The sequence below is a fragment of the Achromobacter aegrifaciens genome, from assembly GCF_902859965.1.
Lineage (GTDB): Bacteria > Pseudomonadota > Gammaproteobacteria > Burkholderiales > Burkholderiaceae_B > Achromobacter > Achromobacter aegrifaciens.
This window is the reverse complement of sequence record NZ_CADIKO010000007.1, coordinates 1-115,343: the sequence shown is the minus strand read 5'-3', so window position 1 is coordinate 115,343 and position 115,343 is coordinate 1. Positions and strand designations below refer to the sequence as shown.

General features: G+C 64.8%; 98 protein-coding genes, 1 tRNA gene and 2 pseudogenes (1 of these 101 running past the window's edge). 77 read left to right on the top strand and 24 right to left on the bottom strand.

Annotated elements, in window-relative coordinates; all coding sequences use genetic code 11:
- Both rho and trxA read right to left on the bottom strand, forming a co-directional pair.
- A protein-coding gene (gene rho / locus HV793_RS29875) for a transcription termination factor Rho (protein ID WP_054458721.1) crosses the window boundary here: on the bottom strand, positions 1–1,080 show its 5' portion. Its footprint begins 180 nt before the window's first position; 1,080 of the gene's 1,260 nt are visible here — the first part of the coding sequence; its start codon is at positions 1,078–1,080; its stop codon lies off the left edge, out of view.
- A 117-nt stretch (positions 1,081–1,197) separates the two neighbouring features.
- Positions 1,198–1,524 (bottom strand): thioredoxin TrxA, encoded by a 327-nt coding sequence (trxA, locus tag HV793_RS29870; RefSeq protein ID WP_006218534.1) that lies wholly within the window; start codon positions 1,522–1,524, stop codon positions 1,198–1,200.
- Positions 1,525–1,850: 326 nt separating this feature from the next.
- On the opposite strand from trxA, the gene HV793_RS29865 reads away from it, so the two are divergent.
- From HV793_RS29865 to HV793_RS29845, 5 genes are all read left to right on the top strand, one after another.
- Entirely contained in the window at positions 1,851–3,812 is a 1,962-nt protein-coding gene (locus HV793_RS29865; protein ID WP_054458719.1) for a DNA topoisomerase IV subunit B, read from the top strand.
- Positions 3,812–4,417, top strand: coding sequence for a YcxB family protein (locus HV793_RS29860; RefSeq protein WP_054458717.1), 606 nt, complete (start codon positions 3,812–3,814; stop codon positions 4,415–4,417). The genes HV793_RS29865 and HV793_RS29860 overlap by 1 nt, the downstream gene beginning before the upstream one ends.
- A 35-nt stretch (positions 4,418–4,452) precedes the next feature.
- On the top strand, positions 4,453–6,798 hold the full coding sequence (parC, locus tag HV793_RS29855; protein ID WP_175214396.1) for a DNA topoisomerase IV subunit A: 2,346 nt from the start codon (positions 4,453–4,455) through the stop codon (positions 6,796–6,798).
- Between the two features lie 113 nt (positions 6,799–6,911).
- Positions 6,912–7,535 carry a TetR/AcrR family transcriptional regulator gene (locus tag HV793_RS29850; RefSeq protein ID WP_175214395.1) on the top strand — a complete coding sequence of 208 codons (624 nt, stop codon included), beginning with the start codon at positions 6,912–6,914 and terminating at the stop codon, positions 7,533–7,535.
- A complete protein-coding gene (locus tag HV793_RS29845) occupies positions 7,532–8,731 on the top strand; it encodes a DUF418 domain-containing protein (protein WP_175214394.1) in 1,200 nt (399 codons plus the stop codon). The genes HV793_RS29850 and HV793_RS29845 overlap by 4 nt, the downstream gene beginning before the upstream one ends.
- Here HV793_RS29845 and HV793_RS29840 read toward each other — a convergent pair whose 3' ends face one another.
- The 4 genes from HV793_RS29840 to HV793_RS29825 form a co-directional block, all read right to left on the bottom strand.
- Complete coding sequence (locus HV793_RS29840) at positions 8,732–11,350, bottom strand: TRAP transporter permease (RefSeq protein WP_175214393.1); 2,619 nt, start codon at positions 11,348–11,350, stop codon at positions 8,732–8,734.
- A 148-nt stretch (positions 11,351–11,498) separates the two neighbouring features.
- Positions 11,499–12,503, bottom strand: coding sequence for a TAXI family TRAP transporter solute-binding subunit (locus HV793_RS29835; RefSeq protein WP_054458708.1), 1,005 nt, complete (start codon positions 12,501–12,503; stop codon positions 11,499–11,501).
- Positions 12,504–12,659: 156 nt separating this feature from the next.
- Positions 12,660–14,000, bottom strand: a complete 1,341-nt coding sequence (locus HV793_RS29830; RefSeq protein ID WP_175214392.1) for an aspartate aminotransferase family protein — start codon at positions 13,998–14,000, stop codon at positions 12,660–12,662.
- A gap of 48 nt (positions 14,001–14,048) precedes the next feature.
- Complete coding sequence (locus tag HV793_RS29825; protein WP_054458705.1) at positions 14,049–14,978, bottom strand: MurR/RpiR family transcriptional regulator; 930 nt, start codon at positions 14,976–14,978, stop codon at positions 14,049–14,051.
- 259 nt (positions 14,979–15,237) lie between these two features.
- Here HV793_RS29825 and HV793_RS29820 point away from each other — a divergent pair, with 259 nt between their 5' ends.
- From HV793_RS29820 to HV793_RS29795, 6 genes are all read left to right on the top strand, one after another.
- Positions 15,238–15,786 (top strand): MarR family winged helix-turn-helix transcriptional regulator, encoded by a 549-nt coding sequence (locus HV793_RS29820; protein ID WP_054458703.1) that lies wholly within the window; start codon positions 15,238–15,240, stop codon positions 15,784–15,786.
- Positions 15,783–16,343 carry a diaminobutyrate acetyltransferase gene (gene ectA / locus HV793_RS29815; protein ID WP_054458701.1) on the top strand — a complete coding sequence of 187 codons (561 nt, stop codon included), beginning with the start codon at positions 15,783–15,785 and terminating at the stop codon, positions 16,341–16,343. Before HV793_RS29820 ends, ectA begins: the two co-directional genes overlap by 4 nt.
- 123 nt (positions 16,344–16,466) lie before the next feature.
- Complete coding sequence (gene ectB / locus HV793_RS29810; protein WP_175214391.1) at positions 16,467–17,774, top strand: diaminobutyrate--2-oxoglutarate transaminase; 1,308 nt, start codon at positions 16,467–16,469, stop codon at positions 17,772–17,774.
- The gene (locus HV793_RS29805; protein WP_006387829.1) at positions 17,771–18,175 is read left to right on the top strand and encodes an ectoine synthase; all 405 of its coding nucleotides are present in this window, start codon (positions 17,771–17,773) and stop codon (positions 18,173–18,175) included. Before ectB ends, HV793_RS29805 begins: the two co-directional genes overlap by 4 nt.
- Before the next feature lie 17 nt (positions 18,176–18,192).
- Positions 18,193–19,119, top strand: coding sequence for an ectoine hydroxylase (gene thpD / locus HV793_RS29800; RefSeq protein ID WP_054458697.1), 927 nt, complete (start codon positions 18,193–18,195; stop codon positions 19,117–19,119).
- A 96-nt stretch (positions 19,120–19,215) separates the two neighbouring features.
- Positions 19,216–20,088 (top strand): MOSC domain-containing protein, encoded by an 873-nt coding sequence (locus HV793_RS29795; protein WP_054458695.1) that lies wholly within the window; start codon positions 19,216–19,218, stop codon positions 20,086–20,088.
- Positions 20,089–20,112: 24 nt separating this feature from the next.
- Here the strand turns inward: HV793_RS29795 and sugE are convergent, their stop codons facing one another.
- Positions 20,113–20,430, bottom strand: a complete 318-nt coding sequence (sugE, locus tag HV793_RS29790) for a quaternary ammonium compound efflux SMR transporter SugE (RefSeq protein WP_013392803.1) — start codon at positions 20,428–20,430, stop codon at positions 20,113–20,115.
- A gap of 208 nt (positions 20,431–20,638) precedes the next feature.
- Between sugE and panD the strand changes: the two genes are divergently transcribed.
- From panD to HV793_RS29720, 14 genes are all read left to right on the top strand, one after another.
- The gene (gene panD, locus HV793_RS29785) at positions 20,639–21,007 is read left to right on the top strand and encodes an aspartate 1-decarboxylase (protein WP_013392804.1); all 369 of its coding nucleotides are present in this window, start codon (positions 20,639–20,641) and stop codon (positions 21,005–21,007) included.
- Between the two features lie 63 nt (positions 21,008–21,070).
- Positions 21,071–22,123: a CDP-6-deoxy-delta-3,4-glucoseen reductase gene (locus HV793_RS29780; RefSeq protein WP_175214390.1), complete on the top strand. Its 1,053-nt coding sequence runs from the start codon at positions 21,071–21,073 to the stop codon at positions 22,121–22,123.
- A gap of 180 nt (positions 22,124–22,303) precedes the next feature.
- The gene (locus tag HV793_RS29775) at positions 22,304–23,560 is read left to right on the top strand and encodes a D-amino acid dehydrogenase (protein WP_054458692.1); all 1,257 of its coding nucleotides are present in this window, start codon (positions 22,304–22,306) and stop codon (positions 23,558–23,560) included.
- Between the two features lie 4 nt (positions 23,561–23,564).
- On the top strand, positions 23,565–24,905 hold the full coding sequence (locus HV793_RS29770; protein WP_054458690.1) for an extracellular solute-binding protein: 1,341 nt from the start codon (positions 23,565–23,567) through the stop codon (positions 24,903–24,905).
- 190 nt (positions 24,906–25,095) lie between these two features.
- Positions 25,096–25,977 (top strand): TrbG/VirB9 family P-type conjugative transfer protein, encoded by an 882-nt coding sequence (locus HV793_RS29765; protein ID WP_175214389.1) that lies wholly within the window; start codon positions 25,096–25,098, stop codon positions 25,975–25,977.
- Entirely contained in the window at positions 25,974–27,560 is a 1,587-nt protein-coding gene (locus HV793_RS29760; protein ID WP_175162555.1) for a type II secretion system protein GspD, read from the top strand. Before HV793_RS29765 ends, HV793_RS29760 begins: the two co-directional genes overlap by 4 nt.
- Before the next feature lie 2 nt (positions 27,561–27,562).
- The gene (locus tag HV793_RS29755; RefSeq protein ID WP_225596986.1) at positions 27,563–28,885 is read left to right on the top strand and encodes a hypothetical protein; all 1,323 of its coding nucleotides are present in this window, start codon (positions 27,563–27,565) and stop codon (positions 28,883–28,885) included.
- Positions 28,872–29,369 carry a hypothetical protein gene (locus tag HV793_RS29750; protein WP_119450753.1) on the top strand — a complete coding sequence of 166 codons (498 nt, stop codon included), beginning with the start codon at positions 28,872–28,874 and terminating at the stop codon, positions 29,367–29,369. Before HV793_RS29755 ends, HV793_RS29750 begins: the two co-directional genes overlap by 14 nt.
- Positions 29,366–31,117, top strand: coding sequence for an ATPase, T2SS/T4P/T4SS family (locus HV793_RS29745; RefSeq protein ID WP_175214388.1), 1,752 nt, complete (start codon positions 29,366–29,368; stop codon positions 31,115–31,117). The genes HV793_RS29750 and HV793_RS29745 overlap by 4 nt, the downstream gene beginning before the upstream one ends.
- Positions 31,110–32,246 carry a general secretion pathway protein gene (locus HV793_RS29740; protein ID WP_225590554.1) on the top strand — a complete coding sequence of 379 codons (1,137 nt, stop codon included), beginning with the start codon at positions 31,110–31,112 and terminating at the stop codon, positions 32,244–32,246. The genes HV793_RS29745 and HV793_RS29740 overlap by 8 nt, the downstream gene beginning before the upstream one ends.
- Positions 32,247–32,307: 61 nt before the next feature.
- Positions 32,308–32,928, top strand: a complete 621-nt coding sequence (locus HV793_RS29735) for a type 4 pilus major pilin (RefSeq protein ID WP_175214387.1) — start codon at positions 32,308–32,310, stop codon at positions 32,926–32,928.
- 44 nt (positions 32,929–32,972) lie between these two features.
- Positions 32,973–33,983, top strand: a complete 1,011-nt coding sequence (locus HV793_RS29730; RefSeq protein ID WP_233564563.1) for a type II secretion system protein — start codon at positions 32,973–32,975, stop codon at positions 33,981–33,983.
- Positions 33,984–34,064: 81 nt separating this feature from the next.
- Positions 34,065–36,689, top strand: a complete 2,625-nt coding sequence (alaS, locus tag HV793_RS29725) for an alanine--tRNA ligase (protein ID WP_054458677.1) — start codon at positions 34,065–34,067, stop codon at positions 36,687–36,689.
- Positions 36,689–36,958 (top strand): sulfurtransferase TusA family protein, encoded by a 270-nt coding sequence (locus tag HV793_RS29720; RefSeq protein WP_119450750.1) that lies wholly within the window; start codon positions 36,689–36,691, stop codon positions 36,956–36,958. Before alaS ends, HV793_RS29720 begins: the two co-directional genes overlap by 1 nt.
- Before the next feature lie 71 nt (positions 36,959–37,029).
- Here the strand turns inward: HV793_RS29720 and HV793_RS29715 are convergent, their stop codons facing one another.
- Positions 37,030–37,611 carry a hypothetical protein gene (locus HV793_RS29715; protein WP_054458674.1) on the bottom strand — a complete coding sequence of 194 codons (582 nt, stop codon included), beginning with the start codon at positions 37,609–37,611 and terminating at the stop codon, positions 37,030–37,032.
- A 423-nt stretch (positions 37,612–38,034) separates the two neighbouring features.
- Here HV793_RS29715 and rpsP point away from each other — a divergent pair, with 423 nt between their 5' ends.
- From rpsP to trmD, 3 genes are all read left to right on the top strand, one after another.
- Positions 38,035–38,295, top strand: a complete 261-nt coding sequence (gene rpsP / locus HV793_RS29710) for a 30S ribosomal protein S16 (RefSeq protein ID WP_054458672.1) — start codon at positions 38,035–38,037, stop codon at positions 38,293–38,295.
- A gap of 89 nt (positions 38,296–38,384) precedes the next feature.
- On the top strand, positions 38,385–39,002 hold the full coding sequence (rimM, locus tag HV793_RS29705) for a ribosome maturation factor RimM (protein ID WP_054458671.1): 618 nt from the start codon (positions 38,385–38,387) through the stop codon (positions 39,000–39,002).
- A complete protein-coding gene (trmD, locus tag HV793_RS29700; RefSeq protein WP_175214386.1) occupies positions 39,002–39,826 on the top strand; it encodes a tRNA (guanosine(37)-N1)-methyltransferase TrmD in 825 nt (274 codons plus the stop codon). The genes rimM and trmD overlap by 1 nt, the downstream gene beginning before the upstream one ends.
- Before the next feature lie 76 nt (positions 39,827–39,902).
- Here the strand turns inward: trmD and HV793_RS29695 are convergent, their stop codons facing one another.
- Complete coding sequence (locus tag HV793_RS29695) at positions 39,903–42,797, bottom strand: valine--tRNA ligase (protein WP_175182241.1); 2,895 nt, start codon at positions 42,795–42,797, stop codon at positions 39,903–39,905.
- A gap of 341 nt (positions 42,798–43,138) precedes the next feature.
- Here HV793_RS29695 and ndk point away from each other — a divergent pair, with 341 nt between their 5' ends.
- From ndk to HV793_RS29595, 20 genes are all read left to right on the top strand, one after another.
- A complete protein-coding gene (gene ndk / locus HV793_RS29690) occupies positions 43,139–43,564 on the top strand; it encodes a nucleoside-diphosphate kinase (RefSeq protein WP_006393972.1) in 426 nt (141 codons plus the stop codon).
- Positions 43,565–43,608: 44 nt separating this feature from the next.
- Positions 43,609–44,763 carry a dual-specificity RNA methyltransferase RlmN gene (gene rlmN, locus HV793_RS29685; RefSeq protein WP_054458665.1) on the top strand — a complete coding sequence of 385 codons (1,155 nt, stop codon included), beginning with the start codon at positions 43,609–43,611 and terminating at the stop codon, positions 44,761–44,763.
- Positions 44,760–45,254, top strand: coding sequence for a helix-turn-helix domain-containing protein (locus HV793_RS29680; RefSeq protein WP_054458663.1), 495 nt, complete (start codon positions 44,760–44,762; stop codon positions 45,252–45,254). Before rlmN ends, HV793_RS29680 begins: the two co-directional genes overlap by 4 nt.
- 16 nt (positions 45,255–45,270) lie before the next feature.
- A complete protein-coding gene (ispG, locus tag HV793_RS29675; protein WP_054458661.1) occupies positions 45,271–46,557 on the top strand; it encodes a flavodoxin-dependent (E)-4-hydroxy-3-methylbut-2-enyl-diphosphate synthase in 1,287 nt (428 codons plus the stop codon).
- A 54-nt stretch (positions 46,558–46,611) separates the two neighbouring features.
- Positions 46,612–47,898 carry a histidine--tRNA ligase gene (hisS, locus tag HV793_RS29670; RefSeq protein ID WP_119450758.1) on the top strand — a complete coding sequence of 429 codons (1,287 nt, stop codon included), beginning with the start codon at positions 46,612–46,614 and terminating at the stop codon, positions 47,896–47,898.
- A 3-nt stretch (positions 47,899–47,901) separates the two neighbouring features.
- Positions 47,902–48,540: a YfgM family protein gene (locus tag HV793_RS29665; RefSeq protein ID WP_054458657.1), complete on the top strand. Its 639-nt coding sequence runs from the start codon at positions 47,902–47,904 to the stop codon at positions 48,538–48,540.
- 5 nt (positions 48,541–48,545) lie between these two features.
- Positions 48,546–49,703, top strand: a complete 1,158-nt coding sequence (gene bamB, locus HV793_RS29660) for an outer membrane protein assembly factor BamB (protein ID WP_054458655.1) — start codon at positions 48,546–48,548, stop codon at positions 49,701–49,703.
- A gap of 25 nt (positions 49,704–49,728) precedes the next feature.
- Positions 49,729–51,081, top strand: a complete 1,353-nt coding sequence (gene der / locus HV793_RS29655; protein ID WP_054458654.1) for a ribosome biogenesis GTPase Der — start codon at positions 49,729–49,731, stop codon at positions 51,079–51,081.
- Between the two features lie 3 nt (positions 51,082–51,084).
- Complete coding sequence (gene hisC / locus HV793_RS29650) at positions 51,085–52,158, top strand: histidinol-phosphate transaminase (RefSeq protein WP_175182240.1); 1,074 nt, start codon at positions 51,085–51,087, stop codon at positions 52,156–52,158.
- A 156-nt stretch (positions 52,159–52,314) separates the two neighbouring features.
- Entirely contained in the window at positions 52,315–52,551 is a 237-nt protein-coding gene (hfq, locus tag HV793_RS29645; RefSeq protein WP_006218585.1) for an RNA chaperone Hfq, read from the top strand.
- An 84-nt stretch (positions 52,552–52,635) separates the two neighbouring features.
- Positions 52,636–53,742: a GTPase HflX gene (hflX, locus tag HV793_RS29640; RefSeq protein ID WP_054458649.1), complete on the top strand. Its 1,107-nt coding sequence runs from the start codon at positions 52,636–52,638 to the stop codon at positions 53,740–53,742.
- Positions 53,708–55,006 (top strand): FtsH protease activity modulator HflK, encoded by a 1,299-nt coding sequence (gene hflK, locus HV793_RS29635; RefSeq protein WP_054458647.1) that lies wholly within the window; start codon positions 53,708–53,710, stop codon positions 55,004–55,006. Before hflX ends, hflK begins: the two co-directional genes overlap by 35 nt.
- Positions 55,007–55,024: 18 nt before the next feature.
- Positions 55,025–55,927 (top strand): protease modulator HflC, encoded by a 903-nt coding sequence (hflC, locus tag HV793_RS29630; protein WP_054458645.1) that lies wholly within the window; start codon positions 55,025–55,027, stop codon positions 55,925–55,927.
- A gap of 264 nt (positions 55,928–56,191) precedes the next feature.
- The gene (locus HV793_RS29625; RefSeq protein WP_054458643.1) at positions 56,192–57,349 is read left to right on the top strand and encodes an ATP phosphoribosyltransferase regulatory subunit; all 1,158 of its coding nucleotides are present in this window, start codon (positions 56,192–56,194) and stop codon (positions 57,347–57,349) included.
- Between the two features lie 76 nt (positions 57,350–57,425).
- Positions 57,426–58,721 (top strand): adenylosuccinate synthase, encoded by a 1,296-nt coding sequence (locus HV793_RS29620; RefSeq protein ID WP_042792859.1) that lies wholly within the window; start codon positions 57,426–57,428, stop codon positions 58,719–58,721.
- Between the two features lie 84 nt (positions 58,722–58,805).
- Entirely contained in the window at positions 58,806–59,348 is a 543-nt protein-coding gene (locus HV793_RS29615) for a phosphoribosyltransferase (RefSeq protein WP_042792860.1), read from the top strand.
- A 390-nt stretch (positions 59,349–59,738) separates the two neighbouring features.
- Positions 59,739–59,951 (top strand): 30S ribosomal protein S21, encoded by a 213-nt coding sequence (gene rpsU / locus HV793_RS29610; protein WP_006218592.1) that lies wholly within the window; start codon positions 59,739–59,741, stop codon positions 59,949–59,951.
- 19 nt (positions 59,952–59,970) lie between these two features.
- A complete protein-coding gene (dnaG, locus tag HV793_RS29605; RefSeq protein ID WP_054458641.1) occupies positions 59,971–62,025 on the top strand; it encodes a DNA primase in 2,055 nt (684 codons plus the stop codon).
- 746 nt (positions 62,026–62,771) lie between these two features.
- Positions 62,772–65,036, top strand: a complete 2,265-nt coding sequence (gene rpoD / locus HV793_RS29600; protein ID WP_054458639.1) for an RNA polymerase sigma factor RpoD — start codon at positions 62,772–62,774, stop codon at positions 65,034–65,036.
- 9 nt (positions 65,037–65,045) lie between these two features.
- Positions 65,046–65,124: transfer RNA gene (locus HV793_RS29595), tRNA-Ile, on the top strand.
- 16 nt (positions 65,125–65,140) lie between these two features.
- Here HV793_RS29595 and HV793_RS29590 read toward each other — a convergent pair.
- Together HV793_RS29590 and HV793_RS29585 are read right to left on the bottom strand one after the other, a co-directional pair.
- Positions 65,141–65,386 (bottom strand): annotated as a pseudogene (locus tag HV793_RS29590) (tyrosine-type recombinase/integrase); the annotation flags it as partial.
- Between the two features lie 1,577 nt (positions 65,387–66,963).
- Positions 66,964–68,040, bottom strand: a complete 1,077-nt coding sequence (locus HV793_RS29585; RefSeq protein ID WP_175214385.1) for a hypothetical protein — start codon at positions 68,038–68,040, stop codon at positions 66,964–66,966.
- 374 nt (positions 68,041–68,414) lie between these two features.
- Between HV793_RS29585 and HV793_RS29580 the strand changes: the two genes are divergently transcribed.
- Positions 68,415–68,657, top strand: coding sequence for a hypothetical protein (locus HV793_RS29580; RefSeq protein ID WP_054458632.1), 243 nt, complete (start codon positions 68,415–68,417; stop codon positions 68,655–68,657).
- A 54-nt stretch (positions 68,658–68,711) separates the two neighbouring features.
- Here the strand turns inward: HV793_RS29580 and HV793_RS29575 are convergent, their stop codons facing one another.
- Positions 68,712–68,870, bottom strand: a complete 159-nt coding sequence (locus tag HV793_RS29575; protein ID WP_054458630.1) for a DUF6726 family protein — start codon at positions 68,868–68,870, stop codon at positions 68,712–68,714.
- A gap of 328 nt (positions 68,871–69,198) precedes the next feature.
- Here HV793_RS29575 and HV793_RS29570 point away from each other — a divergent pair, with 328 nt between their 5' ends.
- Entirely contained in the window at positions 69,199–69,792 is a 594-nt protein-coding gene (locus HV793_RS29570; protein WP_175214384.1) for a BPSL1445 family SYLF domain-containing lipoprotein, read from the top strand.
- Between the two features lie 13 nt (positions 69,793–69,805).
- Here HV793_RS29570 and HV793_RS29565 read toward each other — a convergent pair whose 3' ends face one another.
- Complete coding sequence (locus HV793_RS29565; RefSeq protein ID WP_175182239.1) at positions 69,806–70,738, bottom strand: LysR family transcriptional regulator; 933 nt, start codon at positions 70,736–70,738, stop codon at positions 69,806–69,808.
- Between the two features lie 150 nt (positions 70,739–70,888).
- Between HV793_RS29565 and HV793_RS29560 the strand changes: the two genes are divergently transcribed.
- The 19 genes from HV793_RS29560 to HV793_RS29470 all read left to right on the top strand — a co-directional run bounded on the left by HV793_RS29560 (position 70,889) and on the right by HV793_RS29470 (position 89,065).
- Positions 70,889–71,290, top strand: a complete 402-nt coding sequence (locus HV793_RS29560) for a Zn-ribbon domain-containing OB-fold protein (RefSeq protein WP_119450742.1) — start codon at positions 70,889–70,891, stop codon at positions 71,288–71,290.
- Positions 71,287–72,459 (top strand): thiolase family protein, encoded by a 1,173-nt coding sequence (locus HV793_RS29555; RefSeq protein WP_175214383.1) that lies wholly within the window; start codon positions 71,287–71,289, stop codon positions 72,457–72,459. The genes HV793_RS29560 and HV793_RS29555 overlap by 4 nt, the downstream gene beginning before the upstream one ends.
- A 59-nt stretch (positions 72,460–72,518) precedes the next feature.
- Positions 72,519–73,208, top strand: coding sequence for a 3-oxoacid CoA-transferase subunit A (locus HV793_RS29550; protein ID WP_054458619.1), 690 nt, complete (start codon positions 72,519–72,521; stop codon positions 73,206–73,208).
- On the top strand, positions 73,195–73,863 hold the full coding sequence (locus HV793_RS29545) for a 3-oxoacid CoA-transferase subunit B (RefSeq protein ID WP_119450740.1): 669 nt from the start codon (positions 73,195–73,197) through the stop codon (positions 73,861–73,863). Before HV793_RS29550 ends, HV793_RS29545 begins: the two co-directional genes overlap by 14 nt.
- A gap of 32 nt (positions 73,864–73,895) precedes the next feature.
- Positions 73,896–75,440 (top strand): acyl-CoA carboxylase subunit beta, encoded by a 1,545-nt coding sequence (locus HV793_RS29540; protein WP_175214382.1) that lies wholly within the window; start codon positions 73,896–73,898, stop codon positions 75,438–75,440.
- A 10-nt stretch (positions 75,441–75,450) separates the two neighbouring features.
- Positions 75,451–76,818, top strand: coding sequence for an acetyl-CoA carboxylase biotin carboxylase subunit (locus tag HV793_RS29535; protein WP_175214381.1), 1,368 nt, complete (start codon positions 75,451–75,453; stop codon positions 76,816–76,818).
- On the top strand, positions 76,815–77,027 hold the full coding sequence (locus tag HV793_RS29530; RefSeq protein WP_054458613.1) for an acyl-CoA carboxylase biotin carboxyl carrier protein subunit: 213 nt from the start codon (positions 76,815–76,817) through the stop codon (positions 77,025–77,027). Before HV793_RS29535 ends, HV793_RS29530 begins: the two co-directional genes overlap by 4 nt.
- Positions 77,028–77,069: 42 nt before the next feature.
- Positions 77,070–78,095, top strand: coding sequence for a Bug family tripartite tricarboxylate transporter substrate binding protein (locus HV793_RS29525; protein ID WP_175214380.1), 1,026 nt, complete (start codon positions 77,070–77,072; stop codon positions 78,093–78,095).
- A gap of 62 nt (positions 78,096–78,157) precedes the next feature.
- Entirely contained in the window at positions 78,158–79,078 is a 921-nt protein-coding gene (locus tag HV793_RS29520; protein WP_175214379.1) for an SDR family NAD(P)-dependent oxidoreductase, read from the top strand.
- Between the two features lie 51 nt (positions 79,079–79,129).
- On the top strand, positions 79,130–79,978 hold the full coding sequence (locus HV793_RS29515; RefSeq protein ID WP_175214378.1) for a MaoC/PaaZ C-terminal domain-containing protein: 849 nt from the start codon (positions 79,130–79,132) through the stop codon (positions 79,976–79,978).
- Between the two features lie 371 nt (positions 79,979–80,349).
- Complete coding sequence (locus HV793_RS29510) at positions 80,350–80,616, top strand: hypothetical protein (RefSeq protein ID WP_054458606.1); 267 nt, start codon at positions 80,350–80,352, stop codon at positions 80,614–80,616.
- Positions 80,613–82,031, top strand: a complete 1,419-nt coding sequence (locus HV793_RS29505) for a pilus assembly protein TadG-related protein (protein ID WP_175214377.1) — start codon at positions 80,613–80,615, stop codon at positions 82,029–82,031. Before HV793_RS29510 ends, HV793_RS29505 begins: the two co-directional genes overlap by 4 nt.
- Positions 82,028–82,645 carry a pilus assembly protein gene (locus HV793_RS29500; RefSeq protein ID WP_175214376.1) on the top strand — a complete coding sequence of 206 codons (618 nt, stop codon included), beginning with the start codon at positions 82,028–82,030 and terminating at the stop codon, positions 82,643–82,645. The genes HV793_RS29505 and HV793_RS29500 overlap by 4 nt, the downstream gene beginning before the upstream one ends.
- The gene (locus tag HV793_RS29495; protein ID WP_175214375.1) at positions 82,642–83,427 is read left to right on the top strand and encodes a hypothetical protein; all 786 of its coding nucleotides are present in this window, start codon (positions 82,642–82,644) and stop codon (positions 83,425–83,427) included. The genes HV793_RS29500 and HV793_RS29495 overlap by 4 nt, the downstream gene beginning before the upstream one ends.
- Positions 83,424–84,278, top strand: coding sequence for a Flp pilus assembly protein CpaB (cpaB, locus tag HV793_RS29490; protein ID WP_175214374.1), 855 nt, complete (start codon positions 83,424–83,426; stop codon positions 84,276–84,278). Before HV793_RS29495 ends, cpaB begins: the two co-directional genes overlap by 4 nt.
- Positions 84,275–85,645 carry a type II and III secretion system protein family protein gene (locus tag HV793_RS29485; RefSeq protein WP_175214373.1) on the top strand — a complete coding sequence of 457 codons (1,371 nt, stop codon included), beginning with the start codon at positions 84,275–84,277 and terminating at the stop codon, positions 85,643–85,645. Before cpaB ends, HV793_RS29485 begins: the two co-directional genes overlap by 4 nt.
- Positions 85,642–87,336: a TadA family conjugal transfer-associated ATPase gene (locus tag HV793_RS29480; protein WP_175214372.1), complete on the top strand. Its 1,695-nt coding sequence runs from the start codon at positions 85,642–85,644 to the stop codon at positions 87,334–87,336. Before HV793_RS29485 ends, HV793_RS29480 begins: the two co-directional genes overlap by 4 nt.
- The gene (locus tag HV793_RS29475; protein ID WP_175214371.1) at positions 87,333–88,178 is read left to right on the top strand and encodes a type II secretion system F family protein; all 846 of its coding nucleotides are present in this window, start codon (positions 87,333–87,335) and stop codon (positions 88,176–88,178) included. Before HV793_RS29480 ends, HV793_RS29475 begins: the two co-directional genes overlap by 4 nt.
- A 14-nt stretch (positions 88,179–88,192) precedes the next feature.
- Positions 88,193–89,065, top strand: a complete 873-nt coding sequence (locus HV793_RS29470; protein ID WP_175214370.1) for a type II secretion system F family protein — start codon at positions 88,193–88,195, stop codon at positions 89,063–89,065.
- 7 nt (positions 89,066–89,072) lie between these two features.
- Here HV793_RS29470 and HV793_RS31215 read toward each other — a convergent pair whose 3' ends face one another.
- On the bottom strand, positions 89,073–89,219 hold the full coding sequence (locus tag HV793_RS31215) for a hypothetical protein (protein ID WP_225589319.1): 147 nt from the start codon (positions 89,217–89,219) through the stop codon (positions 89,073–89,075).
- Between HV793_RS31215 and HV793_RS31210 the strand changes: the two are divergent.
- A pseudogene (locus HV793_RS31210) lies at positions 89,188–89,295 on the top strand (DUF192 domain-containing protein); the annotation flags it as partial. The gene HV793_RS31215 and the pseudogene HV793_RS31210 sit on opposite strands and share 32 nt — an antisense overlap.
- 9 nt (positions 89,296–89,304) lie before the next feature.
- On the opposite strand, the gene HV793_RS31205 reads toward HV793_RS31210, so the two are convergent.
- Together HV793_RS31205 and HV793_RS29460 are read right to left on the bottom strand one after the other, a co-directional pair.
- Positions 89,305–90,108 (bottom strand): BPSS1780 family membrane protein, encoded by an 804-nt coding sequence (locus HV793_RS31205; RefSeq protein WP_054458588.1) that lies wholly within the window; start codon positions 90,106–90,108, stop codon positions 89,305–89,307.
- 66 nt (positions 90,109–90,174) lie between these two features.
- Positions 90,175–91,143, bottom strand: coding sequence for a homoserine kinase (locus tag HV793_RS29460; RefSeq protein ID WP_119450729.1), 969 nt, complete (start codon positions 91,141–91,143; stop codon positions 90,175–90,177).
- A 185-nt stretch (positions 91,144–91,328) separates the two neighbouring features.
- On the opposite strand from HV793_RS29460, the gene dusA reads away from it, so the two are divergent.
- The gene (gene dusA / locus HV793_RS29455; RefSeq protein ID WP_082401337.1) at positions 91,329–92,345 is read left to right on the top strand and encodes a tRNA dihydrouridine(20/20a) synthase DusA; all 1,017 of its coding nucleotides are present in this window, start codon (positions 91,329–91,331) and stop codon (positions 92,343–92,345) included.
- Positions 92,346–92,373: 28 nt separating this feature from the next.
- Here dusA and HV793_RS29450 read toward each other — a convergent pair whose 3' ends face one another.
- Positions 92,374–92,832, bottom strand: a complete 459-nt coding sequence (locus HV793_RS29450; RefSeq protein WP_054458582.1) for a CBS domain-containing protein — start codon at positions 92,830–92,832, stop codon at positions 92,374–92,376.
- 38 nt (positions 92,833–92,870) lie between these two features.
- A complete protein-coding gene (locus HV793_RS29445) occupies positions 92,871–94,184 on the bottom strand; it encodes a YihY family inner membrane protein (protein WP_054458580.1) in 1,314 nt (437 codons plus the stop codon).
- A 17-nt stretch (positions 94,185–94,201) separates the two neighbouring features.
- Here HV793_RS29445 and HV793_RS29440 point away from each other — a divergent pair, with 17 nt between their 5' ends.
- The 3 genes from HV793_RS29440 to HV793_RS29430 all read left to right on the top strand — a co-directional run bounded on the left by HV793_RS29440 (position 94,202) and on the right by HV793_RS29430 (position 96,992).
- Positions 94,202–94,573 (top strand): DUF2069 domain-containing protein, encoded by a 372-nt coding sequence (locus tag HV793_RS29440; RefSeq protein ID WP_054458579.1) that lies wholly within the window; start codon positions 94,202–94,204, stop codon positions 94,571–94,573.
- The gene (locus tag HV793_RS29435) at positions 94,570–96,057 is read left to right on the top strand and encodes a protein adenylyltransferase SelO (protein WP_175214368.1); all 1,488 of its coding nucleotides are present in this window, start codon (positions 94,570–94,572) and stop codon (positions 96,055–96,057) included. Before HV793_RS29440 ends, HV793_RS29435 begins: the two co-directional genes overlap by 4 nt.
- A 215-nt stretch (positions 96,058–96,272) precedes the next feature.
- The gene (locus tag HV793_RS29430) at positions 96,273–96,992 is read left to right on the top strand and encodes a response regulator transcription factor (RefSeq protein WP_054458575.1); all 720 of its coding nucleotides are present in this window, start codon (positions 96,273–96,275) and stop codon (positions 96,990–96,992) included.
- Positions 96,993–97,007: 15 nt separating this feature from the next.
- On the opposite strand, the gene HV793_RS29425 is transcribed toward HV793_RS29430, so the two are convergent.
- A complete protein-coding gene (locus HV793_RS29425; RefSeq protein ID WP_225589318.1) occupies positions 97,008–98,453 on the bottom strand; it encodes a sensor histidine kinase in 1,446 nt (481 codons plus the stop codon).
- A 95-nt stretch (positions 98,454–98,548) separates the two neighbouring features.
- On the bottom strand, positions 98,549–100,522 hold the full coding sequence (locus HV793_RS29420) for an EAL domain-containing protein (RefSeq protein WP_175214366.1): 1,974 nt from the start codon (positions 100,520–100,522) through the stop codon (positions 98,549–98,551).
- 509 nt (positions 100,523–101,031) lie between these two features.
- Between HV793_RS29420 and HV793_RS29415 the strand changes: the two genes are divergently transcribed.
- Genes HV793_RS29415 through HV793_RS29405 form a run of 3 tightly spaced genes read left to right on the top strand, consistent with a single transcriptional unit; the run spans position 101,032 to position 104,398 of the window.
- On the top strand, positions 101,032–102,414 hold the full coding sequence (locus tag HV793_RS29415) for a putative bifunctional diguanylate cyclase/phosphodiesterase (protein ID WP_054458572.1): 1,383 nt from the start codon (positions 101,032–101,034) through the stop codon (positions 102,412–102,414).
- A 36-nt stretch (positions 102,415–102,450) separates the two neighbouring features.
- A complete protein-coding gene (gene aroC / locus HV793_RS29410) occupies positions 102,451–103,521 on the top strand; it encodes a chorismate synthase (protein WP_054458570.1) in 1,071 nt (356 codons plus the stop codon).
- A gap of 37 nt (positions 103,522–103,558) precedes the next feature.
- Positions 103,559–104,398, top strand: coding sequence for a M48 family metallopeptidase (locus HV793_RS29405; RefSeq protein ID WP_054458568.1), 840 nt, complete (start codon positions 103,559–103,561; stop codon positions 104,396–104,398).
- A 47-nt stretch (positions 104,399–104,445) separates the two neighbouring features.
- Here HV793_RS29405 and HV793_RS29400 read toward each other — a convergent pair whose 3' ends face one another.
- The 4 genes from HV793_RS29400 to HV793_RS29385 all read right to left on the bottom strand — a co-directional run bounded on the left by HV793_RS29400 (position 104,446) and on the right by HV793_RS29385 (position 115,249).
- Entirely contained in the window at positions 104,446–106,404 is a 1,959-nt protein-coding gene (locus HV793_RS29400) for a bifunctional diguanylate cyclase/phosphodiesterase (protein WP_119450725.1), read from the bottom strand.
- A gap of 17 nt (positions 106,405–106,421) precedes the next feature.
- Positions 106,422–107,105, bottom strand: a complete 684-nt coding sequence (locus HV793_RS29395; RefSeq protein ID WP_175162500.1) for a transglutaminase-like cysteine peptidase — start codon at positions 107,103–107,105, stop codon at positions 106,422–106,424.
- 105 nt (positions 107,106–107,210) lie between these two features.
- A complete protein-coding gene (locus HV793_RS29390) occupies positions 107,211–110,450 on the bottom strand; it encodes a retention module-containing protein (RefSeq protein WP_175214365.1) in 3,240 nt (1,079 codons plus the stop codon).
- A gap of 161 nt (positions 110,451–110,611) precedes the next feature.
- Positions 110,612–115,249 (bottom strand): VCBS domain-containing protein, encoded by a 4,638-nt coding sequence (locus tag HV793_RS29385; RefSeq protein WP_217481791.1) that lies wholly within the window; start codon positions 115,247–115,249, stop codon positions 110,612–110,614.
- Between the last annotated feature and the right edge of the window lie 94 nt (positions 115,250–115,343).

Genomic DNA, 115,343 nt, shown 5'->3' with positions numbered 1-115,343 from the left:
CAGGTTGATCGACGGGTAGACGCGCTTTTCGGCCAGGCGGCGCTCGAGGTGGACTTCGGAGTTGCCGGTGCCCTTGAATTCTTCATAGATGACTTCATCCATGCGGCTGCCGGTTTCGATCAGCGCCGTGCCCAGGATGGTCAGCGAACCACCTTCTTCCAGGTTGCGGGCCGCGCCGAAGAAGCGCTTGGGGCGTTGCAGCGCGTTGGCGTCCACGCCGCCGGTCAGCACCTTGCCGGAGGCCGGCACCACGGTGTTGTAGGCGCGGGCCAGACGGGTGATCGAGTCCAGCAGGATCACCACGTCCTTCTTCATTTCGACCAGGCGCTTGGCCTTCTCGATGACCATTTCCGCGACCTGCACGTGGCGGGTGGCGGGTTCGTCAAAGGTCGAGGCGACCACTTCGCCGCGCACGGTGCGCTGCATTTCGGTCACTTCCTCGGGGCGTTCGTCCACCAGCAGGACGATCATGACCGCGTCGGGGTAGTTGGTGGTGATGGCGTGCGCGATGTGCTGCATCATCACCGTCTTGCCGGACTTGGGGCTGGCGACGATCAGGCCGCGCTGGCCCATGCCGATGGGGGCGAAGACGTCAAGAATGCGGCCCGTGAGGTTTTCCTCGCTCTTGATGTCGCGTTCCAGGCGGATGTTGCGGTTCGGGTGCAGCGGCGTCAGGTTTTCGAACATGATGCGATGCTTGATCGCTTCAGGCGCCACGCCGTTGACCTTGTCCACCTTCACCAGGGCGAAATAGCGCTCGCCGTCCTTGGGCGTGCGCACTTCACCTTCGATCGAGTCGCCGGTGTGCAGGTTGAAGCGGCGGATCTGCGAGGGCGAGATGTAGATGTCGTCCGTGCTGGCCAGATACGAGGTCTCGGGCGAGCGCAGGAAGCCGAAGCCGTCGGGCAGGACTTCCAGGACGCCGTCGCCGAAGATCTGCTCGCCTTGCTTGGCGCGCCGTTTCATGATGGCGAACATCAGCTCCTGCTTGCGCAGGCGGTTGGCGTTCTCGATTTCCAGGCCGGCGGCCATTTCCAGCAGCTGCGAGACGTGCAGCGCCTTCAGTTCGTTGAGGTGCATCGCGGTGGATTTTTGGGGGAAAGTGAAGGAGAGTTCTGGCGGCGCGCCACGGACGGGCACACGCGGTATTGAATGAGCGCCGCCCCGAGGGCGGCGCCTTCGTTCACGGCACGCGGCTTACAGCGCGCCGTCCAGGAATGCGGTCAGTTGCGACTTCGACAGCGCGCCAACTTTGGTGGCGGCGGCTTGGCCGTCTTTAAAGAGCATAAGGGTGGGAATGCCGCGGATGCCGTACTTGGTGGCGGTGCCCTGGTTTTCATCGACGTTCAGCTTGGCGATCGTCAGGCGGCCAGCGTACTCCGTGGCGACTTCTTCCAGGATCGGGGCAATCATCTTGCAGGGGCCGCACCAGGCAGCCCAGTAGTCCACCAGCACCGGCTGGCCGGATTTCAACACATCGGCATCGAAGCTGGCGTCACTGACGTTCTTGATTTGGTCGCTCATGATGGTGATTCTCGGTTCGGCAGCAAAAGGCGCGTAAAAAGGGACGCGCCCCGCCGTTGTTCTTGTTTGTGGATGGACTCAAGCATACCACTGTCAATATCAACAGGCATACCACTGTTAATAACAACAGGAGTTGCTGGATTTGTGTAGGATGTTGCGGCGCAGTTGTCGCGATCCGGGCGGTACCGACCCGATGCGCTGGCTGTGACTGTCACCATCCTACCGAATTCGGAGCTGGTCAGGTCGTGCTCATCCCACTGGGAGCCGCGCAGAATCTGGACTTATCCGTAAAATGTCGGTTTTTTTCCACAGATGTTGGGGATAACTTGGCCACTCCACGTTACACCGAGGCGTCCATTCGCGTCCTGAAGGGACTGGAGCCCGTGCGCCAGCGCCCGGGCATGTACACCCGAACCGAAAACCCCCTGCACGTCGTGCAGGAGGTCATTGATAACGCCGCAGACGAGGCATTGGCCGGATACGGCAAGCAGATCCAGGTCACGCTGCACGTCGACGGCAGCGTTTCCGTCGAGGACGACGGGCGCGGCATTCCCGTTGGCTTGCACCCTGAAGAGAACGCTCCCGTGGTGGAGCTGGTGTTCACGCGCCTGCACGCAGGCGGCAAGTTCGACAAGGCGGGCGGCGGCGCCTACGCCTTTTCCGGCGGCTTGCACGGCGTGGGCGTGTCCGTCACCAACGCCCTGGCCACGCGCCTGGAAGTGGTGGTGTGGCGCGATGGCGCCGTCAACCGCCTGGTCTTCAAGGGCGGCGACGTGGCCGAGCCCCTGGCGCCCTACGACCAGGGTGGCCGCAAGAAGTCCGGCACCCGCGTGCGCGTCTGGCCGGACGCCAAGTATTTCGACAGCCCCAACATTCCGCTGGGCGAGCTGACACACCTCCTGCGCAGCAAGGCCGTGCTGCTGCCGGGCGTCAAGGTTTCCCTGGTCAACGAGAAAACCGGCGACACCAAGACCTGGCAGTACCAGGACGGCCTGCGCGGCTATCTGTCCGAGGCGCTGGCCGGGGCGGAGCTGATGGTGCCGTTCTTCGAAGGCGAACAGTACGCCGGGGCCGACCACGAGAACTTCGCCGAAGGCGAGGGCGCCCAGTGGGTGGTGGCCTGGACCGAGGACGGCAACGCCGTGCGCGAGTCGTACGTGAACCTGATTCCGACGCCTGCCGGCGGCACCCATGAATCGGGCCTGCGCGAAGGCCTGTTCGGCGCGGTCAAGGGTTTCGCCGAGCTGCACAGCCTGCTGCCCAAGGGCGTCAAGCTGCTGCCGGAAGACGTGTTCGCCCGCGCCAGCTTCGTCTTGTCGGCCAAGGTGCTGGATCCGCAGTTCCAGGGCCAGATCAAGGAACGCCTGAACAGCCGCGACGCGGTGCGCCTGGTCGGCGGCTTCTCCAAGAGCGCGCTGGACCTGTGGCTGCACAGTAACGTCGAATACGGCAAGAAGCTGGCCGAACTGGCCATCCGCCAGGCCCAGGCGCGCCAGCGCTCGGCCCAGAAGGTCGAAAAGCGCAAGAGCTCGGGCGTGGCCGTGCTGCCGGGCAAGCTGACCGATTGCGAATCCAGCGACGCGACCCGCACCGAAGTCTTCCTGGTCGAGGGCGACTCCGCGGGCGGTTCGGCCAAGATGGGCCGCGACAAGGAATTCCAGGCCATCCTGCCGCTGCGCGGCAAAGTGCTCAATTCCTGGGAAGTGGATCGCGACCGGCTCTTCGCCAACAACGAAATCCATGACATTTCCGTCGCCATCGGCGTGGACCCGCACGGTCCCGGCGATACCCCGGACCTGTCGGGCCTGCGCTACGGCCGCATCTGCATCCTGTCCGACGCCGACGTCGACGGTTCGCACATCCAGGTGCTGTTGCTGACGCTGTTCTATAAGCACTTCCCCAAGCTGGTCGAAGCCGGCAACGTGTTCGTGGCCAAGCCGCCGCTGTTCCGGCTGGACGTGCCGGCGCAGGGCAAGCGTCCGGCGCGCAAGATCTACTGCCTGGATGAAGGCGAACTCGAGGCCGCGCAGGACAAGCTGCGCAAGGAAGGCGTGCGTGAAGGCGCCTGGGCCGTCAGCCGCTTCAAGGGCCTGGGCGAAATGAATCCCGAGCAACTCTGGGAAACCACCATGAATCCGGACACGCGCCGCCTCCTGCCCGTGGGCTATGGCGACCAGACGCCCGAAGACACCACCCGCATGTTCGACATGCTGATGGGCAAGGGCGAGTCCTCGCAGCGCCGCGCCTGGATCGAAGAGAAGGGCAATCTGGCGGAGCTGGACATCTGATGGCCGGGTCCGCGCCCGGCTCGGCCCGCATGGACGTCCAGATGACTGCCGACGACTACGCCGACTTCGCCGCTTACGTGTACAAGCGGCCGGAGCTGCGCCGCCGCCGCTACCGCTCCCATCTGCGTTTCGCGGTCCTGATGATCGTGGCCCTGCTGGCCTACCTGATCTGGCAGACCTGGGACGGCAATACGCCGAACTGGGGGCGGATCCTGCCCGTGTATTTCCAGGGCTTGGCGGTGGGCCTGGGCATTCTTGCGCTCCTGGCGCTGGCTTACGAGTACGTCCTGCCCTCGCTGGTCAGGATGAACACGCGCCGCATGCTGAAGCGTCAGCCCGACGAGCTTTTCCTGGGACGGCATCAGCTGGACTTCGGCCCCGACGGCATCACGGATACCACTGCCACCGCCTCCGGACGCATGGACTGGTCCGATGTGCGGCGGGTCGAGGAAACCCCACAGCATCTCTATGTCATTCTCGGCACCTTGCAAGGCGTGATCATCCCCAAGCGCGGGCAGGACGCCGCCACGTTGGATGCGGTGCGGACCCAGTTGCGCGCGCATGTCGCCGATACGCAGCTGATGTCGTCCGCGCAGGCGCTTTGACGCCGTTTCGATGAAATTGTCTACCTGAATACATCATGACCGACAGCAATCAACCCGGCTTGTTCGATTCCAATCCGCCCGGCGGCGATGGCGATGGCGGTGGCGATGGCGACGCCGCCATCACCCTGGCGCGCTACGCCGAGCAAGCCTATCTGGACTACGCGGTGTCCGTGGTGCGCGGCCGCGCCCTGCCGGACGTGGGCGACGGGCAGAAGCCCGTGCAGCGGCGCATTCTCTTCGCCATGCAGGCGATGGGGCTGGCCGCTGGCGCCAAGCCCGTCAAGTCCGCGCGCGTCGTGGGCGACGTGCTGGGCAAGTATCACCCGCACGGCGACCAGGCCGCCTATGACGCCATGGTGCGCATGGCGCAGGATTTCTCGCTGCGCTATCCGCTGATCGACGGCCAGGGCAACTTCGGTTCGCGCGACGGCGACAACGCCGCCGCCATGCGCTACACGGAAGCCCGCCTTACCCCCATCGCCAAGCTGCTGCTGGACGAGCTGGACGAAGGCACCGTGGACTTCGTGCCCAACTACGACGGCAGCCAGCAAGAGCCGCAGATGTTGCCGGCGCGCCTGCCCGTGATGCTGCTCAACGGCGCCTCGGGCATCGCGGTCGGCATGGCGACCGAGATCCCGCCGCACAACCTGCGCGAAGTGGCGCAGGCCTGCGTGGCGCTGCTGAAGCATCCGCAGATGCCGGACGCCGAGCTGCACGCCCTGATCCCGGGTCCGGATTTCGCGGGCGGCGGGCAGATCATCACGCCGGCCGAGGACATCGCCCAGATCTACGCGGGCGGCCGCGGTTCGCTCAAGGTGCGAGCGCGCTGGCAGTTCGAGGAAATGGCGCGCGGCCAATGGCAACTGGTGGTCACCGAGCTGCCGCCGGGCACCTCGGGCCAGAAGGTGCTGGAAGAGATCGAGGAAATCACCAACCCCAAGGTCAAGACCGGCAAGAAGAGCCTGACGCCCGAGCAGACGCAGGCCAAGGCGGTGATGCTGAACCTGCTGGACGCCGTGCGCGACGAGTCGGGCAAGGACGCCGCCGTGCGCCTGGTCTTCGAACCCAAGACCTCGCGCGTGGACCGCGACGAATTCGTCAACACGCTGCTGGCGCAGACCAGCATGGAAAGCAGCTCGTCCATCAACCTGGTGTGCATCGGCACCGATGGCAGGCCGCGCCAGAAGGGGCTGCGCGACATCCTGGTCGAGTGGCTGGCGTTCCGCACCAACACCGTGGTGCGCCGCACGCGCTTCCGCCTGGACAAGGTCATCGACCGCATCCACGTGCTGGAAGGCCGCATGGTCGTCTACCTGAACGTGGACGAAGTCATCCAGACGATCCGCGAATCCGACGAGCCGCGCGCCGCGCTGATGGAACGCTTCAAGCTGTCCGAACGCCAGGCCGAGGACATCCTGGAAATGCGCCTGCGCCAGTTGGCCCGCCTGGAAGGCTTCAAGATCGAGCAGGAACTGGCCGACAAGCGTGACGAACAGGTGCGCCTGCAGGAACTGCTGGACAATCCCGCTTCGCTCAAGCGCCTGCTGGTCAAGGAAATCGAGGCCGACGCCAAGCAATACGGCGACGACCGCCGCACGTTGATCGAGACCGCCGAACGCGCCGTGCTCGAAACCAAGGTGCTGGACGAGCCCGTCACCGTGATCGTGTCGCAGAAGGGTTGGCTGCGCGCCCGCCAGGGCCACGGCCACGATGCGTCGCAATTCGGCTTCAAGCAGGGCGACGATCTGTACGGCGCCTTCGAGTGCCGCACCACCGACACGCTGATCGCCATGGGCGACAACGGCCGCGTCTATTCGGTGCCGGTCGCCGGGCTGCCTTCGGCCCGCGGCGACGGCCAGCCGGTCACCACCATGATCGACCTGGGCAGCGGCACGCGTATCGTCCACACGATCGCGGCCGCGCCCGACAGCCGCTGGCTGCTGGCTACGCGCGGCGGCTACGGCTTTGCCGCCAAGCTGTCCGACATGGTCAGCCGCCAGCGCGCCGGCAAGCAGTTCATCACCCTGGAAGAGGGCGACGAACTGCTGCGTCCGGTGCCGCTGTTCGACGGCGCCAAGCAATTGGCGTTGCTGTCGCACAAGGGCAAGTTCCTGGTGTTCGGCCTGGACGAGGTCAAGACGCTGTCCGGCGGCGGCCGCGGCACCATCCTGATGGGGCTGGACGGGACCGACAAGCTGGACCAGACCGTGCCCATCGGCGCGGGCGGCCTGCGCGCGGCCGGCATCTACCGCAACAAGCACACCGAGGACATCCTGGCGGGCGACGCGCTGGCGCCGTACATCGGCAAGCGCGCCCGCAAGGGGCGGGCGCTGGATGTGCGGCCCAAGCAGCCGGTGGTGCTGTCGCCGGTGCTGGGCTAGGTTCCGGGCGGGCAGACAAGAGAATGGCGGGCTGCGGCCCGCCATTTTTTCGTCTGTTGACCGGCTGCGCGATCCCGGTATTTAATAGATAGATCATTCAGTCTATTAATAGCATGCGCAAGATCGACCCCATCAAGCAGCAGGAACGGCGCACCCAGATATTGGCCGCCGCAGCGGATTGCTTTGCAGAGCAGGGCTTCCATTCGACCTCGACGGCGCAGATCTGCGCCCGCGCCGGCATGAGCCCCGGCAACCTGTTCCACTACTACGGCAGCAAGGCGGAAATCATCGAAGCGATGATTGCGTCGGATACCGAGTCCGCGCGCGAACGCATGCGGCAAGCGTGCGCCGCGCCCGACGCGAGGCGGGCGTTGACGGATTGGGTCGCCGCGCAGTTGGCGCAGCATCAAGACCCGGCCTACGTCAGGCTGGGCATGGAGATCCTGGCCGAAGCCGTGCGCAACCCGCGCGTGCACGCGCTGGTGCTGGAGAACGAGGCGGCGCGCAAGGCCGGGTTGATGGCCTTGCTGGAAACGGTGTGGGCACAACGCACGCCGCCGCAGGCGGCAGCCGAGATGGCCGATACGCTGTTGTTGCTGCTGGACGGCGTCTACAGCCGGTCGGTGGTCGACCCCGCCTTTGGCGCGGCGGCCGGCAGCCGTCTCCTGGAACAGGCCTTGTCGCGGTGCCTGCCTGGCGACGCGCAACAAGGCGCAGCCGCAGGGGGGCAGGCATGAGCGCGGCGGCAACCCATGCGCGGCTTGAGCAGGTCGATGCGCTGCGCGGCTTCGCGCTCTTCGGCATCCTGGTGGTCAACATCGGCGTGTTCTCGTCGCCGTTCTATGGCGCCGGCGTGGCCGACCCGGCGTACTCGCAGCCCTTGGACCTGGCCGTGCGCTGGCTGATCGCGTGGCTGTTCGAGACCAAGTTCTACCTGCTGTTCTCTTTCCTGTTCGGGTACAGCTTCACCTTGCAGATGACCGCTGCCGAACGCAGCCAGGCGGCTTTTGCGCCGCGCTTCCTGCGCCGCTTGGCGGGCCTGGCTTTGCTGGGCCTGGCGCACGCGATGCTGTTCTACCAGGGCGACATACTGCTGACCTACGCATTGCTGGGCCTGGCGCTGCTGCTGTGCCGGCGGATGGAGCCGCGGCGGGCGCTGCGCATTTCGCTGTGGCTCATCGTGCTGACGGCCTCGTTGTGGGCCATTCTGGGCGCATTGAGCTATCTGGACCCGGTGTCGCCCGGGTACGAGGCGCAGTACCACGCGGACGCCCTGGCGGCGATCGACGCCTACCGGGGCAGCATAGGCACGACCATCGCGCAGCACTGGAAAGAGCTGACCGGGGGCGTGTGGTTCACGGTGCTGTTCGTGCAAGGGCCGTTCGCGTTCGCAATGTTCCTGGCGGGCTACGCGCTGGGCCGCCGTAACGCGCTGGCCGATCCCTGGCGTCAGCCGCGTGTGCTGTGGTTGCTGTGCGCGCTGGGCCTGGCGCCAGGCCTGGCCGGTTCTGCGGCCTACGCCTTCAGCACGCTGCCGTCAGCGGGGGCAGCCTGGGAACTGCCGGGCCTGGCGGTGGACCTGCTGACCGCGCCGTTGCTCAGCATGTCGTACGCGGCGGCCTTGCTGCTGGCCATGCGCACGCAGCCGGGGGCGCGGCTGGCGGGCTGGCTCGCGCCCGCCGGGCGGATGGCATTGAGCAACTACCTGATGCAATCCGTGGTCTGCGCCTTTCTTTTCACCGCTTGGGGCCTGCGCCTGTTCGGCTCGGTCTCGCCGCTGGCGACGTTCTGCATTGCCGTCGCGATATTCGCGGCGCAGTTGCCGCTGTCCGCCTGGTGGCTGCGGCGCCACGCCTACGGCCCGGTCGAGTGGTTCCTGCGCGCGCTCACCATCGGCGCCTGGCCGGCCTGGCGGCGCGCGCGGGCTGACTGATCAGACCGGCTTGGCGCGCAGCCGGCCGACGGGGGCGCCGCCGTCGCGCCGGCCCTGGCGCGCCCACATGCCTGCCAGCAGCAGCAACGCCGGCACATATACCCAGAAGTCGGACCAGCGCTGCGGGTTGGGCGCCTTCACTTCCAGCACGTCCCAGCCTTGTTCCCAGCCGGCGCGCTGGGCGCGGCTGCCGAAACGCACGCCGCCGATCTGCGTCTGGTCGCCCAGGCTCATCAGTGTCAGTCCGGCCTCGGCCAGGCGCTTGCGGCCTGCGTCCTGCCCGCCCGGGTTGTCGGTCAATTCGGGCAGGGCAACGGCCACCGTCTTGGTCAGTTCGTCGCCTTCCAGGTTGATGCCGCGCAGCACCACCGTCAGCCTTCCATTGTCGGGCAGCGCGCCCGCGATGGCCTGCATCTCGGAGGCCGGACGGCTTTCATGGCGCGGCGCGAAATGGTCCATGAACCAGTCCGGACGGAACAGCATGAACGTGACCAGCAGCAGCACGCCGACTTCGGCCAGCGTGCAGCGCACGCGGAACCAGCGCATGGTGGCGGCGGCGAAGGTCAGCGAGGCGATCGTGGCGCCCGTCACGACCAGCGCCAGTTCCCAACCGTAGGTGACGTCGATCAGCAGCAGCATGGGGTTGAACACGAACATGAACGGCAGGATGGCCGTGCGCGCCGCGTAGGTCACGCCCTGGATGCCGGTCTTGATCGGGTCCTCGCCCGAGATGGCGGCGGCCGCGAAGGTCGCCAGGCCGACGGGTGGGGTGATGTCGGCCATGATGCCGTAGTAGAAGACGAACATGTGCACCGCGATCAGCGGAATCACCAGGCCGCTCTGCGCGCCCAGCTCCACCACCACGGGCGCCATCAGCGTCGCCATCAGGATGTAGTTGGCCGTGGTCGGCATGCCCAGGCCCAGGATCAGGCACACCACCGCCGTGAAGATCAGCATCAGCAGCACGTTGCCCATGGACACCAGTTCGACGAAGGCCGTCATGCGCAGGCCCAGGCCGGTCAGGGTGATGGCGCCCACGATCAGTCCGGCGGTGCCGCAGGCGATGGCGATGCCTATCATGTTGCGGGCGCCGTCCTCCAGGCCGCCGATGGCGTCGCGCCAGCCGTGGCGCCAGGCCGCGGACACCGGCTGCTTGCGGAACCAGGCGATCAGCGGACGCTGCGTCACCATCTGGAACAGCATCGCCATCGCCGCCCAGAACGCCGACAGTCCGGCCGACAGCTCTTCCACGCTCAGGCACCAGACCAGGATGCCGATGGGAATCAGAAAGTAGAGCCCGGCGCGCACCGTGGGCCAGGGTTGCGGGCGCACGGGGTGGTTGATGTCGATGTCCTGCGGCAAGTCGGGGTGGCGCGCCGCCACGCGCAGCAGCCACAGATAGAGCACGGCCAGGATGGCCAGCAACACCCAGATGGCCGCGGCGCCTGCCACGGCCTGCACGCCCGTGCCTATCCAGTAGACCGCGCCCATCACCAGCAAGGTGCCGCTGATGCCCATGCCCCATCCGGCCAGCTTCTGCAGCGGCGTGCGCGCGGGACCCGAGGCCATCATGGGCTGGATGCCCAGTTTCAGGGCTTCCAGGTGGACGATGTAGAACAGCGCGATGTAGGAGATCGCGGCCGGCAGGATCGCGTGGCGGATGATGTCGGTGTAAGGAATGCCGACATACTCGATCATCAAAAAGGCGGCTGCGCCCATCACCGGCGGCATGATCTGGCCGTTGACGGACGAGGCGGTCTCGATGGCCCCGGCGCGCACGCCGCCGTATCCGGCCTTCTTCATCAGCGGAATCGTGAAGATGCCGCCCGTCACCACATTGGCCACCGACGACGCCGACACCAGGCCGTTGACGGCGGAGGACACCACCGCCACCTTGGCCGGCCCGCCGCGCAGGTGCCCCAGCAGCGCGAACGACACCTGCATCATGTAGTTGCCCGCGCCGCACTTGTCCAGCATCGAGCCCAGCAGCACGAAGATGAAGATGTACGACACCGATACGCCCAGCGCCACGCCATAGACGCCTTCCGTTGTCAGCCACATGTGCGACATCAGGCGTTCCAGCGACGCGCCGCGGTGCGCCAGCACGTCGGGCAACCAGGGACCGGCCAGCGCGTAGGCCACGAACACCAGGCCCAGCACGGTCATGGGCAGGCCGAGCGCGCGGCGCGTCACCTCCAGCAGCAGCGCCAGGCCAATCGCGGCAGTGGCCACGTCCATGGTGGTCGGCTGGCCGGGACGGCCCGCCAGCTCGTTGTAGAAGACGTACAGATAGCTGCCGCAGAAGCCCGCCATCAGCGCCAGCGCCCAGTCGTACCAGGGCATGCGGTCGCGCGCCGAGCGCTTGCTGGCGGGGTAGGCCAGATAGCCCAGGAACATGGCGATGCCCAGGTGCAGGGCGCGCGCCTCGGTGTCGTTGAAGATGCCCCAATTCAGGGAGAACGGCAGCGGCGACGCGTACCAGAGCTGGAAGAGGGACCAGATCAGCGCGCCCGCCGCCAAGGTGGCGCCCGCCAGGCCGCGCACATTGCGGCCTCCGCGGTCGGCGTCGGCGACCAGCTGTTCCAGGTCCGGGGCCGGCGTATGCGGCTCTTTATTCATGAAATTCCCCTACGTGTCATGGCGCGCGCCGGCGGCGCGGCGCGCGTTGAGCCCCCGCGCTTGCTGTGCGCAGGGGACGGCAGCCTGCGTGGCGGGATTAGACCCGGCCACACATGCGTGCCGTTTCAGCGGCCCTTGGGCCTGGGCCTCAGAGCAGGCCCTTTTCCTTGAAGTACTTCTCGGCGCCCGGATGCAGCGGCGCCGACAGTCCGTTCTTCACCATGTCCGCCGCCTTCAGGTTGGCAAACGCGGGGTGCAGCTTCTTGAAGTCGTCGAAGTTGTCGAACACCGCCTTGACCACGGTGTAGACCGTCGCCTCGGGCACGTCGGCAGAAGTGACGAAGGTAGCGGTCACGCCGTAAGTCTTGGTTTCCGTCGGGTTGTTCGGATACAGCCCGGCCGGAATCGAGGCGTGGGCGTAGTACGGGTACTTCTCGACCAGCTTGTCCACGGCGGGACCGGTCAGCGACACGAGCTTGGCGCCGCAGCTGGTGGTGGGGTCCTGGATGTTGGCCGAGGGGTGGCCCACGCCATAGAAGAAGCCGTCGATCTTGCCGTCGCACAGCGCGGAACCGTGCTCGTCGGGACGCAGTTCGGACGCCAGCGAGAAGTCCTTCAGCGTCCAGCCCATGGTGCTCAGCAACTCCTCCATCGAGGCGCGCGTGCCCGAGCCGGGGTTGCCGACGTTGAAGCGCTTGCCCTTGAGGTCTTCGAAGCTCTTGATGTTCGCTTCCTTGCGCGTCACGACGGTGAAGGGCTCGGGGTGGATGGAGAACACCGAGCGCAGCTTGGTGTACGGTCCGGCCTGCTTGAACTGGCCTTCGCCCTTGTAGGCGTTGAAGCCGACGTCGGATTGCACCACGCCCAGGTCCAGCTCACCGGCCTTGATGGTGTTGGCGTTGAAGACCGAGCCGCCGGTCGATTCGACCGAGCAACGGATGCCGTGACTGGAACGATCCTTGTTGACCAGACGGCAGATGGCGCCGCCGGCGGCATAGTAGACGCCGGTGACGCCGCCCGTGCCGATACTGACGAACTTCTGTTGGGCGGCGGCGGGCGCCGGCGCCGTGGACAGCAATGCCGTGGCAAGGCCCGCGGCTGCGAGCGTCCAGGCGTTGCGATGGCCCAAGGGGTGTTTGACGGACGTGGTCATGCAAACTCCTTTTGGGGTTTTTCCCCGTGATATTGCCGGTCTTGGCCGGCGGTTGGTGCGCCCCGCGAGCCGCGGAGCACCCTGTGCGTATCATCACGAGCCCGCGCCAGGCGGGCGGCACGGCGCAATCGCTTGCGCCGCGCTTGCAGCAGGCGGCTAGGCGCGCGCCTGCGCGATGGCGGCGTCGATGGCGCCGCTCAGACGTTCGGTCAACTGGTCCAGTTCATCGTCGGAGATGATGAAGGGCGGGGCGAGCAGCACGTGGTCGCCGTGGCGGCCGTCGATGGTGCCGCCCATCGGGTAGACCATCAAACCGAGCGCCATGGCTTCGCGCTTGATGCGCGCGTGCAGCGACAGCGCGGGGTCGAAGGTCTGCTTGCTGGCGCGGTCCTGCACCAGCTCGATGCCCATGAAGAGGCCGCGGCCGCGGATGTCGCCGACGTGCGGATGCGCGCCCAGCGCGCTCTCCAGCCGCTGGCGCAAGCCTGCGCCCTGCGCTTGCACGCGCGCCAGCAGGCCGTCGCGCCGGATCACCTCCTGCACGGCGAGCGACGCGGCGCAGGCAATCGCATGGCCCAGATAGGTGTGGCCATGCTGGAAGAAGCCGCTGCCTTGCTGCATGGCATCCACGATGCGCTGCTGCACCATCACCGCGCCGATCGGCTGATAGCCGCCGCCCAGGCCCTTGGCGATGGTGATCAGGTCAGGCGTGACGCCTTCCTGTTCCACTGCGTACAGCGTGCCGGTGCGGCCCATGCCGCACATGACCTCGTCGGCGATCAGCAGCACGCCGTGACGGTCGCAGACTTCGCGGACGCGGCGGAAATAACCCGGCACAGCCGTGACGGCGCCGGCGGTGGCGCCGACCACGGGTTCGGCCACGAAAGCCATCACCGTATCCGGACCCAGGCGCTCGAAGGTCTGTTCCAGTTCCTGCGCCAGACGTTCGCCGTATTGCTCGGGGCTTTCGTCCTCGCGCTGGTCGCGGTAGGCGTAGCAGGGCGACACGTGCTCGACCTCGATCAACAGCGGCGCGAACTGCGCGCGGCGCCAGGCATTGCCGCCCACCGCCAGCGCGCCCAGCGTGTTGCCGTGATAGCTCTGGCGCCGCGCGACGATGTGGCGGCGTTCCGGCTGGCCGATTTCCACGAAGTACTGCCGCGCCATTTTCAGCGCGGCTTCGACCGCTTCCGAGCCGCCCGAGACGAAGTAGGCATGGGAAATGCCCGGCGGCGCATCGGCCACCAGGCGCTCGGCCAATTGCTCCGCGACCTTGGTCGTGAAAAAGCTGGTGTGGGCATAGGCCAGCGCGTCGATCTGCGCATGCATGGCGGCCTGGATATCGGGGTGGTTGTGTCCCAGGCAGGAGACCGCCGCGCCGCCCGAACCATCGAGGTAGGAGCGGCCGGCGCTGTCGTAGACCCACACGCCCTGGCCGCGGACCGCGACGGGAGGCGTCTGGCGCAATGAACGATGCATGACATGGGTGTGGCTCATGGGGCAATTCCGCAATGCAGGAGGTTGAAGGCGAATCCGGACGGGATGTCAGGCGGGGCGGCGCGGCGGCGCGCTCCAGTAAACGTTGTCGTTGAGCAGGCGCTGTTCCACTTCGGTCAGCCGGTTCAGCACCTCCTCGCCGCCGCGCGCGGTCAGGCGGGCGATCAGGTGCTCCGCCAGGCCCAGCAGGCCGGCGGTGGTGTGAAAGAACGACCCGGGCCCCTGGCGCGCCGGGCGGGCCCGCACGCCTTCGCGGTCAGGAGGCGCGAAGCGCAGGGTGTGGCGGGCGTCGACCGCCAGCGGCGACAAGGGGTCATCGGTCAGCGCGATCAGCGCCACGCCGCGCTGCGCGGCCTGGCGGGCCAGTTGCACGGTGGCGGTGGGATAGGGCGCCTGCGAGATCACGATCAGCGCGTCGCCGGGTCCCAGGTTGTCGGCTTGCTCGGCGGGCGCGCCGCCCAGGCCGTCTATGAGCACGCTGTTGCGCCGCACCAGCTGGTAGGCGTAGCGCATCTGGAAGGCAATGCCGAAGGCTGAGCGCGTGCCCAGGAAGCCGACCTGCCTGGCTTCCAGCAGGGTCTGCACCGCGGCGTCGAAGGCGGAGGGCGGGTTCAGCGCGCAGACGGAGCTCATGGCCCGAACCTGATAGTCGGTGAGCACGTCGTGCCCGGGCGCCGCGGGTTCGCCCGCCGCGGCCTGCAGCGCGGCAGCGCGCTCGCGCAGTCCCGGCGCGGCCTGCCCTGCCAGGGCCTGCTGGAAGGGCTGACGGAAATCCTCGTAGCTGGAAAAGCCGACGGCCCGCGCCAGCCGCAGCATGGTTGCCGGCGCCACGCCCAGGGTCTGGGCCTGGCGCCGCATGGACCACAGGCCGACCTCGGCGGGGTGCGCCACGACCCAATGCGCCGCCCGCTGCAGTTCCGGCGGCAGTTGTTCCAGTTTTTCCTGGAGGGTCAGGAGGAGGTCGGACGGCAAGGACATGTACGGCGGGAAGAGGCTGTAAAAAAACAGATGATAAATCTTGAATCAATAAAAAAACATATGTTTTTATAAGGGGTTCCACCTAGAGCGCCTGACGGTTCAGGCAAGCTCGCTCGCAGGTAAGTCCTTGAAATTCGCTGCCAATTCCCGCAAATCGGCGCTCATTTACTTACATCACGCAACGGGATTTTTGTTTGACGGGAATGAATCGTGCGCATATCATTTGTGTAGAAATGAATTTGACCGAACACGTTTTCCCATGACTGACACCGCGAAATCCGACCCTGCACAGCAATACGATTTGCGCATCTTGCGGGCCCTGCGCCGCATCACGCGTTCCATCGCCTTGCATTCGCGCCAGTTGTCCGCCGTCAGCCACATTACGGCGCCGCAACTGATGTGCCTGCGCACCGTGATCGCCAACGGTCCGATGACGGCCACCGCGATCAGCCGCGAAATGCACGTCAGTCCCAGCACCGTGGTCGGGATCCTGGATCGCCTGGAAGACAAGGGCTTGATCCGCCGCGAACGCGGCCGCGAAGACCGTCGCATCGTATTCGTCACGGCCACGGACGCGGGCCGCGAACTGGCGCAAGGCGCGCCGTCGCCGCTGCAAAAGCATCTGGCCGACGCGCTCAATGCCTTGCCCGAACTGGAACAGGCCACCATCACGCTGTCCCTGGAGCGCATCGTGGCGCTCATGGAGCAGGACGGCCAGGCCGCCGTCGACACGCATGGCGACGTGTCTTCGCCCATCCTTGAAGTGCCCACGGGCGGGGCACCCCCTGAATCGGGAATCGTTGCATGAAGAAAACCGAACTGGATACCCCAACCCTCTCAAGTGCCGTGGCGCCGGCGGTCAGCGCGCAGACCCATACCATGCGTCTGCCCGACCGCAAAGACGGCGCCGCCATCCACCGCCTCATTTCCGAGTGCCCGCCGCTCGACCTGAATTCCCTCTACGCGTACCTGCTCCTCGCTGAGCATTTCCGCGACACCTGCGTCCTGGCCGAAAGCGCCGGCGGACGCATCGACGGTTTTATCTCCGCATACGTGATCCCGGACCGGCCCGACACCTTGTTTGTCTGGCAGGTCGCGGTGCACACCCGCGCACGCGGCCATCGACTGGGCCGCGCCATGCTCCGCGAGCTCTTGCGCCGCAAGGGTCTCGAGCATGTCCGCTATCTCGAAACCACGGTGGGGCCTGACAACCAGGCATCGCGCCGCAGCTTTGCCGGCTTGGCCAGCGAACTCGGCGCCCACGTCTCCGAGCAGCCGTTCTTCGACCGGCAGCTTTTCGGCGGCGCGGACCATGACGACGAGATGTTGTTGAGGATAGGTCCGTTCGCCTTGCCAGCCCCCTAGGGGCGGCGCAAGCCCAGCGGTCTTATCGAATTACCGGGATGGTTGGCCGATCCGGATGCGCAAGCGCACCCGGAAGGGTTCTGGCCGTCCGTCCACTCATGAGATGAAAAGGGAGGATTAATCATGGACTTGAAGATCTTTGACCGGATGGAGTCGGAGGTACGGGGCTACATCCGGTCGTTCCCCGTGATATTCAGCCAGGCCAGGGGCTCGACCCTGATCGATGAGGACGGCACCGAATACATCGATTTCTTCAGCGGCGCCGGCACGCTGAACTATGGCCACAACAATCCTGTTCTCAAGGAAAAGCTGCTGGAGTACGTCCAGTCGGACGGCGTGGTGCATGGCCTGGACATGGCCACCAGCGCGAAGAAGCGTTTCCTGGAGACGGTGGACCGCGTGCTGCTCAAGCCGCGGAACTGGCAATACACCTTGCAGTTCACCGGTCCCACCGGCACCAACGCGGTTGAAGCTGCGCTGAAGATCGCGCGCCAGGTCAAGGGACGTCCCAACGTCATCTCTTTCACCCATGGTTTCCATGGCGTGAGCGGCGGCTCGTTGGCGGTGACGGCCAATATGAAGTTCCGCGACGCGTCCGGCTATGCGCTGGGCAACACCACCTTCATGCCCTACGACGGATACTTCGGTCCGGACGTGGACACCATGGCCTATCTTGAACGCATGCTGGAAGATCCCAGCAGCGGCATGGACAAGCCGGCGGCCGTCATCGTGGAAACGGTGCAGGGCGAAGGCGGCGTCAACGTGGCGACGCTGCGCTGGCTGAAGGAACTGGAAAAGCTGTGCAAGCGCCACGACATGCTGCTGATCGTGGACGACATCCAGGTTGGCTGCGGGCGCACCGGCACGTTCTTCAGCTTCGAGTCCGCGGGTATCCGCCCCGACATCATTACCCTGTCGAAATCGCTGTCGGGCTTCGGCCTGCCGATGTCGCTGGTGCTGATGAAGCCCGAGCTGGACATCTGGAAACCCGGCGCCCATAGCGGCACCTTCCGCGGCAACAACCTGGCCTTCGTCACGGCCGCGCAGGCGCTGGAAACCTATTGGGCCAACACCGCCTTCGCCACCGAAATCCAGCGCAAGGAGCGCCAGGTGCGCGACTGGCTGGAGAACCTGGTTCACAGCTATCCCAACGCCGGCCTGTCGGTGCGCGGCCGCGGCCTGATCCAGGGCCTGGTGTGCAACGCCACGCCCGCGCTGGCCAACCGCATCGCGCAGAACGCCTTCAAGAAAGGCGTCGTGATCGAGACCTCGGGCGCGCACGATGAAGTGCTCAAGCTGCTGCCCGCGCTGACCATCGAGGAAGAGCTGCTCAGCAAGGGCCTGGACGTGATCGAAGCCAGTGTCGCGGAAGCGCTCGCCGAAGAAGGGCAGTCCGCCCGCATCCTGAAATTTGGAGGAAAACGTCAATGATCGTACGCAATGTCAAAGATGTGATCGGCACCGCCGACGAAGTCCGCACCGACACCTGGGTCAGCCGCCGCGTGCTGCTCAAGAAGGACGGCATGGGTTTCTCCTTTCACGAGACCACCATCTTTCCGGGCGGCCGCACCCACATCCACTACAAGAACCATCTTGAAGCGGTGTGGTGCATCGAAGGCGACGGTTCCATCGAGACCATCGCCGACGGCAAGAAGTACGAACTGGGACCCGGCGTGGTCTACGCCCTGAACGAACACGACGAGCACTGGCTGTGCGGCGGCAAGGAGCCGCTGCGCGTCATCTGCGTCTTCAACCCGCCGCTGACCGGCCAGGAAGTGCATGACAAAGAAGGCGTCTACGCCTTGCCTGAAGCCGAAGCCCAAGCGGCCTGAAACACAAGGAGGTTCGCATGATCTCACCTGCACAGGATCCGTACGCCTCCCGTACGGATCGAAGTTCCGCCATCATCGCCCGCCAGGACCCGGTGGTCTATGAAAACGGCCAGTACGCCAGCGCATTGAACGCCGGCCAGGTCGAGCAATACGAGCGCGACGGCTTCATCCTGCTGGAGAACCTGTTTTCCGAAGATGAAATCCGCGCGCTGTCCACCGAGGTCGAGCGCATGACGCGCGACCCCTCGATCGTGCGCCGCGAAGAGTCCATCACCGAGCCCGGCAGCAATGCGGTGCGCTCGATCTTCATGGTGCACGTGCTCAATCCCATCCTGTCGCGCCTGGTGCGCGATCCGCGCCTGGTCAATGTGGCGCGGCAGATCCTGGGGTCCGAGGTGTACATCCACCAGTCGCGCGCCAACATGAAGCCCGGTTTCAAGGGCAAGGAGTTCTACTGGCACTCCGACTTCGAAACCTGGCACGTCGAGGACGGCATGCCGGCGATGCGCGCGCTGAGCTGCTCGGTGCTGCTGACCGACAACAACGAGTGCAACGGCCCCTTGATGCTGGTGCCCGGATCGCATCGCCAGTTCATCTCGTGCGTGGGCGAGACGCCGAATGAACACTACAAGCAGTCGCTGAAGAAGCAGGAATACGGCGTGCCGGATCCGGTCAGCCTGCAGCTGCTGGTGGAGCAGGGCGGTATCCGCTCCATGACGGCCAAGGCCGGTTCGGTGGTGTTCTTCGACTGCAACACGATGCACGGCTCCAACAGCAACATCTCGCCGTGGCCGCGCGCCAACGTGTTCATGGTCTACAACAGCATGGAAAACACGCTGAACCCGCCCAAGTACGGCCTGACTCCGCGTCCCGAGCACATCGCGACGCGCAAGGGATTCAAGGCGGTCACCCCGCTGGATACCTTGAAGCTGGTGGGGGGCTGAGCCTCCTGTGAAAATGCCCAGGCGCTGCCTGGGCATTTTTTCTTCCGGGCGTCTGCTATTCTCTGCGCACTTCGCCCCATCGAGACTCCGCACGCCATGTCCGCCCGCATCCTCAGCCTGCACATCTACCCGGTCAAATCCTGCGCGGGCATTGCCCTGGACGAATCGCCCATCGACCGCGCTGGGCTGGCCCACGACCGCCGCTGGATGCTGGTCGGCGCCGATGGCCAGTTCATGACGCAGCGCCAATGGCCTGCGATGGCCCTGATCCGCACGGCGCTCACGGCCGACACGCTGCGCCTGTCAGCGCCGGGCATGTCCGATCTGGACGTTGCCCTGGACGGATCGGGACTGGAACAAGAGGCGCAGTCCGTGGCCGTGTGGAGCGATACCACGTCCGGCCGGCGCGAAAGCGCGGCGGCCGGGCAGTGGTTTTCCGACTTCCTGAAGACGCCGTGCCGTCTGTACAAGGTGGACGCGGCCGCGCAACGCAACGCCAAGCCGGACTGGGTGTCGCGCTGGGTGGACGCGCATCCAGACCTGGCCGAACCGTTCGCGGGCCAGCACTGCTTTGGCTTTGCTGACGGCTTCCCGCTGCTGGTGGCCAACCAGGCCTCGCTGGATGACCTGAACGCCCGCCTGCAGGCCAAGGGCGTGGCGCCGGTGCCGATGGACCGCTTCCGACCCAATATCGTGGTCCAGGGCGAATGGGAAGCCTTCGAGGAAGACCACACCGCCCTGATCGAAGCCGCGGGCGTGAAGATGGCTTTCGTCAAGCCTTGCACCCGTTGCTCGATTCCCGACATCGACCAGAACACCGCCCAGCAGTATGAAGAGCCTGGCCGCACACTGGCCGGCTACCGCAATCTGGAAATCGGCGTGGTGTTCGGCCAGAACGCCATCCTGGACGCGCCCGAGGGCGCGCGCCTGAAGGTCGGCGACGAGGTCGGGATCGAACTGGATTTCTGAATCCGGGGCCTCGCCGCCGGGGCCTTAGGCCGAGGACAGCTTCAGGCCCACCAGGCCGAGCACGATGAGGGCGACGCTGGCGATGCGCATCCAGCTGGTGGATTCGCCGAACAGCACGATGCCGGCCACGAAGGCGCCGATCGTGCCGATGCCTACCCACACCGCATAGGCCGTGCCCAGGGGCAGGGATTTCATGGCGACCGCCAGCAGCCAGACGCTGATGGCCATGCCTCCCGCGGTGATGGCCGAAGGCCAGAAACGGGTGAATCCGTGGGTGTATTTCAGGCCTACGGCCCAGACGATTTCAAACAGGCCTGCGAGTACCAGGATGATCCAGGTCATTACGACTCCTACCTTGTGCTGCCGGCGTGTCGCCGGCGCGAGGGGCCGTCCCCAGAATCAAACGCGCCAGCCTAGTCGCCGCGCGCGGCAGCGGGCCGTCCCGCTGCGGCAAAAATTATAGAATACCGGGTTCATACGGCAAAACCGGGTGCCGGGCATCACTCTTGCAACACTTCGCGTTCCGGGCCGCGAAACCAGGATATTTATCATGCAACGCATCATGCTGCGGGCAAAACTGCACCGCGTCACGGTCACCGAAGCCGACCTCCACTACGAGGGGTCTTGCGGCATCGACGAAGACTTGCTGGACGCTGCCGGCATGCGCGAGTTCGAACGCATCGAGCTCTATAACGTCACCAACGGTGAACGTTTCGACACCTACATCATCAAGGCGGCCCGCGGCAGCGGCGCCATCTCCTTGAACGGCGCCGCCGCGCGCCGCGCCCAGGTCGGCGACCTGATGATCATCTGCACCTACGGCCCGATGTCCGAGGCCGACTCGGCCACGCACAAGCCGCTGGTGGTGCTGGTGGACGACGCCAACCGCGTCAAGGAAATCCGCAAGTTCCCGGCCTGAGGCCGGGCCGGGCGGAGCGCCTCGCGAACGAGGCGCTCCGCTAACACCCTGAACCGTTTCATCATGAGCTTCCAGGTCATCATCCAACCCAGCCAGCATCAATTCCCGGTCGAACCCGGCCAGACCGTGCTCGATGGCGCGCTGGCCGCTGGCATCGTCCTGCCGTACAGCTGTCGCAACGGCGCCTGCTCCACCTGCAAGGGCCGCGTGGTGTCCGGGGAGTTCGACGCGGGGCAGTATCCCGCGCAGATTCTTTCGCCCGAGGAACTGGCCGGCGGCTACACGTTGTTCTGCCAGGCCCGGCCTGAATCCGACATGGTGGTCGAATCCACCGAAGTCCGCCTGGCCAGCGATATCCAGATCCGCAAGCTGCCTTCGCGCGTGCAGGCGCTGGAACGCGTGGCCCCGGACGTCACCGTGATCAAGCTGCAGTTGCCCGCCTCCGAGCAGTTCCGCTACTACGCCGGCCAGTACATCGAAGTCATCCTGAAGGACGGCCGCCGGCGCAGCTATTCGATGGCCGGCGCGCCCCACACCGGCAGCCCGCTTGAACTGCACATCCGGCATATGCCCGGCGGCGTGTTCACCGACCACGTGTTCGGCGCCGGCGACACGCAGATGAAAGAGCGTGAGATCCTGCGCCTGGAAGGGCCGTTCGGTTCCTTCTTCCTGCGTGAAGACAGCGACAAGCCAGTCGTGCTCCTGGCCAGCGGCACGGGCTTTGCCCCGGTCAAGGCCATTGTCGAGCACATGATCCACAACAACATCAAGCGCCCCGTGGCGCTGTATTGGGGCGGACGCCGTCCGCGCGACCTCTACATGGACGCGCTGGCCCAATCGTGGACCGGCATGCTGCCCGATTTCCGCTACGTGCCGGTAGTCTCCAATGCCGTACAGGAAGACGGCTGGACCGGGCGCACCGGCTTTGTCCACGAAGCCGTCATGCAGGACATCGTCGACCTGTCGGGCCATCAGGTCTATGCCTGCGGCACGCCACTGATGGTGGACGCCGCAAGGCGCGAATTCAGCGCCCAGAACGGCTTGCCGCCCGAAGAGTTCTACGCCGACGCCTTCACGTCCGAAGCGGACCTGGCCAAGGCTGCAACCCAGTCTTGAGTAACAGGGCATGAGCGAATCGGGGTGGAACGAGCGGGCCTGGAAAGGTTTGTGACTTCCGCCCCTTTTTATTCCATAGGCGCGGGCAAAGCGCCGGGGTAAACTGCCGGGCAGCAGCTTGCCATGGGGCGCGGACATCGGGTCGGCGGACCGAGCTGGCACGCAAGGAGCAATGCGGGCATGAAAGTAGCGGTATTGGGTGGCGGCATCATCGGAATCTCCAGCGCCTGGTGGCTGAACCAGGCCGGCCATGACGTCGTCGTCATAGATCGCTGCACCGGTCCCGCCCAGGAAACCAGTCTGGCCAATGGCGCGCAGATCTCGGTCTCCTACGCCGAACCCTGGGCCAATCCCCAAGCCCCGCTCAAGCTGCTCAAATGGATGTTCCAGGACGACGCCCCGCTGCTGTTCCGTCCGCAACTGGACTGGCGGCAATGGATGTGGGGGCTGGCGTTCCTGCGCGAGTGCCTGCCCAGCCGCCTGGCTCCCAATATCCGCGCCATGGTCCGCATGGCGGAATACAGCCGCGCGACCCTGCGCAGCATGCGCGCTGAACTGGGCATCCAATACGATCACCTGGAACGCGGCATCCTCAATTTCTACCGCGATCCGCACGAATTCGAAAACTCGCAGCGCGCCGCGGGCCTGATGCGCGACTTCGGCGTGGAACGCCGTGTGGTATCGACCGACGAGGTCATCGCCATCGAGCCCGCGCTGGCGCCGCACCGCCAGACCATCGTCGGCGGCGATTACACGCCCGAGGACGAGAGCGGCGACGTGCACCTGTTCACCGTGGCCCTGGCCGAGCGTTGCGCCCGGGCCGGCGTCGAATTCCGCTACAGCACGCGCGCCACGCGCCTGCTGACCACCGGCGGCACGGTGCAAAGCGTCGAGATCATCGAACCCGATGGCCGTTACGGCGCCTTGTCGGCCGACGCCTACGTCGTGGCGATGGGCAGTTTCAGCCCCTACCTGCTGCGGCCGCTGGGCGTGCCCTGCAACGTCTATCCGGCCAAGGGCTATTCCGCGACTTTCCCGGTGATCAAGCCGGACGCCACGCCCACGGTCAGCCTGACGGACAGCAGCCACAAGGTGGTTTTCTCGCGCCTGGGCGACCGCCTGCGCATGGCCGGAACCGCCGAGCTGTCGGGCTATTCCCGCAGCCTGAACACCGGACGTTGCGAAGCCATGACCCGCTTGGCGCGCGAACTTTTTCCCGACGCGCTCGATTTCGAGCGCGTCAGTTATTGGTCGGGCTTGCGCCCGTCCACTCCCTCGAACGTGCCCATCATCGGCCGCAGCCGTATCCCCAACCTGTACGTCAACACAGGACACGGTACGCTCGGCTGGACGATGGGCGTTGGCTCGGGCCGGGCATTGGCCGATCTGCTCAGCGGTAGGCGGCCGGAACCGGAATTTCCTTTTCTTGGTCTGTGAACCTATGAAGAATCTGCAATTGGCGGGCGTTGCCCGCGCGATGTTCGCCAGCCGGCGCGCATGGTTGTTCGGCGCCGCCATGGCGATGGCGGGTGCGGCGAATGCCGCCGCGGTCGAGATCCAGGTCTGGCACACGCTGACCGACGCAAACAAGGCCGAGTTCGAAAAGCTCGCCAAGCAATACAACAAGGAGCAGGACGAGGTCCGCGTGACGCTGCGCGGCTTCGCCTCGCCCAGCGCGCTGGAACAGGAAGCCGTCACGGCGGTCAAGGCCAAGAAGGGCCCGAACCTGCTGCAGTTGACCGATAACCATTCGCCTGAAGTCGTCGCCCAGCACAAGGCCGTGCTGCCGCTGTACGAACTGCTGGCCAAGTACCCGATCAAGGACCTGAACTGGTTCGTGCCGGCCACCAGCAGCTTCACGCGCGACAGCAAGGGCCGCCTGCTGGCCTTCCCCTGGATGGCCGAAGTGCCGGTGATGTTCTACAACACCGCCGCCTACAAGAAGGCCGGCCTGGATCCCAACAAGCCCGCGCGCACGTGGACCGCTCTGCAAGGCGAGCTGCTGAAGCTGCGCGACGTGGCGGATATTGACTGCCCCTACGCCTCCAGCGACCAGGTCACGGTCCACCTGGAGAACCTGGCGCCGATCAACAACCAGCAGTTCACCAGCAACAACAACGGGCTGGACGCGGTCACCAAGAAGTCGGCCGCGCCGGCCATGCAGTTCGACACGCTTTACATGCGCCACATCTCGCTGATGGTCAGCTGGAAGCGTTCGCTGCTGTTCATGGCGCATTCGGGCGACAACGCCAGCGACAAGCTGTTCGCCAAGGGTGAATGCGCTGTGCTGACCGCCAACACCGGCGCGTTCGGCCAGTTCCTCAACACCAAGTCGCTGTCCTTCGGCGTGGCGCCGCTGCCTTACTACGAGCAGGCCACCAAGGACGGTGGCAAGCCCTTCGTGAGCGGTTCGGCGCTGTGGGCGCTGGAAGGCCATCCCCAAGCCGAGGAAAAGGCCACCGCCCAGTTCCTGGCCTGGCTGTCCAAGCCTGTCATCGCCGCGGAATGGCACCAGCGCACCGGCTACCTGCCCTTGACCGAGGCCGCTTTCCGCGCCTCGGACGTGTCGTTCTATAACCGCATTCCGGGCGTCCAGGCGCTGATTGCCTCCATGCGCACCAACCCCACGGCAAACAGCCGCGGTTTCCGCATGGCCAACTACACGCGCATCGAGCCCGTGCTGAACCAGCAACTGAACGATGCCTTCGAAGGCAAGGTGCCGCCGGTGGCGGCGCTGAACAACGCCGCCACCCAGGCACGCAGCATCGCGGCGCAACGCTGATCCAGGCAGGCGGCGCAGACGCCGCCGAATCCTGATGCAAACCCGGTCCCTGGACCGGGTTTTTTTTCGTCCGTCCGCCGCGCGACCAAACCATCCATGCGTACATGCCAGTCTGGTGACGCTGGGGCCGCTCATCCACCATGCCTCTCATGCGTATCGATTCCGGTGCGCCTTTTGCTCGCGGTGAGGCATGGTTCGTTTCTTCTTTCTGGCGGCAGGGCTGTCCTGCCTGGGGGCCTGCACAGGGGCCGGCAAGAGTCCGGCCGCAACTTCATGGGAAGCCTCGCGGCAGGCGGCCCAAGGCTTCCGCTTCGATTGGCAATTGTCCGGCGATCCCTCGGTTGCGCCCATGCAGGTGTTCGACGACGGCAAGGAAACCTGGCTGCAATTCGCGCCGGGCCAGCCGCTCCCGGCGATTTTCGGCGTAGGCAGCGACGGCGAGCGCGCCTTGCCCTACTTGCGGCGCGACCCCTATGTCGTGCTGGCGGGAGGGTGGAGCGGGCTGCTGTTTCGCGGCGGGCGTCTGAGCGCCCGCGCGCAGCGCCTGCAACCGGTCGCCGACGCCCGGGCGGAGAGCAGGCCGCAGGATGAGCCTGCGCCGCTGGCGCCAGCCGTCGTGGCTGAGCGCATCGGTCCGGCGCGGCCCACCGAACCGGCGCTGCCCGCCATCGGCGCGCTGCAAGCCGCCGGGCCGTTGGCGGGCGCGGCTCCCGCCGCGGGCGTTGCGTCGGCCCCGGCCGCCGGCGTCGCATCGGCGCCGGTCTCAGCGCCGCAGCCCGTCTACCGCGCGGCGCCGCCGGACGCCACGCTGCGTGCCGTGCTGGCGCGCTGGTCGGATCTGGCGGGCTGGACCTTCCAGCCGCAGCACTGGGCCGTGGACGTGGACATTCCCTTGTCGGCAACGGCCGAATTCTCCGGCGACTTCAAGTCGGCCGTGCGCGAACTGCTGGGCGCCACGGAACTCGCCGAAAGGCCCCTGCAGCCATGCTTCTACGGCAACCGGGTCCTGCGCGTGGTGCCATTGGCACAGTCCTGCACGCGCATGGCTGCGCCAGGAGGGGCCGCGACATGATGCGCAAACTGTTCTTGAGTGCGGCGGCCTGCGGAGTATTGGGCGGCTGCGCGGTGTCGCAGCAGGTTGCGGACCAGCGCCGCGCGGCGAACGCGCGTCAAGCCCAGGTGGCCGCCAGCCATCAGGCCTTCACCGAAGGATTGTCGGATCGCGCCAAGCGCGTCGCGGCCCAGGATGTCGCCATGCCTTGGCTTGCCGGCAAACCGCAGCCGCTGGCGCGAGAAGTGGCGCTGCCGCCCGCATTGCGCGAGAACCTGCGGACAACCTTGATACTGGCCGACGACGCCGATCTGCCGATGCTGGCCCAGCGCCTGAGCGCCGCCACCGGCATTGCAGTGCGAGTGCGTCCCGACGCCTTGCTGCCGCTGGAGTTGTTCCTGCCTCGGCTGGCCGTCAATGGCGCATTGTCCGTGCCGGCCCCCGCCAGCCTGGAGATCCGCGCGGGCGCGCAGCCGCTGGCCGACTTGCTCGACACGCTGGCCGCGCGCTTCTCGGTGCATTGGCGCTACGAGCACAACGCGCTCGAGTTCTACCGCACCGAGACTCGTGTGTTTGATTTGCGCGCGCTGTCGCTGAGCAGCAAAGTGGACGTGCGCCTGGGCCGCGAAGGCAGCCCCGAGGGCGAAGGCTTCGAGAGCACGTCCAATACCTCCCTATCGGCGGGACAGCATGACGCGATGGCCGTCCTGCGCGCCAACATCGTGCCGTTCCTCACACGTTCCGGCGTGGTCGCCGAAGCGGTCGAGGGCTCCACTTCGATTGTCGTCACGGATACGCCCGAAGCGCTCGAGCGCGTCGCCCGCTACCTCGAGCGCGAGAACAAGGCGCTGACCCGTCGGGTGCGGCTGGTGTTCGAGGAAATCACGGTCGTTGCCAACGACGCCGTTTCGGGCGGCATCGACTGGAACATCGTCTACGCCGCGGCGGGAGCGGCGGCGCGGTTGTCGGTGCCTGGAGCCGGATCGGGCGGGGGCAGCCTGGAGGCTTCCGCGGCCAGGGGGCCATACCAAGGCTCTCAGGCCATCATCTCCGCGCTCAGCACCATGGGCGCGGTCGTGCGGCACAACAAGGTGCCCATCCTGACCCTGAACCGTCGTCCGGTTACGCATGCGGTAAGAACGACATTCAGCTACATCGACCGGGTGCAGAGCACTGCGGTCCCAGGCACCACGGCGGGGGGCGCCAACGGTACGCTGCCCGCGGTATCCATCAGCCAGAAGGAAGAAACGGTAGGTTCGTTCCTGACGCTGTTGCCGGACATCCAGGAGGACGGCCAGATCCTGTTGTCGCTGGCCTACGACAACGCGGTTGCCCAGCCCCTGAAGACCATCACGTTCGGCGAGCGCGGCAACCAGGTGCAGGTCCAGCAGGTCACGATCGACGGCAACGGCACGGTGCAGCAGGTCGAGCTGCGCCCCGGCCAGCCCATTATCGTTTCCGGTTTCGACCGCGGCCAGGAACAGCATGACCGCCAGCGGCTTGCGCCGAGTCTGCCGCTCATCACTGGCGGCCTGGACAGCGCCGCCTCGGAACGCACGACAACCCTGGTACTGGTAACCGCCCAGGTCGAGGAAGGGTACTAGGCATGGAACGCGTCCCTCCCACCTTGTTGCTTGAGGTTCCAGATACTGGCCGCAGCCTGGCGTTCGGCCTGCGCTGGTTCGCCCTGATCGGCTCCAACATTCCCGCGCTGGCCCGTTCGCGCGGGCGCCGCCTGCGGGCCAGCCACTATGTCGTGGGCGGGGCGCCGGCCATGGTGGCCGGCTATGGCCGCGTGCGCTCATCGTGGCGCAGCGGTCCGCGGGCGGGGCGGCGCAGGCAGGGGCACATCCAGGCTGCCGCGCAGTTGTACGCCTTGTTGTATCCGGACGGAGGCCATAGCCTGATCAGCCTGCCGGGCGGCGGGCATTGGCTGGTGGCGGCGCAGCGCGGCACCGTGCTGTCGCAGGCGGACAGGGTATACGCCACGCTCGACGAAGCCTTGCGTGAACAGGCGTTGTTGTGCGCCCGGCGCCCCGCGTTGCAGGCGCGGGACGCCGAGGAGGCCTGGGCCTTGCTGATGCAGGCGGCGGACCCGGCCGCGCAGTTGGTCGTCTTGTCCTCGCGCTGGGCCGAGCTGCCGCTCGCGTTCCGCTTGTTCCTGGCCTGCGTCGTGCTTGCCGCTGTCGCTCCGCCCATATGGGACGGTCTGCCCGCGCTGAGGCCGGACCGCGCATCGCCCGATTCGGCCGCTGCGCAGGACCTCCCGCCGCAGCGGGATCCGCATCTGACCCTGCTGCAAAACACTGTGGCCCACGCTCCCGCCGAAGTTGCACGCTTGCTGGACGGCGTCGGCAGGCTGCCCATACAGGTGCGCGGTTGGGCGCTGAGCCGCGCGCGCTGCCTTGCCGGGGAGCAGGCTTGGAACTGCTCCGCGGTCTATATCAGGGCGCACCCGCAGGCGGCCAACGATGTGCTGCACGCGCTGCGGCCCGCAGGCTGGCAGGTGACATTCCAGCCGCTGGAAGAAGCCACGCTGTCATGGCGCATGGCGTCCTCGCCGGTGATGCTTGCGGACCTGGCGCTGCCCTCATCGCTGCAGGTCGATACCGGGCTGATCGCTGCGCTGCAACGCATGCGGGCGGCGTTTACGTCGGTGATCCTCGCGGCCGCGTTGCCGCTGCCGTTGCCAGTGCAGTCTCAACCCGTCGCGGGCCAAATCGACGCCCCGATGCCGTTGCAACCTGCCATTCGCAGCCGCGCCATCACCTTGCGGGGACCGCTGCGTTCCTTCGCGCTTCTGGACGGTGCCGTCGCGGCGGCCAGATGGTCCCGCCTGTCGCTGGACATCCAGGCGCAACCCCGGCCCACATTGGTTTCCAGCACGCTGGTAGCCGAACTACAGGGAGAACTTTATGAACAGGAATAGGGGCGCCGCCACGCGCCCGAATCCCGCGGCAGGATTCATCGGGCGTCTGCTCTTGTCGGCCGCTTTGGTTCCGGCCGCTCATGGCCAACCGTCACCGCAAAGCGCCGACGAACCGCGGCCCTGGCCAGAGACGGAAACCGTGCGCGCCTTGCTACGCGCGGATGCTGCGGCCGCCCTGGCGGACTGCCGCGTCCCCGGTCTGTGCCGTCCCGGACCCGAGTCCGTGGCGCAGGCGACGCCGCCGGCCAGGGCATCGGACGATATCCGGGTGATGGCGATCTTCGGCCTCGCGCGCCGCTTGAGCGCCGATATCGCCGTCAATGGCGCCGTGCTCCGCTACCAGGCGGGCAGGGGCGAACCCGTCGCGGGAGCTGTCGATGGCCGCGCCTATCAGCTGCTAGCCATCGACGACAGTTGCGTAAGGCTGCGCCGCGGCGATACCGAACGCACCGCCTGCGTCGATGCGGGCAGGGGGCGGCCATGACTGTGCATGCCGTGCCGTCCGTCGCGGCGCATCGCGCGGTGGCGCTTTCCTCGGCGGCGGCTTGGGAGCCGCCTCAGCTTCAAACAGCCGACGACATCGCCCGTCTGCAGCCCGCGTTCGCGCGTGCGCTGGGGCGCGATTTCGACCTTGCGGCGCTCGCGGGCAGGCTGTGCCCCGTGTTGCTCGAAAGCGGCGAGGTCGCCGTGTTCGCGGTCAAGGATTACACGGAGGGCGACCAGATCGAAGAGGTCGAGCGCATGGTGCGGGCGCGCGGTTACCGGCTGGCGCAAGTGCCGCGCTATCAGTTGCCCGCGCCGCTGCTGCTGATGATCGCACGCGGCCAGCTGGCGGAGCCAGCGTGCGCCGGGCGCGGCAAGGAGCGGCAGGAAGAGCGCGCCTCGGCCCTCGCCGCAATGTTCCTGGATATCGTGCGCTGGGGCGTGGCGCAAGGAGCGAGCGACGTGCACATCAACGTCAACCGGCGGCGCGCTGCCTGCGAGATCCGCTACACCATCGGTGGGGAATACGTCAGTACGGAACGCTTTGCGGGCCTGTCCAATGCGACGCTGCTGGAGGTCCTGGCGGTGGCCTGGATGGATGTCAGGGGAGGCAACGGCGCGGTGTTCGACCCGGCGCTGGAGCAGCAAGGGCGCATCGGGCTGGACATCGATGGCGTGCCTATCGTGCTGCGCTGGGCCTCGTTGGCCGCCGATGCCGGACCCTCGGTCTGCTTGCGCATCTTGCGGCTGGACGCGACCGCCAACGCCGATCTCCTCGCGTTGGGCTATCTGCCCACGCAGGTCGAAACGCTGGCGCGGGCGCGCGAACGCGAGGGCGGGGCCATCGTGCTGGCGGGCGTGGTTGGCTCCGGCAAGTCAACCACCATCGCGACGCTGATGCGGGGCATCGCGCCCACGCGCAAGGCCATCACGCTGGAAGATCCGGTCGAATACGTCATCGACAACGCCTTGCAGAATACCCTGGGAGGCGCTTTGGCCGAATCCGCCTGGCCCGCGTTCGACGCCAAGCTCAAGACCATCAAGCGCTCGGCGATGAACGATCTGCTGATCGGCGAGATCCGGGACGCCGATACCGGCCGTGCGTTCATGGATCTGGCCGGCTCGGGCGTCAGCCTGTACACCACCACCCACGCCGCGGGCGCCGTGCTGATACCCGAACGCCTGGCGTCGGATTCGATCGGCGTGTCGCGCGATTTTCTGGCTACGCCAGGCATCCTCAAGTTGCTGGTCTACCAGACCTTGCTGCCGCGCTTGTGCAGCCATTGCTCGCTGCCCGTGGACAGTCTGTGGTCCAGATCCGCCGGGAGCGGTAAACGTCCCGAATGGCAGGCATGGTTGAAACGGTTGCAGCATGAGTTCCTGCTGGATCCTGGCGCGCTCCGGGTCAGGAATGCCGCAGGTTGCAGCGCTTGCAGGCGCCCGCAATTGCCTGAGTTGAACGGCATCGCAGGCCGTAGCGTGGCGGCGGAAATGCTCGAGCCCGAGCGCGTCGACGGCTTTCTTGAGCGGGTGCGTACGCGCGATAACGTGGGGCTCAAGCGTCAGGCCGAGGCCGCCGGGCCCACCGCCTGGCGCAGCGAGGCCGCGCGCGGCGCGCTAGCGCGGGACTGCGCCCTGTACAAGGTCAGCCGTGGCGAGGTCGATCCCCGCGTGCTGCTGCGCCGCTTCGACTTTCCAGCAGTCTTGCCTGCGCAGAGCGCTGGACCCGGCGGGGGCGGCCATGGCTGAGCCGCTGTTGGCGCGACCCTTCCTCGGCCTGCCTTCGGGTCGCACGCTGTCGCTGCGCCTGGACGCGCTGCGCTTTCGTGCGGGGCGAGCGGACTACTACGAGTATCTGGCCGACCTGGTCGAAGGAACGCAGGGCCGTAAGAATTTGCGCGACGTCTTCGAGGACGATGCGCGCCGTCATGGCGAGGATACCGTGCGCGGCCGGCTGTCGAGGCATTGGGCGGGCATGTATCTGGAGGCCGGCGGCGATCTGGGCGTGGCCTGGACGGACACGCTGCCGTCCAGCGAATGCGTGCTGCTCAGCTGCGTGCAGGAAGAAGGCGGCGATCTGTCCGCCGCGTTGCGGGACGTGGCAAGGGCTGTACGGCTGGCGTCGGATGCGTGGCTGGCGCTGGTCTCGGCCGCGGCGGCGGGCCTTGCGGCGGCAGCCGTCGCATTCGCCTTGCTGTGCGCCATTCCTTTTTTCAGCGTGCCGCGCTTGCAGCAGGTGTTCCAGGCCGTGCCGGCGGAGGAGTACGGCCGCATGACCCGCGCGCTGTTCGCGCTGTCCCAAGGCCTGAGGCAATGGCTGGCCTTGTGGCTGGTGCTGTTGTTGGGCCTGGCCTTGCTGTGCCTATGGTCGCTGCCGCGCTACACGGGCGCTGCGCGGCCGCGGCTGGACCGCTGGCTGCTCTGGAGGCTCTACCGCGATTTTCACGCCATCCGCTTTCTTGCGTTGCTGGCCGTGCTGGTCAGGCAGCACGGCGCGGCCGACACCCGCCTCAGGCGAGCCCTGGCCGTGCAGGCCCGGGATACGGTTCCCTGGATGCATGCGCATCTGCTGGACATGCTGGGACGGATAGACGGCGGCCAGACGGGGCCGGAGATTTTCGGCACAGGGCTGCTGGACGCGGATACCTGGTGGTACATGGCCGACATGATGGACGCTCTGGGCATGGAGGCCGGGCTTGCGCAGGTGCGGCTGCGCGTCGAGTCGCGCCTGCTGGCGCGGGTGCGTCGTCAAGCGTCGGTGTTGCGCTGGGCATTGCTGCTCACGTCCGTGGCCGGCGTGCTGGGCATCACGCTCTGGCATTACGCCGTGATCGACGAACTGCGCCAGGCGTTGACCAATTTCTATGCAAGCCAATAGGGGCTGCATCAGGCATGCGGCGCTTATCCGCCTGCGTGCTTTTTTCACGAGGAGAGCAAGCATGCACCAAGTCCACGCAGTCCCGTTACGCGCCAAGCGGCAGCGGGGCTTTTCATTGATGGAGGTGTCCATCGTCACCGCCATCGTCCTGTTGATCGCGATCGTTGGCATTCCGGCCATTGGCGCCTATGTCGTGGAGAACAAGGTTCCCAAAGTGGGCGAGGAATTGCAGCGTTTCATCGCCAGCATGAAGACCAATGCGCAAGGCGGCGGGGTCACGCCCTATGCCGGTCTGGACACGGGCGCCATGGCCAATGCGCTGCGGGAATCCAGCGTCCTGGCCGTCGACGGGACAGGGGGCGCGGCGCGCATTGCCCATGGCTTGGGCGGCAGCGGCGTCGGAGGCAATGGGGTGGTCGAGGTCGCCGCCGCCTCGTTTGGCAGCGCGGGGCAGGGTTCCGCATTCTCCATCAAGCTGACCAACGTCAGCCAGGCAGCATGCCCGTCGCTCGCCTCGGTGCTGCAACGGATGTCCGAGACCATCTCGATAGGCGGCGGGGGAGGCGGCCTCCGGGTCGTGAAGGATGCGTTCGCGACGCCCAGCGTGCCCTACCGCGCGGCCTTGGCTCAGGCCCAATGCAGCCCGGGCGACGTCAACACCTTTGTGTTCCTCGCAAAATGAGCCGGCTCGCGCGTATCCCGGCTGCTCGATCGCAGCGTGTTGCCGTGCGGCTGCGACAACGCGGCTTTTCGTTGCCGGGCTTGGTGGTGGCGCTGGCCTTGAGCGCCATGGCGGCCATCTGGGCCTCAGGCCAGGTGGTGCAGCGGATCGAAGATGCCGCTGCCCGTGCCGCCGGCGTATGGCTGACGCAGATCCGCCTGGCGGTAACGGCGGTGCTGGCGCGGCACTCCACCATCCTCGCCCAAGGAGACGTGCCCCGCAGCGAACAGGGGAGTCCGCTGTTCGCGGATCCACTGGCGCCCACCGTGGGTGAATTGCGCGGACTGGGGCTGTTGCCCGCCGATTTTCCCGACCGTTCCGCCCTGGGCTTCTCGGCTCAGATCCGGATCGCGCGCTCGCAGGCGTGCCCTGGCGAACGTTGCCGGATGGACGGACTGGTCTACAGCGCCACGCCTCTGATCAAAACGGGGACGCAAACGCCGGATCTGACCGCCATCGCCGCCGTGATCGATGCCGCTGGCGGCTACGCCGGGGCGGTGTGGCCGGCGACGCCGGGTCTGGTGCGCGGCGCGGCATTCAGTTTCGCCAATCCCCTGGCGTCCGGCGGGCCGGCCTATGCGCCGGGCACGCTCGCCCTGTGGGCGGGAGCCGGGACCGGCGGGCCGGATCTGGAGCGCTATGTCCGGATACGGGATACGCGCGATCCGCAGCTGCAGGGTGAACTGAGCGTTGCATCCTCGGCGCAGGTCGGCTCCTATCTGACGGTCGGCGCGCGCGCCAGCGTGGGGCAGTCATGTGGCGTCTCGTCCGGCACCATAGCCACCTCGGCACAGGGGGAACTGCTGACCTGCCAGTCCCAGGTCTGGGCACCGGCAAGCGGCGGCTTCGGCGGGGCGTTCAGCCTCAATTTCCCGTTTGGTTGCAACCGTTCCACAGTGAATCCCCGCACCGGCGCTTGCTCCTGCCCTGGCGGCTATACGCCCGTGGCAGTTTCCGGGCGGGACGACTGGAACGAGGCGATGGGCCGGACCACAGGTTACGTCTGCGTGCGCTGAGGCTGCCGTGCGGCCTCTTTTCCTGGGATGCCCGCCAACCCTCTATAATCAAAAATTCGCCTAAATTCTGCTTCGCCCACGATGAAATCCTCCGAGATTCGCCAGCAGTTTCTGCAATTCTTCAAGTCCAAGGGACACACCATTGTTCCCTCGTCGTCGCTCGTCCCCGGCAACGACCCGACCTTGCTCTTCACCAATTCGGGCATGGTCCAGTTCAAGGACGTCTTCACGGGCAAGGAATCGCGGTCCTATACGCGCGCCACGTCGTCGCAGCGCAGCGTGCGCGCCGGCGGCAAGCACAATGACCTGGAGAACGTGGGCTACACCGCCCGCCACCATACGTTCTTCGAAATGCTGGGCAATTTCAGCTTCGGCGACTACTTCAAGCGCGACGCCATCCAGTACGCCTGGGAGCTGTTGACCCAGGTCTACAAGCTGCCCGCCGAGAAGCTCTGGGTCACCGTCTACCAGGAAGACGACGAAGCCTACGACATCTGGGCCAAGGAAGTCGGCGTGCCGACCGAGCGCATCATCCGCATCGGCGACAACAAGGGCGCGCGCTACGCCTCGGACAACTTCTGGCAGATGGCGGACACCGGTCCTTGCGGCCCGTGCTCGGAAATCTTCTATGACCACGGTCCTGAAATCTGGGGCGGCCCCCCGGGATCGCCCGAGGAAGACGGCGACCGCTACATCGAGATCTGGAACCTGGTTTTCATGCAGTTCGAACGCGATGCCGCCGGCAATATGCCGCGCCTGCCGCGTCCCTGTGTTGATACCGGCATGGGCCTGGAACGCATCGCCGCCGTGCTGCAAGGCGTGCATTCCAACTACGAAATCGATCTGTTCCAGCACTTGATCGCCGCCGCTGCGCGCGAAACCGGCATCAAGAACCTGGAAGACAATTCGCTCAAGGTCATCGCCGACCACATCCGCGCCTGCTCGTTCCTGATCGTCGACGGCGTGATTCCCAGCAACGAAGGCCGCGGCTATGTGCTGCGCCGCATCGTCCGCCGCGCGCTGCGCCACGGCTACAAGCTGGGCCAGACCAAGCCGTTCTTCCATCGCCTGGTGCCGGACCTGGTCGCCGAAATGGGCGAGGCCTATCCGGAACTGGCGGCCACGGCCGACCGCGTCGCCCAGGTGCTCAAGCAGGAAGAAGAGCGCTTCGGCGAAACGCTGGAACACGGCATGCGCATCCTCGATTCGGCCCTGGCCAACGTGCCCAAGGGCGGTCAGCTGGACGGCACGACCCTGTTCACGCTGTATGACACCTACGGCTTCCCGGTGGACCTGACGGCCGACATCTGCCGTGAACGCGAAGTGGATGTGGACATGGCCGGCTTCGAGGTCGCCATGGAGCGCCAGCGCGACCAAGCGCGCGCCGCCGGCAAGTTCAAGATGGCCGAAGGCTTGAGCTACGAAGGCGCGGACACGCGCTTCGAAGGCTACGAAAAGCTCGAGCTGGATGGCGTCAAGGTCACGGCCCTGTACGTCGACGGCACGCAGGTGCAGCAGGTCAAGGCGGGCCAGAGCGCGGTCGTCGTGCTGGACGCCACGCCGTTCTACGCGGAGTCGGGTGGGCAGGTTGGGGACACCGGCCTGCTGGAAGCCGACGGCGTGCGTTTCGCCGTGGCCGACACCCTGAAGATCCAGGCCGGCGTTTTCGGCCATCACGGCGAGCTGGAGTCCGGCACGCTGTCCGTGGGCGATACGCTGCTTGCCCGCGTGGACGCCGTCCGCCGCGCCCGCACCGTGCGCAACCACTCGGCCACCCATCTGATGCACAAGGCGCTGCGCCAGGTGCTGGGCGCGCACGTGCAGCAGCGCGGTTCGCTGGTGGATCCGGACAAGACCCGCTTCGACTTCGCCCAGGACGCCCCGCTGACGGCCGAGCAGATCGCGCGCGTCGAAGCCATCGTCAACGCCGAGATCCTGGCCAACCAGCCTACCGTGGCGCAGGTCATGGGCTATGACGACGCGGTCAAGGGCGGCGCCATGGCGCTGTTCGGCGAAAAATACGGCGACACCGTCCGCGTGCTCGATATCGGCTTCTCGCGCGAACTCTGCGGTGGCACGCACGTCAGCCGCACGGGCGACATCGGCCTGTTCAAGATCGTGTCCGAAGGCGGCGTGGCCGCGGGCGTGCGCCGCGTCGAAGCCATCACCGGCGACAACGCGCTGGCCTGGGTGCAGAACCAGAATGCCTTGCTGACCCAGGTTGCCGGCATGCTGCGTAGCACGCCGGCGGATCTGCCGGCGCGCATCGCGCAGGTGCAGGAACAGGTCAAGAGCCTTGAAAAGGATCTGGAACAGTCGCGCAACAAGCTTGCCGCCAGCGCCGGCAACGACCTGGCGACCAGCGCCGCGGTTGAGGTCAAGGGCATCAAGGTCCTGGCTGCCAGCATCGGCGATGTGGACCCCAAGGCCTTGCGCGGCATGGTCGACAACCTCAAGGACCGCCTGAAGCCCGCGGTCGTGCTGCTGGCCACGGGTTCGGCCGACGGCAAGATCAGCGTGGTGGGCGGCGTCACCGCCGACCTGACCGGCCGTGTCAAGGCGGGCGACCTGGTTGGTTTCGTGGCGGCCCAGGTGGGCGGCAAGGGTGGCGGCCGTCCGGACATGGCCATGGGCGGCGGCACCGACCTGGCGGCCTTGCCCGCGGCGATCGCCAGCGTGCAGAAATGGGTGGACGAGCGTCTGTGATGAGCGGCGCGGATACCAGTCTTGATGGCGGCGCGCAGGCGCCGTCCTTCGAGCAGGAAGTCGATGCCAGCGGCTTGACCTGCCCGCTGCCCATCCTGCGCGCCAAGAAGGCCTTGGCGCAGATGGCCAGCGGCGAAGTGCTGCGCGTCATCACCACGGATCGCAACGCAATCCGCGACTTCCAGGCCTTTGCTCGCCAGACGGGCAATGCGCTGGTCGCACAACAGGAGGTCGACGGCCGCGGAGTGCATTTCCTGCGGCGGCGCTGACCGTAGCCAGCAGTACTCCCCATGCGAAAGGCCCGCCGCAAGGCGGGCCTTTCGCATGGGGAGAGTGCCGATTACTTGCGGATGGCGGCGGCGACAGCCCGGGTGATCGTGAAGTCCACCAGATCGCCTTCCTTCAATTGCTGCAGGCGCGCCTGCAAGGCGGGATCCTGGACCTGGATGGTGCGCATGCCCCCTTGCGGTCCCTTCAATGTCACCAGGTTGGCGCTCTTGTTGATGTGCCAGATTTCGGCGGTGATGGTGGTCTGACGCCCGGCTGCGCCGCCGGGCATGGCTCCCTTGGCGTTGCGGGTTGCCGCGGTTTCGGTCTTCACTTCCGGAATGCCGGACCCGGCCGGGCGGACGTCCACAGCCACCGACTCGTAGTAGTCGAGGGTCAGCGTGTCGCCAGGCTTGATCTGCTGGAAGTTGCGGACATTGGGGCCAGCCTGGATGTCCACGCTATTGCCGTTTTCGCCTTGCAGCGTGATGGTCCGGGTGGCTGGATCCACTGCGGTGACCTTGCCGGAGGCGGTCGTCAGGGCGGCGCCCACGACTCGGGCCGAGGCGGCAAGCGGCATGGCCAACGTACCCGCCAGCAAGCCCGCCAGGGCCAGGCGCGCAACAGGGGTGAAGACTGATTTCTGGTTCTTCATGGTGGTGCACCCTCCGGTTAGAGGAAGTTGGGGAAAAAACGCCGAAAAAATGGGGGAGCAGGTGGCCGAAAGGCCGCTCTCAGGGGGATGGTTTGAAGCCGGTGCGGTGGCGGCGCCGTGGGCAGGCGGCAGGGAAGATCAAAGCGCGGGGTCTTGCGTAGGTCGACATAAAACCGATCTCCTCAATCGGGTTATTTCTTCACACGCACTGAGTTCTGACGCACTAAGACAAGCAAGAGAGGGGCAGGGCGGCTACACTTCGAACTGCGGCGCGGGCCCTGGCCCGTGTTTGTAGAATACCCGGATGTGGTGTTTTAGGATACAAATCGCGCCGCTACGCACAATTCAGCACTGCTATTTGCCAGCCGGCCTGTTTAAGTGCTAGAATTTCCCGTTTTTCACAACTAATTCAAGGGATTACCTATGGTGGTGATTCGCCTGGCCCGCGGTGGGTCCAAGAAGCGTCCGTTTTACAACCTGGTGGCCACCGATTCGCGTAACCGTCGCGACGGCCGTTTCATCGAGCGCGTGGGTTTCTACAACCCCGTAGCCAGCGAAGGCACGGAAGCCCTGCGCATTGCGCTGGATCGCGTGCAGCACTGGACCAGCAACGGCGCCCAACTGTCGCCCGCTGTCGAGCGTCTGGTCAAAGAATACTCGGCCAAGGTTTCCGCCGCGGCTTAATTGCCCGCGTCGCAGACCAAGCCCTGAGCTTTACCGCGCTTTAAAAGCTGCCATTCATAGCTGCTTCATAGTTACCAAGAGCACGATACATGCCTGATGCCGCAACCTCCAACGCGGCGCCGACGGATTTGATCGAGCTGGGCCGCATCAGTGCAGCCTACGGTGTGAAAGGCTGGGTCAAAGTGCAGCCGCATTCGGCCAATGCCGAAGTGCTGCTCTCAGCATCTCAATGGTGGTTGACTCGCCCTGTGCCTGAATTGGCGCGGGGCGTTGTCGCGTCTGCGCCTGTCGCGTACAAGGTCGTGCAAGTCCGTTCGCAAGGGGCCACCGTGGTGGCCCAGTTGGCGGGCATTGCGGATCGCGATCAGGCCGAAGCCCTGCGCGGTTGTTCCGTGCAGGCGCCGCGGGGATCCTTCCCTGCGCCAGAGGAAGACGAATACTACTGGGTCGATCTCATCGGTTGCGCGCTGTACACCAGCGCCGATGGTGAGCCTGCGCTCTTGGGCGTGGTCGACGAGGTTCTCGACAACGGCGCTCATGCCGTGCTGAGGGTCTTGCGCCAGAAGGCTGGGGCTGAAGGCCCCGAGCCCGTCCTGAACGCCAAGGGCCGGCCCGCCGAAATGCTTGTTCCGTTCGTGCGCGCGCATATACACGCCGTCGATCTGTCAGCTCGCCGCATAGACAGCGACTGGCCGGCGGATATTTGATGCGTATAGACGTCGTTACGCTCTTTCCCGAAATGTTCGGGGTAGTGCGGGACCTGGGTGTCACCGGCCGGGCGCATGCCCAGGGCCGGTGGTCCCTGCATGCCTGGAATCCCCGTGATTTCACGCACGACGTGCACCGTACCGTGGACGACCGCCCCTACGGCGGCGGCCCCGGCATGGTGATGATGGCGGGGCCTCTGGAAGCCGCCGTCAACGCCGCCCAGGACGCGCGCGCCGCGCTAGGCCTGGGTCGCGCCCCTGTCGCGCTGCTGGCTCCGGTCGGCCGGCGCTACGATCAGGCGGGCGCCGAATCCCTGGCGGCAAGCGAGGGGCTCATCCTCATTTGCGGCCGCTACGAAGGCGTGGACCAGCGCTTCATTGCGCGCTGCGTCACGCAGGAAATCTCGCTGGGCGATTTCGTGCTGTCTGGCGGAGAGATCGCCGCGCTCGCCGTGATCGACGCCGCCGTGCGGCTGTTGCCCGGCGTGCTCAACGATGGCGAGTCCGCGCTGCAGGATTCGTTCAACGACGCCTTGTCTGGCCTGCTGGATAGTCCGCACTACACGCGCCCCGAAGTTTACGAAGGCGAGCCCGTGCCCGGGCCCTTGCTTAGCGGGCATCACGCGAACATCGCCCGCTGGCGGCGTGAGCGTTCGCTGGAGTTGACCGCGGCGCGGCGTCCTGAATTGATTGAGGCTGCTCGCGAAAAAGGGGCGCTCACCCTGGCCGACGAGCGTTATCTGGCCGAGCTGGCGGGCAAGCTGCTGCCGGAACCAGCCAAGCGGCGCCGGCCATCCCGGCCCAAGCCGCCCGCGACTTCCTGACGCTTCCTTTTCGGATGAAATAAAAAACCCCGGAACAACGTTCCGGGGTTTTTTGTTTCCAGTGCTGGGATGGGGTTTAGTTGCCCAGCTTGGTGCGCTGTTCACGCACCTTGTCCAGGGTTTCGCCGAACTGCGCCATGCGCGCCTTTTCCTGTTCGACCACGGCGGCCGGCGCACGTTCGACGAAGCTGGCGTTCGACAGCTTGCCGTTGGCCTTGGCGATTTCGCCTTCCAGGCGCGCGATTTCCTTGTCCAGGCGCACGCGTTCCGCTGCTACGTCGATTTCGACGTGCAGCATCAGGCGGCTGCCGCCCACGACCTGGACCGGCGCGCCGGCGTCGGGCAGGGCGTCGAGCACCTCGACCTGACTCAGCTTGGCCAGCGCGGCCAGGTATGGCGCGTTGCGGGTGAGGGTGGGGGCATCGCCCTGCGCGCACAGCGGCACCTTCTGGGCGGGCGACAGGTTCATTTCGCCGCGCAGCGCACGCACGGCTTCGACCTGCGCCTTCAGTTCGGCCACGTCGGCTTCGGCGGCGGTGTCGATCGCGGCGGGGTTGGCCTGCGGGTAGGGCTGGACGCTGACGCTGTCGGCGACGCCTTCCTTGCGCTTGCCGGCCACCAGCGACACCTTTTGCCAGAGCTCTTCCGTGATGAACGGAATGATCGGGTGCGCCAGGCGCAGCACGCCTTCCAGGACGCGGATCAGCGTGCGGCGCGTGCCCAGTTGCTGGGCCGGCGTGCCGGTCTGGATCTGGACCTTGGCCAGTTCCAGGTACCAGTCGCAGTACTCGTCCCACACGTAGCGGTAAAGCGAATTGGCGATGTTGTCGAAGCGGTAGTCGGCAAAGCCGCGCGCCACGTCGGCTTCCAGCGCTTGCAGCTGGCTGACGATCCAGCGGTCCACAAAGGATGTTTCGCCGGTTTCCGGGCCAGTCAGATCGTGGCCTTCGGTGTTCATCAGCACGAAGCGCGTGGCGTTCCACAGCTTATTGCAGAAGTTGCGGTAGCCCTCGCAGCGCTTCAGGTCGAAGTTGATGTTGCGACCCAGCGTGGCGTAAGCCGCCATGGTGAAGCGCAGCGCGTCGGTGCCGAAGGCCGGGATGCCGTCCGGATATTGGCGGCGGGTGGCCTTTTCGATGGCGCCGGCCTGCTTCGGATTCATCAGGCCGTAGGTGCGCTTGACCACCAGGCCGTCCAGGTCGATGCCGTCGATCAGGTCGACCGGATCCAGCGTGTTGCCCTTGGATTTGCTCATCTTCTGGCCGTCCGCGTCGCGGATCAGGCCGTGCACGTAGACGTGCTTGAACGGGATGTGGCCGGTCAGGTGGGTGGTCAGCATCACCATGCGCGCCACCCAGAAGAAGATGATGTCAAAGCCCGTGACCAGCACGCTGGACGGCAGGTAACGCTGCAGGTCCGGCGTGTTTTCCGGCCAGCCCAGCGTGGTGAAGGGAACCAGGCCCGACGAGAACCAGGTGTCCAGCACGTCCGGGTCGCGCTTGAGCTCGCCAGTCACGCCGGCCGCGCGGGCCTGCGCCGTGGCTTCGGCTTCGTCGTGCGCGACGAAGACCTGGCCGTCTTCCGAGTACCAGGCCGGAATCTGGTGGCCCCACCAGAGCTGGCGCGAAATGCACCAGTCCTGGATGTTGTTGAGCCACTGGTTGTAGATGGTGGTCCAGTTGTCCGGATAGAACTGGATGCGGCCGTCGGCCACGACTTCCAGTGCAACCTCGGTAATGCTCTTGCCCGGATTCAGCGTGCCTTCGGGGGCGGGCTTGCTCATCGCCACGAACCACTGGTCCGTCAGCATCGGCTCCAGCACGACGCCGGTGCGGTCGCCCTTGGGCTGCATCATCTTATGCGCCTCGACCTTGACCAGATAGCCTTCGGCTTCCAGTTGCGCGACCACGGCCTTGCGGGCCACGTAGCGCTCCATGCCCTGGAACTGCGCGGGGCCGTTCTCGTTGATGTGGGCATCCAGCGTGAAGATCACGATCATGGGCAGATCGTGGCGCAGCGCGCAGGCGTAGTCGTTGAAGTCGTGGGCGCCAGTGATCTTCACGCAGCCCGTGCCGAACTCGGGGTCGACGAAATCATCGGCGATGATGGGAATGTTGCGGTCGCACAGCGGCAGTTCGACAAGCTTGCCGACCAGGTGCTTGTAGCGCGGGTCTTCGGGGTGCACGCACAGCGCGCCGTCGGCCAGCATGGTCTCCGGGCGGGTGGTCGCGATGGTCAGGCCGCGCAGCGTGACGGTCTGGCCGTCCTTGTCGACGATGGTTTGCGGACCATCGACGAAGGGGTAAAGGATGTGCCACATGTGGCCGTCGGTTTCCTCGGAAACCACTTCCAGGTCGGATACGGCCGTCAGCAGCTTCGGATCCCAGTTGACCAGGCGCTTGCCGCGGTAGATCAGTCCCTGTTTATGCAGGCGCACGAAGGTTTCCACCACGCCGCGCGACATGCGGTCGTCCATGGTGAAGTACTCGCGCGGCCAGTCGGCCGAAGCGCCCAGGCGGCGGACCTGGCTGGTGATCGCGTTGCCGGATTTTTCCTTCCATTCCCACACTTTTTCCACGAATTTCTCGCGGCCGAGGTCGTGGCGGGAAACCTTCTCGGCGTCCAGCTGTCTTTCAACCACGATCTGCGTGGCGATGCCGGCGTGGTCGGTGCCGGGGATGAATACGGTGTCGTCGCCCAGCATGCGGTGGTAGCGCACCAGGCCGTCCATGATGGTCTGGTTGAAGGCGTGGCCCATGTGCAGGGTGCCCGTCACGTTGGGCGGCGGGAACTGGATGACGTAGGGCTGGCTTTCGGTCCCCGTTTTTACATGCTGGCCCGCCTGGAAGTACCCACGCTTGTCCCACTCGGCGTACCAGCGGGATTCCAGCGCGGAGGGTTCGAAGCTCTTGGAGAGTTCCTGGGTGTCGCTCGCGGCGTTCGCGGCGTTCGGGGGAGCAGCTTGAGTCATTGCAGGGTTCCGGCAAACAGGGGCGCCCGGGTTAGGGACGCGGGCGGCAAACCGCACATTTTAAGATGTAATGCGGTCTTCTCAGCGTGTTAGAATACCGGGTTACTGTAAACCTTTTAGAAGTCCCTGAATTCATTGAGGATTCCGGGTGAGTCCGACAGGTAGGCAGTGTCGAATCCCTGCCTTGGACCAGTGGTTCGGGACGGCCCGAAACATGCATTCGTTTCGGACCGCCCCGTGCGCCAACAGCGCGATGACGCTTCAAGGGTGACACCGACAAGCGCAGATCCACGCCAGGCAATTCACAGAAACCAAGTCAGAAATCAGTTTTTGGAGTTCTTATGTCCATTCAACGCACCCTCTCGATCATCAAGCCCGACGCCGTCGCCAAGAACGTCATCGGCCAGATCGTCGGCCGTTTCGAACAAGCCGGCCTGAAGGTCATCGCCGCCCGCCTGGCCCAGCTGTCGCGCGCCGACGCCGAGCGTTTCTACGCCGTGCACAAGGAACGCCCCTTCTTCAAGGACCTGGTCGACTTCATGATCTCCGGCCCGGTGTTCGTGCAAGTGCTGGAAGGTGAAGACGCCATCCTGAAGAACCGCGACCTGATGGGCGCCACCGACCCCAAGAAGGCGGCTCCTGGCACCATCCGCGCCGACTTCGCCGACAGCATCGACGCCAACGCCGTGCACGGCTCGGACGCTCCGGAAACGGCCGCTGTCGAAGTCGCTTTCTTCTTCCCCGAAATCAACATCCACAGCCGTTGATTCTCGCGGAACATCTGTTCTAGCTTTTGAGTTTTACCCAGGTCATGGAATCCGTCGAACGAATCAATCTGCTGGGGCTTGACGGCTCCGCCCTGTCCGAACTGGTCGGAAAGTGGGGCGGCAAGCCGTTTCGGGCCCGCCAGTTGCAGCGCTGGATGCACCAGCGCGGCGCCGATTCGTTCGACGCCATGACCGACCTGGCCCGCGAATTCCGCGGCCAGCTTGCGCAGCATTGCCGCATCGAGGCTTTGCCCGTCAACATCGAGCAGCGCTCGACCGACGGCACCCGCAAGTGGCTGTTCGACGTGGGACAGGGCAATGCCATCGAGACCGTCTTCATTCCCGAGGACGACCGCGGCACGCTATGCATTTCCAGCCAGGCCGGATGCGTGGTGAACTGCCGCTTCTGCTCGACCGGGCACCAAGGCTTCAACCGCAACCTGAAGACCAGCGAGATCATCGGCCAGCTGTGGTGGGCCAAGCGCGTGCTGGAGGCCGACATCGGCACCGCCCGCCTGGAAAGCGCCCGCGCCACCGAAGACACCCGCGTCATCAGCAACGTGGTCATGATGGGCATGGGCGAACCCCTGCTCAACTACGACCAGGTCCTGCCCGCCTTGCGCCTGATGCTGGACGACAATGCCTATGGCCTGTCGCGCCGCCGCGTCACCGTATCCACCTCCGGCGTGGTCCCCATGATGGACCGCCTGTCGCAGGACTGTCCCGTGGCCCTGGCCGTGTCCCTGCATGCGCCGAACGATGCGCTGCGCGACGAGCTGGTGCCGCTGAACAAGAAATATCCGCTGAAGGAGTTGCTGGCGGCCTGCGAACGTTATCTGGCGTTCGCCCCGCGCGACTTCATCACTTTTGAATACTGCATGCTGGACGGCATCAACGATACCGACCAGCACGCCAAGGAACTGATCCAAATTGCACGCCAGCTGCGCTGCAAGCTCAATCTGATCCCGTTCAATCCCTTTCCCGAGTCCGGCCTGAAGCGCTCGAACTCGGCGCGGGTGAAGGTGTTTGCGCAGCGTCTGATGGACGCCGGCATCATCACCACCGTCCGCAAGACCCGGGGTGACGATATCGATGCGGCCTGTGGCCAACTGGCCGGAGAAGTGCGCGACCGTACCCGGATCACCGAACGGAACGCCGCACAGCGCCAGACCATACCAATTAAACAGGTGCACGCATGACGCAGGATTTCGCTTCGGCAGTTTCAGAAACGCCCGCAGGCGCTGCGGGAGGCATCGGCTCGGCATTGCGCGCGCTGCGCCAGTCCAAGGGCTGGTCGCTCGACGAAGTGTCCAGTCGCATCAAGTTTTCCACGAAGCAGATCGAAGCCCTGGAAAACGAGCAGTGGGCCAACCTGCCCACCGGCGTTTCGCTGCGCGGCCTGGTACGCAACTATGCGCGTCTGCTGGGCGCGGACTCGCAAACCATCGTCGATTCGCTCGACCCCAAGGCGCGCGTCACCGGCCCGGTGAAGCTCAGCCCGGGCGCGCTGCATTCGGCGCATTCCATTCCCCAGTCAGGCGCCGACGACGATCGTTCGTCCTCGACCTCCTGGGGCTGGCTCATTGCCATCGTGCTGGTGCTGGCCGCCGGCGTGGCGTATGCCTTCTGGCAAGGCTGGCTGCCGCAGCACTGGCTGCCGTCGGACTGGCTGCCGAAGTCGACCAAGTAACAACCCGGTTCCACCGATGCAAGAATCCTCTCTGCCTTGCCAGGATGCCCCGCCTCCCTCCGTGGGGGCGGCTGAGCGCCGCGCCACGCGTTCGGTGGCGGTGAAGTGGGGCGACCGTGTCGTGAAGATCGGCGGCGACGCCCCGGTCGTGGTCCAGTCCATGACCAACACCGACACGGCGGACGCCATTGCCACCGCCATCCAGGTCAAGGAGCTGGCCCAGGCCGGCTCCGAGCTGGTGCGGATCACGGTGAACACCCCTGAAGCCGCGCGTGAAGTCATCGCCATCCGCGAACAGCTCGACCGCATGGGCGTGAACGTGCCGCTGGTGGGCGATTTCCACTACAACGGCCACAAGCTGCTGACCCAGTTCCCGGAATGCGCGCAAGCGCTGTCCAAGTACCGTATCAACCCCGGCAACATGGGCGGGGGCAAGCGCCGCGACGACAACTTCGCGCAGATGATCGAAGTGGCCTGCCGCTACGACAAGCCGGTGCGTATCGGCGTGAACTGGGGCAGCCTGGATCACGAACTGATGGCGCGCAAGATGGACGAGAACAACCTGCGCGCCCAACCGTGGGAAGCGCAGGCCGTGATGCGCGATGCCTTGGTGGTGTCCGCCATCAGCAACGCACAGCGCGCCGAAGAGCTTGGTCTGCGGCGCGACGCGATCATCCTGTCCTGCAAGGTCAGCCACGTGCAGGACCTGATCGCGGTCTATCGCGACCTGTCCGCGCGTTGCGACTACCCGCTGCATCTGGGCCTGACCGAAGCCGGCATGGGCAGCAAGGGCATCGTGGCCTCCACCGCCGCGCTGGCCGTGCTGCTGCAGCAGGGCATCGGCGACACCATCCGCATCTCGCTCACGCCCGAACCCGGCGGCGACCGCAGCCGCGAAGCGATCGTGGCGCAGGAAATCCTGCAGACCATGGGTCTGCGCGCGTTCACGCCCATGGTCGTCGCCTGCCCCGGCTGCGGCCGCACCAGCAGCACGTTCTTCCAGGAACTGGCCGACAGCATCCAGACCTACCTGCGTCGCCAGATGCCGCTCTGGCGCGCCCAGTATCCCGGCGTCGAAAGCATGAACGTCGCGGTCATGGGCTGTGTGGTCAACGGGCCGGGCGAAAGCCGCCATGCCGATATCGGCATCAGCCTGCCCGGCACTGGCGAAGTGCCGGCGGCGCCGGTGTTCGTCGACGGCGAACGCACGGTCACGCTCAAGGGCGACCATATTGCCGAAGAGTTCCAGGCCATTGTCGAAGACTACGTCGCGCGCCGCTATGGCGCGCCTGCCTCTCACTAAAGTAAGGGTGTGGCTGCTAGCGCGCTTGCCGGCGCGCGATGCGGCATGATCAAGATGACTCAAGCTTTCCAGAAAGTCGCCGCCATACGCGGCATGAATGATCTGTTGCCAGGGGCCAGCGCCCGCTGGGAGCAATTCGAGGAAATCGTGCGCGGCTGGCTGCGCGGCTACGGCTATCGCAATGTGCGTACGCCCGTGCTTGAGCATACGCGCCTGTTCGCGCGCGGCATCGGCGAAGTGACCGATATCGTCGAAAAAGAGATGTACACCTTCACCGATGCGCTCAACGGCGAATCGCTGACCATGCGTCCGGAAATGACCGCGGGCATCGTGCGCGCGTCCATCGAGCACAACCTGCTCTATGACCGCCCGCAGCGCGTCTATTCCATCGGCCCCGTGTTCCGCCACGAGCGCCCACAGCGCGGCCGCTACCGCCAGTTCCACCAGATCGACGTCGAGGCCCTGGGCTTTGCCGGTCCCGACGTGGACGCCGAACTCATCGTCATGCTGGCCCGCCTCTGGAAGCTGCTGGGCCTGACCGACGTGCGCCTGGAGCTGAATTCGCTGGGCCAGCCGGCCGAGCGTGCCGCTCACCGCGCCGCCTTGATCGAGCACCTGGAAAAGCACCGCGACATCCTGGACGAAGACGGCCAGCGCCGCATGTACAGCAACCCGCTGCGCGTCCTCGACACCAAGAACCCCGCCATGCAGGAAATGGCCGACAGCGCGCCGCGCCTGTTCGACTTCCTGGGCGAGGAGTCGCGCGCGCACTTCGACGGCGTGTGCCAGCGCCTGGCCGACGCCGGTATCGAATATCGCCTGAATCCGCGCCTGGTGCGCGGGCTGGACTACTACAACCTCACGGTGTTCGAGTGGGTCACCGACCGCCTCGGGTCCCAGGGCACCGTGTGCGGCGGCGGCCGCTACGACGGCCTGATCGAGCTGCTGGGCGGCAAGCCCGCGCCCGCGGTGGGCTTTGCGATCGGCATGGAGCGCCTGCTGGACCTTTGGGAGCAGAGCGTGCAGGTGGAACAGCCGGCCGAGTGCGACGTCTACGTCGTGCACCAAGGCGAAGAGGCGCAGCGCCTGGCCGCCCGGGTCGGTGAAGACCTGCGCGATGCCGGCCTGTCGGTCATCGTGCATGCGGGTCCCGCAAGCTTCAAGTCGCAATTCAAGCGCGCCGATGCCAGCGGCGCCCGTGTTGCGGTTATTCTTGGCGCCGACGAAGTGGCTGCGCAGACGGCCAGCGTCAAGTTCCTGCGCGCCGAGGCGCAGGGCGAATCGGCCCAACAGCAAGTCCCGTTGGCGGGATTGGCCGACGTATTGAATAACAAGGGTTAATGCATGGCATACGATCTCGAAGAACAGGAAAAACTCGACGCAATCAAGGCGTGGTGGGCGCGCTACGGCACCCTGGTGGTCACGCTGGTGGCGGCGGTGGCGCTGGCCTGGGGCGGCTGGTGGGGCTGGAAGGCCTACCAATCGCACCGCGCCAACCAGGCCATGGGCTACTTCGAAGCGCTGGAAGACGCGGCGCGTCTGGGTGGCGCCGATTCCTCGGTCCGCATCAAGACCGCCGCGGCCACGCTGCGCGAGCAGTATCCGTCCACCGGCTACGCCGCGCGCGGCGCGCTGGTGGCGGCCCAGGCGCTGCAGGCCCAAAAGGATGACGCCGGCGCCCGCGAGCAGCTGGAATGGCTGGCTGCCCAGGGCAAGAACCCGTCGATGCAGTCGGTGGCGCGCCTGCGCCTGGCCGGCATGCTGCTGGACCAGAAGCAATACGATGCCGCCCTGGCGCAGCTGAACAACCCGCCGGCAGCCTTCGCCGCCTTGTACGCGGATCGCCGCGGCGATATCCTCGCCGCGCAGGGCAAGCGCGAGGAAGCGCGCGCCGCCTGGCAAAGCGCCATCGATGGCCTGGGTACGGCAAATCCCTTGACCCAGGTTGTGCAACTGAAACTGGATGCCCTGAGCGGAGCGTGACTGTAATGCGTAAATTTGCACCTGGCCGTACGTGGCGTGGCGCCGTTTGCCTGGCGGGCTTGCTCGCCCTGGGCGGATGCGGCATGTTCTCCCATGATGACGGCCGCTACGATCCCGCGCCCCTGACCGAATACAAGGCCGGCATGTCCGTGCGCCAGGTCTGGAGCGTCTCGGTCGGCAGCGGTTCCGGACTGGGCTTTGCGCCCACGGTGTTGGGCGACGCCATCTACGCCGCCACGCCCGATGGTTCGGTCGGCAAATTCGACCTGCAAAGCGGCCGCGCCATCTGGAAGGCCAGTGTCGACGGCAAGTTGTCCGCCGGCGCCGGCAGCGATGGCACCACCACCGCTGTGGCCTCGCCGAACGGCGACGTCATTGCCTTTGACGACACCGGCAAGGTGAAGTGGAAGGTTCGTGCCACCAGCGACGTGACCATTCCGCCCGTCGTGGGCTATGGCATCGTCGTGGTCCGCAGCGGCGACTACCGCATCCAGGCCTTCGACGCCAACAGCGGCGAACGCGTCTGGAACGTGCAGCGTCCCGGCCCCTCGCTGGCTCTGCGCAGCGTGTCGCAGATGGTCCTGGCCGAAGGCCTGGTCATTACCGGCCTGCCGGGCGGCAAACTGATGGCCATTGCCTCCAATAGTGGTAACGTGCAATGGGAAGGCACCGTGGCGACGCCGCGCGGCGCCAGCGACCTGGAGCGCCTGACCGACGTGGTCGGTGCGCCCCGTATCGCGGGCAATCTGCTTTGCGGCGTGGCCTACCAGGGACGTATCGTCTGCTTCGACGTCACGGCCGGCGGCCGCCCGATGTGGGCCAAGGACTTCTCCAGCGTCAGCGGCTTGTCGCTGGACGAGCGCTTCGCCTATGCGGCGGACCAGAACAGCGTGATCAACGCTTTTGCGCTGGATAATGGCGGCAACGTCTGGAAGCAGGCGGCCTTGAAGAACCGCCAGGTCACCGCGCCCGCCATGCTCGGCGGTGCGTTGGCAGTGGGCGACCTGGACGGCTACGTGCATTTCCTGTCGCGCAGCGACGGCAGCCTGATGGCGCGCCTGTCGGTGGGCGGTGGTCCAGTGGTTTCGCCGCCGCAGACTACTTCCCAAGGTGTGCTGGTCCAGACGGGTAATGGCAACCTCGTCCTGATCGGCGCCAACTAAAACCTATAGAACAAAGCCTTACACCGTGTCTTTCAAGCCTGTCGTCGCCCTGGTCGGCCGCCCCAATGTGGGGAAGTCGACCCTATTCAACCGCCTGACGCGATCGCGCGCCGCGCTGGTGGCCGATTACTCCGGCCTGACCCGCGATCGCCATTACGGCGAGGGCAGGGTAGGCGAGATCCCCTTCATCGTCATCGATACCGGTGGTTTCGAGCCCGTCGCCAAGGACGGCATCCTGCTGGAGATGGCCCGCCAGACCCGGCAGGCCATCGCCGAGGCCGATGTCGTGGTGTTCCTGGTTGATGCCCGTGCGGGCATCAATGCCCATGACCACGAAATCGCCCAGCTGCTGCGCAAGTCCGGGCAGCAGCGCGTGTTGCTGGCGGTGAACAAGGCGGAAGGCATGGGCGCCAGCGGCGCCATTTCCGAGTTCCATGAGCTCGGGCTGGGTCAGCCTTATCCGATTTCCGCGGCGCACGGCGATGGCATCGTTGACCTGATCGAGCTGGCGCTCCAGGACCTGGCCGAGCCGCCCGCCGAAGAAGACGCATTCGAAGAGGCTGAGCACGATCACCGCATCAAGCTGGCCATCGTCGGCCGTCCCAACGTGGGCAAGTCCACACTCATCAATACCCTGATGGGCGAAGAGCGCGTGATCGCGTTCGACATGCCGGGCACGACCCGCGACGCCATCGAGATCGACTTCGAGCGCGACGGCCGCCGCTACACGCTGATCGATACCGCAGGCCTGCGCAAGCGCGGCAAGGTATTCGAGGCGGTCGAGAAGTTCTCCGTCATCAAGACGCTGCAGGCCATCGAGGCCAGCAACGTCGTGCTGCTGATGCTGGACGCGCAGACCGAGATCTCCGAGCAGGATGCGCACATTGCAGGCTTCGTGCTGGAAACGGGCCGCGCCGTGGTCGTGGCCATCAACAAATGGGATGGCCTGGACGGCGAAGCCAAGGAACGCATCGAACGCGAATTCCAGCGCAAGCTGCGCTTCCTGTCGTTCGCGCGCATGCACACCATTTCGGCGCTGCGCGGGCAGGGCGTGAAGCCCTTGCTCAAGTCGATCAACGCGGCGCACGCCGCGGCGTTCGCCAAGCTGTCCACGCCCAAGCTGACGCGCGAGCTGCAGATCGCTGTCGAACAGCAGCAGCCGCCCCGCAAGGGTATCTTCCGTCCCAAGATGCGCTATGCGCACCAGGGCGGTCAGAACCCGCCGCTGGTCGTCATCCACGGCAATGCGCTGGACGCCATTCCGGACTCCTATCGCCGCTACCTGGAAACGCGCTTCCGCAATGCGTTCGACCTGGCCGGTACGCCGCTGCGCATCGAATTCAAGTCTTCGCACAACCCCTACACGCAGGAAAGCTGATCCATGAGCCGCTTCTGGAGTCCCGTGGTCGGGACGCTCAGTCCGTATGTTCCGGGCGAGCAGCCCAAGCTTCAGAATCTGGTCAAGTTGAACACCAACGAGCATCCTTACGGCCCGTCGCCCAGGGTGCTCGACGCGATCCGCTCGGCCTGCGACGACACCCTTAAGCTCTATCCGGATCCTTCGTCCGACCGCCTGCGGCAGGCCATCGCCGGCACGGTCGGTGTGCAGCCGGGCCAGGTCTTCGTGGGCAACGGCTCCGACGAAGTGCTGGCGCATGTCTTCCTTGCGTTGCTCAAGCATGAACGCCCGCTGCGCTTTCCGGACATTACCTACAGCTTCTATCCGGTCTATTGCGGCCTGTACGGCATCCAGTACGAAACGGTGCCGCTGACGGCCGATTTCAGCATCGCAGTCGAAGACTATCTGCCCGGCGCCAAGGGGCAGGCGGGCGCCATCATCTTCCCGAATCCCAATGCGCCCACCGGCCGCGCCCTCAGCGCGGCGGAGGTCGAGCGCATCGTGGCCGGCAATCCCGACGCGGTCGTCGTGGTGGATGAGGCCTACGTGGATTTTGGCGGAGAGTCCGTCATTCCTTTGGTGGACCGCTACGACAATCTGCTGGTGGTGCAGACGCTGTCCAAGTCGCGTTCGCTGGCGGGCTTGCGCGTCGGTTTTGCCGTAGGCAGCGCCGAACTCATCGACGGGCTTGAGCGTGTAAAGAACAGTTTCAACTCCTACCCCATCGACCGTCTTGCCTCTGCGGGAGCGGTGGCGGCCCTGGAAGACGTGGAGTACTTTGAACGCACCCGCCAGGCCGTGATCGACACCCGTTCGCGGATGACGGAGGGGCTGCAGTCCCTGGGCTTCGAGGTGCTGCCCTCGGCCGCGAACTTCGTGTTCGCGCGGCACCCCAACAAGGATGCCGCCGGTCTGGCTGCCGCCTTGCGCGAGCGCAGCATCATCGTGCGTCATTTCCGCCATGAACGCATCGATCAATTTTTGCGAATTACCGTGGGCACCGACGAGCAGTGCGAACTGCTGTTGAAGGCGCTTGCGGAGGTCCTGCAGGCTTGAGCGGCAGCAGCTTTCCAGTCGGAAAACTCTGGTGTCACTTTTGCTTCCTGCCCAAGTAGCACGGGCCGGGAAAACCCTGTAGAGTACAAGTTTCGGCGTACCCCACCAGTACAGAAGTACGCCACCACTCAATAACAAACAAATGGAGCCTGGCCAATGAGCAATAAAGGGCAAACTCTGCAAGATCCGTTCCTGAACACGCTGCGCAAGGACCATGTGCCCGTGTCGATCTACTTGGTGAACGGCATCAAGCTTCAAGGGCAAATCGAATCCTTCGACCAGTACGTGGTGCTGCTGCGCAATACGGTCACGCAAATGGTCTACAAGCACGCCATTTCGACCGTCGTCCCCGCGCGCGCCGTGAATTTCCAGGTGGAAGTCCCTGCTGAGTAATCTCGCTCCAGCTTTACCTTTTATTGCCCGCCGGACGGTCCTCGTCGGCGGGCATTTTCGCTTTGGCTCCAATATGGTGCATGTATGCGCGCTCTGATTATCAGCGTGGATCTGGGAGATCCGGACTTCGCGGCCCATGCCGAGGAATTCGCCATGCTGGCCAAGGGCGCTGGCGCGGAAATCGTCGGCACCTTGACGGCACGGCGGGACAGACCCGACGCCAAGTTCTTCATCGGTTCAGGCAAGGCCGATGAGGGCGTGGCGATGGCTCAGGCCTTGCTGGCCGACATCGTCCTTTTCGACCAGCCGCTGTCCCCCGCACAGCAACGCAACCTGGAACGCGCCTTCAACTTGCGCGTGGTGGATCGCGTTGCGCTCATTCTCGACATCTTCGCGCTGCGCGCGAAGAGCCATGAAGGCAAGCTGCAGGTCGAATTGGCCCAGCTGCAGCATCTGGCCACACGCCTGACCCGCATGTGGAGCCACCTGGAGCGGCAGCGCGGCGGTATCGGCATGCGCGGACCGGGTGAATCCCAGCTCGAAATGGACCGCCGCATGATCGGCGCCAAGGTCAAGGTGCTGCGCGAGCGGCTGGACAAGGTCGAACGCCAGCGCGTGACCCAGCGCCGGGCGCGCGCGCGCGGCGGTGCGCTGTCGGTATCGCTGGTCGGCTATACCAACGCCGGCAAGTCCACCTTGTTCAATGCCTTGACGCGCGCCGACAGCTACGCCGCCGACCAGTTGTTCGCGACGCTGGATACGACCACGCGCCGCATCTGGATCGAAGGGGCGGGCTCGGTGGTGGTGTCCGATACGGTCGGGTTCATCCGCGATCTGCCCCACGGCCTGATCGCGGCGTTCCGCGCCACCCTGGAAGAAACCGTGCATGCCGACCTGCTGCTGCACGTGGTCGATGCCGCCAGCCCGCAGCGCGATGAGCAGATCTTTGAGGTGAACAAGGTTCTGGCCGAAATCGGCGCGGCCTCGATTCCCACCATTCTGGTCTACAACAAGATCGATCTCGCCGGATTGGAGCCGCGGGTGGAACGCGATGCACATGGTACGATTGCGCGAGTATTTGTAAGCGCCACCGAGCGCGCCGGTTTGGATGCGTTGCGCGGGGCAATTGCGGAAACCGGACAGATTGTGGGAAACAATGCCGCGAATTATCAAACTCTTCAATCTGAATGACCCCGGCTGGGGTCGTGGGAACAACAATGGCTCCGAGCCGCCGCCCAAGCGGCCCCAAGGCAACGGAGACGGCCCTCCCGACCTGGACGAGGTCTGGCGCGATTTCAACAATCGCATCGGATCGTTGTTCGGGCGCAAGGGCGGGGGCGGCAATAACCGCCCCGGAAACCGCGGCGGCATGACGCCGCCGTCGCCGCGCGGTGCGCGCATCGGCCTGGGGGTGATCGCCCTGGTCGCGGCCGGCATCTGGCTGGCCAGCGGTTTCTACATCGTGCAGGAAGGCCAGGTCGCGGTTGTGACACAGTTCGGCAAGTACAAGTCGACGTCGCAAGCCGGTTTCCAATGGCGCCTGCCGTACCCCATTCAAAGCCACGAAATGGTCAACGTGTCGCAACTGCGCACGTTCGAAGTCGGTTTCCGTGGCGGCGCGCGCAACAAGGTTCTGCCTGAAGCGCTGATGCTCACGACGGACGAGAATATCGTCGATATGCAGTTCGTCGTGCAGTACCGCCTGCGTGCCGATGGCGCGCCCGACTATCTCTTCATGACGCGCGATCCGGATGAATCCGTCCGCCAGGCCTCAGAAACGGCCATGCGCGAAGTCGTGGGCAAGCAATCCATGGACTTCGTGCTCTACGAAGGCCGCACCACGGTGGCCACGCAAGTGCAAACCCTGATGCAGCAGATCCTGGACCGCTACCAGACCGGCGTGCAGGTCAGTACTGTGGCCATCCAGAACGTGCAGCCGCCTGAGCAGGTGCAAGCCGCGTTCGACGACGCCGTCAAGGCGGGCCAGGACCGCGAGCGCCAGATCAACGAAGGCCAGGCCTACGCCAACCAGGTCGTGCCGCTGGCCAGCGGCCAGGCTTCCCGCATGACGGAGCAGGCCGAAGGCTACAAGGCCAAGGTTGTCGGTGACGCCCAGGGTAATACCTCGCGCTTCACCAGCATCCTCGGCGAATACGAAAAGTCGCCGCAGGTCATGCGCCAGCGCATGTATCTGGAGAGCATGCAGGAGATCTTCACGCGCGCCAGCAAGGTCATGGTCGACACCAAGAGCAACAACAACATGCTGTACCTGCCCTTGGACAAGATCATGCATCTGGCCGCTCAGGACGCCAGCAAGTCCGGTGTCGCCGGTTCCGGTTCGACCACGCTGGCTCCGCCCGCGCAGTCGCCGGCTCGCGGCAGCGCCGCGCCGGTGCCTCAGTCTTCCGGCAGCAGCAATAGCAACACGCTGCCTCGCGACCGTACGTCGCGCTAACCCGGAGGAGTCCTGATCATGCAACGTCTCATGCCTATCCTGGTCGGCCTGCTCATCGTGCTGGCCGCCCTGTCTTCCTGCGTCTTCGTCGTGCGCGAGCGCGACTACGCCCTGGTGTTCTCGCTGGGTGAAGTACGCAAGACCATCAACGAACCCGGCCTTTACTTCAAGGCGCCGCCTCCGTTCCAGAATGTCGTGACGCTCGACAAGCGCATTCTGACCATCGAAACCAACGAAGCCGAACGCATCCAGACTTCCGAAAAGAAGAACCTGCTGATCGATTCGTACGTCAAGTGGCGCATTCTGGATCCGCGCCAGTACTACGTGTCCACCGGCGGCAACGAGCGCGTGGCGCAGGAGCGCCTGCAGGCGCTGATCCGCGACGCGTTGAACGCTTCGGTCAACGTGCGCACGGTGCGCGACGTGGTCTCGACCGAACGCGACAAGATCATGGCCGAAATCCTGACCAACGTCGCCAAGCGCGCCGAACCGTTGGGCGTCCAGATCGTCGACGTGCGTCTGCGCCGCATCGAGTTTGCGCCGGAAATTTCGGAATCGGTGTATCGCCGCATGGAAGCGGAGCGTACGCGCGTCGCCAACGAGCTGCGTTCCATCGGCGCCGCCGAAGGCGAAAAGATCCGTGCCGAAGCTGATCGCCAGCGTGAAGTCATCGTGGCCCAGGCCTACGCCAAGGCCCAGGGCATCATGGGTGAGGGCGATGCCGCGGCTGCCGCGATCTATTCGCAGGCCTACGGCAAGAACCCGCAGTTCTACACGTACTACAAGAGCCTGGAGGCCTACCGCGCTTCGTTCTCGAAGCCGGGCGACGTGCTGGTGGTCGACCCCAGCTCCAGCTTCTTCCAGTTCATGAAGGATCCCACCGGCGACGCCCTGGCGCCGGTGACCGTGCCGGCCAAGTGATGCGGCGACGGTAATGCGGAAGAAAAGCCCCTTGGAAGTCCAAGGGGCTTTTTGCTTGCTGGCAAGGTGGCATCCCGAATTCCCCGCAATAGGGGACGGTTACGCTGCCGCGGCAGTCCCGGCTGGCATTGGCCGCCGAACCATGTACAATACCCCGTAAGCTAGAAAACATTCCGCAGCGGCTGAGCGGGCTTACGCCCCCTCAGCCGCTTTTTCGTTTGGGCGACGCCCACGCATCACTTGGCGTTCTTCAGGTAAACATTCATGGGTAACTGGTTGCTGCCCGAGAGCCTTGCCGACGTACTTCCGGCAGAGGCCCGGCGCATCGAGGAATTGCGCCGCGAACTTCTCGATCTGTATCGCACTTACGGTTTCGAGCTGGTCGCGCCGCCCCTGGTCGAATACATCGATTCATTGTTGTCCGGCACGGGCAGCGATCTGGATCTGCGCACTTGCAAGCTGGTCGATCAATTGTCCGGACGCACGCTGGGCGTGCGCGCGGACATGACGCCTCAGGTTACGCGCATCGATGCGCATTTGTTGAACCGCGCTGGCGTTACCCGCCTGTGCTATTGCGGCAATGTGCTGCACGCCCGCCCGGCGGACCTGCTGGCCAGTCGCGAGCTGCTGCAGATCGGCGCTGAAATCTACGGCCACGCCGGCTTCGAGGCCGACCTGGAGATCATCCAGCTGGTGCTGGAAACCGTGGCGATTGCCGGCGTGCGTAACCCTAGGCTCGATCTGTGCCATCCGGGCGTGCTGCGCGCGCTGCTGGAGTCCGATCCGGCGGCGACGGCCCTGTCGCAGGACGTCATCCTGCTGATGCGCGAGAAGGACGTTCCCGGACTGGGTGAATTGGCCGAGCGGGCTCCCGGGTTGCGTGCAGAGACCCTGAAAGCCCTGCAATTGCTGCCCAAGCTATACGGCGGGCCGGAAGTGCTGCAGGAGGCGCGCCGTGAACTCCCTCTGCTGCCGGGTGTCGTGGCTGCGCTGGACGCGCTGCAGTTGGTGGTCGACGCCATGCCCAATGTGGCGTTCGGCGTGGACCTGGCCGACGTGGGCGGCTATGGCTACCATTCCGGCGTGAAGTTCGCGCTGTATGCCGAAGGCTGGCGCGATGCGCTGGTCAGCGGCGGCCGTTATGACGATGTCAGCCGTGCGTTTGGCCGGGCCCGTCCCGCCACCGGCTTCAGTCTTGATTTACGCAAGCTGGCGGCGGGTTTGCCGCCGGCGGAAAGGGCGCGTGCGGTACGTGCGCCCTGGGGGCAAGCCCCCGCCCTGACCGAGGCGGTGCGCCGCCTGCGCCGGTCGGGGGAAATTGTCGTTCAGGTATTGCCCGGTCACGAGCAGGATCAGGACGAATTCGTTTGCGATCGCGAGCTGGCGCTGCAGGATGGCGCCTGGACGGTCAGAACGCTGTGACTAACCCCCTCTCGGCAACGAGAGGGCCGCGGGGAGATTTCCGGATTTCCCGAGAAACTCGATATTGATTCGTAACATGAGCAAGAACGTAGTCGTAATCGGCACCCAGTGGGGTGACGAGGGCAAGGGCAAGATCGTCGACTGGCTGGCGGAATCCGTCCAGGGCGTGGTCCGCTTCCAAGGCGGTCACAATGCCGGCCATACGCTGTGGATCAACGGCAAGAAGACGATTCTCCGCCTGATCCCGTCGGGCATCATGCATCCCGGCGTCACCTGCTTCATCGGCAACGGCGTCGTGCTGTCCCCGGAAGCCCTGCTCAAGGAAATCGAAGAGCTTGAGGCCGCCGGTCTGGACGTGCGTTCGCGCCTGCAGATTTCCGAAATCTGCCCGCTGATCCTGCCGTACCACGTCGCCATCGACAAGGCGCGCGAGGCGCGCAAGGGCGACGGCAAGATCGGCACGACCGGTCGCGGCATCGGCCCGGCCTATGAAGACAAGGTCGCCCGCCGCGCGCTGCGCGTGCAGGACCTGTTCAATCCCGCGCTGTTCGACGAAAAACTCGCCGAAGTGCTGGATTACCACAACTTCGTGCTGACCAAGTACCTGGGGGCCGAGGCGGTTTCCGCCAATGAAGTGCGCGACCAGGCCATGGCGCTGGCTCCGGCCATCGCCCCGATGGTCAAGGACGTGTCGAGCAACCTGTACGCCATGCAACAGGAAGGCAAGCGCTTGTTGTTCGAAGGCGCGCAAGGCGCTTTGCTGGACGTCGACCACGGTACCTATCCTTTCGTCACCAGCAGCAATTGCGTTGCTGGCGCCGCCTCGGCCGGCGCGGGCGTCGGTCCGCAGCAACTGGACTACGTCCTGGGTATCACCAAGGCCTATACGACTCGCGTCGGTTCGGGTCCGTTCCCCACGGAGCTGGTCGACGAGATCGGTACCCGCCTGGCCACGATCGGCAAGGAATTCGGTTCCGTCACGGGCCGTCCGCGCCGCTGCGGCTGGTTCGACGGCGCCGCGCTCAAGCGCTCGGTCCGCCTGAACGGCATCACCGGCCTGTGCATCACCAAGCTGGATGTGCTTGATGGTCTGGAAACCATCCAGCTGGGCGTCGGCTACCGCGTCAACGGCGAATTCCGCGATGTGCTGCCTTATGGCGCGCATGCCGTGGCGCAGGCGCAGCCGGTGCTGGAAGAGCTGCCGGGCTGGAGCGAATCCACCGTCGGCATCACCGAGTACGACAAGCTGCCCCAGGCGGCGCGTCGCTACCTGGAGCGCGTGGCCGAAGTTTGCGGCGTGCCCATCGACCTGGTGTCGACCGGCCCGGACCGCAATGAAACCATTGTGCTGCGTCATCCCCTGAAGGGCTGACATCGGGTTATTATTCGCAAGGCCGCCGCCGGTCTCATACCGGCGGCGGCCTTTTCGTATTTATTAAGCAGGAGATGCTTGCCTATGAGCACGCCGACCAATGATGACAGCCATCTGTGGGTGACGTGGGACGACTACAACCGCCTGATCGAGCGCCTTACCTTGCAGGTGCATCAATCGGGTTGGAAGTTCGACAAGATTCTTTGCCTGGCGCGCGGCGGCATGCGCGTCGGTGACGTTATGTCCCGTATTTTTGACGTGCCGCTGGGCATCCTGGCCACGAGCAGCTATCGCGAAGCGGCCGGCACCAAGCAGGGCGACATGGATATCGCCCAGTTCATCACCATCACGCGCGGCACGCTGTCCGGGCGAGTGTTGCTGGTGGACGACATGGTCGATACCGGCAAGACCTTCAGCAAGGTCTACGATCACCTGAAAAGCCAGTTTGCCGACATCACCGAACTGCGTAGCGCGGTGCTGTGGTGGAAGGGGCATTCCCAGGCGACGCCGGACTACTACGTCGACAAGCTGCCGACGAACCCCTGGATTCACCAGCCTTTCGAAGACTACGACAGCCTGCGTCCGCACCAGCTCGAGGCCTGGATCCGCAAGGGCTCCAAGAGCTGAGCATGGCGTTTCGGCAGGAGAGGGCATTCTGGCCGCCCAGGGCGCCAGACTGTCCCTCCAGTAGTCAAAACAGCCATGACCATGCTAGAATCGCTGGTTATCGCTAAACCGAACTTGGCTTGTTACTCTTTGGGTAGTCTTTGGGTAACGGAAACAGCCAGCGGAAATCCGGGATGGGTCTGTGGTTCAGGGCTGCCAAGCAGCGCTGAAGCCGGAGTCCGGCGCCTGGATTGCGCTTTCAAGGTTCCCCGTTCGCGGTACCTGCCTCTGTTGGTATGATTTTGGTATCGACGAGGCCGTTTACGCGTACCTGGACCCGCGCAGCGTTGCTGGTAAGCAAGCCAGGTTTGTCATCAACTTTTGTTACCCTACAAGCAGGCCAATCACTTTATGCCTATCGTTCGACTGAAGGAAAACGAACCGTTTGAAGCCGCTCTGCGCCGCTTCAAGCGCACCATCGAAAAGACCGGTTTGCTCACCGAGCTGCGTTCGCGCGAGTTCTATGAGAAGCCCACGGCTGAGCGCAAGCGCAAGCACGCCGCCGCTGTGAAGCGCCACTACAAGCGCATCCGTAGCCAACAACTGCCCCCGCGCCTGTATTGATTTTTGATTCCCGAATCTATTGATTCCAGAATCATTCATCCAGGATTTGCTCGCCCGAGTCGACGTCGTCGACATAGTCGGGCGATACGTGCAGTTGAGAAAGGGCGGGGCCAACTTGCTTGGCCTGTGCCCTTTTCATAACGAAAAAAGTCCCTCGTTCACTGTCAGCCCCACCAAGCAGTTCTATCACTGCTTCGGTTGCGGAGCGCATGGCAGCGCCATCACCTTCCTGATGGAACACACGGGCGCCAGTTTCCCCGATGCCGTGCGCACGCTCGCGGCATCGGCGGGAATGACGGTCCCCGAAGAAAACCGCAGTCCACGCCAGCAGCAGGAAACCGCGCGCCGCAAGGCCGAGGAATCCCGCCACACGCAGGTGCTGGATGCCGCTCAGGCGCATTACCTCAAGCAATTGCGGGCCTCGCCCGCGGCGATCCGCTATTTGAAGCAGCGCGGCCTGACCGGTGAAATCGCGGCGCATTTCGGCCTGGGATGGTCGGGCACCGACCGCCACGGCTTGTCGCAGGTCTTCCCGAATTACGAGGACCCTGTCCTGGTGGAATCCGGACTGGTTATCGAATCCGAAGACGGACGTCGCTACGACCGTTTCCGGGAACGCGTCATGTTCCCGATCCGCAATGCGCGGGGCAGTCTCATCGGCTTCGGCGGGCGCATCATCGGCAAGGGCGAACCCAAGTACCTGAATTCGCCCGAAACCCCGCTGTTCTCGAAGGGACACGAGCTCTACGGGCTGTGGGAGGCGCGCCAGGCCATACGCCAGGAAGGGCAGGTCATTGTGGTCGAAGGCTACATGGACGTGGTCGGCCTGGCTCAGCAAGGCATCGCCAACGCGGTAGCGACGCTGGGTACGGCTACCACGCCGGACCACGTCAAGAAGCTGCTGCGCGCCAGCGACAAGGTCATCTTCAGCTTCGACGGCGACGGCGCGGGTCGGCGCGCCGCGTGGCGTGCACTGCAGGCTTGCCTGCCCGTGCTGCGCGACGACATTGCGATCCGCTTCCTGTTTCTGCCGTCAGAGCACGATCCCGACTCGTATGTGCGCGAACTGGGCGCGGAAGCCTTCCGGGCGTGCCTGGGAGAGGCCGTGGCGCTGTCCCGCTTCCTGCTGGACGAGCTGGCCTCGCGGCACAACATGAACGAAGCCGAAGGGCGGGCCAGTTGCCTGCACGAGGCCAAGCCCTTGCTGGCTGCCATTCCCGAATGCGCGTTGCGCGTTCAGATCGAGCGGGAAATGGCAAAGCTGGTACAGCTGACGCCCGAGGAAATGGCGCAGGTGCTGGCTCAGCAGCCCGCAAAACCCTTCGCGCCCGCGCCCAAGCCGGGCGCCACGGGAGGGGATGCCGGCGCGGTTGCGGCGCCGAGCCACGAGCCGGGCTATACGGACGCTGGCTACGATTTCGCCGGACACGATTTTCATGACATCCCGGCCGACGAGTCCGACTACGCGGACCAGGTTCATTTGCCGTCCCAGGGTTCCGACTTTGGTGGCGGAGGAGCTCAGCGCGGCGGCGGAAAGCAGGAGTGGAAGGGCAAAAGCGACTGGAAGGGCAAGGGTGACTGGAAGGGCGGCAAAGGCGGCTGGAAAGGCAAGCGCGACAACGATGTGGGCGGGTTTGAAGGCCGCCGCACCATGCCGTCGCTGGCCAAGCGCCTGCTGGGCTTGCTGCTGGCGCATCCCGAACTGGTCGACTCCATGGGTGATCAGCAGCTTGAAGTCATCGACCACGGCCCCCATCTAGGTCTTGTAAGAGACCTGATCATGCTGGCGCAATCCAGCGGCGCCCGCCATGTCGGCGCCCTGCTGGAAGCCGCGGAGCCGGATTCGGATCTGGCCACGGTGCTGAAGGGCCTGCGGGCCGACATCCTGTCCCAGGAAGACCTGCCTGATCCGCAAACGGAATGGGACGACGCCTTGAGACGGATCGAATTTGACTCGGCCAAGCTGGAAATGGCCAAGCTCGCTGCGGCGGGCCTGGCCACGGAAGAGGCGCGCAAACGCTATCAGGAGCTTTCCAGCCGCATGGCCGTGCTGAAAGGTGCTGGCGTGCGCTAAATGCGCTAAAATCAAAGGTTGTCCGCTTGCGAAGCGAGTTTTTTTGCGGCGGGCGGGACGGGAGTGTGAGGTTGGGCGCGAGCCTGCCTGATAGGTCTGTCTTCTGATGTACGCGGATTGTGGCGCTTGCAGTTGATTGCGGCCTGATTCTTGCTGAATTTGGCGCTAATCCTCGTGCCACGAGGCGTGAGCAACAAGAAATGCATTCGGCGGGCGGAATCTATTCCGGCAGCCAGAATCTAATGGATGTATAGGGTTTGACGCGGGACCGGCGATCCGGGCGTGGCGGATGCTCCAGAAAACGGAACGTCAGATGCGCAACGGCAGAAATAAAAGCGGATGCGCGCGTCAACTTTGTTACATGGTTAATTAATATAGCTAAGCGGTGAATCAAGCAGTTCGGCGGTGGTTATCTCCGGATGGCGTTAGTGGTTTGGGTGCTGTGTCTACTCAGCTGCTTGGGGCAAAGGCCCGATAAGCAAGCAAAGCCTATTTATAGGCAGGCAGCCCCCCCGACGCCCGGGAGCCTACGCAGGATGAGGTCATGCACGCAACGCGCGAGTACGGTATTGCACCGCAACGGCGCCAAGCGGGCTCGCAAGAGCCGGCGCTGCGAACAACGCAGCCGCGTGATCTCCGCTGATTCACCAGATTTACCCGTATAACCGCCGCGTTGGACCGCTGTCCAAAGCGGCTTCATGCGGTGCAACATGCCCGAACGGGTTGCGACGACCACGGAAGCGACTATGACCAAATCCACCGGCAAATCCTCCTCTGCAATTGATGCGGCCGAAACCAAGGCCACCACGACCAAGCGCGTCGTAAGCATGGCAGCGGAAAAGGCGCCCGCCAAGACGGCGGTGAAGGTCGCCAAGCCCGCAGCCAAGACGGCCGCCAAGAAGACGGCCAAGGCTGCCGCGGCTGACAAGCCCGAGAAGGTGACCAAGGCTCGCGCCAAGAAGGCCGAAGACAAGCTCGCCGACCTGGTGGGCAGCGCGCGCCCCGCGCCCAGCGGCCGGCGCCCGGGACGTCCCGCCAAGAACGCGAACAACGATTCCGACGGCTTTGACGACACCATGGACGGCGACGGCGAAGTTCTGCCCGACCTGAAGCCGCCCAAGCGCGGCGGCAAGCGCGGCAAGGCCGATCCCAAGGATCTGATCGCCCGCGGCCCCGTCACGCCCGAAGAATACGAAGCGCGCCGCAACCGCCTGAAGCAGCTGATCAAGCTGGGCAAGGACCGCGGCTACCTGACCTACGGCGAAATCAACGATCATCTGCCCGACGATCTGGTCGACGCGGAAGCGATCGACGGCATCATCAGCACGTTCAGCGACATGGGCATCGCGGTCTACGACCAGGCGCCCGATGCCGAAACGCTGCTGATGAGCGAAAACGCGCCGGTCGCGTCCAACGACGACGACGTCGAAGACGAAGCCGAAGCCGCGCTGACGACCGTTGACTCGGATTTCGGCCGCACCACGGACCCCGTGCGCATGTACATGCGTGAAATGGGCTCGGTGGAACTGCTGACGCGCGAAGGCGAAATCGAAATCGCCAAGCGCATCGAAGACGGCCTGAAGCACATGGTCATGGCCATCTCGGCCTGCCCGACCACGATCAACGAGATCCTGGCTCACATCCTGCGCGTGCGTGAAGGCCAGGCCCAGATCGACGAAGTGGTCGACGGCCTGGTCGATCCGGAAGACGGCGAGGAATACGCCGGCGCCGGCGTCACGGCCGAGGAAGACGAAGGCGACGACGGCCCCGCTGGCGGCATGTCCAGCAAGCAGCTGGAAGACCTGCGCGTGAAGGCCCTGGCCAAGTTCGACGAAGTCGGCAAGCAGTTCGAGAAGATGCGCCACTCGTACGAGAAGGACGGCTACAAGTCGGACGTCTACGTGCGCGCCCAGGAATCCATCCAGAATGAACTGATGGGCATCCGCTTCACGGCCAAGATGGTCGAGAAGCTGGCGGACACCCTGCGTCAGCAGGTCGAGGAAGTGCGCCAGCTCGAACGCGCTGTCCTGCACACGTGTGTGGACCGTGCCGGCATGCCGCGCACGCACTTCATCAAGGTGTTCCCGGGCAACGAAACCAACATGCAGTGGGTCGTCGACGAAGTGGCTGCCGGCCACCCGTACGCCGAAACGCTGGAGCGTCAGATTCCCGCCGTGCAGGAACTGCAGCAGAAGCTCATCGACCTGCAAACGCGCGTCGTGCTGCCGTTGAAGGACCTGAAGGACGTCAACAAGCGCATGGCCACCGGCGAAGCCAAGGCCCGCAAGGCCAAGCGCGAAATGACCGAGGCCAACCTGCGTCTGGTGATCTCGATCGCCAAGAAGTACACGAACCGCGGCCTGCAGTTCCTGGACCTGATCCAGGAAGGCAACATCGGCCTGATGAAGGCCGTGGACAAGTTCGAGTACCGTCGCGGCTACAAGTTCTCGACCTATGCGACCTGGTGGATCCGTCAGGCCATCACGCGTTCCATCGCCGACCAGGCGCGCACCATCCGTATTCCGGTCCACATGATCGAAACGATCAACAAGATGAACCGGATCAGCCGCCAGATCCTGCAGGAAACCGGCGCCGAGCCGGATCCCGCGACCCTGGCGCAGAAGATGGACATGCCCGAGGACAAGATCCGCAAGATCCTGAAGATCGCCAAGGAACCGATCTCCATGGAAACGCCTATCGGTGACGACGACGACTCGCACCTGGGCGATTTCATCGAAGACACGTCCACGCTGGCGCCTTCCGACGCGGCTTTGCACGGTTCCATGCGCGATGTGGTCAAGGAAGTGCTAGACTCTCTCACCCCGCGTGAAGCCAAGGTTCTGCGTATGCGTTTCGGCATCGAAATGAGCACGGACCAGACCCTGGAAGAAGTGGGCAAGCAATTCGACGTCACGCGCGAGCGCATCCGCCAAATAGAAGCGAAAGCGCTGCGCAAGCTGCGTCACCCCAGCCGGGCCGATAAGCTGAAGAGCTTCCTGGAAGGGCAGTAAAAGTTTTTAGGGCCTCTAGCTCATGCCTGGTTAGAGCAGCGGACTCATAATCCGTTGGTGCCGAGTTCGACTCTCGGGGGGCCTACCAAGAAAGTCCTGTTAATTCAGGCACCTACAGCCGCCAGCAATGGCGGCTGTTTCTTTTTCAGCGTCTGCTGTGACCAAAACGTGACCGTTTCAGCATGCGCGGCCATGTGTGTCGGCGCCAGATGGGCATAGTTCTGGACCATCTCGATCCGTTCCTAGCCGCCCAGCTCCTTCAGGACCATTAGGGGCGTGCCGGCCTGCACGTGCCACGATGCCCATGTGTGGCGGAACCTCGTAATGCCAACCTGCTTGCACGCGCCGGATAGGATCGGCGAGTCGATCTGGCTGATTTGGGCAGGCTCACGATCGGGGCGGGAGCACCGGCTGAAGATAAGGATCGGATGGCCATCGCGATATGTGACGTCTGTTGCGCCTTGGAAATCCAACACCCAGTCACGCCTGCGGATCTCAGCAAGATCATCAGAATGCGAGAGAAGCTGCAGGCTACTGGAAGTTTTCCGGTACTGCGCGCATCGCTACGGCATCAAGCACGTCGTGATTGGTCTGCCCGTAAGGAGGTCGGCCACGAGGACGAAATTCATACCGTAGGTGAAGCAGGACGAGCGATTTGTGAAAGCGCGGGGAGCATGTCACTGCAATAGTGCCATCAGGTTCCTGTTGGCTGCGGCCTTTGCGCCATAGCCAACAATTTTTTGGGAGATCAGTTCGTGTACCCTACTGTCGGCGCCGGTGGCGCATTCTTAAACCCCATTTCGACCTCAATGGCAGCGCCTGATGACGGGCCTCCCCGCGCGCTTCAGTGCTTGCTATCAGATTTGTCCGGGGTACGTTCGTCCCCACGGTGGTGCGCGGAAAATGCAGGACAGTCCGTGCCTTCGTATGTGGTGTCTTCGCAGGTGCCGCAGGCGATGACTCTACAAGAGGCCCTAGCCCCGATTTGGGAAACTCGGCGGTTGGAGCGCGAGCTGAGTAGGGCATTGGAAGAGACAATGGCGGAGCGTGCCGAGGACGTTATGCGCGGCGAGGATCCAATTCAGAGCAATCGAAACTTGCGCGCCGCACAGGGTACAGGCGGTGCTGAGATAGAGAGATATTACTGTAACGGTGCGCTTACGGATCTGGGGCGACAGTTGTTCGATCGGGTCGCCGCGCGTCAAGCTCTTGGCAAGGCGTTGGTCCAAATATCGGAGCAGCTAGATGGAGAAAAGGGGGGCGGCGAAAGAGTATTCGTGCGCGAATTGTTGGGCGGGTCCGGTATTCCCGTGGAGTTACAAAGCGAGTATGTCCATGGCGGCGAGCTGACGAGCCTGGGACGCTGGTTGGTGGCGGAGTATCGGGAATCAGTCGGTGTTGGTGCGCGTCCTCATCCCGCACGCGAGGTATTGTTGACCCCTGTGGGCGACGGGCCGTCAGCGGACGGCGGTCATCTCCCCAAGACATTGCCGGCACATTCCCCGGTGCCGTTGCCTCCAGGCTCAAATCTTGCATGGGGGCACCTACCGAGTGCGCGCTTTGTTCCTGCCCGGCCGGCGCTACTCTTGGATATCAATGATGTAATGTGACAGTTTTCACATAGCGACAGTCATGTCGATGTGGTCGACGTCCGCGCAACAACATTCAGCTATCGAGATGCTGGTTTCAGGGCTGGCAAGCGAATACGACTATGTGGTGTTGGACGGTGGCAATATATTTCGGCATAACAGTGCGTGTGTGTCGCTCGACATGACAACGCTGCAAGCATCAGCTATGCCGGAAACCGTTACGTTTTCGGGCGAGAATGGCGGTTTCTACCCGCCCGATGTGGGTTCGATTCCCACAGGACGCGCCACTCGATTACTGGAACACCGCCCCGCCAGGGATTACGGCGGGGCTTTTCCTCTCAGAGGAACTGTTCCCTGGATGTCCAGGTGAGCGTATCGAATTGCGCGCCAGGCTCTCTTCGATAGAATTTAATCTCGGGGCCGACGGTACCGTCCGAGATAGCAGACCGCAGCTTCTGCTCGGCTACCTCTGTAAGGCTGTCGTCGGTCTCTACAACAGCATCTTCCGATAGGGAAAACACAGATTCAGGTAGATCATCCAATTTGTTATGAGTGACATAGAGACCCAGAAGTCTGCGTGGTGCCTCCGGAAGCGCTCTCAATTGATTTTGGCTCGCGTCCAGGTACTGAAGGTATTGTGGCAGATCCGGGAGGCAGGTCAGCTCGTTGAAACTCACATCGAGGTCGGTGAGCTTGTCGGGCAATCTAGGTAGGCTGCTCAGACGATTGCCCGTTACCACGATTTCGATACAGTCGTCGGGCAACGCCGGCAAGCTTGTTAAGGCCAGGTCCTGAGCATCTAGTACGAAAGGCTTATCCGGCCTGTTTAGAATCTGTTCTGCGACTTTGTCACGTGCCGCCCCTTCTTCTTCTGGCCCGAGGCATGGCCATGCAGTCACGGAGTATCGATACAACTGCTCGAACATCTCTCGATCTGTTGTCGTTGGGCTATCGTTCATCATTGTGCGTAAGAACAACCTAGCCTCAGCTTCGTCTTTTTTGCTGATCACGGTCTGTATGAGCCTGACAGCTGCGTCGGTGAGAATTGCTTGATGTCTATCCACGTGACAAGCGAGCACAATATTCTTGGTCAATTTCTCCACGAAATCCAATGAAAACCCTTCTTGGGCACATGTGTTGATGAGATACGCGTGCACGCACGTGGCAGTTCTCTGCAAATCAACGTGATCAACTGAAGGGCCTATATGATGAACCAATGCGATTGCAGCCACGAGACCGGCTGCCAGACGCTCAGACGAACCTGGGTCGCGTGTCTCCTGCTCGCCGCGTAGTTTGTCCATATATGCTTGTATCGACCCGATGGCCTTGTTGATCCGCGCTTCGGTCGAGACCTTGGAGGTCGTCATATCCATTGTGGGGCGTGGCTGATAGGAATGGGTGGGATTGATATCCACGGGAACAAAACCTCTTGGTTGTTAGCTCGCCAGGAAGAGCGAGGATCCTGAATAACGCTACTTGATGGCAAGCAGCAGCCCTACGAGCACTTTTAGACCGAAACAGAGCGCTGTTCTTTTAAATATCGATCCGCGCATACATCGCCAACACATCCACCAGCACGGGCTATGTGTATCAGGTTGAGGTCGAGATCACAGACGGCCATACGGCGAAACCGGCTGCGGGCTCCGTCGAGGTCACGACGATAAACGGCCCTATGGCGGTTGGACCGTGCTCGTATCCGTGCAAACCCACGGCCTGCGGTCACACCGGAACTTTCGTGTCAGCCCTCGCTCTGATCTCCTTTTGTGCAAGACAGCAATGGAGAACTCCGATGAAATCCAACGCCCTGCCTGGTACTGCCCCAGACCCGCTGGCTTTCGAGGCGGAAGCCCTGGCGTGGAGCGGCGCTCGCCCAATGGCGTCTGACATCTCAATGATGTCTCCCGGCGAGTTGATGAGGCATGCCTTGGTAAAGCTGGAAAATTCGTCCGTTCACCAGACTCCGGAGAAAGCAGCCGCAATCCAATACCTGACCAGTGCATTGAGCATGGTCAGCGTTGTCACATGTAGCTAAGCGGGATCAAGCAACTGTGTCTGCCGCGGGCAAGGGAACAGCGTAGGCAACGCATCAGTCGATGACTTCCGCGCAAGCATCCGTCGGCGCCGCCGCGACGTCGCCGACGACCGGCACGATCTTGATGGCGGCAGATGCGATACGGCACGGGGCGGCGACGACACCGCAGCCGGACGCGAACATGCATAGCATTGAGACCAGGATCCACTTCATCGGACGTGCTCGAAAATAATTGGTCAAGGCGCTGCCCGAGGAAGGGCTGACGGTGTCGCACGGCGTCGATGCCGATCATGTTCAGACGCGGATTTCCATCTGAAGAGAACGTGCACGATGCATGGCGGAAGCGGCATTCTGCTTTGCGTCCGCACGGCAATTAGTGGGGAAATGCTGGCCAAGTGTAATGACACTTGCTCGTCCTGGAACAGGAAGTAACGCAGATCCCGCTTGTATGGCGCCAAGGCCGGAAAATCCCAGGTAGGATGGTGGCGTTCTCCTTCCGGGCGCGCCTGGAAGGGCGTCCAACAACAATAAGGAGCGCTACATGCTTGATACTCTCCCCAAGGCAGGTCGGGCCGGCGTGCTCGCCGCGATGCTCGGCGTGGCCAGCCTGGCGTTCACCGGCTGCACCACGACCACCGCCAAATCCTCGGCCACGGCTGCGGAAAAGCGGCAGGAACTCGATACCGCAGCCGACGCGACCCTGACCAAGCTTTATCAGTCCTCGTCCCAGGCCAAGCAATTGGTGGAACGCGCGCGTGGCGTGCTGGTGTTTCCGGGCGTATTGAGCGCGAGCTTCATCGTAGGCGCGCAGCATGGAACGGGCGTGCTGCGCGTAGGCGGGTCGGATACCGGCTACTACAGCATCACGGGCGGCTCCATCGGCTTGCAGGCCGGCGCGCAGTCCAAGGCGATGGTGGTGCTGTTCATGACCGACGGCGCCCTGGCCAAGTTCCGGGCCAGCAGCGGCTGGACAGTGGGGGCGGACGCGACGGTCGCGGTGGCCAATGTGGGCGTCAACGGCAGCATCGATACCTACACCGCGCAGCAGCCCATCGTCGGCTTCGTCTTGAACAACGGCGGCCTCATGGCCGGGGTGTCGGTGGACGGCAGCAAGATTTCACCGCTGCTGCTGTAAGCGGCCCGCACCCTTACAGCCCCATTGCCTTTTCCCAAGGCAATTGCGGCGGCAAGGCCTCTGTCATCGCATCCACGAAGGCCCGGATGCGCGGCGACAGGTGCCGGTTCGGCAGATAGACCAGCTGGACCGGCGCGCCGGGCGCCATCCAGTCCGTCAGCACCAGCTTCAGGCGTCCGTCCCGCACGGCGGATTCCGCGATGAAGCTGGCCATGCGGGCGATGCCCGCGCCGGCCACCACGGCGTCCAGAATGGCTTCCGGATGATTCACGTTCAGATTGCCGCCGGGCGTGATCGTGTAGCGCTCATCGCCTTTCTGGAAATCCCATTCGTGATATCGGCCCGTCTGCCATTGGACGTAGGCCAGGCAGTTGTGCCGTTCCAGCTCATTGGGCGCGGCCGGCGTGCCGTGTGCGGCCAGATAGGCGGGGCTGGCGCACGTGACGTAGCGCAGCCGGGACAAGGTCTTGGCGATGACGCGCGAATCCGCCGTGACGCCGATCCGTATGGTGGCATCCAATCCTTCTTCGGCCAGATTGGGCATGCGGTCGCTGAAATCGGCATTGATCGATAGCTCCGGATAGCGCGCGGTCAGCGACAGCAGCGCGGGCATGATGACCTTCCTGCCCAACCCGACCGGCGCATGCACGCGCAGCTTGCCGCGCGGGCTCACGCTGGCGCCAGTCACTTCGGCCTCGGCGGCTTCCACTTCCAGCAGGATGTGGCGGCAGCGCTGCAGCAGCAATTCGCCATCGTCGGTCAGCGACAGGTTGCGCGTGGTGCGATTGAGCAGCTTCACACCCAGCTTGGCCTCAAGCAGCGAGACGCTCTTGCTCACCGATGCGGTGGAGATGTCGAGCCGGTGCGCCGCGGCCGTGAAGCTGCCGCTGTCTGCGACGCGTACGAAATTCAGAACATGCTTGAGATGGTCTATCAGGATGTACATGGCGGTCGGACTGATGGGTGCACGCCATCTTAGCCATTCCCGCGCGCAAAGTTAAAGGTGATTTGCCCTCGGGTCCGTTTATCTGCCGCACGCCTGTCCCTACACTGAGCCGCAATGTTGGCAGGTTCAAAAAGACGACAGGAGACAAGGGTGGAGATCCAGAGCAGTGCGCAGGCAGCGGGCGGACCCGAGCAGGTTTATCTGGAGGGCCTGGCGGCAGGCCGGTTTCAGATCCAACGCTGCGCCGATTGCAGGCAGGCGGTGTTCTATCCGCGCTGCGTATGCCCCCATTGCGGCGGCGCGGCATTGGATTGGTTCAGCCCCGCGGGGGAGGGCGTGGTGTACGCCAGCACCACCGTGTATCGCGATGCGGAGCAGGGCGGCGACTACAACGTGTGCCTCGTGGATCTGCCGGAAGGCGTGCGGATGATGAGCCGTGTCGCGGAGATCGCGCCTGGACATGTGCGGATCGGCATGCGCGTCAGCGCCAGGATCGTTGGAGACGGCGAGGCGGCGAAAGTGGTCTTTGTGCCTATGGGAGCAGTGGCATGACGCTGCGCGATTTGAGGGGCAAGACTGCCGTGGTGGGCGTGGGGCAGGCCGGGCTGGGTCAGGCCCGCGGTTATACCGAGCAGGAGGTGCTGGCGCAGGCCGCCATGGCTGCGATCGCCGATGCGGGCCTGAGCCTGAAGGACATAGACGGCATTACGACATGCAGTTCCCTGTCGCCGATGTGGGCGATGTCAGTGGTCGAGTATCTGGGCATACGGCCGACCTTCCTGGACAGCACCATGATAGGCGGCTCCAGCTACGTGGCGCATCTGCTGCCCGCAATGCACGCGCTGGCGTCCGGGCAATGCAATGCGGTCCTGGTCTGCTACGGCAGCACCCAGCGCACCGCCAAGTTCAACCGCGCCGATCTGACTCGCGCGCGGAAATCCCTTGACCCTCAGCCCTACGAAACGCCCTATGACCCGCCTTTGCCGGTGGCGGCGTATGCGTTGGCCGCGAGCCGCCACATGCACCAGTACGGCACCACGCGCAAGCAATTATCGGAAGTGGCGGTGGCCGCGCGGAAATGGGCGCAGTTGAACCCCGAAGCCACCATGCGCGAGCCGCTGTCGCTGGCGGATGTGGAGGCTGCGCGTCCGGTTTGCGAGCCCTTTACCGTTCGCGACTGCTGCATGGTCAGCGATGGCGCGGGCGCCTTTGTGCTGACGCGCTCGGACCGGGCCCGCGATTGCACCAGGAAGCCGGTGTACGTGATGGGCAACGCCACCGCGGTGTGGAACCGGCAGGTTTCCTCCATGCATGACCTGACGGTGACGGCGGCGCTTGAATCGGGCAGGCGCTGCTACGAGATGGCCGGCGTATCTGCAAAGGACATGGACCTGGCCATGTTGTATGACGCCTTCACCATCAACACCATCCTGTTCCTGGAAGACCTGGGCTTCTGCCAGAAGGGCGAGGGCGGCGCGTTCGTGGACGACGGCGCAATCGCGCCGGGCGGGCGGCTGGCGGTCAATACCAACGGCGGCGGCTTGTCCTGCGTGCATCCCGGCATGTACGGCGTATTTCTCATGGTCGAGGCCGTCAGGCAGTTGCGCGGCGAATGCGGAGAGCGCCAGTTGAAGGATCCGAACCTGGCTCTGGTGCATGGCAACGGCGGGACCTTGTCCAGCCAGTCCACCGCGATCCTGAGCGCCTTGCCTGCGCTCTGACCGTCCGACAAGTTTGCGGTAGAGGCGGAACGACCGCATCCATCGCCATGGGGAAAGCAATGTTGAACAAGATCGTGCCTACTTTGGAGTCCGCCGTGGCCGGGGTGGAGGATGGCGCCACACTGCTGATCGGCGGGTTCGGCGCATCCGGCGTGCCAACGGAACTGTTGCAGACGCTGCTGGAAACCGGCGCGCGCGAACTGACCATCGTCAACAACAACGCCGGCAATGGCGAGCCGGGCTTGAGCCAGTTGATCCGTGCGGGGCGGGTGCGCAAGGTGATCTGCTCCTTCGCCCGTTCCTCCAATCCCAGGAAGCCCAATGCCGCCGCGTTCGGCGAATGGTATGCGGCGGGCAGGATCGAGCTGGAGGTGGTGCCGCAGGGCACCTTGGCCGAACGCCTGCGCGCCGCTGGCGCGGGCATGGGACCTTTCTTCACGCCCACGGCCTATGGGACGCGGCTGGCGCAAGGCAAGGAAACGCGCTCCATCAACGGCCGGGGGTATGTGCTGGAAGAGCCGTTGCCGGGCGATGTGGCCTTCGTGAAGGCCCAGTACGGCGACAGCGCGGGCAATCTGACCTACCGCTACGCCAGCCGCAATTTCGGACCTGTGATGTGCATGGCCGCAAGGCTCACGGTGGCTCAGGTCGACCAGGTGGTGCCGCTGGGGGCGTTGGCGCCGGAACAGGTCGTGACGCCCGGAATCTTCGTTCAACGCATCGTCGAGTGCCCCAATGAGCATCAATAGCCTGTCCCGCGCGCGCATGGCGCAGATCGTCGCCGACGACATTCCGCCCGCTTCGTACGTCAATCTGGGCATAGGCATGCCGACGTCGGTGGCGGATTACCTGAAGCCGGAGCGCGGCGTGGTGCTGCATAGCGAAAACGGCATCCTGGGCATGAAAGGCCTGCCGCCAGGCGCGGAGGTCGACGGGGATCTGCTCAACGCCAGCAAGGAGCCCGTCGCGCTGGACATCGGGGCGTCGATCACCGATCACGTCGTGTCCTTTTCGATGATGCGCGGCGGCCATATCGATCTCACCGTGCTGGGCGCCTTCCAGGTGTCGGCCGACGGCGACCTGGCCAACTGGGACACGGGGCGCGAAGACTCGATACCGGCGGTCGGCGGGGCCATGGATCTGGTGGCGGGCGCCAAGCGCATCTTCGTGATGATGCAGCACGTGGATCGCGACGGCCGGCCGAAGATCGTGCCCGCATGCACTTATCCCCTTACCGGCAAGGCCGTGGTGGATCGCATCTATAGCGATCTGGCCATCCTGGACATCAGGCCGGACGGGCTGCATGTGCGGGCGATGGTGAGCGGCCTGGATTTCGCGGCGCTGCAGGCGCGGACCGCGGTGGAACTGACGCTGGACGAGGCGTGGATCGAACTGGCGCCCTGAGTTTCAGGCTGGCGCCGTCATGGGAGGAAGCAATGAGCTGGACGCAGGAATTGGACGAACTGGCGCGCCGCAAGGCGTTTTCCCTGCGCATGGGGGGCGAGGACAAGGTGAAGCGTCAGCATGACGCAGGCAAGCTGGACATCCGTCAACGGATCGAACGGCTGGTCGACGGCGGTTCGTTCGTCGAAGTCGGCGGATTGGCCGGCAGCGGCGAATATGACGAACAGGGCCGCCTGGTCCATGTGATGCCCTCGAACGTGATCATGGGGCGCGCGGCGCTGGGCCGTAAAAACGTCGTGGTCGTGGGCGACGACTTCACCGTGCGCGGCGGCGCGAACGACGGCGCTGTGGGCGACAAGATGATATTCGCCGAGCAGATGGCGTTCGATCTGCGCATTCCGCTGGTGCGCCTCATCGACGGTACGGGCGGCGGCGGCTCGGTCAGGAACATCGAGAAGATGGGGCATGCGCTGCTGCCGAAGATGAAGATCTGGGCCTATGTGGCGCGCAACCTGGCGCAGGTCCCGGTGGTGTCGCTGGCCCTCGGATCGGTGGCGGGCCAAGGGGCTGCGCGCGTGGCGGGCAGCCACTATTCCGTCATGGTGAAGGACACTTCGCAGCTGTTCATCGCGGGTCCACCGGTGGTGGCCAAGATCGGCCAGAATCTGGGCAAGAACGAACTGGGTGGAAGCGCCATCCATACGCGCAATGGCGTGGTGGACGACGAGGTGGATTCCGAGGACGAGGCCTTCGCGGCCGCGCGGCGCTTCCTGTCGTACATGCCCGCCTCCGTGCACGATCTTGCGCCCAGGGGCGAGATCCCGACCGTGGCTGCGGACCAGGACTGGCTGCGCACGGCCATCCCGAAGGACACGCGCAAGGTCTACAAGATCCGGCCGATACTGGAAACCTTGTTCGATCCCGGCAGTGTGTTCGAAATCGGCCGGCATTGGGGCAAGGCCATTGTCGGCGGCCTGGCCCGGGTGGATGGCTGGCCGGTGCTGTTCGCCGCCAGCAACCCTTATCACTATGGCGGCGGCTGGGACCGGCATACCGCCGAGAAATTCACCCGCCTGGTCGATCTGGCCGAGACCTTCCATTTGCCGGTGGTGAACCTGGTCGACATCGCGGGTTTCCAGATCGGTCTGGAAGCCGAGAAGGACGGCGTGATGCGCGCAGGGGTGAAGGCGCTGACGGCGGTCGCGCAGTCGACGGTGCCCTGGTTCTCGCTGATCATGCGGCGCGCTTTCGGCGTGGCAGCGGGCGGCCATCAGAATTCCAGCCGCTTCAACTTCCGCTATGCCTGGCCATCGGCGCAATGGGGCTCGCTGCCCATCGAGGGCGGCCTGGAGGTGGCGTACCGGTCCGAGATCGAGGCGGCCGCCGACCCGGAAGCCAAGCGCGCGGAGATCGAGGAAAGAGTGCGGGCCCTGACGTCCCCGTTCCGCAGCGCGGAGGCCTTCGTCATCGAGGACATCATCGATCCGGCCTGCACGCGAGCGCGCCTGGTCGAGTTCGCCAATCTGGCCGCGCCGCTGCGCCGGCCCGGCCAGGTGACCACCGGATACCGGCCCTGAGAGGATGCAGATGAAGAAGATCTTGATTGCCAACCGGGGGGCCGCTGCCGCGCGCATCCTGCGTGCCGTGAAGGCGCTGGGCCTGCAATCCGTGGCGGTGTACTCCGAGGCCGATGCCGACCTGCCGTACGTGCTCCAGGCCGATGAGAGCTACTGCATCGGGCCCGCGCCGGCGCGGGCCAGCTATCTCAACCAGGACCTGCTGCTTGAGGTCATGGCGCGCTGCGGAGCTGATGCGCTGCATCCGGGCTACGGATTCCTTTCCGAGAACGCGCAATTCGCACGCAGAGTGGAAGCGGCGGGGCATTGCTTCATCGGACCTTCGTCCAGGTGGATCGATGTGCTGGGCAACAAGGCGAGCGCGCGCGAGTTGATGCAACGGCATGGCCTGCAGGCAGGCGGCAGCACCGGCATCCTGCCTCGCGACGACATGGTCGCGGTACGCCAGGCCGCCGACGCACTCGGGTATCCGGTGCTGATCAAGCCTGCGGGCGGTGGCGGAGGCATAGGCATGATCCCCGTCCACGATCCGCAATCGCTGTCCGACTGCTGGGAACGCGCCAGCGGCATGGCCGAAAAGGCGTTTGCCAATGCCGCGCTGTACCTGGAGCGATTCGTGCCGTCGCCGCGGCATATCGAATTCCAGTTCCTGGCGGACAGGTTTGGCAATGTCCTGCCCCTGTTCGAACGGGACTGTTCCACCCAGCGCAGATACCAGAAGGTGATCGAGGAAGCGCCGGCGCCGGCCATCGACCGCCAGGCCGTGGCTGGCATGGCCGAACGGCTGTCGGCGATCCTGGGGAAGATCGGCTACGACGTTATCGGAACGGTGGAGATGCTGTACACGCCGGACAGCGGCTTTTCGTTCCTGGAGGTCAACACGCGCCTGCAGGTCGAGCACGCCATCTCGGAAGCGGTCACCGGCGTGGACATCGTGCAGGCGCAAATCCGCCTGGCTGCGGGCGAAAAGCTGTCGTCGGTGATTGACAGGCCGCCTGCCGTCGCGGGACATGCGATCGAGGCGCGCGTGTATGCCGAGGATCCCGTGCGTTTCCTGCCATCTCCCGGCGTTCTGAAAGCGTTCGAGTTGCCGCCGCCTCGCCCAGGCCTGCGGATAGAGACGGGCTACGCGCAGGGCAACCGGGTTTCCAGCCATTACGACCCCATGGTGGCGAAAGTCATCGCGCATGCCGATGATCGCGCCGCCGCCATCCGCGAGTTGACCGGCGCGCTCGGCGCGATGCGGATAGAGGGCATCAAGACCAACATTCCCATGATTCTTCAGGTGCTCGCGTCGGAGCGGTTCCAGGCCGGTGCGATGACCGTTGACGGCTTGCAGGCAGTGATTTCAACAGAGTCGGTAAAGGAGCTGGCATGAAAAAAATCGTCTCCAACGTGGCAGGCCGTGTGGTCGCGTGTTGCGTGGAAGAGGGGGCACGGATTCAGACGGGCGACGAGGCCTTCAAGGTCGAGTCCATGAAGATGGAAATTCCCGTGGAAAGCGAGGCAGCAGGCCGTATCGCGCAGATTCTGGTTGCGGTCGGCGATGAAGTGGAGGAAGGGCAGGATCTTGCTGTGCTGGATTGAGGCGGACCGCCTCTGAACCTGGATAAGAAAAGCGAGGAGACTATGTTCAAGACAATCAAAAAAGACGCGCCCGCAGCTTCTGCGCGCAAGCGTCCCCTGACGTTCCTGGCGTTGCTGGGAGTGGCGGCCCTGCTGGGCGCCGGCGCGGCGGGCGCGCAGACGGCGCAGGGCTTTCCCAACAAGCCGGTGACGATAAACGTGCCGTTCTCGGCGGGCGGCACGACCGATATCCTGGCACGCGTGATAGGCCAGCGCCTGAGCGAACACTGGGGCGTGTCCGTGGTGGTCGAAAACAAGCCCGGCGCGGGCGGCAACATCGGCACCGCGCAGGTGGCGCGCGCCGCGCCGGACGGCTACACGCTCGTGATGGGCACGATAGGCACGCACGCCATCAATCCCAGTCTCTACAAATCCATGCCCTACGACGCGATCAAGGACTTCGCGCCGATCACGCGTACCGCCATGGTGCCGAATGCCCTGGTGGTGCCCAAGAACGCGCCATACGACACCGTGAAGGAGCTGATCGCCTACGGCCGCGCCCATCCCGGCAAGCTCACCTTCGGCTCTTCCGGACACGGAAGCACGCTGCACATGTCAGGCGAGACGTTCAAGATGATGACCGGCGTCGACATGGTGCATGTGCCCTACAAAGGCAGCACGCCGGCCGTGACGGATCTGCTGGGCGGCCAGATCTCGATGATCTTTGACAACCTGCCTTCGGCGTTGCCGCATATCAAGGCGGGCCGGCTGAAGGTGCTGGCAGTGACCTCGGCCCAGCGCAGCGACCAGCTGCCCGACGTGCCCACCGTGGCGGAGGCGGGCGTGCCCGGCTACGAGGTCGTGTCGTGGTTCGGCCTGTGGGCGCCCGCCAAGACGCCGGACGCCGTCGTGTCGGAGATCAACAAGCAGGTGGTCGCCATCATCCAGACGCCCGACATGCAGAAGCAGATCCGCGACCAGGGAGCGGTGCCCAATCCCGATACGCCCGCGGAGTTCGCCGCCTTCATCGGCAGCGAGGGCAGGAAGTGGGCCGAGGTGGTGCGCCGCGCCAACGTAACGACCGAGTAGGCAATCGACAGTATCGGGTCTGCCGCAGGCAGCCGGCAGGCCCGCTTTGAGGAGACACAGGCATGGAACGCATGATGGAAGGCAAAGTGGCGGTGGTGACCGGGGCCGGGGGCGGCATCGGCCGAGAGATAGCTTTGCAATTGGCGGCCGAGGGCGCCAAGGTCGTGGTCAACGATATCGGGGTCGCGCTCAATGGCGATGACCTGTCCGCCGCGGTGGCGCCTGCGGACGCAGTCGTCGCCGAGATCCGCGCCGCGGGCGGGACGGCCGTCGCCAACTTCGATTCAGTCGCGACGTACGCGTCCGCCAACGCCATCGTCCGGTGCGCCATGGATCACTTTGGCCGCATCGATGGCGTGGTCAACAACGCGGGCAACCTGCGCGACCGCTCTTTCCACAAGATGAGCGAGGAAGAATGGCGGGCCGTCATCGCGGTGCATCTGGATGGCACATTCTTCGTCAGCAGGGCTGCTGCCACGCACTTTCGCGAACAGGAGAGCGGCGCGATGGTGCACATGACCTCGACTTCAGGGCTGATCGGCAACTTTGGCCAGGCCAATTACGGAGCGGCCAAGCTGGGCATCGTGGCCCTGTCCAAGATGATTGCGCTGGATATGGGGCGGTATGGCGTGCGCTCCAACTGCATCGCCCCTTCGGCCTGGAGCCGCATGACCAGTTCCATCCCCACCGATACGCCGCAACAGCGGGACCGCGTGGAAAAGCTCAAGAAAATGGAGGCGGGCAAGATTGCGCCGATGGCCGTGTACTTGCTCAGCGACGCCGCGCGCGAGGTCAGCGGCCAGATATTCGCAGTGCGTGCCAACGAAATCATGCTGATGAGCCAGCCGCGCCCCTTGCGCTCCGTCCATTTCAGCGAAGGCTGGACGCCGCAGCGCATTGCCGAGGTCGCCATTCCGGCAATGCAGAAGCACTTCTATCCGCTGGAGCGTTCGCCCGACGTGATGAGCTGGGATCCGATCTGAACCGGACGCCGTGGTCATGGATGTGTCTTCGGGACCAAAAGGAGAAACGTCATGCGCTTGAGCCATGAGCAACTGTTGAGCTACGAAGTGCCGGAAATCAGGCAGCGCTACACCGAGCGGGATGTCATGCTGTACGCGCTGTCGGTGGGCTTGGGACAGGATCCTGTGGATGCCTCCGACCTGGCCTACGTGGGCAGGCGGCATGATCCGCTGGTGCTGCCCTACATGGCGGTGGTGCTGGGCTATCCGGGCTTCTGGCTGGATGCGCCCGATATCGGGGCCGATACGGTGCGCTTGCTGCACGGCGAACAGGGAATGGAACTGTTCCATCCCATACCCGCCGCCGGCGAACTGACAGGCAAGACCCGCGTCGTGGAGGTTGTCGACAAGGGCGAGAAGGGGCTGTTGCTGTATTCCGAAAAAACGTTGACGGATGCCGGCACGGGGCAGCTCATCGCACGGACTTTCGCGACCCACGTGCTCAGGGGCGATGGCGGCATGGCGAACGCGGGCAGGCAGGCGCGCCCGGCGCACGCCATGCCCGGCGGGCCGCCAGACTGGACCGTGCAGGCGCGCACCCGGCCCGAGCAGGCGCTGGTGTATCGCCTTAATGGCGACTACAACCCGTTGCACTGCGATCCGCAGGTCGCCCAGGCAGCCGGCTTTCCCCGCCCCATACTGCATGGCCTGTGTACGTTTGGCCTGGTGTCGCACACTGTCGCCAGGCAGTTGCAGCCTGCGGGCAACGGGGCGGTGCGTTCCGTGTCGCTGCGGTTTTCCGGGCCGATGTATCCCGGCGAGACGCTGAGCGTAGACGTCTGGCGGGATGGCTCCTTCCGGGCGAAAGTCATCGAGCGCGACGCGATCGTCATTGACAATGGGGTGTTGCGGGTCGCTTAGCGCTGGGTAGGGCGGGCGAGTCCGGGCTGTTGTCCCGAGCGGGGCATTTGCGCGCCGCAAAATGGAAGAGCGCCCCAGCTCAAGGTGAGTCTGAGGCGCTCCTGCCCGGCTTCGCACGCGATGGGTGTCAGACAGCCCGGCAACTCAAATCTACTGCTGAGCCTTAGGTCGAACAATAGGGAAAACCCTTGAATATTAAAGGGTTACAAGATTCATGCCGTTTTGCGCGGTGGCCAGCCTGGGCGGGCTGCCGCCGCCCGTGAACTGTCAACGGACCCGTGATCACTTTATCCGCCTCGGCATCCGCGAATGGCGAGGCCGGGGGCAGACGCCGACACTGAAGCCTGTCTTCACAGTGCCGGAGAACGGATATGTCAGGGTTGCGGAAGCGTCAGTCGGGACAGGGTATGACGGAATACGTGGTGGTCGTGGCCTTGGTCGCGGTGGCGGCCATCGCGGTGTACCAGTATTTCGGCCAGGTGGTGCGATCGCAGACCGCCGCCATGGCGCGTGAACTTGCCGGCGAAGACGGCGGTGCGCAGAGCCGCGCGGCACAACAGGCGGCGCAAAAAGCGGCGGCGCAGACCAAGGCCCGTTCGCTCAAGTCCTTCACCGGCAATGCCACGGACGCGAAGTGAACGCGCGTTCTTGCGCACCGCTTGCTCAACAGCGCGGCCAGGCGCTGGTGCTGGGTCTGTTGATGGCGGCGGTGGGAGGCATATCCCTGGTCGTGCTGTACAACCTGGGGCAAACCGTGGGAGCGCGGCAGCGGCTGACGCATGCCGCGGACGCGGCCGCCTACAGCGGCGCGCTGGAGCAAGCGCGCGCGCTCAATGCCCTGGCCTACATCAACCGCACACAGATCGCGCATCAGGTCGCCATGGCGCATCTGGTCACGCTGGCTGCCTCGGCGCAGTACGCCCGCACCATGCAATCGCAGCGCGACCGCCGCAATCCGCCCGCTGGGCTGATCGCCATGTTGTTCGGCCCCGATGTGGGGGCAGCCTACCAAACGGTGCGGGCAGTGCCCGACGCCGAGCAGAGGCTCGCGTCGGCGTTTGGCGAGCACGACAGAGTGGTCCACCAGGTTCTGGAAGCAGCCGCGGCGTCCGCTGTTTCAGGCTTGGCGGCTTCGCGCGAACGCATCATGAAGAAAGTGCTGTCCGCCAATCTGTCGGACGATGCTCCGTTGCCCGATGGCGATGGCGCGCATGTCCGGGGCCTGAGCCTGCGGCTGCTGACCGATGGCTGGCCCGGATACGTGGGGCGTCGCCTGGCCACGCGCGAGGCGGGGTTGCGGCCCGCTGTCGAACAAGCGGCGGAACGGTACGGGTTTCTCCACCGCCGCAACGTCACGCGCCGCAATCCGTGGATGGTCCATCCGCTGTGCCCTTTGCATCGCCACGAGTTGCGGCGCCGCGGTTCCACCTGGTTGGGGCCGGATGGACGCTGGGGCGCTCTTGATACCCAGTCCTACCATGCGCTGCGTTTCAACCGCTGGAGGGGCTGCTACTTCCGCGAGTACGCCGTGGGCTGGGGCACGGCGCAAGGCCAGAAGATCAAGGCGCCCGAAGGCCTGGAGTACGTGGAAGAGCCACCGCTCGATTTTTCCGAACAGGATTTCTGGCGCTGGGTGGAGCAGTCGACCAACTGGGATCTGCTCGACGGCTTCACCAATCCCATGGCCAATTCGTACGCCATGGCTGCCGCTCAGCGCTGGCCGGGGCGGGGCCTGCCAGCCTATCGCGACATCGCCTTGCCACGCAGCGGCGATCCCCTGCGTTTCGCGGTGACCGTCCGGCTTGCCGGCGCATCCTTGAAAACCACGGATGGCGACAGCGCAGTCCGGACACCCTTGGGGGCGTTCCGCTATGCCGCACTGGGACCGGAAGACGCCGTCACCGTCACTTCCGCGGCGGAAACCTATTTTGCACGGCCGGAACACCGGGCCGATGGCCGGAATGAACTGGCCACGCTATTTCGCCCCTATTGGCAGGCGCGCTTGTCCGCCGTCAGCGCCGCCGAGGCCGCGCAGGCAAGGCGGGCGCCATGAACCCGATCCTCGTGCGGCAGCAGGGGCAGGCTCTGGTCGAAGCATTGCTGATGCTGCCCCTGCTGGCCCTGTTGCTATGGGCGGCGTCCTGGATTGGCGGATTGCAATTCGCAGCGCAGGAAATGGCGCAGGCCAGCCGCAAGACCGCAATGGCAGGCGCCCTGGGACAACCCATGCGGAACTTGCCCGCGCCGGGCGGCATGGCGCTCTCGGGCAAGGCCAGCACCTTATCGGGTATCGCACCCGCGCAGGTCAACGCCTTGCAGGCCGAATGGTTCGGCGCGGATCTGCGATTGCTGTCGGTGACGGCAAGCGCTGCGCGCTTCGATCGGGACAGCGCGGCCTGGTTGCGCATCGCCCGCCGCACGCATGTGGCAAGCGGCGCTGGCTATGCGCACGGCGATGCCGACACGCAACGCAGGATCGGCCGGGCACCTACCGCCTGGTTCAGGGCGGAACGCGCCTCGTTGGCCGAGGCCCGGCGTATGAAGCCTGTCGTCGATCGCCTGGACGGACCCTGGCGCAGGCCCGGCCTGTCGCTGGACTGGTTGTCCGAATGGGCGGATGTGGTGCCTGGGGAGCGGCTTGCCGGCCGCAAGGGGGCGGGCAAATGATCGGCCTGCGCTTTTCGGCGCCCCTTGCGGGTTTTGCCCCATCACGGGAAGACGGCTGGCGAACCGTGGCTATGACAAAGACGCTGCGCCTGTTGATGGCCGGCGCCGTGGCTGTTGCGGCGGTAGGGTGGCGCAATGTCGCCGCAGCTCAGCATCTCGTGACGGGCGGCGGGGAGGCCGGCGGGAGCAGGCCAGGCGTTACCGCGCTGGAGGCCTTGCGTCTGCCCGCAGGTTCGCGTCGCGGATTGTTAGGGGAAAGCATCTGGTTGCATGGAATCCCGGCGCGTGTGCTGGTGTTCGATGCGCCGCTCAGTACGGCGGAGCTGATCCGTTACCTGTCTGCCCAGCAGCCCGCCCTGGTCAATCTCAACGTGTTGTCCGGTCAGGCGATTCTGTCGGGTAGGGTGGGGCAGGAGCAATGGGTCATCCAGCTGGAAGGCCTGGGCTCCCGTCGGACAGCCGGAAGCATTTCGGCGGTCAGCCTTCTGGCCGTGCCTGAAAGCGCTTCACCTGCCTGGCTGCCCGCCGGCGGTCGCCTCAGGCTGGACATTGCCTTGATGGAGGACGGCGTACGCGTTTCTGAGCGGATCTGGCAATACGCCTTGCCTCCGGGGCAGTTGGCTGCGCAGCTGGAGCAGCACCTGCTCCGGAATGGCTGGCGTCGCATGCCCGTCTCCGAGGATTCGGCGCACTGGTGGGTCCGCTCCGGCTCCCGCATGCGGCTGTCGCTGGTGCCGCTGGACGGTGGCACCGGCCTTCTGGTCAGCGGAAGAGTGCCATGACGAACTGGATCACCCATGTAGCGCCGCGTCTGCGCCGAATGGGCGTGTATGCCATAGCACTGATTGCGGGGCTGGTATCCGCGTGGGCGGTGCGGGAACACGTGCAGCAGCGGGTCCAGGCGTTGGAGGCAGAGGCGCGCACGCCGATGGTCAGCCGGCTGGTCGCGGCGTACGACCTGCCTGCTGGCACGCAACTCGAAGAGGTGCACCTGGCAGTGCGCGAGATTCCGCAGCCTTGGGTGTCCCGGGCCAGCATCGATCCCCTGGATCTTGCCAGTTTGCTTGGCGCCACCTTGCTGGCCGATGTCGCCAATGGTGAGCCCTTGCTGCGGGGGCATCTGACATTCAGTCCTCCGGCCCCGGCCTTGGCGTCCCGCTTGCGCAGCGGGCAACGCGCATTGACCGTGGCGGCGACGGACCTGGGCGGCCTGGCGGAAGTCCTGCGCGTAGGCGATGCCATCGACATCTATGTGAGTTTTTCGCATCGGCAGCGGGAGATGACGGTGCCCCTCCTGCAAGGCATGCGCGTGCTGATGGTGGGAGGCGACGCCGAGAGCGAAACCAAGGGCGGCAATATCACCTTGGCAGCGACGCCGGATGAGGCAATGCGATTCGTGGCGGCGCGGCAGAGCGGGGCGCTGACCGCGATGTTGCGCCATCGCGATGATGCCGCAATGGTCAGCGGCGCCGCGCAGGGCGACCTTGCCACCCTGATCGGATTGGACCTGGAACCCCGGAATGCGCCGGGCGTGGCCATCCTGTACGGAGACAGGCTGGACCCCTCGGCAGGCACAGGAGCAATGGATGTGGAAAGTGCAGGCCCGGCTCGACTTCAACGGGGGCGGCCATGAGACGCGTCGTCATCAGCATGTTTGCCTGCGTGTTCTGGTTGGCCAATCCCGCAGCGCGGGCGGAGGATGAGGTGATTGAACTTCAGGTGGGTGAAACGCGGATTCTGTCGCACCCCGGGGTCAAGCGCGTGGCGATAGGCAACGGCCAGGTCGTGGGCGCCATCGAGGCCGAAGGGCGCGAGGTTGTGGTCTTTGCCCGCGCCGAGGGTGTTTCGTCACTGCACATCTGGGCAAACGCCGGGCGCGTCAAGGCCTATGAACTGAGGGTCGTGCCGGCCGGCGCGCCGCGTCTGCGAGCAGAGGTCGAGGCCTTGCTTGCCCGCATCCCCGGCGCGCGCAGTACTGAGGTGGGCGGTCGCATCCTGATCGAGGGCGACGATCTTTCCGACGATGACCGATTGCGCATCACGGCCCTGGCGGACCGCTATCCCGCAGTGCTGGACTTTACCGGCCAAGTGGGTTGGGACCGCATGGTGCAGCTGGACGTTCAGGTCGTGGAGATCCCCACCTCAAGGCTGAGGGATCTGGGCGTGCGCTGGGACGGGCTGTCGCAAGGCGGCATCAACGCCGGCCTGGCCTGGGATGCGGGGTCCAGGGGGCGCATGAACCGTCCAGGCGAAGGGATCATAGAAACGGTGGGCCCGGTCTCTTCGGCGGCTGGCTACTTCGGCGTCAATGCGCTGTTGTCGTCCCGGATCGCGATGCTGGCGCAAAGCGGCGAGGCCGTCATGCTGGCCCAACCTCAATTGCTCGCGCGCAGCGGCGCCAGCGCCACCTTCCTGGCCGGCGGAGAGGTTCCTTACTCGTCGACCGACACGCGCGGCAACGCGACCACGATGTTCAAGCCCTATGGCGTCATGCTCAGGATCACCCCTCGCATCGATCGCAACGGGATCATCCGATCCTTGATCGAGGTAGAGGCGAGTTCGGTGGACAACGCGCTGAGCGTGCCGGGCGGACCGGCGCTACGCACGCGCCGCGCATCCACCGAATTCAACGTGCGGTCCGGCGATACGCTGGTCATCGGCGGCTTCCTGTCGCGCGAGCGGGACGAGACCAGCGATGGCCTGCCATGGCTGAAAGACATCCCGGTTCTGGGGGCCTTGTTTTCGTCCCGGCGCTATCAATTGCGGGAAACCGAACTTGCCATATTCGTGACGCCCAAACTGATTACGCAGGCCGAGCCCGCCATGGCGGACCGCGTGCGGCGGGGACGTGGCGTACTCGAAGCGGCTTTTCCTGTGCCGCCCCGCCTGGGCACCGCCGTGCCTGCCGCGGCAGGGTGGGATGCCCACGCCGGCACCGGTTCGCAGTGGGGCTCGCCGCAAGACGGCGCGCCGATTCCTTCTTCGGAAACTCGGCCATGATCGACGTGGAAATGATGTTTGAAGACGCCTCCGTGCACAGATCCACGGTGGCTGTTCCCGCGTTGATAGGAAGGGGCGCGCATTGCGGGGTGCGCATCGTGAACTGGAGAGTGGGGCGCCAGCACGCCCGCTTGTTGCGCGAAGCGGCGGGGATCGTGCTCGAAGACCTGGGTACGTTGGGCGGAACCCTCGTGAACGGCGCGAGGATCGTGCGCCACGCCCCGGTGTTGCCCGACGACGAAATACTGATCGGGCCTTGCCGGCTGCGGGTGTCGCTGGCGGACATCCCGGAGCGCAACGGGGGCGTGGACGGTGCGGCGGCTGAAAGCGTCGCCCGCGACATGGCTGCCGTGCAGGCACCGCCGATGCTGCCCGCGCCGGCGACGCCAGTGCCGGTTCTGCCACTGCCACATCCGCTGCAGGAGCGCCGGCGGCTGCACGCGGCGCTGCTGGCGGCGCTGGATCTGCGCCGCCGCGACGTGGCGGGCATGAGCGACAGCATGCTGCGTGCCGAGGCCGAACGGCTGCTGACGCATATCGTCGCCACGGACACCGACTTGCCGCCGGGGGTGGACCGGGCTGCGCTTTGCCGCGAGGTGCTTGACGAAGCCGTCGGCCTGGGGCCGCTGGAGCCCTTGCTCGCCGCTGCCGACATTACGGAGATCATGGTCAATCGCCACGACGAGATCTATGTCGAACGCGCCGGCCGCCTGTCGCGCCATCAGGCGGCCTTTACCAGCGAGCAATCGCTGCGTTGGGTCATAGAGCGCATCGTCACACCCTTGGGGCGACGCATCGATGAAAGTTCTCCGATGGTGGATGCGCGCCTGGCCGACGGGTCCCGGGTGCACGCCATCATTCCGCCGGTGGCCCTTAGGGGCGCCAGCCTGACCATACGCAAATTTCCACAGCGGCGCCCCGGAATGTCCGATCTGATCGCTGCGGGGACGCTGAGCGGCGCCATGGCGCAATTCCTGGCGCTCTGCGTGAGGATGCGCAGGAATCTGGTGGTATCTGGAGGGACCGGGGCGGGCAAGACCACGTTGCTCAACATCCTGTCCAACGAGATTCCCGACGGCGAGCGCGTGGTCACCATCGAAGATGCGGCGGAGCTGCGCCTGAACCATGATCATCTGGTGGCGCTGGAGGCGCGTCCGGCCAACCAGGAGGGGCGAGGGCGCATCGACATCCGCGAACTCGTGCGCAACGCGCTGCGCATGCGGCCAGACCGGATCGTCGTGGGCGAGTGCCGCGGGGCGGAGGCATTCGACATGTTGACCGCCATGAACACCGGGCACGAAGGCTCCCTGACGACGCTGCATGCCAACTCGCCACGCGACGCGCTGGGGCGGCTGGAATCGATGATCCTGATGGCCGGGCTCGATCTGCCTCTGGCCGCCGTGCGCGAGCATATCGCGGCCAGCGTGGATATCTTGGTGCAGCAGGCGAGGCTGGGCGATGGGCGTCGCGTCGTGACGTCGATAGCGGAGATTACGGGCATGGAAAGCGGACGCATACAGCTGCAGGATCTGTTCCGCTACGACCGCATGGGCGGCTTCACGGGCTGCGGCGCCTTGCCCGGCTTTGCGCGCGAATGGACGCAGGCCGAGGAGGCCTTCGATCCCGCCTGGTTCTCCAACACCGAGCAGGCGGCGCCGGGGACCACCGTTTTTGCGCAAGGAGCGACATGATCTGGCTATCTGCGGGAGCCGCCATGGTATGCGTGCTGCTGCTGGCGTGGCGTGCCCAACACTGGTTTGCGCCAGCGCTGCGCCGCTACCGCGAGGTCTACACCCAGGAGGCGGGCCTGCGTCTGAGCGAGGTGTTCTTATTCATAGACCCCGCCCAATTGTGGGCTGGCGCGGTGGCTTGCGCGGCGATGGCGGCGGCCTTGGCCTTTGCTGCGACGGGCAGCGGCTTTGTCGCCGCCTTGGCCGCGGCGCTTGCCTCGCGCCTGCCCAGGACGCTGGTAAATGGGTTGCGGCGGCGCCGTGCCCGGCGGTTCGAGCAGCAACTGCCGATGGCGCTGTTGATGCTCGCCTCCGCCCTGCGCGCTGGCGTGGCATTGACCACCGGCCTGCGCCACGTCGTCGAGCAGAGCAGCGCGCCCTTGGCCCAGGAGTTCGGCCTGATGTTGCGCGAGCAGCGCATGGGCGTGCCATGGGACGGCGCGCTTGAAAACCTGCGTGGCCGCATGCCGGCCGATTCGACCGCGCTCGTCGTGGCGGCCATGCGCATTGCGGCGCAGACGGGAGGCAACCTGGCAGAGGCGCTGGAAAGCATCGCGCAGACCCTGCGCGCCCGCCTGCAGTTGCAGGCGAAGCTGCTGGCGCTGACTTCGCAGGGACGTATGCAGGCCTGGATCGTGGGCGCTTTGCCTTTGCTGCTGCTTGCCGTGCTGGACCGGCTGGAGCCGGAAATCATGGGCCTGCTGTGGCATACGCCCGTGGGTTGGGGCGTGTTGGCGATCGTGGCGGTACTGGAGACCGCGGGCATGCTGCTGATCCGGCGCATTGTCTGGATCGATATCTGACGGGAGCGGATGCGATGTGGCTGTACTTGAGCCTGTTGACGGCCGCCCTGGCTGCGGGATGGTTGGCATGGGTGGTTTTTAAGCCATTGCTGCTGGACAGCGAGGGTGCGTCGTCCGCCTTGCCGTGGTGGTGGCGAGCGGCCTGGCCCTGGATTTCCGCGGTGGCGCCCGTGGCTGGGCCTTTATGTTCCTGGCGTTGGCGCATACGGCTGACTCGCGCCATCGAGCGGGCGGCGCTGCCTGCCGGCATCAGCTACGCGCATGTCGCGGCGCTGTGTTGGAGCGCGGCCATGGCTGCCGGCGGGTTGACTGCGGCGGTCGCCATCGTCTTGGCGCAGGCGCAGTCCTGGGAATGGATTCCCTGGATGGTAGCGTCAGCGCTGGCGGCAGGCGCCGCGCCGGGGCTTTGGTTGCGCAGTTTGAGCAGCAACCGGCGACGCAGCATCGAACGCGACCTGCCTTTCGTGTTCGACATGATGACATTGTGTGTGGAAGCGGGGCTGAGCGTGCATGGGGCATTGCAGATGGCCGCCCAGAGCGGACCGGCGGGCATACTGCGAGATGCCCTGGCTGACGCGCTGGCAGAGATACGTGCGGGGGTTTCCAGGACCGCCGCGATCAAGGCCTTGGCGGAACGCAGCAATAGCCCGCTTGCGCGTAACTGGGCGGCCGCCCTGGCGCAGGCCGAAGGACTCGGGATAAGCCTGGGTCCAGTATTGCGGGCACAGGCGGCGCAAGCCCGCAGCGATCGTCACGTGCGTGCGGAACAGCTGGCGATGCAGGCTCCGGTGAAGATGCTGCTGCCGCTGATCGGCTGCATCTTTCCCTGCACGTTCATCGTGCTGGCCTTTCCGGTCATGGTGCAATTGCTGCAGAGCGTGCAATGACTGGTGGTCAGCCATCGGCGCGGCGCGGCGGACTCAGGCTACTCAAGGTCGCCAGCTGCTGCGGCCGCGCGCGCGGCTTGCTGGGACGCAAGCCGCCGGGGCCGCGGTCCGGCATCTTGCTGATGCATTGCGCCGCGGTGCATACCTTTGGCATGCGCTATGCCATCGACGTGGCATTCATATCGCGGCAGGGAAGGGTGCTTGCGGTGCGCAGGGCGCTGGCGCCCTGCCGCGTGGCGTCATGCCTGGGCGCCGTTGCCGTCGTCGAGATGCGCGCCGGCATTCTCGATACCGAATACGGAGGTATAGGCAGGATAGAAGCTGCAGTACAGCACGCCACCCGCGGCGATATTGAAGGGAATCTGCAGCGTGCCGGCAAGCTGGGGTGACAGGCCGATGGCGACCAGAAGGCCGGCGCACAGGTCGATGAAAAGAAACACCAGGATCCAGGTGGCGCCGTAGACCAGGAACGGCAGCTTGTTGCGCCAGCAGGCGATGCCGGAGAAGAACAGCGCCTGGACCAGGCGCAGCCCATGCCAGGCGACCAGGACGGGGGCGTGCCAGAACAGCGCGGCGATCACGACATACACGATCGCGAACAAAGTCAGCGGAACGGCCATGGCGGACAGGATGGGCTCCATGGACTTTTCCACGGAGGCTATGCGCATGCCCTCGACCATCGCGTCCGTGAATGGCAGGAAGATGATCAGGCCAGTCGCAATGCAGAGCGCCGCGTACAGCAGCCCCATCAGGAACAGTTTCCTGAATACGCCAGGCTGCTTGAGCGGCTTGGCCCACATCGAGGGCAGCATGATGCGGTCGGCTTCGACATGCTTGCACGCCGATAGCGTCATCAGCGTGATGATGGGCATTAGCGCCACCACCAGTATGGGTCCGACCGGCGGCGTCGCGGTGGCGAAGATGACCAGAAGGCTGATGGCCATGGCCCAGGTGAACATGGCCAGAGGTTGCTTGCGGAACAGACGGAAGCCGTCTCGGACCCATTGCCAGCCGGATGTCGCGGGGAGGAATGCTGCTTGCATGGCTCTTTAAAGGGGGGAGATCTCTCAAAAAGGGACGCGCTATCCCCATTATGGGGGGAGCAACGGTTACGGCAATATTGGCAGGCCAGGGCGGTGGCGCGCTTGCAACACTCTTTCGAAATGCCGGGGGTCGTGCGGTTTCAGGGTCTGAGCCGGCCGCGGCAGGAAAAAGTCATACAGGCGCGATATCCAGAAGCGCAGCGCGGCGGCCCGCAGCATCAGCGGCCAGACCTCGCGTTCCGCGTCGGTGAACGGGCGCACGGCCGCGTAGGCTGCCAACCAGGACTCGACCAGTTCGGGCACGAATTCACCCGTGTCGCGTTCGATGCACCAGTCGTTGACGCTCACCGCCACGTCGAACAGCCAGGTGTCGCAGCCGGCGAAGTAGAAGTCGATGATGCCGCCCATGAGCGGATCTTCGAAGGTGCCAGCGAACAGGACGTTGTCCCGGAACAGGTCGCAGTGGGCCGGGCCGGTCTGCAATGTCTGCCAGGCCGGCGTCGCAGCGGCGGCCTGCTGGTCGGCCAGCTCCGCCGACAGCAGTTGGGCCTGCGCCGGTTCCAGGAAGGGCATGACCTTGGGTGCCGTTTCCAGCCACCAGGACAGTCCGCGCAGGTTGGGCTGGTGCAGCGGAAAGTCGCGTCCGGCCAGGTGGGCGCGGGCCAGCGTGGCGCCGGCCAGGGCGCAATGCGCCGGGCCGGGAGCGGGTTCGTAGCCGCCGGGCAGGCGTGAAACGATGGCGCAGGGCTTGCCGTGCAGGGTCGTCAGGCGAGTGCCGTCGCGCAGGGTCTGGGGCCGGGGCACGGGAATGCCGCGCTCGGCCAGGTGGTACATCAGCTCGATATAGAAAGGCAACTGGGCCTGCGTCAGCACCTCGAACAGCGTCAGCACATATTCGCCGCGGGTCGTGTACAGGAAGTAGTTGGTATTCTCGATACCCGCCGTAATCCCCCGAAGCGAGACAAACTCGCCCAGATCGAAATGCGCCAGTAGGGCGCGAGCGTCGTCTTCGGAGACAGGGGTGAATACGGCCATTGATGTGCGGGATCTAGGGGTTGACGGGCGCGCGCGCATGCTGGTTTCGGCTGCGGCGGCGCAATTTTAGACCACATGGCGGGTCAGTCTGTCCGACTTGCGGTGGAGCGGATACGGCCGCCCGCCAGACACAAAGCCGCCAAGCACCGTAAAATACCGCATCCCCTTGTTTTGTAGAGTGATTCTTGGACTCCCCCGACTGGCGGCTGTGCGTCGCCCCCATGATCGATGTGACCGACCGCCATTGCCGTTATTTCCACCGGCTGCTGGCGCCGCGCGCACGCTTGTACACGGAAATGATCACCACCGGCGCGTTGTTGCACGGCAATGTCGAGCGGCACCTGGACTTTGACGAGGCCGAGCATCCCGTGGCCTTGCAATTGGGCGGCAGCGAACCCGACGCCCTGGCGCATTCGGCCAGGCTGGGAAAAAAGTGGGGTTACGACGAGATCAACCTGAATTGCGGTTGCCCGTCAGAACGGGTGCAGAAGGGCGCGTTCGGCGCCTGCCTGATGGCGGAGCCCGCTCTGGTGGCCGATTGCATGAAGGCCATGCAGGATGCCGTGGATATCCCTGTCACCGTCAAACACCGGCTTGGCCTGGATTACGACGAGTCCTACGCGTTTGTCCGCGATTTCGTCGGCAAGATCTACGACACCGGCTGCCGGGTGTTCATCGCCCATGCCCGCAATGCGGTACTCAAGGGCCTGACGCCCAAGGACAACCGCGAGATTCCGCCTCTGCGCTACGACGTGGTGCGGCAATTGAAGCGCGACTTCCCGGATTGCACGTTCGTGCTCAACGGCGGTCTGGCCGACGCCGAGCAGTCCGTGCGCGCCGCGGGCGATTTCGACGGTGTCATGCTGGGCCGGGCTGCCTGGCACACGCCGCGAGTGCTGTCCGAGGTGTCCTTGCAGCTATGGCCGTCGCTGCGGCTGCCCAGCGATGCGCAGGTGGTGGACGCGATGATGGGATATGCGACGCGGCAGGTCGCGCGGGGCGTGCCCCTGCGGGTGATGACGCGGCCCATGCTGGGGCTGGTGAATGGCCAGTCCGGTGCGCGCCGCTGGCGCCGCATGCTGTCCGATCCGGCCCTGCTGGCCGCGAACAACCCTGAACTGATCTACGATGCCTGGCGCAGCCAGCGGCATGCGCCGGATATGCGCGGCGCCGCGATCGAAGCGGCGCCGGCTGGGGTTTGACGAGGGGCCAGCCAAGCTGGCCGCGGGCTCAGGACTTGGCCGGTTCGGCGCTTTCCGTGGGCCAATCGCGGATATAGGCCTTCAGCATGTTGTTTTCGAATTGCTGGGCCGCCACGATGGCCTGGGCCATGTCGTAGAACGAAATGACGCCCATCAGGGTGGGGCCGTCCATGACCGGAATGTAGCGCGCGTGCTTTTCGAGCATCAGGCGCTGCACTTCGTCGGCGCTGGTGTTGGGGGACACGCTGACCGGGGCATCGTCCATGATGGAACGGATGGTGGTGTCGCCGGCGCCGCCATGCGCATGCATGTGGCGGATGATCTCGCGGAACGTGAGCATGCCGGTCAGCGTCCCGAATTCCATGATCACCAGCGAGCCTATGTCCTGCTCGCTCATTGTTTGCACGGCCTGGGACACAGGCATGTCGGGCGACGCCGTATAGAGCGTATCGCCCTTGACGCGCAAAATCTCGCTGACCTTCAACATCGGTTCCTCCTGGGCGGTTTACGCCCTAATGCTATTTGCTAATTCTTTTTCGCTTCCAGCTGCAGCACGGGAGCGATTCCATTTTCGGTATTTTGCGCTTCTCCGCAGACTTCTTCCAGCGTGGGCGCATTTTGCTGGGAAATCACGGCCGAGGCGACTCGCAATATCTCGGGGTCATTGCGGACCCTGGGCTGGCCGCGGTCCAGCAGAAAACGGTCCACCACGGGTTCCATCGAGGTTTGCCGGGCGTCGCAGGTCAGAACCCAGAGGCCTTCGGGGCTGCGCGTCGCCAAGCCCATTTCAGCCAGGGTTTCCAGGACTTCGTTCAGTTCGTCCTGGTGCAGGCGCAATTGCGCGGCCAGCAGATTGGCGGGCAGTCCGGGCGGATTGGCCGTCTGCGCCTGGCGCAGCGTGCGCAGCGCATCCACGGCGTCCACGAAGGGCGCACCTGGATAGCGGTTGATTTCCCAGCGGCCCAGCCGGATCAGCGGCGCGCTGGACGCCAGGATGGCTCCCAGCAGCACTGCCAGCCATGACAGGTAGATCCAGAGCAGGAAGATGGGCAGGGTGGCGAATGCGCCGTAAATGACGGTGTAGGTGGGGAAGCGGGTCAGGTAGTAGGCGAAAGCCGACTTCATGATTTCCAGCACGATCGCGGTCACGCAGCCCCCGACAAGGGCATCGCGCCAGAGAACCTCGCGGTTCGGGACCATGACGAACAGCGTGGCAAAACCCAGGGCGGTCAACACCAGCGGGATGAACGACACCGCAACGCTGACGGCTTCGGGCACGTCCCGCACCAGGCCCAGCGATTCGCGCGCCACGAACGAAGTCGCCCAAAGGCTGGCGCCGGCCACGACGGGGCCCAGCGTGATGATGGCCCAGTACACCAGCGCGCGCTGCCGCAGCGGGCGTTGGCGCGTCACGTGCCAGATGTCGTTGAACGCCTTGTCGATCGTCATGATCAGCAACAGCGAGGTGATCAGCAGGAATACGCCGCCGATGGCGGTCAGGCGTGAAGCCTGGCGCGCGAACTGATTCAGGTAATCCATGATGTTGTCCGAGACGGACGGCGGCATCAGGCTGTTGGTCAGGAAATCCTCGAGCGCGACGCGGAATTCCTGGAATACCGGAAAAGCAGTAAACAGCGACAGGACCACGGCCAGCATCGGCACGATGGCCAGGACGGTCGTGAAGGTGAGGCTGGACGCGACCTGCAGCAGTTTCTCTTCGCTGGCGCGTTCGGCGCTGAAGCGCACAACACGTCCGGCCCTCGCGATCCATGAAGAGCGCGAGGTCGAGTGCTCGGTGGCCGCCGGCGTCGCGGCGGCAGGCTCGGCGGGGCGATTCATCAGGCGATAATAGCAGCATGAACCCTGAACTCAACCCCCGCTTGCGCCTGCTGGCCTCGGTATCGCTGTTCGCCCTGATCGTGCTTTGCGTCACCTGGGAAACCGTGGTGGCGCCGCTGCGGCCGGGCGGTTCCTGGATGCTGCTCAAGGCCCTGCCGCTGGCGTTTCCGCTGCGCGGCATCCTGCGCGGCAATCTTTATACCTATCAGTGGGCCTCGATGCTGTCGCTGCTCTACCTGATGGAGGGCGCGGTGCGGGCCATGTCGGATCCGGCTCCGCTATCCGTGTTGATGGCCTGGGGCGAGATCCTGCTGTCGGCCATTTTCTTCCTTAGCGCCATTTTCTACGTGCGGCCTGCCAAACGGGCTGCCAGGAGGCAACGCGCATGAGCGCCCATACGTTGTCCGACCTGCGCGTCGTCAATTCCTTTGCGGCATTGCCGTCAGCCTTCTACACCCGGCTTGCGCCTCAGGCCTTGAATAATCCGCGCTTGCTGCACGGCAATGCGGAAGCGGCGGAACTGATCGGCCTGGACCCGTCGGCCCTGTCCACGCCCGAGTTCCTGAGCGTGTTTTCCGGCGCCCAACCGCTGCCAGGCGGCGATACGCTGGCGGCGGTCTACAGTGGCCATCAGTTCGGCGTCTGGGCCGGCCAGTTGGGCGATGGCCGCGCCCATCTGTTGGGCGAGGTCGAGGGGCCGCAGGGCAATTGGGAGCTGCAGCTCAAGGGGTCGGGCATGACGCCGTATTCGCGCATGGGCGACGGCCGCGCGGTGCTGCGCTCGTCGGTGCGCGAGTACCTGGCCAGCGAGGCCATGCACGGGCTGGGCGTGCCCACGACGCGGGCGCTGGCGCTGGTGGTGTCCGACGACCCGGTCATGCGGGAAACGGTGGAGACAGCCGCAATTGTGACGCGTATGTCCCCCAGTTTCGTGCGTTTCGGCTCTTTCGAGCATTGGTCGTCGCGCCGCCAGCCCGACATGCTGAAGACGCTGGCGGATTACGTCATAGACCGTTATTACCCGGAATGCCGGGAAGCGGGAACGGGCGAGCCCTCGAATGACGTGACGCCCTATATCAACCTGCTGCGCGCCGTCACCCGGCGTACGGCGCTGCTGATGGCGGACTGGCAGGCGGTGGGCTTCTGCCATGGCGTGATGAATACCGACAACATGTCCATATTGGGGCTGACGCTGGATTATGGCCCCTACGGTTTCATGGACGGTTTCCGGCTGGGCCATGTCTGTAATCACTCGGACTCGGAAGGGCGCTATTCCTGGAACCGCCAGCCGTCCGTCGCCCTCTGGAACCTTTATCGCCTGGGTGGCAGCCTGCACGCGCTGGTGCAGGATGTAGAAGGCCTGCGAGCAGTCCTGGATGAATTTGAGCCGGTCTTCACGCGTGCCTTCCATGACCGCATGGGCGCCAAGCTGGGCCTGGTCGCATGGCGACCGGCCGACGAAGCGTTGCTGGACGATCTGCTCAAGCTGATGGACGCCAATCAGGCGGACTTCACCTTGACGTGGCGTCGCCTGGCCGACGCCTTGTCGGGCCAGCGTAGCGCGTTCGAGGACCTGTTCATCGACCGGCCGGCGGCAGGAGCCTGGCTGGATCGCTTGGTGGCGCGGCACGCGCAGGACGGCCGGCCGATGCAGGATGTAACCGCAGGCATGAATGGCGTGAATCCGCTATACGTGCTGCGCAATCACCTGGCGGAAGAGGCGATTCGGGCGGCCAAGACCGGCGATGCCAGCGAGATCGATACCTTGATGAGGTTGCTGCGCAACCCCTACGAGGCCCAGCCGGGGTATGAGCGGTATGCGGGTTTGCCGCCGCATTGGGCGGGCAGCCTGGAGGTCAGCTGTTCGTCTTGAAACCGGCCGCCAGCCGAACAACCGGGACATTTGCGAAAGCCGTTTTCCCGCGATTTACGGGAAAATAACCATTTGGACAAGGAATATCGCAGTTTTTTTCATTGCAATCATTCGTTTCCATTGTAAAAGACGTAAGATTGTCGCCAACGGAATACCCGGGGACTCTGCGTCCGCGGGGCATTTGTCGATAATCTTCAAAATAAAGCACTCTAAATATGGCTGGCGCAGATGGTTTGCTGTGTATCGGTCTGCTTGAGGATGACGCCGACTTCCGGGAGGAGTTGGCGTTAGGCTTGGGTGGCTATGGTTTCCGGGTGGCATTCGCCTGTGATAATGCCGCGGCGTTTTATCGCCGGTTGCAGGAACAACCCTGCGACATCGTCATTCTTGACGCCCACCTGCCCGGTGAAGACGGTTTCTCCGTGGCGACCCGCCTGCGCGCCCTCAGCCCCGTCGGTATCGTCATGCTGACAGGTCGCAGCGCGCTGGAAGACCGGGTGCGCGGCCTGGAAGGCGGCGCCGATGTCTACATGACCAAGCCAGTGGATCTGCTGGAACTCAGTTCCGTCATCCGTAGTTTGGCTCGTCGGATGCGTCTTGCGAAGGCGCCTCGGCCGGTGGATGCGGAAACGCGCGCCACCGCGGACACTTCGTGGTCCCTGCAGGACGGGGGCTGGATCCTGGTTGCGCCGGATGGCGCCTCGCTGCATCTGAGCGCCCAGGAACGGACCTTCCTGGTTGCCCTGATGGATGCCGCCGGCAGCGCGGTCAGCCGTCAGGTCCTGGCGGAGTTGTTCCTGCCGGACAGCCCGGGCGGCTTTGAATTGCGCCGCATCGACGTGCTGGTCAGCCGTTTGCGCGCCAAGGCGCAAAGCGCGGGCCTGAAGCTCCCCGTGTTGTCGGTGCGCGGCCAGGGCTACGTGTTCGCGGCCTGAACCCGCCAGAGGCGGTCAAGCCGCCGGAGCGCTGGCCGGCAGGGTGACGACGAAGCGCGTGCCTACGCCTACTTCGCTTTCCATGGTCAGTGTGCCGCCCTGGTTCTGGCAGATGCGCCGGGCCAGGTAGAGCCCGATACCCATGCCTTGCGTTTCGCGGTGCGCTGTGCGCCGGAAATGCGGTTCGAAGATTTTGGCCTGTTCCTCGACGCCTATGCCCGGGCCGCGGTCGGTGACGGCGACCCACGCCATGGGAATGGCGCCCACCCGGGTTTCGCCGGTTTCTATGCGCACGGGCTCATTCGCCGGCGAATACTTGATGGCATTGTGGATCAGGTTGCGTACCACCACGCTGGTCAGCGGACGGTCGCAGTAGACCGGCAGGGAGGGGCTGGCTTGCACCATCAGCGCATGCGCCGTATCGGGCTGCATGGCGGTGACGACATCGAGCACCAGATCCGCCATGTCCGTTTGTTCGCCGCGCGGCATCCAGGCCTGTTCGCCCAGCCTGTCCTGGTTCAGCAACTGATCCATGAGTTCGGTCATCCGGGCGACCGACCGATGAATGCGCGCCAGACGGTTGTCCACGGCCTCGCCGCTCTCGGCAAGTATCATGTCCAGGGATTGGGCTGCCGCGCTGACGGTGGCCAGCGGTGCGCGCAGTTCGTGCGAGATCAGTGCGTTCATCTGGCGCTGCGTATCCAGCGCGCCGGCCAGTTCTGCCAGCCGCAGTTCGCCTTGGGCAAGGTGTTCCGCGTCGGCGTGCTCGTGGCCTGCGCGTTTCGACCCCAGTTGCGGGTGGCCGTGCTGATGGATCGCCAGCAGGATCAAGGCGCTAGACACCAGCAGCAGTCGCGCCAATTCGGCGATCGTTCCTGCCGCGGCCTGGGGCAGCCAGGCGTCCTGTCCCAGCAGCCAGGCCGAGATGCCATAGGCGCCGGCCAAGGCCAGCGCGGCCGCTCGCGCTGGCGACGGACTGGCGGCGCGGACCATGAACCAGGTGGCCAGCGGCAGACTGGCGATGGCGCAGGCCCCGGCGATGGCGGCGGACACGACGCCGTTGCCCGGGGCGTATGCGACGATCAGCGCCAGTACCGCTACCAGCGTCAAGGCCAGGCTGGCCCAGCGGCAGGCCGTCGCCAGTTTGTCGGCGGATGCTTCTTTGAGGATGGGCGCCGTGAGCGCCAGCAGGGCGGCATAGGAGCCGGCTTGCAGCGCCGCCGCCGGCAACAGCGTGGGCATGGAGCGGAAAACCCCTTCGATCAACATGAAGGCCAGCCCCGCGCCGAAAATGGCATTGCGGGTGGCCGCCCATGCGACTGCGCAGGCCACGCCACAGGCCGTGGCGACACCGGCTATCAGGCCCAGATGCAGGTCTTCGTGTGAAACGCCTACGCCGTAGGCCAGCGCCGCGTCGGGGCCGAGCAAGGCGCATAGCAGCATCCCCACGCGAGGCAGCATGGCTTGCCGAACCGCGGAGGCGTTACCGGTGCGCCGCAGGCGGGAAGGCCAGCGGGCGCGAAAAAGCCAACAGATGCGAAGCAGCATGCCTTCCGTCAACTGGAAACCCATGGATGATCAGGTGCGATGTCGTGCGTCTGGGCGGAGTTTACGACAGGCCCGCGCATGGCGTGGACGCCCAGGCCCGCCAGGACGTTTTGCGTGGCAATGTCTGGCACGTCCTCGGCGTAGACCGCGATATTCAGCGCGGCCGCGGTGGCCACCACCGTGGCGGCGAGGTGCTGGCTGCCCGGACTGTGGAGCAGGCCGGCGATGAAGCCGCCGCACAGCTTCAGATAGGACAAGGGGAATTCGTGCAGGTGCTCGATGGCGCCGAACTGGTACGACAGTCGGCTTACACCGACGCGGGCGCCCGCAGCCACGACGATGTCGCAAAGCGGGTGCAAGTCGGTTCCCTGAGCGGCCAGGGCCGCCGCGTCGATTTCCACGATCAGGCGCGCGCTCAGGGCGGGGCGGTCGGCCAGCATGCGTTGAAGCCTGGACTGGAACGACGGTTGGGCGATCGATGCCAGCGAAATCGGCACTGCCAGCGCGCCGGAGCGCGCATACAGCCAGTCCAGCCCCAGGCGGATGGCTTGTATGTCGCATTCGGCGGACAGGCCGAGGCGGACGGCGGGAGGCATGAAGATCGAAGCCGGAACGGGGTCGGCGCCGCTGGTGTCGTGCAGGGTCAGGCTGGCTTCCTGGTGCAGCAGGCCGCCGGAAAGATCGTGCAGAGGCTGCACGGACAAGGAGAACCTGTGTTGTTCGAGCGCCGTGACCAGAGCGTCATGCCAGCTGTATTCGCCGATGTGCGTGCTGTCCGGCGCGCGGCTGGCCGAGGCTATCTGGTCGTCGTCGGCGCTTTCGGCGCACATCAGCGCGTGATCCAGCCGTGCCAGGATGTCGCTCATGCTGTCTCCTGGCGCGTAGGTGGCCATCGCCAGGGCCCAGCGGCAGGATTCATGCTTGTCCATGGGCACGCGCAGCGAGCGCAGTTCGCGCCGCACCCGCTCGGCCAGCAGGCTGGCCTGAGGCGCCGAGGCGCGGGGCAGCAGCAGCGCAAAATCCGAACCGCTGATGCGCGCGAGCATGGCCCCCGGAGCGCCGAATTCAGCGACCAGCTTGCGCAGCCGGTCCGAAGACGAGCGCAGCCACTGGTCCGTGAACGCGCGCGAGAGGTGCCGGTTGATCTGCGCCAAATCGCGTTGACGAAACATCAGCAGATGGCCGCCCGCATCAGGGTCCTTGTCCGCCAGCGCCAATCTGAATTGGTCGACAAAATACTTGCGGTTGTGCAGCCGGGTGACGGGATCCCTGTAGATCTCGCTCTGTAGCGATTCGATCCGAGCATTCTGTTCCTGGACCGTGGCGGCGACCAGGCGTTGCGCGTCCACCAGCGCCTGGTCGACACCCGCCTGTTCGCTGGCGCCATTCGATGTCTTGCGGTCGCCAGGCGCGAGCGCGCGCTCGCGTTCACGGACGTCGCGCGAGATGCGCGCTTCTATTCGCCGCGCCAGATTCACGCAGAACAGGGCCCACAGCAGGCCCGCGGCCAGCACCAGTCCCAGGACCCGCACGCCGCCTTGCCATAGCGTATCGCGAGCAGTCCGCGAATCTGCTTGCACGGTCACGACGCCTTGTGAACTGCCGTCTGGCGCAGCGTAAGGCCGCGATACGGCGGGTGCGGCCATGTTCAGCCAGGCATCACGCCAATCGTGCTCTCTGGTTTGTGGGTCGGTTTGCGGCGTTTGCCGTTCGACGACAGGCGCCCCATTGTCGTCCGCGATGCGCACCAGCGCATATTCCCCTCCTGCAAACATGTCATCCACCAGCGCAGTCCGTTCTTCGGGGGCGGCGGCCGCATGCGACAAGGCCCAGGCCAGCGCATTAGCGCCGTCGTCGCTTTGCCGCGCCAACTCCGCGCTCAGATAGCGGTGCGCGGCCAGCATTCCCACCGTCTGTGCGCCGAGCAGAACGAGGCCGATCAGGAGGGCGGTGAAGAAAAGTAGCCGGCGGAATGTGGACATGTATTTGGAGGTTCCCTTCCTGGCCGTTGCGTGGCCTGCACTGAGGACTGCCAGGTGTCCGGATGGAATGGCGTCGGATCGAGATCAGGGCTGGAGGGCCGGGATACGGGTGTGATACGAGTCACTAATACATCAGTGGTACAGCAATTCTACATGTCACAGAACGTGCCGAATATTACTAAATTCACGCCGTAAGACGCCAAGCTGTGCAATTATTTCGAAGCTGTCTGATTTTCAATGACAACTATCGAGACACGGTGTATTAATTTTTCGGGTGTAGCTGTCGTAAGTAGTAGGCGAGCATGGCGCAAGGGCCGGCGCCAGTCTGTCGTGGCTCATCCCAAACCCTCCGTGAGCAACCAAAGTAACCGTAGGAATACAGGGAAAAGAGGTGCGTTGCCTCTGAAGTGTGGCGTTTTTTGCGAAAATAATGCATATTTTAAAAAATGTTACAGTCCTTGGGTTCCCTTTCGAACCGCAACGCCAGGGGCTTATGGATAGGGGGCTTCGTGCGTGAGAGTTACCTGCTCGCACTGTGCCTGACGCTTGCGGGCGCACTTGTAGCGATATGCTGGGTCTTCGTACGCAGGGAACGCCTGCTGCGTCAACGCCTGACGCGCGATGAACTGACCGGGGTCCTGAATCAGCAGGAATTGCACCGGCGCGCCCGTGCCTGGCTCAACGATGCCGAGGGCCGTTCGCGCCGCGGCGCTTTCTTTCTGGTGAGCTTCGAGCAATACGCCGAGATCAGCGCCATGTTGCGCGCCGGCGAAGACCAGGCTCTGCTGGTGCAGGTGGCCAATCGCCTGGGCCTGATCTGCCGGTCCATGGGCGGCATGGTGGCGCGTTCGGGGGCGGATGCGTTCACGGTCTGCGCACCCGACGTGGATGAGGCCGGAGCCGCTCAGGTGTCGGCCAAGCTGCTGGAAGCCCTGAGCGTGCCTTACGAACTCGGCGGGCGTCCCCTGATGGCGATGTTCCGCGTCGGCGCTGCCCTGTATCCCGAGCATGGCCGCAGCGTGGAAGAACTGCAGCGCTGCGTGCAGGTCGCCTTGCTGCCGCTGAAGGAGCGCGGCGGGCCGGGCTGGAACCTGTTCGATTTCCGCATGCTGGCGCGTCAGCGCGACCAGCAGGGGCTGGAGAACGACCTGCGGCTGGCGCTGACCACGCCGGACATGGATCAGTTCGAACTGTATTACCAGCCGGTCTGTGACAGCGGCACCGGCATGGTGCAGGGCTGCGAGGCGCTGCTGCGCTGGCATCACCCCGTGCTCGGCAGCGTCTCGCCCGCGGTGACCATCGAATTGGCCGAGCGCAGCGGCCTGATCGTGCCGCTGGGGGCCTGGATATTGGAGCGGGCATGTACCCAGGCTGCGCTATGGCCGGCGACCTGGCGCGTGCATGTGAACCTGTCAGTCAAGCAGATGAACGAGGATGGTCTGGTCGAACTCGTGTCGAATGCGCTTGCGGCCGCAAACCTTGCCCCGCGCAAGCTGGTGCTGGAAATCACGGAATCTCTCTTCATCCTGCACTACGAACGGCACGTGAAGATCCTGAACACGTTGCGGGCGATGGGCATCGGTGTGGCGCTGGACGACTTCGGCTGCGGCTATTCCAGCCTGAACCACCTGCGCTGCCTGCCGATCGATTGGGTCAAGATCGACCGCAGCTTCATCTCAGCGCTGGAATCCGACGCCGGCAGCCGCGAGGTGGTCTCGGCGCTGTTCGGCCTGTGCCAGGCGATGCATCTGCCGGTGGTGGCCGAGGGAGTCGAAACCGAGGGCCAGCGTGAAATCCTGAAGTCGCTGGGATGCCGGGTCATGCAGGGTTTCCTGTTGGGACGTCCCGCACCGGCCTCCGAAATCCAGGCTTTGGCCTCGGCGGTGTCATAATCGGGGTTGCTTGCAAACCCCACCTGTTGACTCCCTATGCCCGGCAATACCCTAGGTACCCTCTTTACCGTCACCAATTTCGGCGAATCCCACGGGCCAGCCATCGGTTGCGTCGTGGACGGCTGTCCTCCGGGGCTGTCGCTGGATGCCTCCGACATCCAGCTCGAACTGGACCGTCGCCGTCCCGGCACGTCGCGCCATGTTACGCAGCGCCAGGAAGCCGACCAGGTGGAAATCCTGTCGGGCGTATACGAGGGAGTGACCACGGGTACGCCCATCGGCCTGCTGATCCGCAACACAGACGCGCGCAGCAAGGACTACTCCAACATCGCCGACACGTTTCGACCGGGCCATGCCGACTATGCCTATTGGCGCAAGTTTGGCGTGCGCGATCCGCGCGGGGGCGGCCGTTCTTCGGCGCGCCTGACGGCGCCGACCGTCGCGGCAGGCGCCATCGCCAAGAAATGGCTGGCGGAGCAATACGGCGTCAAGGTGCGCGGCTACATGAGCCAGTTGGGGCCCATTGCAATCCCCTTCGATTCCTGGGAAGAGGTTCCCAATAATCCGTTCTATGCGCCCAATGCCGCAGTCGTGCCCGAACTGGAGGCCTACATGGACCAGTTGCGCCGCGACGGCGACTCCGTCGGCGCCCGGATCGAGGTCGTGGCCGAGAACCTGCCCGCGGGCTGGGGCGAACCGATCTATGACCGGCTGGACGCCGACATCGCGCACGTCATGATGGGCCTGAATGCCGTGAAGGGCGTGTCGATCGGCGCGGGCTTTGACAGCATCGCTCAGCGCGGCTCGGAGCACGGCGACGAAATCACTCCGGACGGTTTCCTGACCAATAACGCGGGCGGGGTGCTGGGCGGCATTTCCACTGGTCAGCCAGTCACCGTTTCGCTGGCCATCAAGCCTACCTCCAGTATCCGCGTCGAGCGCCGCTCCGTGAACCGCGCCAATGACCCGGTCATGGTGCAGACGCTGGGTCGCCATGACCCTTGCGTCGGCATCCGCGCCACGCCCATCGCTGAGGCGATGCTGGCGCTGGTCTTGATCGACCACGCCTTGCGCCACCGCGGCCAGTGTGGCGATCCGGTAGTCTGATACGCTGTTGCTCTTCGAATTGCCTGGGAGGTCTGCCATGAACCGGAAACGTCTTCTGCTGCGCAACGCGGGTGCAGCGCTCGCGCTGGCAGCCCTGGCGGGCTGCACGGGCATGAATACCACGCAGTCGGGCGCCATTGGCGTCAACCGGACCCAGTACATGTCCAGCATGGTGCCTTCGCAGGCGCTGGAACAGGAAGCGACCCAGCAGTACGCCGACATACTCAAGCAGGCGCAGGCCAAGGGCCTGCTGGACCGCGACCCCCAACAGGTGGCGCGGGTCCGCACCATTTCCCAGCGGCTGATCGCGCAGGCAGGAGTCTTCCGGCCTGACGCCGCCAGCTGGAAATGGGAAGTGCATGTGCTGTCCAGCAACGAGATCAATGCCTGGTGCATGCCGGGCGGCAAGATCGCTGTCTACACGGGCCTGCTTGGCAAGATCAAGCCCACGGACGATGAGCTGGCGGCGGTGCTGGGCCATGAGATTTCGCACGCCTTGCGGGAGCACGCGCGCGAACGAGTGTCCCAGCAGATGGCGACCAATCTGGGGCTGTCGGTGCTGGCGATCGCCACGGGTTCTTCCGCGGCGTCCGACTTGGGCGGACAGTTCACCAGCGTCATGTTCACGCTGCCCAATAGCCGCACGCATGAAACCGAAGCCGACCGCATGGGCGTGGAGCTTGCGGCCAGGGCGGGATTCGATCCGCGCGCCGCCGTGACGCTGTGGCAGAAAATGGGCGCGGCCGACCAGGGCAGCGCACCGCCCGAGATCCTGTCGACTCACCCGTCCGCGGCATCGCGCATCAGCGATCTGCAGGCCGCAGCCCAGCAGGTGCTGCCGCTGTACGAACAGTCCAAGGGCAAAGCCTCCCGCTGAGGCTCTTGCGGCGGCCGTGACTATTACGGCCGCCTCGATCCGCTGTCTTATGCCGCGGCTGTCTTGACGCCGGGGCCGCGCATGACGGCGATGCCCAGCCTGGCCAGGATGCGTTGGGTTTCGGCATCCGGCACATCTTCTGCATAGACCGCTATCTTCAGGCCGCGCGCGGTTTCCAGCACCGATGCCGTCAACTGCTGGCTGCCGGGGCTTTGGGACATGCCGCCGACGAAGCCGCCGCCCAGTTTCACGTACGACAAGGGCAGGGTGTGCAGTTGCGCAACTGCGCCGAACTGCTGAGCCAGGCGGCGCACGCCGATATGCGTGCCGAACTCCGAGGCGACGCGGGCCAGCGTGGCGATCTGCTCGTGGCATTCCACCAGGCCGTGCGCATCGATTTCCAGGTACAGGCGCCGCGCCAGAGACCGGTGTTCGGTCAGCAGCAGCGCCAATTGGCGGAAGAACTTCTGGCCCCGCAACGAGGGCAGAGCCACCCGAACAGCCAATTCGCCAGGGTTGGCGGCCAGCCAGTCCAGTCCCAGGCTCACGGCCTCCAGGTCGCAATCGGCCACCAGATCCAGACGCACGGCCGGCGGGATGAACAGCGTGGCGGGTATCGGCACCTGGTCGGCCGCGGTTCGCAGCATCAGCATCGCTTCGGTGCGGACGGTGCTGCCGTCGGTGGCTTGCAGGGCTTCCGTGGCCAGTTCGAAGCGGTGCTCTTCCAAAGCGGATTGGATCGCGTCCTTCCAGGCGCGTTCGCCCGATTCCGAAGGCGACTGCATGTCGGTCGCGCCAGCGATCACGACATGGTCGTTGCCGGCGCTTTCCGCCCGCATCAAGCCGAAGTCCAGGCGGGCAAGCACCGGCCCGGCCTGGCTGCCGTGGCCATAGTCGGTCATGGCCTGCGCCCAGCGGCACAGATGTCCTTCACCCACGGGGATGCGGGACGCGTGCAGGTCGGCGCGCACCTGTTCGGCCACCATCATGGCCTGCGGCGCCGCGCAGCCGGGCAGCAGCAAGGCGAAATCCGAGCCGTTCAGACGGGCCAGCAGGGGCGATGCCACATGCATGCTCTTGAGCGTGCCGCGGATGCGTTCGCAGGCCGTGCGCAGCCATTGGTCGATGAACTCGCGCGGCATATGGCGATTCAGGTCCGCCAGGTCGCGCTGGCGGAACACCAGGACGTGGCCGCCGTCGATGCTGCGGCCGGTCGTGAGGGCAGGGGCCTCCAGCGCGCGGCGGAACTCGTTGACGAAGTACTTGCGGTTGGGCAGGCCCGTGACCGGGTCCTGGTTCAGTTCCAGTTCCAGCGATTCGATCTTGGCGTTCTGTTCTTCGACGCTGGCATGGATGCGTTCGCGGGTCTGGTTCAACGCCTGCACCACCCCGGACAATTCAGGCACGCGGGCCTCGACCTGTTCCGTCGGGGATTCCTGGCCGATGCTGCGCACGTGATCGCTGATTTCACGCAGCAGGCGGTTCTTGATCCAGCCCACCAGCATGAAGGCGAACACGGCCCAAAGAATGCCGGCGCCCACAACCAGGGCGATCATCTTGAGGCTGCTGCGCCACAGGGCTTCCCAGGCATAGGCGTCGTTGGCGATCAGCGTGACCTCGCCGATCTGGCGCCAGCCGTCGCTGACGGCATGGCTGGCCGATTGCGTCGTCAAGGGAGCCAGCGCCTGAAACCAGGCGGGGACTGACGCCGCGGTGGCCGTGGATTTCCGTTCGATCAGGACCTTGCCTTCAGGATCGCTCAAGCGCACCAGCGAGAAATGCCCGCCGTCGTACAGCGCCGACACCAGCAGCTCTTGCACGACCGGGTCGTTGTTCGCGGGCTGCGACAGCGACAGCGCCAGCGACACGGCAGCGTCTGTGCTCTGCACTTGCAGTTGGCCGGACAGGTACTCCCGGGCGGAGTTCACGCTGAGCGCGAGCGTGCCCAGCAGGATGACGCCGATGGCGAGGGTAACGCTGAGCAATAGCTGTCGAAGTATGGACATAGTCTTATTTCCGGACATCAGGGGCGCACGCCTTCCCGTTCCATGCGTTGAAGTAGATCACGCCAGCGGCTGAGACGGTCAACCGGCGCGGCGGGCTTGCCGTCCACATAGACGCCGTCCGCATTGAAACTGAATACCGGCGTCAGGTCGCGGCGCTGCGTGGCGGGCAAAATGGTCGAGATCAGGTTGTCCAGCACCAGCGGCACGGCGTTGGGGGTTTCGTAATAGCCCAGCACCATGTGGGCGATCTGGGTGCTGCTGGCCGCGCCGCCGATGCGCGCGCGGACGTAGATGAAGCGCAGTTTGTTGGCAGGCACGCCCAGCGCCAGCAGCGTGAAGTACTTGCCAATGACGTAGTCTTCGCAATCGCCCGCGCCCCTGCCCAGCGATTCTAATGGCGTGGCCCAATAATCGGCCTGTTTCCAGATGGTGATGTCCTCGCCGGACATCAGGGAGCGATTCCAGAAATCATTGGCCTGTGTCAGTGCGCCTTTTTCCTGGGCAGGGGCGGGGCTGCGCATCAATTGCAGCCATTCCGAAACCGCCTTGGAGCCTTTTGCGCCATAGCGGCTGGCCGACAGGCTTTGCAGCCGGTCGGCATTCACTTCCAGGGCGGAACTTCCGCCCCAGCCGCAAGCCAGGCATAGCAAAGCCAATCGGCACAGATTCAGCGTGCGGCGGAAACGGCGGGACGATGGCATGAAACGGATTTTCACATTTTTCCGGGCATCTTAGATGCGCCCTGGGAAAAAATGCGTCATGCAGGTCGGGGGAGGGCCGCTGCGGGCCGCCCCTGGGGCTATTGCCTAACCGTGGTCAACGATCAGCTTACCCTTCTGCAGCAGGTCGTTGATGATGGCCTGATTGTTCATGAACTGGCCGTAGGCATCGTGGGTGAGGTCGACGTTTTCTAGCACGATCTTCTGATCCGCGCCCTGGGTGCCAAGCTTGCCCTGGGTATTCACGTCGATGACCGTGTTATAGCCTTCCTTGCGGAAGTCCAGGTACTTGGTCAGTGTGCTGTCGCTTTCGCCGACCAGCAATTCCTGCAGATCCAGGATGTCGCCATCTTCGACAGGTTTCAGGATCGAGAAGTCCCGGATTGTATCCACTGCCGGGGCGGTGATTGTGCCCTGATCGTTGAATTCCCACTTGAACGTGTCGCTGTCGACGCTATACCCGCTGCCGTCCCGTCTATAGAAGTCAAAGCCATCACCGGTCACGATGTCATTGCCCATGCCGCCAATCAGGACATCGCTTCCTCCGTTGCCTTCCAGGCTGTCATTGCCTGTGCCGCCCGACAGGATGTCTTGGCCACGACCACCTGAGAGCTTGTCGTCGCCGCCTTGGCCGTAGAGGATGTCATCGCCTTCATTGCCAGCAAGGAAGTCCTGTCCACCACGTGTATCGCCGTGCACGTCGAGCATGTCATGGTTGTCCGAGATGAACCGGTAAAGATCGGAATCCGTAGGTGGCACGCCATTCTTGAGAAGCAAGAATTCCTTGAGCGCCCACAGACCAGACCCATCGAGCAGGCCTTCAGGCCTGGCCGGGTTGCCATCAACGCCCCAGGGCAGGAAGTCCGTGTTGATGGTATCGCCGAAAAGAATGTCTGAACCGCCATTGCCGAAGAGTACGTCGTTGCTCAGCGGAGCCAGCACATGGTCCAAGCTGCTCTTTGCGTGGGCCTCCCGCTCGGAAGTGTCCGGCAAAACCAATCCGCTGAGAGAATGTGGTGAGGGAGGAGAAATCCCCAGTACGCCGCCTTTGTCGCCCAGTATTACGTCATTACCGCTGCCGCCGATCCAATAGTAGATGTTGTTATCCGGAGTGCTGTTTTGGCCGAAGTAGTTGTTGCCGACGATGAGCTCGCCAGTACTCAGCTTGAACGTCTGCTGATATGAGGTGTCCTGGCCGCCGTTGGCGGTGCCACCGGTATCCTTGACACGGAATTCGAAGGACGAACCGTCACTGCGGCGGAAGTCTTGGCCGTCGGGTTGAAACGTCAGTTTGCCGTTGGCCAGGTCTTCCAGGCTGATTTCACATCCTGGCGCGATCGCTTCGCCGTTCAGGAGCAGCGTACCGAATAAGGGGAGAGAATCTATGATCACCGACTTTAGCGAATGGCCCTCCTGCGGATCGGAGAACGGGAAGTCATTCAGGCCAAATACGTAGAGGTCGCCAGCTACCGCATTGTCGGGGTTGTCCTGCGACAGCGGCGCATCGTTGACGGACAGGACGCCAATGTCCAAGATGGATGACGTCGTGACAGAGCCATCCGTCACGGTATAGGTGACCTGCGGCACTGCGCCGTTCCAATCCACGTCCGGCGTGAATGTATAGCTGCCGTCGGCATTGATGAGGATCAAGCCCACGCCCGCTATGTATGCCGTGTTGCCCGCGAGATGCTTCGCGCCGTCGACGGTGTACGTGACAACGCTCAGCGCATCGTTGTCGGCATCGGCCGCGCCGCTGAGCACGTTGCCGGAGACCGAGTGGTCTTCCAGGACCTGGTCGGCATGGGGCAGGATTACCGGCGTCTGGTTGGTACCGGTAATTTCGACCGTGAGGGTCGCCGTGCTTGTACCACCCTCGCCGTCGGAGACGGTGTAAGTGACCGAACTATAGTTTTTTTCGCCGGCGCCGAGATGTTGAAAGGCATAGCCTGGGTCGAAACTGTAGGAGCCGTCGGCGTTCAGCGTGAACGTGCCGCCATGGGAGCCCGCGATGGCGGCGCCTACGCTGGCTGCGTTACCGTTGACTTGAGAGACGGTAAGCTCGTCGCCGTCAGAATCCCTATCGTTCGCCAGCACGCCGTTCTGAGCGCTGACGTCGAGGGTCGAGTCGTCGCTGGTAGCGCCCGAGTCGTCAACCGCGACGGGCGCGGGATTGGCGATGGCCCAGTCGAACTTCTGCGAAGTTGTTGCGCCAGAGGGATCCGTGGCGGTAACGGTGATGTTGTAGACGCCGAGACTGCCGCCCTGCGAGGCCGAGGGATCGATATCGCCGGCAATGATGCCGGTGTGCGGATCGATGCTGAGACCGGGCGGCAAGCCGGTTGCGGTGTAGGTAAGCTTGTCGCTGGCGTCCGGATCCGAGAAGTGGCCAGAGATGTCATAGCTCACATGGGGCTGGGCGTCCAGGCTGGAGGTATCGGAAATGGCTGTGGAGACTGGCCCGTCGTTGGTGCCGGTGATCGTCACGACGGCGGTTGCTGTGGCGGTGGCGCCGCGGGGATCCGTGATGGTGTACGAAATGGTGCTGGTAGTGGTTTCGCCTGCGGCCAGGCGGTCAAACTCGTTTCCCGGCGTGTAGACGTAGCTCCCGTCAGGCAGAACGGTGAACGTGCCGCCATTGCTACCCGCGACCGTAACGCCGCTCGAGGTCATGGTCCTGCCGCCGACCGACGCTATTGCCAATGGATCGCCGTCTGGGTCCGTGTCGTTCGCGAGCAGGTTGCCGCGCACCTGATGGTTCTGCTCACCTAGTCCTGCATCGTCTCGTGCGGCGGGCGCATGGTTGACGCTGACCGGCGTTGGTGTCTCGTCGTCGTTGCTGATGGCGCCAGTGCTGGACATGCGAGGCAGTGCCGCATCGCTGCGACCGGGATTGGAATAGCTCAGATCAAGCGGACTGGTGGTTTCAAGAAGGCGCGCCAAACGGACGAAGCTGCTGCCACCGGCGCTACCCCCGCCGGCCACCACGGCGGCGGTGGGATCGAGTTGATCGAACAGATCGCGGCCATTGCGCAGGGCTGCCAGCAAACGTTCGGAGTCGGCGCCTTTGGGGGGCGTGACCGCCGCTTCGGACACATCGTCGAGCGTGCCGGTCATTTCGCTGGTCAGCGCGACCTCGCGGCCTTCGCCGATGATGATCGGCATGCCGTTTTCGACTTGAAGGGAAACCGTGGCGCCTGACGCCGTGACGACGTCACTGCCGGCAGGAACCTTGCTGCCGAGGTGCAGTTCGGTCAGGGATCCGTCGCCATGGCGCAACCACGCGCGACCGGAAATTTCGTTGACGATTGCGGGAGACGTATTGGCCATGTTGGTTCCCTCTTCAGGGCGTTATCCAAGATGGCCAGATACTAGATGTCGTTGCCGGGACTAGATACTGGCAACACTTATAGGGTCAAGCAGCAATGCAGATGCTAGGCGGGAAATGCACCGCCGGGAAGGCCGTTGCCGGCCTTCCCGGGGCTTGCTGCTTAGCTGTGGTCGACGTTCAGCTTACCCTTTTGCAGCAGGTCGTTGATGATGGCCTGATTGCTCATGGCCTGACCGTTCGCGTCATGGGTGAGATCAACGTTCTCCAGCACGATCTTCTGATCCGCGCCCTGGGAGCCAAGCTTGCCCTGGGTGTTGATCTCGACGAGCGTATTGTTGGAGTTGGCCGGATCCTGCTTGAAGTTCAAGTACTGCGACAGGTTGCCGTCCTTCTCGCCCACGAGCAGGTCCTTAAGGTCCAGCACATCCCCGCCGTCGACGACCGAGGCCTTCGAGAAGTCCTTGATCGTGTCGATCGCAGGCTGCGCCGTGGTGCCCTGGTCGCCAAGCTGCCACTTGAACGTGTCGCTGCCGCCGTCACCCCACATGGTGTCGTTGCCCTTGCCGCCGACCAGGATGTCGTTGCCGGAGCCGCCGTGGAGCTCGTCGTTGCCGGTTCCGCCATAGAGCTTGTCGTTGCCGTCATCACCCCACAGGACATCGTTGCCGCCCTGGCCGTAGATGATGTCGTCGCCCTTGCCGCCATGCAATTCGTCATTGCCGCCACGCGTGTCGCCAGCCGCATCGAACTGACCCGGATTCTGCTTGATGAACTCGTATATCCGTTCGTTCGTCGGGGCGACGCCGTCCACCGCCTTGAGGTAGTCCTTCAGCGAGTCGAGACCGCCACCATTGTGGGATCCCGCGGGATTGCCGGCCCACGCGAGGTGGTCGGTGTTGATCGCGTCACCGAAGATGATGTCGTTGCCGTCGCCACCGTAGACCGTGTCGTGGCCGACTTCGGCCGGATTGCTCGTGCTGCTGCCTCCCTTGAGAGCGGCCTCCAGGTCGTTGGCGGTGTTGACGATGTCAATTGCGCCAGTCTTGCCGTACACGGTTTGGTATCCCGAGGGATTGCCGAACCAGTCCCACCCGGTGGGCAGCCTGATCTGGCCATCGCCGGAGCTGTCCGTGTTATCGAAAAAGCGCAGGATGTTGCTGTCGATGCCGGTTCCGATGCCGATCCCGTGGACCTTGCTGGCGCCGTTGAGGGCTTTGAAGGCGTCGACGGCTTCCTTCATGGTGTTGTAGTCGGTATCGTTACCCGGTCCCTTGACGCTCCCTCCGTTGTTGTAGTACTGCGTCGGGTTGCCGTCGGTCAGGAAGAACGTCAGGTTTTCGAACTTCACCCCATTCGGGTTCGCTTTACCTTGGTCAGCAAACCATTTCACGGTAGCGTCGAACGCCGCCTCGTAGTTGGTGCCCGCGGTATCGCCGCTCGCAATCGTGAGTTTGTTGATAGCCTCGATCAACTTGCTCAGGTTGGCCTGCGTGAGGTTGTTGAACGTGATCGGATCTTGAGCATGGGTTGCGAAGCCGATCAGCGATACGTTGACGACGCCGTCGTGGTGCTCCAGGTCGGCGGCGAGCTTGACCAGCGCGTCCTTAACCAGTTGCATGCGGTTGACACCGGAACCGGACTGCGCGGACATGCTGCCTGAACGGTCCACCACCAGCGCAATGTTGTAGTTCGTGCCGGGGGTGACGTTCGTGACGTAGCCGCCCTGGTCCGCCAGGATGACGTCATCACCCGACCCGCCGTTCAGCGGCGGTTTGCCGCCGCTGCCGCTGTCGTCATTGCCATGGGTCACCAGGTGATCGGCGGAGATGACGAACTTGTGCTCGGTCGAGGTGTCGTTGCCGCCATTCGCCGTGCCGCCATTGTCCTTCACTTGGAAATTGAAGGAGCTGTCCTGCTTGTCGGCGCCCGGCGTGAACTTCAGCAGGCCTTGTTCGATGGCCGACTTCGGAATCTCCATGCCGGCCGTGACCGGCTTGCCGTTATAGGTCATCGTGCCGCTGGTGGGCGGTTGGGTGATGATGACGCTTTGCAGGCTGTTGCCTTCCGCTCCATCGTCGAAGCGGAAATCGTTCAGCGAGAAGACGTACTGGTTATCGCCAACTTCCAGGTTCGCGGAACCGTCCACGGTCGTGGGCGCGTCGTTGACGCCATTGATGGTGATGGTGATGGTGCTGGTGGCCGAGCCGTCGGCGGAGGCGACCGTGTAGGTCTCGACGATGCTTTCGCCCGCCTTGAGGAACTGGATCGCGGCGTTGTTGACGTTGTAGGTATAGGTGCCATCGGGTTTCATTACGATGACGCCCAGCGCTCCGCCGGCATGCGTGCTGTTGGTGAGCTTGAGGGTGGCGGTGTCGAAGGTCGACTGGCCGGCATCGGGATCCGTGATCGTGACCGCGCCCTTGACGGTGAGATTTCCGCCCGTGACGTTCACATCTTCCGTGACCGACCGGAAGTCGTTGGTCATCACCGGCACGTCATTGGTGCCATTGATCGTGATGGTGATGGTCGTGGTGCTGAAGTCGCCGTCGGAATCGCGGATGGTGTACGAGAACACGTCCGAGAGCTTGTCGCCTTGCCCCAGTGCATTGACGCGCGGATCGGTGTTGTTCAGGGTATAGGTATAGGTGCCATCGGCGTGGATGGTGATCTTGCCGTACACGCCATTGACCTCGGCGTTGACGTTGCCTTCGATCGCCTTGTTCGCGTTGGCCGAACCCTTGGCCACGCCGACCACCGTGGTCACGTCGGCGCCCACGGCGTCCGCACCGGTGCCGGTGATGACGTTGCCGGTGGCTTCCAAGACCTTGTCTTCCGTCACACTGGCCGTGTCCGGCTTTGCCTCGGGCGCCGTGTCGGTGATCTGGATGATCAGGCTGCCGCTGCTGCCGTGGCCGCCAGCATTCTTGGCGGTCACGATGAAGTCGTCATGCACGCTGTCCTTGCCGTTCGAGTGATTCTGGGATTTCCCCTTCTCGGTATAGGTGTAAGTGAGCTTGCCGGTAGCTGGATCGTAGCCGGTGATCTTGAGCGTGCCCTTGCCCGTGGTCAGGCTGACGGGGTTGGCATTCGTCGCCTTGGTGACGTCCACGCCATTTACGTCGACGCTCACGATGCCCAACGCCGCGGAAATCTGCATCGTTCCCGTAACGGTGTCGCCGGTGGCTTCCGCCACCTTGTTCGTCGCGTTCGTAACGGCGGATTCCGCGGTGGAGGTCACGTTGAAATGCGTGTTCACCTTGTCGCCGTCGCCATCCGTTCCGGTAACGCCAACCGTGAAGTCCATCGGGCCGGCGGGAACGCTTTCCGTATAGGAGCCGGTCGTGAGGAAGGACATCCTGACGCCGCTGCCCGCGGTGACCTCGATGCTATCGAATTGAGTGAACGAGGGGGTGCCCTGGCTCAACATCTCCTTCGTGATGTGAATGGCGCCAGTCGTACTGTTCACGGGTACGGAGATCATCTTGGAGACGCCGTCGCTCCATACCGTGATATTGAGCGTGCCGCTTCCCTTGACTTCCGCGACATTCAGCTTGAAATCCGAGAGGGCTTCGTTGAAGTCCATGCGGAAGCTTTCGCCCGAGTCGAAGGAGGTGTTGCCGATCCCGAACGAATTTCCGCTGCCGAACGTGTTGGCATTGAACGTCTTTCCGCCGCCGGCGCTCAGCGTGGCATAGCCGAGGTCATAGGTGGATTGGGGGTTGTTGCTGATCGAGGAGGCCAAGTCGATCGACGCGGTCGTCCCGGGCCGGGCTTCGTGCTGGGTGACGGTATAGCCGCCCTCCGGATTCAGGGTCACCGTGAAGATCTTGGTCCCGTTGGGCGAGAAGATGTCGACCGAAGACTTGTTGAGCGCGCTGGTCGTCCAGTTCTGCGGCAGCTGACCGACAGACGACACGACCAGCGTGGCGCCCACGGCGTCGGCGCCCGTATGGAATTCCAGGGTGCCGGTGGCGCTGGTGGCGGCATTCTCCATCACAGTATTGGAGACGGCGCCGAATTCCGGACTGTCATCCTCGATATTGATCGTGATGGTGCCGTTGCTGGTGGCGTGGCCATCGCTGACCTGCACGCCGATACCCAGCTGGAGCACGTCCTCGACCGAGTTCGTCGGGTGATCCACTTGGCCCGACAGGGTTACGGTGTAGCCGCCCGCGTCGGTCATCGTGACAGTGATGACGGAGTTTCCGTGGAAGTCCTTGCCGACCAGGGTGTGGCCATTGTCCGACAGGGTCCAGACGACAGGTTTTCCTTGTGAGGTCAGGGCGTTGTCCGCCGGCTTGACCAAGGTGACGGTATGGGTGTCCTTCACATCCAAATCGGAGATGGTCAGGTTGCCGGAGTAGGTGACAGCGTTCGTCGTATCCGTGGTGCCATTGCTGTCAGGTATGCCGTGCGGCAGGCCTTCTTCAGACAGGTTGATGCTGGCGCTGCTGATCGAGGGCAGATCGTTCGTGCCGGTGATCGTAATCGTCAGCACGGCCTCGCTCTTGTCGCCGTCGGCATCGGTGATGGTGTAGCGGATGGTCTCGGTCAGCAATTCGCCCGCCTGCAGCCCCTGGACAGCTTGCAAGCTGTTGTTGAGCTGATAGGACCAGGTGCCGTCGCCATTGTCTACCAGCGTGCCGTACTTGGCATCGCCGGTAGTGATGACCGTCGTGACTGCATCGGCGCCGAGCGTGTCGTTGCCCAACAAGTTGCCGGAGATGGGGGCGGTCGTGCCTTCCGTGATGCCCGCCGTGTCGTTCTTGGCCTCAGGAGCGGTGTCGGTGATGAGCACGACCAGGTCGTCAGACTTGACCTGGTTGGCCGCATCGGTGACGGTGACGGTGAACTTGTCGGTGACGGAGTCGTCGCCGGCGGTGTGGTTCTTC

Bases quoted from the DNA above. Each gene is read 5' to 3' on its own strand.
- trxA (WP_006218534.1), bottom strand. From the start codon at position 1,524: ATGAGCGACCAAATCAAGAACGTCAGTGACGCCAGCTTCGATGCCGAT.
- HV793_RS29860 (WP_054458717.1), top strand. From the start codon at position 3,812: ATGGCCGGGTCCGCGCCCGGCTCGGCCCGCATGGACGTCCAGATGACT.
- parC (WP_175214396.1), top strand. From the start codon at position 4,453: ATGACCGACAGCAATCAACCCGGCTTGTTCGATTCCAATCCGCCCGGC.
- HV793_RS29850 (WP_175214395.1), top strand. From the start codon at position 6,912: ATGCGCAAGATCGACCCCATCAAGCAGCAGGAACGGCGCACCCAGATA.
- HV793_RS29845 (WP_175214394.1), top strand. From the start codon at position 7,532: ATGAGCGCGGCGGCAACCCATGCGCGGCTTGAGCAGGTCGATGCGCTG.
- HV793_RS29840 (WP_175214393.1), bottom strand. From the start codon at position 11,350: ATGAATAAAGAGCCGCATACGCCGGCCCCGGACCTGGAACAGCTGGTC.
- HV793_RS29835 (WP_054458708.1), bottom strand. From the start codon at position 12,503: ATGACCACGTCCGTCAAACACCCCTTGGGCCATCGCAACGCCTGGACG.
- HV793_RS29830 (WP_175214392.1), bottom strand. From the start codon at position 14,000: ATGAGCCACACCCATGTCATGCATCGTTCATTGCGCCAGACGCCTCCC.
- HV793_RS29825 (WP_054458705.1), bottom strand. From the start codon at position 14,978: ATGTCCTTGCCGTCCGACCTCCTCCTGACCCTCCAGGAAAAACTGGAA.
- HV793_RS29820 (WP_054458703.1), top strand. From the start codon at position 15,238: ATGACTGACACCGCGAAATCCGACCCTGCACAGCAATACGATTTGCGC.
- ectA (WP_054458701.1), top strand. From the start codon at position 15,783: ATGAAGAAAACCGAACTGGATACCCCAACCCTCTCAAGTGCCGTGGCG.
- ectB (WP_175214391.1), top strand. From the start codon at position 16,467: ATGGACTTGAAGATCTTTGACCGGATGGAGTCGGAGGTACGGGGCTAC.
- HV793_RS29805 (WP_006387829.1), top strand. From the start codon at position 17,771: ATGATCGTACGCAATGTCAAAGATGTGATCGGCACCGCCGACGAAGTC.
- thpD (WP_054458697.1), top strand. From the start codon at position 18,193: ATGATCTCACCTGCACAGGATCCGTACGCCTCCCGTACGGATCGAAGT.
- HV793_RS29795 (WP_054458695.1), top strand. From the start codon at position 19,216: ATGTCCGCCCGCATCCTCAGCCTGCACATCTACCCGGTCAAATCCTGC.
- sugE (WP_013392803.1), bottom strand. From the start codon at position 20,430: ATGACCTGGATCATCCTGGTACTCGCAGGCCTGTTTGAAATCGTCTGG.
- panD (WP_013392804.1), top strand. From the start codon at position 20,639: ATGCAACGCATCATGCTGCGGGCAAAACTGCACCGCGTCACGGTCACC.
- HV793_RS29780 (WP_175214390.1), top strand. From the start codon at position 21,071: ATGAGCTTCCAGGTCATCATCCAACCCAGCCAGCATCAATTCCCGGTC.
- HV793_RS29775 (WP_054458692.1), top strand. From the start codon at position 22,304: ATGAAAGTAGCGGTATTGGGTGGCGGCATCATCGGAATCTCCAGCGCC.
- HV793_RS29770 (WP_054458690.1), top strand. From the start codon at position 23,565: ATGAAGAATCTGCAATTGGCGGGCGTTGCCCGCGCGATGTTCGCCAGC.
- HV793_RS29765 (WP_175214389.1), top strand. From the start codon at position 25,096: ATGGTTCGTTTCTTCTTTCTGGCGGCAGGGCTGTCCTGCCTGGGGGCC.
- HV793_RS29760 (WP_175162555.1), top strand. From the start codon at position 25,974: ATGATGCGCAAACTGTTCTTGAGTGCGGCGGCCTGCGGAGTATTGGGC.
- HV793_RS29755 (WP_225596986.1), top strand. From the start codon at position 27,563: ATGGAACGCGTCCCTCCCACCTTGTTGCTTGAGGTTCCAGATACTGGC.
- HV793_RS29750 (WP_119450753.1), top strand. From the start codon at position 28,872: ATGAACAGGAATAGGGGCGCCGCCACGCGCCCGAATCCCGCGGCAGGA.
- HV793_RS29745 (WP_175214388.1), top strand. From the start codon at position 29,366: ATGACTGTGCATGCCGTGCCGTCCGTCGCGGCGCATCGCGCGGTGGCG.
- HV793_RS29740 (WP_225590554.1), top strand. From the start codon at position 31,110: ATGGCTGAGCCGCTGTTGGCGCGACCCTTCCTCGGCCTGCCTTCGGGT.
- HV793_RS29735 (WP_175214387.1), top strand. From the start codon at position 32,308: ATGCACCAAGTCCACGCAGTCCCGTTACGCGCCAAGCGGCAGCGGGGC.
- alaS (WP_054458677.1), top strand. From the start codon at position 34,065: ATGAAATCCTCCGAGATTCGCCAGCAGTTTCTGCAATTCTTCAAGTCC.
- HV793_RS29720 (WP_119450750.1), top strand. From the start codon at position 36,689: ATGAGCGGCGCGGATACCAGTCTTGATGGCGGCGCGCAGGCGCCGTCC.
- HV793_RS29715 (WP_054458674.1), bottom strand. From the start codon at position 37,611: ATGAAGAACCAGAAATCAGTCTTCACCCCTGTTGCGCGCCTGGCCCTG.
- rpsP (WP_054458672.1), top strand. From the start codon at position 38,035: ATGGTGGTGATTCGCCTGGCCCGCGGTGGGTCCAAGAAGCGTCCGTTT.
- rimM (WP_054458671.1), top strand. From the start codon at position 38,385: ATGCCTGATGCCGCAACCTCCAACGCGGCGCCGACGGATTTGATCGAG.
- trmD (WP_175214386.1), top strand. From the start codon at position 39,002: ATGCGTATAGACGTCGTTACGCTCTTTCCCGAAATGTTCGGGGTAGTG.
- HV793_RS29695 (WP_175182241.1), bottom strand. From the start codon at position 42,797: ATGACTCAAGCTGCTCCCCCGAACGCCGCGAACGCCGCGAGCGACACC.
- ndk (WP_006393972.1), top strand. From the start codon at position 43,139: ATGTCCATTCAACGCACCCTCTCGATCATCAAGCCCGACGCCGTCGCC.
- rlmN (WP_054458665.1), top strand. From the start codon at position 43,609: ATGGAATCCGTCGAACGAATCAATCTGCTGGGGCTTGACGGCTCCGCC.
- HV793_RS29680 (WP_054458663.1), top strand. From the start codon at position 44,760: ATGACGCAGGATTTCGCTTCGGCAGTTTCAGAAACGCCCGCAGGCGCT.
- ispG (WP_054458661.1), top strand. From the start codon at position 45,271: ATGCAAGAATCCTCTCTGCCTTGCCAGGATGCCCCGCCTCCCTCCGTG.
- hisS (WP_119450758.1), top strand. From the start codon at position 46,612: ATGACTCAAGCTTTCCAGAAAGTCGCCGCCATACGCGGCATGAATGAT.
- HV793_RS29665 (WP_054458657.1), top strand. From the start codon at position 47,902: ATGGCATACGATCTCGAAGAACAGGAAAAACTCGACGCAATCAAGGCG.
- bamB (WP_054458655.1), top strand. From the start codon at position 48,546: ATGCGTAAATTTGCACCTGGCCGTACGTGGCGTGGCGCCGTTTGCCTG.
- hisC (WP_175182240.1), top strand. From the start codon at position 51,085: ATGAGCCGCTTCTGGAGTCCCGTGGTCGGGACGCTCAGTCCGTATGTT.
- hfq (WP_006218585.1), top strand. From the start codon at position 52,315: ATGAGCAATAAAGGGCAAACTCTGCAAGATCCGTTCCTGAACACGCTG.
- hflX (WP_054458649.1), top strand. From the start codon at position 52,636: ATGCGCGCTCTGATTATCAGCGTGGATCTGGGAGATCCGGACTTCGCG.
- hflK (WP_054458647.1), top strand. From the start codon at position 53,708: ATGCCGCGAATTATCAAACTCTTCAATCTGAATGACCCCGGCTGGGGT.
- hflC (WP_054458645.1), top strand. From the start codon at position 55,025: ATGCAACGTCTCATGCCTATCCTGGTCGGCCTGCTCATCGTGCTGGCC.
- HV793_RS29625 (WP_054458643.1), top strand. From the start codon at position 56,192: ATGGGTAACTGGTTGCTGCCCGAGAGCCTTGCCGACGTACTTCCGGCA.
- HV793_RS29620 (WP_042792859.1), top strand. From the start codon at position 57,426: ATGAGCAAGAACGTAGTCGTAATCGGCACCCAGTGGGGTGACGAGGGC.
- HV793_RS29615 (WP_042792860.1), top strand. From the start codon at position 58,806: ATGAGCACGCCGACCAATGATGACAGCCATCTGTGGGTGACGTGGGAC.
- rpsU (WP_006218592.1), top strand. From the start codon at position 59,739: ATGCCTATCGTTCGACTGAAGGAAAACGAACCGTTTGAAGCCGCTCTG.
- rpoD (WP_054458639.1), top strand. From the start codon at position 62,772: ATGACCAAATCCACCGGCAAATCCTCCTCTGCAATTGATGCGGCCGAA.
- HV793_RS29580 (WP_054458632.1), top strand. From the start codon at position 68,415: ATGAAATCCAACGCCCTGCCTGGTACTGCCCCAGACCCGCTGGCTTTC.
- HV793_RS29575 (WP_054458630.1), bottom strand. From the start codon at position 68,870: ATGAAGTGGATCCTGGTCTCAATGCTATGCATGTTCGCGTCCGGCTGC.
- HV793_RS29570 (WP_175214384.1), top strand. From the start codon at position 69,199: ATGCTTGATACTCTCCCCAAGGCAGGTCGGGCCGGCGTGCTCGCCGCG.
- HV793_RS29565 (WP_175182239.1), bottom strand. From the start codon at position 70,738: ATGTACATCCTGATAGACCATCTCAAGCATGTTCTGAATTTCGTACGC.
- HV793_RS29555 (WP_175214383.1), top strand. From the start codon at position 71,287: ATGACGCTGCGCGATTTGAGGGGCAAGACTGCCGTGGTGGGCGTGGGG.
- HV793_RS29550 (WP_054458619.1), top strand. From the start codon at position 72,519: ATGTTGAACAAGATCGTGCCTACTTTGGAGTCCGCCGTGGCCGGGGTG.
- HV793_RS29545 (WP_119450740.1), top strand. From the start codon at position 73,195: ATGAGCATCAATAGCCTGTCCCGCGCGCGCATGGCGCAGATCGTCGCC.
- HV793_RS29540 (WP_175214382.1), top strand. From the start codon at position 73,896: ATGAGCTGGACGCAGGAATTGGACGAACTGGCGCGCCGCAAGGCGTTT.
- HV793_RS29535 (WP_175214381.1), top strand. From the start codon at position 75,451: ATGAAGAAGATCTTGATTGCCAACCGGGGGGCCGCTGCCGCGCGCATC.
- HV793_RS29530 (WP_054458613.1), top strand. From the start codon at position 76,815: ATGAAAAAAATCGTCTCCAACGTGGCAGGCCGTGTGGTCGCGTGTTGC.
- HV793_RS29525 (WP_175214380.1), top strand. From the start codon at position 77,070: ATGTTCAAGACAATCAAAAAAGACGCGCCCGCAGCTTCTGCGCGCAAG.
- HV793_RS29520 (WP_175214379.1), top strand. From the start codon at position 78,158: ATGGAACGCATGATGGAAGGCAAAGTGGCGGTGGTGACCGGGGCCGGG.
- HV793_RS29515 (WP_175214378.1), top strand. From the start codon at position 79,130: ATGCGCTTGAGCCATGAGCAACTGTTGAGCTACGAAGTGCCGGAAATC.
- HV793_RS29510 (WP_054458606.1), top strand. From the start codon at position 80,350: ATGTCAGGGTTGCGGAAGCGTCAGTCGGGACAGGGTATGACGGAATAC.
- HV793_RS29500 (WP_175214376.1), top strand. From the start codon at position 82,028: ATGAACCCGATCCTCGTGCGGCAGCAGGGGCAGGCTCTGGTCGAAGCA.
- HV793_RS29495 (WP_175214375.1), top strand. From the start codon at position 82,642: ATGATCGGCCTGCGCTTTTCGGCGCCCCTTGCGGGTTTTGCCCCATCA.
- cpaB (WP_175214374.1), top strand. From the start codon at position 83,424: ATGACGAACTGGATCACCCATGTAGCGCCGCGTCTGCGCCGAATGGGC.
- HV793_RS29485 (WP_175214373.1), top strand. From the start codon at position 84,275: ATGAGACGCGTCGTCATCAGCATGTTTGCCTGCGTGTTCTGGTTGGCC.
- HV793_RS29480 (WP_175214372.1), top strand. From the start codon at position 85,642: ATGATCGACGTGGAAATGATGTTTGAAGACGCCTCCGTGCACAGATCC.
- HV793_RS29475 (WP_175214371.1), top strand. From the start codon at position 87,333: ATGATCTGGCTATCTGCGGGAGCCGCCATGGTATGCGTGCTGCTGCTG.
- HV793_RS29470 (WP_175214370.1), top strand. From the start codon at position 88,193: ATGTGGCTGTACTTGAGCCTGTTGACGGCCGCCCTGGCTGCGGGATGG.
- HV793_RS31215 (WP_225589319.1), bottom strand. From the start codon at position 89,219: ATGCCAAAGGTATGCACCGCGGCGCAATGCATCAGCAAGATGCCGGAC.
- HV793_RS31205 (WP_054458588.1), bottom strand. From the start codon at position 90,108: ATGCAAGCAGCATTCCTCCCCGCGACATCCGGCTGGCAATGGGTCCGA.
- HV793_RS29460 (WP_119450729.1), bottom strand. From the start codon at position 91,143: ATGGCCGTATTCACCCCTGTCTCCGAAGACGACGCTCGCGCCCTACTG.
- HV793_RS29450 (WP_054458582.1), bottom strand. From the start codon at position 92,832: ATGTTGAAGGTCAGCGAGATTTTGCGCGTCAAGGGCGATACGCTCTAT.
- HV793_RS29445 (WP_054458580.1), bottom strand. From the start codon at position 94,184: ATGAATCGCCCCGCCGAGCCTGCCGCCGCGACGCCGGCGGCCACCGAG.
- HV793_RS29440 (WP_054458579.1), top strand. From the start codon at position 94,202: ATGAACCCTGAACTCAACCCCCGCTTGCGCCTGCTGGCCTCGGTATCG.
- HV793_RS29435 (WP_175214368.1), top strand. From the start codon at position 94,570: ATGAGCGCCCATACGTTGTCCGACCTGCGCGTCGTCAATTCCTTTGCG.
- HV793_RS29430 (WP_054458575.1), top strand. From the start codon at position 96,273: ATGGCTGGCGCAGATGGTTTGCTGTGTATCGGTCTGCTTGAGGATGAC.
- HV793_RS29425 (WP_225589318.1), bottom strand. From the start codon at position 98,453: ATGCTGCCTCGCGTGGGGATGCTGCTATGCGCCTTGCTCGGCCCCGAC.
- HV793_RS29420 (WP_175214366.1), bottom strand. From the start codon at position 100,522: ATGTCCACATTCCGCCGGCTACTTTTCTTCACCGCCCTCCTGATCGGC.
- aroC (WP_054458570.1), top strand. From the start codon at position 102,451: ATGCCCGGCAATACCCTAGGTACCCTCTTTACCGTCACCAATTTCGGC.
- HV793_RS29405 (WP_054458568.1), top strand. From the start codon at position 103,559: ATGAACCGGAAACGTCTTCTGCTGCGCAACGCGGGTGCAGCGCTCGCG.
- HV793_RS29400 (WP_119450725.1), bottom strand. From the start codon at position 106,404: ATGTCCATACTTCGACAGCTATTGCTCAGCGTTACCCTCGCCATCGGC.
- HV793_RS29395 (WP_175162500.1), bottom strand. From the start codon at position 107,105: ATGCCATCGTCCCGCCGTTTCCGCCGCACGCTGAATCTGTGCCGATTG.
- HV793_RS29390 (WP_175214365.1), bottom strand. From the start codon at position 110,450: ATGGCCAATACGTCTCCCGCAATCGTCAACGAAATTTCCGGTCGCGCG.